Source organism: Tepidibacter formicigenes DSM 15518 (genome assembly GCF_900142235.1).
GTDB classification, from domain to species: domain Bacteria; phylum Bacillota; class Clostridia; order Peptostreptococcales; family Peptostreptococcaceae; genus Tepidibacter; species Tepidibacter formicigenes.
On record NZ_FRAE01000006.1, the window covers coordinates 1 to 96810 of the forward strand.

Below are 96810 nucleotides of genomic sequence, written 5' to 3' on the forward strand. Positions count from 1 at the left end.
ATTAATTTATTAAACCCTTCAATAGAATTTGAAACTTCAATATACTTATCTAATTCAATTCCTCTAAAATCTTGAGCTCTAGCAACATGTGAATGCTTAGCTATATCTATTCCGATAATTAAAGTTGATTCTGTTATTTGCGAAATCTTTTTATTTTGTGTATAATTCATTTGTAGTACCTCCATTGATAGTCTTATTTTAATTCGGGGTAAGTTGCAATCTTACACCCTGTATTCTATCAGGAGGTACTTTTTTTATCAAAGTTCAAATTTATTCATTACAGGAATGCTCCTTTTATGTTTAATTTGCAAAACTTCAAAATAAGACTTTTTTACATTCATTATAACATATTTTTTTAAATATAAAAAATTCCATACTCCTAATACTTGTAAAATTAATAAATATATATTTTAAATATCTTATAATTGACATTTTCAAATTTTCTAAATTTTTTAAAAACTCCACTTTATTTTGTGTATTTTTTCTAATATACTTAAATATAAATAAAATATATTTTATTTATATTACTTTTTATTATTTTAACTAAAGGAGGTATTTTTTGTGGAAGCGTTGAATATTTTTTTCACTCAACTAAGTGGTATTGTTTGGGGACCTATTATGCTTATTTTATTAGTTGGTACAGGTGTTTTATTGACATTTAGACTTGGATTTATTCAAATTACTCATCTTCCTTATGCCTTAAAATTAGCTTTTTCAAAACCTAAAGAAAAGGAAAATAACCCCAAAGAAGAAGGAGATATATCTCATTTTCAAGCTCTTATGACAGCTCTTGCTGCAACTATAGGTACTGGTAATATCGCAGGAGTTGCTACAGCTGTTGCAGCCGGAGGTCCAGGAGCTGTATTTTGGATGTGGGTTACAGCATTTTTTGGAATGGCTACAAAGTATGCAGAAGGTATGCTTGCTGTTAAATACAGAATTATTGATGACAATGGAGAAATGGCTGGAGGTCCTATGTATTATATAGAAAAAGGACTAAATGCCAAATGGTTAGGAGTTTTATTTGCATTTTTTGGTGGTTTTGCTGCTTTTGGTATAGGAAATATGGTTCAAGCAAATTCTGTTGCTGAATCTATAAATGTTACTTTTGGAGTAAATCCAGTTATAACAGGTATTATTTTATCAATATTAACTGCTATAGTTATACTTGGTGGAGTTAAAAGTATAGGTAAAGTTACTGGTCTTATAGTTCCTATCATGGCAATATTCTATATAGCTGGTGCTGCATTAATATTAATTATAAATGCCTCTCAAGTTCCTCATGCCTTCTCTCTTATATTTAAACATGCATTTACTCCTGTAGCTGCAACTGGTGGATTTATGGGAGCTGCTGTAAAACTTGCTATTCAAAAAGGTGTATCTCGTGGAGTATTCTCAAATGAATCAGGGCTTGGTTCTGCACCAATAGCTGCAGCTGCCGCTAAAAGTGATGTACCTGGTCGTCAAGCACTAGTATCAATGACTGGTACATTTATAGATACTATAATAGTTTGTACCATGACTGGTCTTGTATTAATTTCTACAGGAGCTTGGACCAGCGGAGAAACTGGAGTATCCTTAACTACAAAAGCATTTAGCACTGGTCTTCCAGGAAATTCAGGTGGACTTATAGTTTCTATAGGAATCATATTCTTTGCTTACTCTACAATACTTGGTTGGAGTTATTATGGAGAAAAATGTATGCAGTACTTATTCGGTTCAAAAGTTATTAAACCTTATAGATATGCTTGGATTATATTCGTTTTAATTGGATCTTCTATCAAGTTAGATCTTGTTTGGAATATAGCAGACGTATTTAATGCACTTATGGCATTCCCTAACTTAATAGGACTTATTGGGTTAAGTGGAGTACTGGTTTCTGAAACTAGGAAATTTAATAAATTATTAGCAGAAGAAAAAAGACAAAATTTATAAAAATAAAGGGGATAACTCCCTTTATTTTACTTTTATGTATTTTTCTTCTTTCTTTGTTACCTTTCCTATTATTTTAGCTTCCATCCCTTTATTTTTTATAATACTTTTTACTAATTCTTCTCCCTTATCTTCATCTACTGAAATTAAAAGCCCTCCTGAAGTTTGAGGATCATATAAAACATCCATAATAGAATCTTTTACACCTTCATAATAGACATCTTTAGATATGTAATCTCTATTTCTATACATACCAGCAGGTATTATTCCCATACTTGCAAACTCTAAAGCTGATTCTATTATAGGAACCTTTTGGGAATCAATTTCAATTGAAACATTGGATCCTTTAGCCATTTCTAAAGCATGTCCTAAAAGCCCAAACCCCGTAATATCAGTTACAGAATTTACTGGTATTTCATCAAAAGATTTTGCTGCATACTTATTTAGATGAGTCATTATTTTTACTGCTTCATCCTCAATATTTTTATCCACAATTTCAGCTTTTATAGCAGTGTTTATTATACCAATCCCTATTGGCTTTGTAAGTATTAAAACATCTCCTTCTTTTGCATTAGAATTTGACAATACTTTATGTGGATGAACAATTCCCGATACAGAAAGTCCGTATTTAGGCTCTTTGTCATCAACTGAATGTCCTCCAACAAGAAGAGCTCCTGATTCTTTTACTTTATCATGTCCTCCCTTTAATATTTCACCTAATATACTCATATCACTACAAGATGGAAAACATACTATATTCATAGCAACTATTGGTTTTCCCCCCATGGCATATACATCAGAAAGAGAATTAGTAGCTGCAATTTGCCCAAATAAATAAGGATTATCAACTACAGGGGTAAAAAAATCTAAAGTCTGTATTAAAGCCATTTCTTCATTCAATTTATAAACAGCAGCATCATCAGCCGTATCAAGTCCTACTAATAATTTCTCACTTTCAATTTTAGGTAACACACTTAGTATACCAGCCAGAGCCTCTGGCCCAATTTTAGCTGCTCATCCTGCAGAAGTTGTCATTTGCGTTAATTTTACGTCATTTTTCATAGGTTTTCACCTTCCTTATATTAGAAAATACAACTATATAATATCATATTTTGTAATATAAATGTATTAATTTACTATTATTAAGTCTTTTATTCCTTCAAATTTTTTATTCCCTATACCGGATACATTTTTTATATCACTTATAGAGTGAAATGTCCCATTTTGCTTTCTATATTCTATAATTCTAACAGCTATTACATTTCCTATACCAGGTAAAGAATTTAATTCGTTTACAGAAGCTGTATTTATATTAATTTTAGAAGAATTGTTATTATTATTTGCATTATAGTTATTATACTTCTCACTAGTATCTTTAGATGAAATTCTCTCTTCCTGTGTATCTCCTCCTATCTTAGGTATTATATAATGACATCCATCTTCTAATTTAATAGCTAAATTTACCTTATTTAAATCTGCATTTTCTGTAAGTCCACCTAATTTTTCTACAGCATCTATAAGTCTATCACCATTATTTAAATTTACTACTCCACATGTATTTATCTCTCCACTTATATAAACAACTATTTTTGAATCTTCATCTATTTCTATTTTTTCATTTTTAATATACTCTTCTTCATTATTAATGCTTTTTTCTATATTTTCTTCATCATTAATAGTATCTTTTGGACTTACAACATAAACGGTTTTTCCAAAGTTAATTTTACCACTAAATAATATACCAATAAAAACTACTGCTAAAATTGTTAAAAAAATTATAAAATTTCTCATGTTAACTTTCATCATAACCCCTCCTTACATTTTATTATTGACTAAAATATGTTATACTAAAATATATTGTTTCAAGATCGGAGGTATATATGAAGAAGTTTATATCACTATTTTTAATAATCATTTTAATATCTTTATCTTTGCTTACTGCTTTTTCTCAAGAGAAACCTTCTATAGCTTCAGAATCTGGGATTCTTATTGATTACAATACGGGTAAGATTTTATACGGTAAAAATATACATAAAAAAATGTACCCTGCTTCAACTACTAAAGTTATAACAGCACTTCTTACATTAGAAAATGGTAATCTTGATGATAAAATAACAATCGATTATGATTTGGGTTATATCGATGGAAGTAGTATGTATATAAAAAAAGGTGAAACTTTTACTGTTGAAGAACTTTTAAAAGCAATGCTCATAAGATCTGCAAATGATGCAGCTGTAGTTCTTGCCAATTACATTTCAGGATCTGTAGATGAATTTACTAAACTTATGAATAAAAGAGTAAAAGAACTAGGAGGAAAAAACTCTCACTTCAATAACCCAAACGGTCTTCCTGATGAAAACCATTATACTAGTGCATATGATTTATCTTTAATTGCAAGAGAAGCAATGAAATACGATAAATTTAGAGAGATAGTAAAAACTCCATATATTAAATTCTCTCCTACTGAATATTATCCTTATGAAAGATTTTTTAGAAATACTAATAGATTTTTATGGGGTGTTGGTGGAAGAAATACAATGGAATATAAAGGTCAAATAGTAAATATAAAATATGATTTAATTGATGGAATAAAAACAGGGTATACAAATGTTGCAAGACAATGTCTTATATCTAGTGGTGAAAAAGATGGATTTAGATTGATTTCTGTTGTTCTAAAATCAGAAGGAAAAGATGTTTATAGAGATTCTAGAACTCTTTTAGATTATGGATTTGAAAATTATTCATTAAAAAAAATTGTAAGTAAAAAAGAAATTATAGGAAGCAAAGAGATTTCATTTACTAAGGAAAGAACACTCAAATACGGTCCTGCTACGGATTTTAATATAGTTTTAAGAAAAGATGAAGATGCAAAAAACATAAGTAAAAAAATAATATTAAACCCAAAGCTTAACATCCCTATTAAAAAAGGTGAAACAATAGGTAAAATAGAAGTATATCAAAATAAGAAAATTATTTCTAAGATAAATTTAATATCATTAAATGACGTTAATTCTGTATTATTCAACTTAGATATAAATAAATTATTAAGAAAAAGTTTAACAATACTCAAAATATCCTTAGAAATATTAATTGGATTAATAATAGTTTGCTTATTAATCAGATTTATAAATAAAAAAATACGAAAAAAAAAGAATTTAAGCTAAAAAAGTTGTAATATCAAGTTTATAAACTTGATATTACAACTTTTTTTATTAATTTATTAAGTTTAAAAAATTATAAAAAAGGGAATTTAATATAGTAGGTAGAATTATATATCAATAACTTTTTTTAGAAAATTTCAAAAATTAAAAGGGGGTACTTCCAATGATACAATTGCTTTTAAATAAGGCTGGCAGTGGAAAGACCAAAAAAATGATAGAAATGGCAAATTCAGATATTTTAAGTACAAAAGGACAATTAGTATTTATAGACTCTAGTAATAAACATATGTATGACCTACATAGAAATATAAGACTTATATCTACAAAAGACTTTAATCTTTCAAGTTATAGGTCCTTTTATGGATTTATATGTGGTATAATTAGTGAAAATTACGATATAGAAAAAATATATATTGATGGAATCGGAAGAATTATTTCTAATATAAGTGACAATATTAATGAATTTCTTTATAAAATTGAAGGAATATGCAATAAATATAGTGTTAAATTAATAATTTCATTAAGCACAGAAGATGAAAAGCTAATTTCTAGTATTCAAAAACACTCATTTATACAAACACCTCTAGCTTTAGCTTAAAAAACAAAAGCTGTTGGAAAACCAACAGCCTTATTTTATCCAAATATTTTTTTAGTTAAATTGCATCCTGTACATGTAGCTGCTACTCCACCTAAAGCCGTTTCTCTTAGTTCCATAGGAAGAGTTTTCCCAACTTTATACATAGCCTCTACGACCTCATCAAATGGAACTATACTTTCTACTCCCGCTAGTGCCATTTCAGCAGATATTAATGCATTTGCAACTCCTATTGCATTTCTTTTTTGACATGGTGCTTCAACAAGTCCAGCAATTGGATCACAAACAAGACCCATTATATTTTTTAAAGTTGTAGCAGCAGCATGTATAGCTTGTCTTGGTGTTCCACCCATCATTTCAACTACTCCAGCAGCTGCCATGGCAGCTGCTGCTCCTGTTTCAGCTTGACATCCGCCTTCTGCTCCTGCAACAGTTGCATTTCTAGTTATTATAGCTCCTATAGCCGCTCCTGAGAATATAGCATTAAGCATATCTTCATCTGTCAATCCATACTCTTCCGCTACAGTTATAATACCAGCTGGAAGTATTCCACAAGACCCTGCAGTTGGTGCTGCAACAATAAGTCCCATAGAAGCATTAACTTCTAAAACTCCCATAGCTGCACTTATTGCCTTTGACATAAGATATCCACATACAGATTTATTAGTAGTAGCTAATCTATTTCTAATCTTTTTAGCTTCTCCACCAATAAGCCCACCTACAGATTTTATATCTTCTGTTATACTTTTTTTAATTGCCTTTTTCATTATTTCTAAACTATGTTTCATTCTATCCATTATTTCTTCTCTAGTTTTACCAGTTAATTCAATTTCTCTTTCTATACAAACTTCATATATAGTTTTATTATGTTTTTCACATAATTCTAAAAGTTCTTTTCCATTTGTAAAGTTCATATTTTTCACCTCATACTAAAATTTATATATCTCTTCTATTAAAATCCTTCTATAATAAATGCATCTTGTATTAATTTATCATTTGCTTTTATATCTTTAATTACATTAGTATCTATATGATCATCCGCTTCTATTATTGTAAATGCTTCATTACCTCTTTGCTCTCTATATATACTCATGAAAGCTATATTAATATTATTTTTAGCTACACAATTTGTAATATGAGCAGCAGCTCCTGGAACATCCCATTGCTTTACTATTAATGTTGGATATGCTCCTGTAAATTCAATTTCAAGTCCGTTTATTTCTGTTACTTTTATATTTCCGCCTCCAATTGAAGCTCCCATTACTTCTACTGTTCTTCCATCTTCTGTATTCATTACAATCTTAACTGTATTAGGGTGCTTATCATCACCTAAATCAATAGGAATAAATTCAAATTCTACTCCTCTTTCATTTGCTATATCAAAAGAAGTTTTTATTCTATCATCTTCTGGAGAAAAACCTAATATTCCTCCTACTAATGCTTTATCCGTTCCATGCCCCTTATAAGTTTCTGCAAAAGATCCATGAAGTAAAAATCTTACCTTTTTTACATTATCTCCTGCAATTTTTGCTGCCATTCTTCCAAGCCTTGCAGCTCCTGCAGTATGAGAGCTTGATGGTCCAATCATGTTAGGCCCTACTACATCAAATACACTATAATCTTTCATATTTTTCTCCTTTCTTGATTTCAGATATCTAAATTTATGTAAAAATATTAACAAATTTGAATTTATAATATAATTATACTATAGAATCAATCATTATACTATAATTTTTTTCATTATAATATAAAAAAACGTTCTTTGCAAACGTTTTTCTATTATCTGTATATTTAATTTTGCATCTTATTTTAAGTTGATTTCATTTTTTTATTTCATAAATATGATTTTTTCAAGTTCAAAAAATGACCAAGGTTTCCTTGGTCATTTTAAATTATTCCACTACAGCAATAACTTCGATCTCTACTTTAACATCTCTTGGAAGTCTTGCAACTTCTACACAAGCTCTTGCTGGCTTGTTTTCTCCAAAATACTGTGCATAAACTTCGTTTATTTGTCCAAATTCATTCATATCTTTTATAAATACTGTACTTTTCACTACATTATCAAAACTAGCTCCAGCCTCTGTAAGTATTGCTTTTAAGTTTTCTAATACTCTTGCTGTTTGCTCTTTTACTCCTCCTTCAACTATTTCCATAGTTTCTGGATCAAACGGAACTTGTCCTGATATAAATAATAAATTTCCTACTTTTACTGCTTGAGAGTAAGGTCCTATAGCCTTAGGAGCTTTGTCTGTGTGTATTATTTGTTTTTTCATTACATGCATCCTCCTAATTAATAAATTTAAAACCACTTATTATTATACTATAAAATTATGGTAATAAGGTAAATTTTTCAGTAATATATTTTTTATTTATTTTTCATTTTAACTTCATATCCATTTGATTTTATTTTTCCTATGATTTCATCCATATGATTTTTATCAAAAGTTTCAAGAACTAATTCTACTTCTTGAGTTCCTAATACAACATCATTTCCAAGTCTAGTCTGATTTATATATAGTATATTTGCTTTAGTTTCAGAAATTAAGTTTATAAGTTTTAACATTTCTCCACATTTATCAGGAAGTATTGTATTAAAACATAATCTTCTTCCTTCTTTTTCTAAAGCTTTATCTATAATTCTATAAACCATATTAACATCTATATTTCCACCAGAAACTACCCCAACTACATTTTTACCTGTTTCTTTTATTTTTCCACTCATAATTGCAGCTGTACAAACAGCTCCAGCACCTTCAGATACTATTTTATCCCTTTCCATTAAGAAAAGAATTGCTTGAGCTATTTCTTCTTCTGTAACAGTAATGATTTCATCAACATATTCTTGAATTATATCAAATGTTAAATCTCCAGGTGTCTTTACAGCTATACCATCTGCTATAGTAGGCGCTTTAAAATATGTTGTTACTTTTCCAGCTTCTCTTGAAGCCTTCATTGAACCAATATTTTCTGATTGAACCCCTATAACCTTAACATTTGGATTTAAAGCCTTTGCAGCAACTGCTATACCTGATATTATACCTCCACCACCAATTGGTGCTAGTATAATATCTACATTTTCTAAATCTTCAAATATTTCAAGTGCTATTGTACCTTGTCCTGCAATAACATAAGGGTCATTGAAAGGATGTAGGAATGTCGCACCTGTTTCTTTTTGTATTTCTATAGCTTTTGCATATGCATCATCATAAACTAATCCATTTAATACAACTTCTGCCCCATAAGATTTTGTAGCAGCTACTTTTGCAAGTGGAGCAGTAGCGGGCATAACTATAGTTGCTCTTATCCCATTCATTTTAGCTCCTAAAGCAACACCTTGTGCATGATTTCCTGCACTTGATGCTATTACTCCACATTTCTTTTCTTCTTCTGTTAAGTTTGCTATTTTATTAACAGCTCCTCTTATTTTAAAAGAGCCTGTTTTTTGTAAGTTCTCAAGTTTTAAAAATACTCTATTTTTACTCATTTTACTAAGAGTTGTACATTCTAACAATTTAGTTTTATTTGCTACACCATTTAATACTTCTCTTGCTTTTTTTACATCTTCTAAAGTAACCTTTGCCATTACTATCACTCCTTAGCCCAATTATAACTACAAATGTATTTTATATCTAATTTAAACAAAAATCAACAGGAAAACGCTTTTTTATAATTTTAAGACTTATCTAAAAATTAGATTTATGTCAAAAAAACACTGCTAATTACCTATTTAACAGTGTTTTTTAATAAATAATCTAATATATCTTCTATTGAAATAATCCCCACAACTTTATTATCATCTACTACTGGCATTGCTATTATATTCTTTTCTCTAAGTTTTTTTCCTACAGAATATATATCTTCATCTTTATTCACACTCAATACATTCTTTGTCATAGCAAGTTCCACGGGATATGCTTTATTATGTCCCTCATACATTAAAAATCTATATATATCTGTTTTTACTATAATTCCCTTTAAATTTTTATAGTCGTCAACAACAGGAAGTCCATTTATATTATTTTTTTCCATTATATCTAATGCTTCACCTATAGATGTTTTGGTATTTATTGATATAACATAATAATTCATTATTTTAGAAGTTAACATACCTTTTCCCCCTTTAATCCCATCATTAGTATGTAATAAATATTGATATATTCTATTTTTATTATACTATATTTTGATAAAATTTAGTATAATATAATAGTATAAAGGTATAAAAATACTTAAAAAAGCCTCAATATTATTTTGATAAAATACAAAATAATATTGAGGCTTTTTATATAAACTTATTCTCTAAGTACTATTTTACAACTATATTAACTAGTTTTTTAGGAACAGCTATTATTTTTACTATATTTTTGCCTTCTACTAGCTGTTTTATTTTATCATCTTCAAGTGCCTCTTTTTCCATTTCTTCTTTTGTTATATTAGCACTTAAATTTAATTTCCCTCTTACTTTCCCATTAATTTGAATTACAATCTCTATCTCATCTTTTACTAGTGCACTTTCATCATAATCAGGCCAGCATATTTGTGATATACTTCCTTCTTTTCCTATCATACTCCAAAGTTCTTCTGCTAAATGAGGTGTAAATGGAGAAAGTATAGTTATTATAGTTTCTATTCCCTCTTTTAATATACACTCTTTTCTAGCTTCTAATTCTTTATACTTATACATTTCATTAACAAGTTCCATTAAAGCAGAAATAGCTGTATTAAATCCAAATTTTCCAGATATATCATCAGTAACCTTCTTTAATGTAGAATGAATAACGTATCTTGCTTTTTTATCTTCTTTAGAAGGATTTTCTAAATTCATTTCTACATTTGTAAATCCTTTAAGTTCATCTACAAGTCTATATACTCTATTAATAAATCTAAAACAACCTTCAACCCCTTGTTCTGACCAATCTAAATCTCTTTCAGGAGGTGCTGCAAATAAAACGAATAGTCTTGCAGTATCTGCTCCATATTTTTCTATTATTTCTAAAGGACTTACTACATTACCTTTAGATTTAGACATTTTTGCTCCTTCTTTTAAAACCATACCTTGAGTTAATAAATTGCTAAATGGCTCATCAAAATCTAACATTCCTAAGTCTTTAAGTACTTTAACAAAGAATCTTGAGTAAAGAAGATGAAGTATTGCGTGCTCTACCCCTCCTATATATTGATCTACAGGCATCCATTTTCCTACTAAATCCTTATCAAAAGGAGTTTTATCATTTTTTGCATCTATATATCTTAAGAAATACCAAGATGAATCTATAAATGTGTCCATAGTATCCATCTCTCTTCTTGCTACTTTTCCACATTTAGGGCAAGTTGTATTTGTAAATTTCTTAGAAGTTATTAAAGGTGATTGACCTTTACCTGTAAACTCTACATCTGTAGGAAGTTTCACAGGTAAATCTTCCTTATTTACAGGAACAATTCCACATTCATCACAGTATATTATAGGTATAGGACAACCCCAATATCTTTGTCTTGATATAAGCCAGTCTCTTAATCTATAGTTTATAGTCTTTTTACCTATTCCTAAATTTTCTAATTTTTCTACTATCTTATTAAATCCTTCTTTAGCATCAAGACCATTAAGTTCTTCAGAATTTATCATAGTTCCATCTTCATCAATAACAGGTATAATTTCTAAATTATATTTCTTAGCAAACTCTTCATCTCTTTCATCATGAGCAGGAACTGCCATTATAGCTCCTGTTCCATAGTCTACCATTACATAGTTAGCTATATATATAGGGATTTTTTTACCATTTAGTGGATTTATAGCATATTTTCCTATAAATAATCCTTCTTTTTCTGTATCAGTAGATGTTCTTTCTATTTCACTCAAATGATGCATTTTTTGTTTAAAAGCTTGTACACTTTCTTCATATTCTGTTCCTTTAACTAATTCATCTACATATTCATGTTCAGGAGCTAAAACCATATAAGTAACACCGTACATAGTATCAGGTCTTGTAGTAAATATTTTTAATTTCTTATTAAATCCTTCGATTTCAAAATCAGCTTCTGCTCCTATACTTTTTCCTATCCAATTTTTTTGCATAATCTTAACTTTTTCTGGCCATCCATCTAGTTTGTCTATATCATTTAGTAATCTTTCAGCATAATCTGTTATTCTTAAATACCACTGCTCTAAATCTTTTTTAACTACAACAGAGTCACATCTTTCACATTCTCCACCTACAACTTGCTCATTTGCAAGTACAGTTTCACAGGATGGACACCAGTTTACAAAGGATTTTTTCTTATATGCAAGTCCTTTTTCATAAAACTTTAAAAATAATTCTTGTGTCCATTTATAATAATCCGGAAGACAAGTAGCAACTTCCCTATCCCAATCATAACTAAGGCCTAAAAGCTTTAATTGTTCCTTCATTTCTTCTATATTTTCTCTTGTCCACTTATCTGGATGTATTCCATGTTTTATTGCAGCATTTTCTGCTGGAAGTCCAAATGCATCCCATCCCATAGGATGTAAAACATTGTATCCTTTCATTTTCATAAATCTAGCAACTACATCTCCAATAGAATAGTTTCTAACATGTCCCATATGTATTTTTCCTGATGGGTATGGAAACATTTCTAATACATAATATTTAGGTTTATCATTCTCTACAGTTTTAAAAGTTTTATTTTCTTCCCATTTTTTTTGCCACTTTTTTTCTATTTCTTTAAAATTGTAAACAGACATATTATACCTCCTTATTTAATTTTTCTATAGTAAGTAAAAAAGTCTTCATTCTAAAGATTTTAAATGTAGACTTTTTTAAAATTTCATAGCGCCAACGAATTCTAACGAATTCCGTTGCTTAAAATTCCATGGCGCCAACGAATTCTAACGAATTCCTTTGCTTAAAATTCATAACGAAAATTATATTTATCCACAATTCAAAAGGATTATAATTTCCTATTCATTATAAAAAAACTCCTCAATCCCTAGTTTTAGGGACGAGGAGTATCTCGCGGTACCACCCTAATTGGCTAAATATAGCCCTCTTAGATAAGCTTATAAGGAAGCTACCCCAAATAGTTTTTTCTAGCAAGTTCAAAGGCAAGTTTTACTAGTTCACACCAACCACTAGCTCTCTGAAAAAAAACAAATCCTTTTACTACTCTAGACTATTTTTTAGTATATATCTATATATATTAAAACTTTTAATTTAAATTGTCAATATCTACATATGGAGCATCTTTCCACAATCTTTCTAAATTATAAAATTCTCTTTCTTCACTGTGAAATATATGAACCATAACATCACCATAATCTAACAGAATCCATCTTGAAGTATTATGTCCTTCTTTTCCTTTAACATATAAACCTTCTTTTTCTAATTCATCTTCTACATTATGTGCTATGGCTTGAACTTGTCTTTCAGAGGATGCGCTTGTTATTACAAAATAATCTGCCATGGAAGATATATTACCTACATTTAATACAGCTATATCTTCTCCTTTTTTATCATCAATAGCTTCGTATGCTTTTTTTACAATTTCTTCAACAGTATTTATCATTTAATTGCCTCCTTTAAATATCTTTACCTATTAAAACTATTATGTCCATATTTTCTTCATTTAATTTTTTCTTGTCTACTTCCAGTTTACCCTTCCCTAATATTTTTCTTATCTTTTGTGCTTCTTCTTTTTTATCGTAATAATATATTATAGTTTTAGGATTATTAAAATCATCAGCATTTCCAACTAAATTAGGCTTAAAACCTTTGTCTGTAAGCTTTTCAGAAACACTACTTGCAACTCCAGATTTTCCTGATCCATTAAGTACTGCAATTTTTGTATTATCTTTTTCTTCTCCATTGTAATAAAGTTTCTGTACTAATTTATTAATTTCTTCTACATTAGGTTTATAATAAGCTATACCATTTATAGTCATAGGAACTCCTGGTACAGTTTGCTTTTCTATAGAGTCTATATCAATTTTACTAGCTTTTAATGCTAATGATCCCATTTCACTTACACTCATATCCGTGTCAACATACATATTGAAAGTATCTATATAATCTTTAATTCTAAATACAGAAGATGCACTCAACACCTTCTTAGCAAGTGCTTCCATAAACTGCTGTTGTGCATCAATTCTACCTAAATCTTGATTAGCATATCCTTTTCTAAACCTTAAAAACTGCATAGCTTTGTCCCCATCTAAAACTTGTCTACCCTTTTTTAAATTTATACGAAGTGGAGGAGTTGCATAAGGGTCATAATATTTCATATTCATAGGAACATAAACTTCTACTCCTCCTACATCATCTACTGTTTTGTATACTGCTTGATAATCTAATTTTATATAATGATGTATAGGAATACCTAAAAGATCCTTTACGGCTTTCAGAGAAAGATCTACTCCACCATATGCGTGAGCTGCATTTATTTTATCATATCCTTTTCTTCCTCTTATTTTGACTCTAGTATCTCTAGGTATAGATAAAATAGAAGCTTTATTAGTTTCAGGGTTCATACTTAAAACCATCATCGTATCAGTTCTAACGCCTTTTTTATCACCATTTAAACTGTCTACTCCAAGTAATAAAATATTTATTTTTTCATCTTTCTCTGGTGGAGGAGAAGTTGATGTATCATCTGGTAAAGGAACCTGTACTAATTCATTACTTTCTTTAGCAATTATAAGATATAAACTTGTTCCAAATATCATAGTAAATATTATAAAAAAAACTATAAAAACCTTAAAAAAATGCTTCAATATTATCACCTCTATAACTTATTTAGTTGTTCAAGTAAAAAATTTCTAGCTTCTATAGTTCTAGGATGAATAATTTTCTTTATAGAAACAACATATTTTATAGTATTATCAAAAGACATTAAAAGAGCCTTATCTAAGTTATCATTATAAGCAATGTTTCTAAGTTCTTCTACTCCTGAATAATTTCTATTCGGTTCAATAAAATCTGCTAAATATATTATTTTATCAAGCTTTGTCATATTTTTTTTACCTGTAGTATGATATGTTATGGCAGAAAATATTTCATCATCCTCTATTTTAAATATATTTTTTGCAAGATATGCCCCAACTTTTCCGTGAGCTAACTCTAATTCTTTTTTTTCAATTTCATCTAATAATATATCATATTTTTTCACATAATGTAATACTTCTTCCTTTTTTAAACATTTTCCACAATCATGAAGTAAAGCTGCAATTTCTGCTTTTTTTATATCTGTATTATAAATTCGAGCTAACTTTTTTGCACTTTCTACAACTCCTAAAGAATGTATTAATCTCTTTTTAGTTATCATATTTTCTAATATTTTTAAAATTTCTTCAAAATCCATAATATCACCTATATAAATTATATTTATAAATATACTTTTCCACATCTTCAGGAAGCAAATACTTTATAGATTCATTTTGCTTAATCCTTTCTCTTATATCAGTAGATGAAATATCTAAGGAAGGAACATGAATATTTAGTATTTTAGCATTATATTTATTCTTAAGACGATCTATCTTATTTTTTACTTTCAATAATTCAACACCAGGTCTTGTAGCTCCAATAAATGTAGCTAAATTAAAATTTCCTTGTACATCTTTCCAACTTTCAATATCACAAAGGGCATCTGCACCTGTTATAAAAAATAGTTCCGAATCCATATATAGATTTTTTAACTTTTTCAATGTATCAATTGTATAAGTCCTTCCTTCTCTTTTTATTTCCATTGATGAAACCTCAAAGTATGTATTACTCATTGTCGCTAGTATAGTCATATTATATCTATAAAATTTATCTATTATATTTTTATGTCCTTTATGAGGTGGATTTCCTGAAGGTATGAATATAACCTTATCTAATTCATATTTTATCCTAACAGCTTCAGCAGTAGCTAAATGTCCATAATGTATAGGGTCAAATGTTCCTCCCATTATGCCAATTTTTTTTATATTTACTCTATTTTTATACACACTACTTGTCTTTTTTTTGTTTATTATTATCCCTTTTTTTAATACATTGTTTATATTCATCTAGACACCTCTTTTTTAGTACTAACTAAGACATTATACAACATTTCATTTTAAAATTAAAGGTATATAGAGGAATTTACCTGAAGTATTTACTCCAGGTAAAATATATCTTTTATGTCTAAATCTAATATTATACATATCTTAAATGCAGTTTCTAAATTAGGCTGAAGTACATTTCTTTCATATTTGCTATATTGATGTTTGTTTATACCTAAAAAGCTAGCAAAATCTTTTTGTGAAATAAATTCTTTTTCACACCTTATTTCTTTTAATCTATTTTTTATCATAACATAATTCACCTCTTTGAAAATAATATATTTATTTATCATTTTAACGTGACAAATAGTATTTAATATAATAATTATTTAATAATATTAAATTGTAAATTTTACTATAGTATTGACCCAAGGCTTGTACTTGCGTATCATAATTAAAGAGAAGTTATTTGAATAACAATATAAGAAATACTAATTCTCACACTAGTAGTTTAAAATATTTAGCAAAGGATGATTTTTATGCCTAAAATAACTAAAATTGAGAATCAAAAAAATATTGAAAGAAGTAATATATATGTAGATAATAAATTTTTTATTGGAGTATATAAAGATATTATTTATAAATTAAAAATCGAAGAAGGAAAAGATGTAGATGAGATTACCTTAAAAGATTTAATAAAAAAAGAAATGTATCTTAAAGCAAAAAATAAGGCTTTAAATATACTTTCACGTTCATATCAATCTGAAAAAAATATAAGATATAAATTAAGTAAAGATGAATTTGATGAAAATACAATAAATAGAGTTATATGTTTTTTAAAAGAATATAATTTTATAAATGATCTTGAACTCGCCAAAAACATAACAAAAAATAAAATAAATATAAATAAATATGGAAAAAACAAAATAAAAGAAAGTTTGTATAAAAAAGGAATAGATAAATCTACTATTAATGACATATTAAAAGAAGAATTATCTGATGATATAGAATTTGAAAATGCACTCAACTTAGGAAAAAAAAAGCTAGAAAAAATTAAAAATGAAGATAAAAATAAAGTATATAGAAAACTTTCACAACACCTATCTTATAAAGGATTTGATTTTAATATAATTAGAAAAGTAATAAATAAATTATTAGATAGTGAGTATAATCTAGATTAATAATAAAGTCCTCATTTATTTTTACTTATTAGAAAAAACAATATGAGGACTTTAAATAAGTTATTATTTTTTTGGAAGTTCAATTGTAGGATTATCTATAGATTTTCTATATATAGTAAATTTTGAACCTATAGCTTGAACAAATTCTGCTCTTGCAGCTTTAGCAACTTCATTTGCAATTTCTTTAGCACTAAGACCACTATTTTCAAGTACAGTAACTTTAACTATTTCTCTTGCTTCTAATGCGTCATCTAACTGATTTAAAAAAGCTTGTGTAACTCCTTCTTTTCCAATTTGAGTTATAGGCTTTATACCATTAGCTATTGATTTCAAATAAGATCTTTGTTTTCCTGTTAACATATTTACCTCCGTATTAATGATAGTATTCAAATTCTAAGTCATATAATTTAACTAAATCTCCATCTTGTACTCCTAATTTTCTGAGCTTTTCAAATACACCTTTTTTCTCCATAATTTTTTGAAAATATTGAACAGATTCCATATCATCAAAATTAACAGAGTATAAAAGGTTTTGAAGAGCTTTACCTTCTATTATATAAACTCCATCTTCAACTCTAACTTCTATTTCTTCATCTTTATTATCATTTATATCAATGTCTTTTAACATTTCTTCTTCAGCTACTAATTCTATATCTTCTACTTCCTTTAGTACATTTGAAACATAATTTATAACATCATCTATTCCTTCTCTAGTAGCAGCCGACATAGAAAATACCTTGTATCCTCTTGCTTCAATTTCTTGCTTAAATATCTCAAAATTTTCTCTAGCCTCTGGTAAATCCATTTTATTAGCAACAACTATTTGAGTTCTACCTGATAGCTTCTCATTATATAATTTTAGTTCTTCATTTATTTTTTCAAAATCCTCTATTGGATCTCTTCCTTCAATACCAGATACATCTATTATGTGAATTAAAACTTTTGTTCTTTCAATATGTCTTAAAAACTCATGTCCAAGTCCTATTCCTTCACTTGCTCCTTCTATTATACCTGGAATATCGGCAAGAACAAAGCTATCACCAAATTTTGTCTTAACTACTCCTAAATTTGGAGTAAGAGTTGTAAAGTGATAATTAGCAATTTTAGGCTTAGCTTTTGTTACTACTGAAAGAAAAGTTGATTTTCCTACATTTGGAAAACCTATCAATCCTACATCCGCTAACATTTTAAGTTCAAGCACTACCCATCTTTCTTGTCCTTCCCTACCTGCTTCTGCAAAACTTGGAGCTTGTCTTACAGCTGTAGTAAAGTGAGTATTTCCTCTTCCTCCTCTTCCTCCTTTAGCAACTATAGCTCTATCTCCTTTCTTTTTAAGATCTGCAATTACAAGATTTGTTTCTTCATCTCTTATTACAGTTCCTGGAGGTACCTTAAGTACTAAATCATCAGCAGATTTTCCATTCATTTTTTTATTTTTTCCATCTTCTCCATTTGAAGCTACATACTTAGTTTTATATCTAAAGTCCATTAAAGTTCTTAATCCTTCATCAACTTCAAATATAACATTACCTCCATGGCCTCCATCACCACCTGAAGGCCCTCCAGCTGGAACATATATTTCTCTTCTAAATGCTACTAGTCCATTTCCACCTTTTCCAGCTTTGACAAATATTCTAGCTTTATCTATAAACATGCTTATCACCCTTTAATTAAGTTCAATTTCATATATTAAATAATCTTCATCTAAAATAACTTCTCCATAGGATAGATCAAGTTTTTTCCTAAGCTGCTCAATATCAGAAAAATAATTTAAATCAACTTTTAAAATAAAATTTTCTGAAGTTTCTTCAATATAAAATATATATTCTTCAAAATTAGGATTATTATACATAAAACCTAATATTATGTCTACTGCTTTTTCAAAAAAAACAATTGCTTCTTTTATGTTTTTATTTAAAAATTCACTTTTTTCTCCAACACTATACACTTCAAAATCTATATTAATATCTAAATCCTTACATTTATTAAATTTTTCATTTAGCATCAAACATAAATCTAGACAATTTAAATTTGAAAGCTTTGAGCATATTCTAGCATTATTACTTACCTTATTTATATATTCAACAGCTTTGTCTATTTTATTCAACTTTATATATCCAAATATTATTTGTATTTCATTTAAAAAATCATGTCTTTGCTCTCTTAACAATTCTTCTATTAAGTCCCAATAATATAAATCTATTTCATTTACTTTCTTCAAATAAGCCCCTCCTTACATAACTTTCTTATACTATACACTATTCTATTTATATACGGGGCAATCCTCTTTTTTTATTCTACATTAATAAAAGGAGTGTTTTAAAAACACTCCTTATAATCTTATTCAGCAACAGCAACTGGATAAATGCTAACTTGCTTTCTCTTTTTATCTTTTCTTTCGAACTTAACTACACCATCTACTTTAGCAAATAATGTATCATCTCCGCCTCTTCCAACATTATTTCCTGGGTGTATTTTTGTTCCTCTTTGTCTTACTATTATACTTCCAGCAGTAACAACTTGTCCGTCATATCTCTTAACACCTAGTCTTTTAGAGATAGAATCACGACCGTTTTTAGAAGAACCAACTCCTTTTTTGCTGGCAAATAACTGAAGGTTCATTTTTAATATCATAATTACACCTCCTCTTCTTTGATTTTTATATAAGAAGAGTATCCTTCTTTTATATTTTTAAGTCCTAACGCCATAGTTTCTAGTATGGCATCAGTCTGTACTCTCTTTTCATTAGAAATGTCACAAGGAATTTTACATTCAAGCTTTCCATCATCAATATTAAATTGACAATTTACTTTAGCATAGTCATGAATTCCAATTACAGCAGTTTGGGCAAGTACAGAAACTGCTGCACATACTATATCTTCACCGTGCTTGGCAAAGCCTGCATGTCCATTTATGCTAAATCCAACTATTTTTCCCTTTGAATTTCTTTTTATAACAACCTTAATCATAATTAAGCGTTTATTTTTTCTACAACTAATTTAGTGTATGGTTGACGATGTCCTTGCTTTCTTCTGTAGTCTTTTTTAGGCTTGTATTTGAAAACTATTATTTTTTTAGCTTTTCCTTGCTCTAAAACTTTAGCTTCAACTTTAGCTCCATCAACTACAGGACTTCCTAATACAAGGTTACCATCTTTAGAACAAGCCAATACCTTGTCTAAAGTAACAACATCACCCTCATTAGCTTCTAATCTTTCAACGAATATTACGTCTCCTTCAGAAACTTTATATTGTTTTCCACCTGTTTCTACTATTGCGTACATTATTACACCTCCTCAAACCAGTCTCGCCAATTCCAGGTACCTAAATTAGGATTTTGAAACCCGAATTGTGCGGCTACCTACAGATATAAATCTTATCAAACAATACATACTTTGTCAAGAAAATATTTCTTAATTAAATAATTTTTAGCTTTTTAACTATAATTGTTTACGTATATTTTTTCTACTTTTTTAACAAAATATATATAAGATATAAATTAAACTGTGAAATGGAGGAATATAAATGAATATAAATATGTCAAATCAACCAATTAGTAGAGTTGAATGTTCAGTTGAAACATGTCATTATAATGATGGAAAAAAACACTGTCTAGCTCCATCTATTCAAATTAAAGCTCAACGAGCTAGAACCATCCAAGAAACTGATTGTTTGACATTTACTCCTAAACATACTATTAAGTAAGGGTGGAATTTTTCCATCCTTATTTTAAATTCTATTCTAATATATTATTTTTATGTTATTCACATCTAATTCAATATCTTTTTCAATTTTTATATCCAAATCATAATATTCAGATATAATTTTAATATCTTTAAACTTATTTTCATTCAATTTATTATATATATAAGAAGATACTCTAAATAAGATATTTTTAAGATTAGTATGCTTTTTTATTCTTATAACTTCTTTTTCTATATTATCTAATATACTATTTATAGATTTTATTTTTCCCCCTCCACCACAGTAAATACATTCACTTTTAAAATGATTATCTATTGAGTCTTTAGATTTTCTTCTTACAATCTCAACAAGCCCTAAATTTGTCATTCCTAAAACTTTAGCTTTTACTTTATCTTCTTGTAAATATTCTTGTAATTTTTTTATTAGTTTTTTCTTGTATGCACTACTTTTCATATCAATAAAATCTACTATTATAATTCCACCTATATCTCTTATTCTAATTTGTCTTGCTATTTCCTTTGCAGCATCACAATTTGTATTAAAAACAGTTTCATCAAGCCCTAATTTTCCAGTATATTTGCCAGTATTAACATCTATAACTGTTAAAGCTTCTGTTTTGTCTATTATTATATATCCTCCGTTTTTAAGCCAAACTTTTCTATTTAAAGCTCTTTTTAATTCTTTTTTTATTCCATAATAATCAAATATATCTATTCCTTCTTCGAAATACTCTACCTTAGATTCATATGATTTATCTATATTCTTTAATATTTTTTTAATTTGATTAAACTTTTCTAAATTATTTACAATCACTTTATCAAAATCTGAATTAAAAATATCTCTTATCACTTTTAAAGTCATATCTAAGTCTTTATATAAAAGTTTTGGTCCCATTCCAAGTTTATTTTCTTTTTTTATGTCATCCCATATATTAATTAGTTCTTTAAAATCTCTTTCAAAATCCTTTTCATCTTTTCCTAAAGCTTCAGTTCTTATAATAACGCCAACATTTTCAGGTTTTATTTTTGATACTATACTTTTAAGTCTTTTTATTTCTTCTTCATCTGCTATTTTATTTGAAACAGCTATATCATCTCTAGTTGGCATTAAAACTAGATATCTTCCTGGAATACTTATTTCTGTAGTTAACTTTTGTCCTTTATCACCTATAGCTTCTTTTTTAACTTGAACTAAAATTTCATGTCCTTTCTTTATTACCTGACCTTTATTAATCTTTAAATATGCATTTTTATCAGAACCTATATCAATAAATCCTGCTTCCATTCCTAAAAGAATATTCTTAACTATACCTCTATATATATTGTTTTGTGTTTTTTTATTGCTCTTATCTTCTATAAATAGATCTATCAGCTTATTATTTTCTAAATATGCTATTTTAGATTGATAAAGTCCTATATCTACTATTAAAGACTTCATTTTATCACTTCCTAAATAGGTGTTATCAATTTTTTGTTATCTTCACTATATAAATCATTTCTTATGATTTTTATATTATCTATATCCATATTTAAATTTGAAACTTCACTTAATTTTTCTACTAAAGTGTTAGGATTTAAATTTCCACTTGAACCTGTAGATATAATTGCATTTAAAATTAAAATATTGTCTTCTAAAGACACCTCATTTAATCTTCTTATTAAAGGTCTTATATTTACTTCTTTTAATTTTCCTTTTTTAGTTTTTTTAATAAATACAATTTCATCTTTTTTCATAAATTCATCTATTTTTGCTTTTATATCATCTATTGTTATATTATCATTTACTTTTATTTCTAATGTATATGAGCCATGGCTAATAGATGACATTAAAGAAGGGATACTTTTATCAATACATACTGCCTTTAAAAACTTAACACCATCAGGAAGAGCATTATTTATCCTAGTTAAAAAATCATCTTCACTTATATCTTCATCAAGTTCAATATCTATATATTCACCAAAACTTACTGTACCAAGGGACAATGCTTGTCCAAAAGAAATTTTAGGATGAGGATTAAATCCTTGAGAATAACTTACTTTTATTCCTGCTCTTCTTAAACTTCTTTGAAGAAGCCTTTGAAGGTCTAAATGTGATATATATATCATGTCTTTTTCTTTAGTAAATTTACATCTTAAAATACTCATTAGCACAACCCCCTTGCTAAATCTACATTTATCCCACAAGCATTACATCTTCCTCTACAATCAGGTGTAAGATCTCCTCTTTTTGCTTTTTCATTTTCTCTCATTAAAAACTTCTTACTAACTCCTGCATCTATATGATCCCAAGGGAATATTTCTTCATAATTTCTTTCTCTATTTGCATAAAAGCTCATATCAATATTGTTTTCTTCAAAAGACTCCTTCCATAAATCAAACTTAAAATGTTCTCCCCAACCATCAAATTTACATCCCTTTTTAAATGCATCATAGATAACCTTACAAATTCTTCTATCTCCTCTTGCAATCACAGCCTCTAAAAAGCTAGTCTCACTATCATGGTAATTGTATTTTATATTTCTATTTCTAAGCTTTTTAGTTAAATATCTTTGTTTTTCTGTAAGCTCTTCTATTGTATCTTGTCCATGCCACTGAAATGGTGTAAAAGCTTTTGGAACAAAAGAAGAAGTACTAACAGTAACATTAAAGTTTCTAGTTAATTTTCCATTGTGGACATCTCTATATATATCAATCACCTTATATGCAAGGTCTGCTATTCCATCTAAATCTTCATAAGTTTCAGTTGGAAGTCCAATCATAAAATAAAGTTTTACGCTATTCCATCCCTTTTCAAATGCTTTTTTAGTAGCATTCTCTAAATCATTTTCAGTAACACCTTTATTTATAACATCTCTAAGCCTTTGAGTCCCTGCTTCTGGCGCAAATGTTAATCCACTTTTTCTAACCTCTTGAACCTTGTGAGCAAGCTCTAACGAAAAATTATCAAGTCTTAAAGAAGGAAGAGATATACCTATTCTTTCCTTTTTAGCATACTCCGAAATTAAATAATCAGTAAGTTCTTGAAGCTGTGAATAATCACTTGTACTTAAAGAAGATAACGATATTTCTTCATATCCTGTACTTTCAATCAACTTTTTAGCAAGTTCTTTTAATTTTTCTACACTTCTTTCTCTAATAGGTCTATATATCATACCTGCTTGACAAAATCTACAACCTCTTGTACATCCTCTAAAAAGCTCAAGCATTATTCTACTGTGTACTACATCTATAAAAGGAACTAATATTTTATCTGGGAAAAAACTTTCATCTAAGTTTTTAATAATCCTTTTTTGTATTTTAGTTGGAATGTCTTCTTTTAAAGGTACTAATTCCTTTATAGTTCCATCCTCATTGTAATTAAAATTATAAAGCGAAGGAATATATACTCCCTTTACATTTTTAGCTAAATCATAAAGAAATTCTTGTCTAGTAGTTTTATTCTTTTTCCAACTTCTATATCTATTTATTATTTCAAGAGTTACTTCTTCTCCTTCTCCAAGAACTACAATATCTACAAAATCAGCTATAGGTTCACTATTATAAGCACATGGACCTCCTACCATTATAAATGGATGATTTAACTTTCTATCCTTTGAATAAATTGGAATTTTTCCAAGTTCTAACATATTAAGTATATTAGTATATGAAAGTTCATATTGAAGAGTAAAGCCTAAAAAATCAAAGTTTGTAACTGGCTCTCTTGATTCTAGTCCAAATAAAGAAATATTATTTTCTCTCATTTTTTCTTCCATATCTACAGCTGGAGCAAATACTCTTTCACAGTATATATCTTCCTTTGAATTTAAAAGATTATACATAATCTGAAGCCCTAAATGGCTCATTCCTACTTCATATACATCTGGAAAACAAAACCCATATCTTATTAATTCTTTATTATTCGTATCTTTATGATATGAATTCATTTCATTTCCTAAATATCTTGCAGGTTTTTCTACTTTAGCTAGTATATTATTCAAGTTCACCTTCTGATTCATATATTTTTAATACCTCCGTTACTTTTTTATGTATTAAATCTGAATATTGTTGAAAGTTCAAATTATATTCTAATACATATTTAATTTGAGTTAAATATTTTTCACTATTTAAAACATTTAATTTTATTCCAAAAGCCAATAAAACAATTATACATGAAATTACAAACTGTATCAAAATTTTATTAAGTACATTATTATTTTTCTTAAATCTATTATTTTTAAACTTGTTTTTTCTAAAATTTCTTCTCATAAAAATACCTCCTAAGTTATTTTTTATATTCTACTTAAGAAAAAAATTATACTTTCTTTAATTATATGAATATGAAATAAATACTATTTTAAGAATTAAAAAATATAATTAATTTACTTGATAAATTTTTATTAAGTGTTTTGATTAATATTTAATAAATTGGGTATACAAAGAATATAAGAAATTTAGGAGGTATTTTATATGGAATCATTTAAAGTAAAAAATAATATTTATTGGACAGGAGTTTTAGATCCAGATCTTGAAGTTTTTGATATTATAATGAAAACCGAGTACGGTACAACTTACAACTCTTACTTTATTGATGATGAAAAAAAAGTATTAATTGACACTGTAAAAGCTAATTTTAAAGATGAATTTATTCAAAAGCTTAATAAGATAACTGATATTAAAAAAATAGATTATGTAATAATTAATCATACAGAGCCAGATCATTCTGGAAGTTTAAAGTATATATTGGAAATTAATCCTGATGTAGAAGTTTACTGCACTAGAGCTGCTAGTATTTTCTTAAAAGAGCAAGTAAATGCTGATTTTAAATGTCATGTTATAAAAGATGGAGAAGAGCTTGATATAGGAAGTAAAAAATTAAAGTTTATTACTGCACCTTTTCTTCATTGGTCAGATACAATGTTTGTTTACAGTGAAAGTGATAAAACATTGTTTACTTGTGATGCCTTTGGTTCTCACTACTCTAGTATAGATCCAAAAGAAGTTCATAAAGAAGAATATAAAAAATCTTTTAAGTATTATTATGACTCTATAGTAAAGCCTTTTGCTCAACATGTTTTAAATGCAGTTGAAAAGGTTAAGGATTTAGAAATAGAAACAATACTTACTTCTCATGGCCCTATATTATCTGAAGATATAAATTACAATATTCAAAAATATGTAGAGTGGTCTACTGATGTAGTTAATACTTCAAACCAAAAGCAAGTTGCTATTCTTTATTTATCAGCATATAAGAATACTGTATTAATGGCAAAAAAGATTAAAGAAGGTTTAGAATCAGAAGGAGTAAAAGTTGAATATATTGATATAGAAAATGAAAGCTTAGAACATGTTCATGATGTTATTAATATGTCTAAAGGTCTTATTCTAGGTTCTCCTACTATAAATAAATCTATGGTAAAACCAATGTGGGATGCATTATCTATAATAGACCCAATGGCAAATATGGGTAAAATAGCAGGAGTATTTGGTTCCTTTGGATGGAGTGGAGAAGGAATTAAAATGGCTGAATCTATTGTTAAACTAATGGGCTTTAAGATGCCAGTTGAGTCTATAAGTAAAAAATTCTTCCCATCAGAAGAAACTTTAAAGCAATGTTTTGAATTCGGTAAAGAATTTGCCAAATATATATAAAATCATAACCTATAATCAAAATTTTGATTATAGGTTTATTTTTTTAATAGTTCTATAATTTCTTTGTTTGATAACACCTTTTGTTGCTGTTCTTCTTTTATAACTTCCAGCATTACTCTCTCTTGATTTTTTAAATGGCTAAAGGAAGCCTCAATTGCTAATATAACGTTGAAATCCAGTTCATAAGCGTCTATAGCTGTTCTTCCTACACAACCATGTGTAAAAACTCCTGATAATATCACTGTATCTATACTATTATCTCTTAATTCTTTTTCAAAATTTGTTCTTATAAATGTACTCTGCCTTGTTTTAACTATAACTTTATGATGATTTTTCCTAATAATTTCAGGTATTATCTTACTTTCAGCTGTTCCTTCAAAAAGTGCCCCAAAATTATGTTTCCTCATTACTAAATTCCATGTAGATTTATTTCTTTTATGAATTGTTTTTACATGATATACAGGAATACTATTTTCATCTGCAAATTCTATTAACTCATTTATTTTTACTATAAGCTCATCTAACTTTTCTTTTCTTTCATCGGTTCTAAAAAAAAACGGTTGCATATCTATAACTACTAGTGCTGGTTTCATATTTATCCCCTTTCTACCTCTAAAATAATCTAGCCATGTAATACTCATCAATATATCTACCATCTACAATAATTGATTTTTTCTTTACTCCCTCTATCTTAAAGCCCATTTTTTTATATAATTTTAAAGCTCCTTCATTATGAGCCATAACAGTTAATTCAAGTCTTGTTATTTTATTTTTTTGAGCCCAAATCTCCATATGTTTGAATAATTTTGTTCCAATTCCTTTTCCGCAATAATCTTTCAATATTCCTACAACAATATAAGCACTATGCTTTATTCTATTTGCAAACCCTTTCTCTGCAGATAGAAAACCAACTATTTTATCTTTATCTTCAACTATTAAAGTTAATGAACCTAATTCTATTTTTTTATTTATAATTTTTTTCATTTCATCTTCACATGTTTTTCTCTCTCCTGATTCAAACAACATAAATTTTGTCTCACTATCTAATTTTTTTAACATTTCCAAAAAACATTTTGAATCCTTTAATCTAATTTCTCTAATAATCATATACATCTCCCCCTGAATTTAAATCTATTTAAACAGAATGTTTCTTTGTAAATATTATACAAAAACATAATTTTATTGTATATAAAAAAACTGTCAGTTGTTCTATAACTAACAGTTTTTTTATATTTATTTATCTTTCAACTACTACAGCAGTTCCCATTCCTCCACCTATGCAAAGTGTTGCAAGTCCATATTTACTATCCCTCCTCTTCATTTCATGTAAAAGAGTTACCAATATTCTAGCACCAGATGCTCCTATTGGGTGTCCTAGGGCTATTGCTCCTCCATTTACGTTTACCTTATTCATATCAAATTCTAATTCTTTTGCAACCGCTAAAGACTGAGCTGCAAATGCTTCATTAGCCTCGATTAAATCCATATCTTCAAGTTTTAAGTCCGCCTTATTTAAAGCTTTTTTTACAGCTTCAACTGGGCCTATTCCCATTATAGAAGGATCTACTCCTACTGATGAGTAACTAACTATTTTAGCAAGTGGCATAAGTCCTAATGATTCACATTTTTCTTTACTCATTATAACAAGTGCTGCTGCTCCATCATTTATCCCAGAAGCATTACCTGCTGTAACTGTTCCATCTTTTTTAAATGCTGGTCTTAGCTTTTGTAACTTTTCTAAATTAGCTCCATATCTTATAAATTCATCTTTATCAAATACTATAGGGTCTTTTTTCTTTTGAGGAATAATAACAGGAACTATTTCGTCATCAAACTTTCCTTCTTTTTGTGCTTTTTCTGCTTTATTTTGAGAAGATAGTGCAAACTTATCTTGTTCAAGTCTAGTTATATTATATTTATCTGCTAAATTTTCAGCTGTAATCCCCATATGATAATTATTAAATACATCCCAAAGTCCATCATTTATCATTATATCTTTTATCTCATTATTTCCCATTCTATATCCCCATCTAGCATTTTCTAAGAAATATGAAGATTTAGACATATTTTCTGTTCCACCAGCAACTACTACATCATTATCTCCAGATAGTATTGTCTGAATAGCTAAAGATACACTTCTAAGTCCTGATCCACAAACTTTGTTTATTGTCATTGCAGGAACATAATTTGGAATACCTGCATCTATTGAGCACTGTCTAGCTATATTTTGTCCAAGTCCACCTTGAAGAACACATCCGAACAAAACTTCATCTACTTTACTTGAGCTTACACTAGCTCTTTTTAAAGCCTCTTTAATAACTAAACTTCCAAGATCTTTTGCTGATATATCTTTAAGGCTACCTCCATAATTTCCAATAGGTGTTCTAACAGCAGAAACAATTACAGCTTCTCTCATTTTAATTCCCCCTAATTATAATCATAGAATCCTTTTTTAGTTTTTCTTCCTAATAAATTACCTCTTACCATTTTTCTAAGAAGTGGATGTGGTCTATATTTGTCATCACCGAATTCTTTATGTAATATTTCCATTATATATAAAACAACATCATTTCCTATTAAATCCGATAACTCAAATGGCCCCATAGGATGTCCTGCTCCTAGTTTCATAGCTTGATCTATTTCTTCTTTACTTGCTATACCTTCACTTAGTATTCCTACTCCTTCATTTATCATAGGAATAAGTATTCTATTTACTATAAATCCTGGGGCTTCTTCAACTTTTACAGGATTTTTCCCTATATTCTTACATACTTCATTTACCTTTTTTATAGTTTCTTGTGATGTTGAAATGCCATTTATAACTTCAACTAATTTCATAACAGGTGCTGGATTAAAAAAGTGTACTCCAATTACCTTATCTGGCCTTTTAGTTGTAAGTGCTATTTCTGTAATGCTTAGTGATGAAGTATTAGTAGCTAAAATCGCTTCATTTTTAACTATTTCATCTAATTCTTTAAATATTTGTTTTTTAATATCTATATTTTCTACAACAGCTTCAATTATAATATCAGCATCTTTTAAGTCATTTATATTTGTTGTTAAATTCAATTTTTCTAAAATTTCCATTTTATTTTCTGCATATAATTTTCCTTTTTTAACCTTATTGTCTAAATTTTTCTCTATTATTCCTTTTCCTCTTTGAATACTTTTTTCATCTATACCTTTAAAAATAACTTCATACCCATTTTCTATAAATACTTGAGCAATACCACTTCCCATTGTTCCACTACCAATAACCCCTATTTTCATAGCAATCCCCCTATCTATTTTCAAACTCTGCTTTTCTTTTTTGTGTAAAAGCTTCCATTCCTTCCTTTTGGTCCTCTGTATTAAAACAATTAGCAAAGCACTCCACTTCATAATCTAGAGCTAAATTTTTATTATAAGAAAAGTTTACTGATTTTTTGGCTTGTTTTATGGCTATAGGTCCTTTTTGTATTATTTTATTAGATATATTAATTGCTTCTTCAACAGGATTATCTACAATTTTATTTAAAAGACCTATATTTAAAGCTTCTTTTGAATCTATCATATCTCCAATAAATATTAATTCTTTAGCCTTTCCTATCCCTATAACATTTAGAAGTCTTTGAGTTGCCCCAAATCCTGGAATTATACCTAAGCTAACCTCAGGTTGGCCAAATTTAGAATTATTACTTCCTATTCTTATATCACATGATAAAGCAAGTTCCATTCCTCCTCCTAAACAATATCCATTTACTGCTCCTATTACTACTTTTTCCAAATTTTCTATCTTTTTAAATACTTTATTCCCAAATTTAGAAAATTCCATGGCCTCAATAGAATTCATATCCTTCATTTCCTTAATATCCGCTCCTGCTACAAAAGCTTTATCTCCTTCACCAGTAATAATCAATACATATAAATCATTATCTTTTTTTATTTCATCTAAGAACATATTTATTTCATTAAGTGTTTTAATATTTAAACTATTTAAATATTTAGGCCTATTTATTTTTAAAACACCCACATGATTACTTATTTTTTCATAAATTAAATTATCCATATTCCCCCACCTATTTATATAAGATTTCTATTAACTATTTCACTAACAGCAAATGTTGCAACATCATCTGCATATTTTCCAGGTCCAAATCCTGCGTCATATCCAAGCTCTTTAGCAAGCTCATGAGTAATTCTAGGACCACCACATATTAAAACTATTTTCTCTCTTATTCCCTCTGCTTCAAGAAGTTCTACAAGATGAGTTAAATTTTTTATATGAATATTCTTTTGCGTAACAGTTTGAGATACTAATAAAACTTTAGCATTAAGCTCTATAGCTTTTTTTACAAATTCTTCATTAGGAACTTGACTTCCTAAATTATACGCCTCTATCATTTCATATCTTTCAAGTCCATAATGTCCTGCATATCCTTTCATATTCATAATTGCATCTATTCCTACAGTATGAGCATCAGTTCCAGTACTTGCTCCAACAACAACAACCTTTTCTTTTATATTTTCTTTTATATATTCATCAACTTCCTTCATAGACATAGTTTCAACGTCTACTGTTTCAACATGAATTTGAGTATAATCAACAGTATATTTTAAACTTCCATATACCACAAAAAATGTAAATCCCTTATAAAGCTCTTTATGACAAACTACTGAAGGATTTTCTATCCCCATATTTTTAGCAAGTATCTTAGCAGCCTCTACTCCTTTTTCATTATCCTCTACAGGAAGAGTAAAACTAACTTGTACTTTTCCATCATTCATTGTATCTCCATAAGGAGATACTTTGGTGAGGTCTAAAGTTTTATCAAAATCTTTTTTTTCCATTGAATAAAGACCACCGCTCATTAGTTTCTCCCCCCTAACATTAACTCTATAAATGGATTAAAATAATCTTTACCTTTTTCAACTACTCCATCTAGCCCTTTGCCACCATTAATAGGTCTTTTTATTCCTGCAAATATTCCCTTTTCTAAAGTTTTAAACAGCCCTTCCTTTTCTATTTCTTTTAATAATTCATGAGCTTTATTTAAAACATCATTAGCTCTATTTTGTATTATTCCGTCTTTTTTAAAGATTATTTCTTCTCCTAAAGAGTTCATATTATCAAATATATATTTTGCATTTTCTATAGACAATGCTCTATCTGACATAAAAGGAGTATGAATAGCTTCTGTTAACATTCCTAAAAGATGAATTTTTTGATTAGTCATTATAGTTATCATGTTAAATAAAGCATCTTGTATATGTCCTTTGAATATATCTCCTGTCATAAATTTAGTAGGAGGCATATATTTAAGAGGAGCATTAGGGAATATTTCTCTTGCCATTTGAGCTTGAGCAAGCTCTAACAAAAAGCCATCCTTAGTATCTGGATTCATTTCAAATGCATGACCAAGTCCCATAAGTTCTTCTTTAAGTCCAGAAAGTAAAGCAAATTGTTCATTTATAAACTGTGATGCAAGCACCGTATAAGCTTCTTCTATTGCATCAGCTGTTGTTAAATAGTTATCTTCTCCTGTATTTATAATTACTCCTGCATATCCATTTATTACTCTTGAAAAATATTGATCTATCATAGTTCTTTTCATATTTATATCTCTAAATAATATTCCATATAAAGCATCATTAAGCATTACATCTAGTCTTTCTAACGCCCCCATGGCAGCAATTTCTGGCATACAAAGTCCAGAGCAGTAATTACAAAGTCTTATGTATCTTCCAAGTTCTTCACCAACTTCATCAAGTGCTTCCCTCATAAGTCTGAAATTTTCTTGAGTTGCATATGTTCCTCCAAACCCTTCAGTAGTTGCTCCATATGGTACATAATCAAGAAGACTTTGTCCTGTTGTTCTTATAACTGCAATTATATCCGCTCCCTGTCTTGCTGCAGCTTTTGCCTGAGTTATATCTTCGTATATATTTCCAGTTGCAACTATTACATATAAATAAGGACCTTCTTTATCACCAAATTTATCTAAATAATAATCTCTTTTCTCTCTATTTTCTTTTATCTTCTTAACAGCTTCTCTAGCAATTGAAGATACCTTTATTTTTATTTCAAATAAATCCTTCATAGGTAATTTTGTAAGATTAAGCTCTTTTTTAGAAACCTTTTCAGCTATTTCTTGTGGAGTAAGTCCTAGTCTTAATACTGCATTTCCAATAAATATAGCTGCTCCAATTGAAAGTCCATTTCCCTTCTTAATATTATCCACTACTACATTAGGAAGAGGAACCCCAAATTCATCTACACCATCAATTCCAAGAAGCCTACAAATTGTTCTTTCAACAGCTACTGTGGTATGTCTATCTATAAATTCTTGTGTTTGAGTTGCTATATTTTTTGCACATTCTCTTGATTTTTTTACAACCTCCCAATCTAAATTTAATTTACTATTCATAGCTTTCCCCCTCTTCATAGTAATTTTTAACAATATTTACAATAGAATCTTCAAGTCCTAATAATATGGATATATTTAGCGCATCCTTTGGTACTTTATTTTCTTTTGATAATTTCTCAAGTCTATAATCCATATGCTCCTGGATAATTTCAATAGAATTAGTTTTATTAAGATCTATTTTTAATTTTAAAGAATCAAAATCTACATTTTTAAGTCCTATTACTTGATAATGTACCATATCATCATCAACTACTCCATCATAATGAGTAGTTATTAAGCTTATACTATTAAAATCTTTTAAATACTTACAAAGAGCTTTTACTAGAAAATATCCTTCCTTAGGATTTGTTCCTCTTGCAAATTCATCAAGTGCTATAAACCCATTTTCTCTTTTTATACATTCTATTATCTGCTTTAATTTAATTATTTCAGCTCCAAATGTGCTAAGTCCCTTAGAAATTGACTGCATATCATCAGATATGAAATATATAAAATCGAGTATTGGAAATACTGCTTCTTTAGAAAAAATAAAAAAACCCATTTGTCCAAGGAGTAAATTAAGTACTATAGTATTTAAAGTAACACTTTTTCCTCCCATATTTGCTCCAGTAATTACACTTGTTCCTCTATGTAAAGATATACTTATTGGAATAAAATCTTTTTTTCTTTTTTTAAGTATTTCTTTTATATAAGGATTAAAGCACTCTTTAAATTCTATTTTCATATCATCACAAATTTTTGGTTTTACTCCATTGTAATTAATAGCAAGCTTTCCTTTTCCTATTAATAAATCTAATTTCCCTAATGAATCTATATTTTTCTTTATCAAAGCTAAATAATTATATATTTCATTTGATAAATATTTTTTTATTTTTAGTTCTTCTTTTTCTTCTAAAAGTACTATATCTAGCCTATCTTCCTTTAATATATTTACTTTTTCTTTATCTTCTTCAATAAATATTTTTTCTTCTATTTTTCTTTTTTCTTCTCTTATTTTTTTAAGATTTTCACTGTATGAATCATATATATAAAATGTAGATATTTTTTCCTCTTCAGGATCTAATAAATCTATTATTGATTTCACAGAATTAAATTTTATATTTTCTATATTCAGATTTAATTTTTTGTAAAGGTTAATTAATTCTTCCATTAACATAGAAAAATACTTTAATTCATAAAGTTCTACTTCATCTAATGTATTTAAATTCTTACATCTTTCAATTGAATTTCTTATATCTTTAAATTTATAAAATATTCTATCTATACTTTTATAAATATCATTATTATTTTTTATACTTTCTATTATTTTTTGGATATTTTCTAACTCTTTCATTAATAAATACTTTTCATTTCTTCTAAATGGTTTTATATTCTTTTTTTGATTTATTCCATAAGGTGTAATAACATCTAATTTTTCCATTATAAAATTAAATCCGACCATATTTCGTTGATTATTATCTAAAAATTTTATTCTAACCACCTCCTATAACGTCGAATACAGGTAGGTTTATATTCTTTCTTAGAATATCTAAAAAATTATTTTTATCAAACTCATATCCATAAGGCGATTTAGGGTTAATACTTATTCCTATTATTTTTATAGGATTTATTACTTTTATATTTCCTCCACTTTTTATAAATCTATATAATACTTCTTTGCTTAGAAATAGCTTTGTTCCATCTTCTACTAAAAAAGTAATCTCACTATATATATCAGTTCCCTTCATTATATCTTCTAAAAGTTTATCTACTACTACCCCTTTTATAACTATATATTTTGAGTTCTCATTTAAATTTTCTAGTATCTCCTTAGATGAATCTAGAGCAGTTGGAATATTCAGATTTTTAATTGTATTATCTTTATATATAACACCTACTTTTAAAATAGATTTTAATAAACTCAATACTTCCTTATTTTTTTCATTATCTAAAGATAATAAATTAACAGTATGTAAAGTTTTATCTACAACTTTATTTATATCTCTTGATAAACCAGCCCCAGTACAAAGTATTGTTGCATCAGTAATTCCTGGAGAAGCTAATGTTTTTCTAGATAATGCTCCATCTACTATTACAAGGTCTAATCCTAACTGTTTAAGTTTTTCACATATTTCTTTTAAGTAATTATTTGATGAAGGTCCTGCTAATTCTACATATCCATCACTTAGAGCTTTAAATATTATCACTTCACCCATTGGTGTATTTATAGAGGTATTATCTAATATTTCTTTTGTAATGTCGCTATTTAAAAAACAATTTTTAGCTGTTGCAATAAGGCTTCCTTTTTTTACATATATTCTTGGTTTTTCAGTGCTTGTAACTAAATCTATTTCTTCTCCATCTCTTCCTATTGATGTAAGACCAAGGGTAATTTTTCCCCTGGCCTCATTTAATATATAATTTAATGTTGTAGTCTTCCCAACATTTTTATCCATTCCTATAATAGATAAGCTGTTATACTTTTTAAGCATTTGAATGAGATTTTTCATGCTTTTCCTTTCCTCTTAACTTTCTTTCAAGTCCTTCTGGCTCTAAGGCCATTTGCTGATTATTAAGAAGCCCAGCTACTCCAACAAGCTTTATCTCTTTTTCTTTATTACATATATCACAGCTACATTCTGGAGTATAATTATCTGGCTCTTGATATGTTGTTATTACCCCCTCAAAGTTTCTAAGTATTACCTTGTTATGACTTTGAGATATAATATAATTTGGCATAACAGGAGTTTTACCACCACCACCAGGAGCATCAACTACAAATGTAGGAACACAAAAACCTGATGTATGTCCTCTTAATCCTTCTATAATCTCAATCCCTTTTGAAACCGTTGTTCTAAAATGTTCAAGTCCCATAGAAAGATCACATTGATATATATAATAAGGTCTAACTCTTATTCTAACTAATTCATTTACAAGTTTTTTCATTACATGAACACAATCATTTACCCCTCTTAATAGTACAGATTGGTTTCCTAGAGGTATACCAGCATCAGCTAACATTTCACAAGCTCTTTTAGATTCTTTTGTAATTTCATTAGGATGATTAAAGTGAGTATTTAGCCAAATTGGATGATATTTTTTAAGCATATTTACAAGCTTTTTAGTTATCCTTTGAGGCATAACTACTGGAACTCTAGACCCTATTCTTACTATTTCAACATGAGGTATTTCTCTTAATCTTTTTATTATATGTTCAAGCTTTTCATCTGATATCAAAAGTGCATCTCCACCAGACAAAAGAACATCTCTAATTTGAGGAGTCTTTTTAATATAATCTATAGCTTTATCTATTTGATTCATTGGAAGAGAAGAATCCTTTTGTCCTGCAAATCTTCTTCTAGTACAGTGTCTACAATACATAGAACATTGATCTGTAACTAATAATAAAGCTCTATCTGGATATCTATGAGTAAGCCCAGGCACTGGAGAATCCTCATCTTCATGAAGTGGGTCTAATAAATCTGCATCTGATTTGTTTAGTTCTAGATTTATTGGTATTGCCTGTTTTCTTATAGGATCATTCGGATCATTTATATCTATTAAAGATAAATAATATGGAGTTATAGCCATTCTTAAAGTTTCTAGACACTGCCTAGCTCCTTTTTCTTCTTCCTCTGTAAGCGGTATATATTTTTTAAGCTCATCTACACTTTCTATTCTGTTTTTTATTTGCCACTTCCAATCATTCCAATCTTCATCATTAACATTTTCAAAAAGCTCAAATCTTCTATTTATTTTCATTTTTTACCCCCTATAATATATTTAATAAAGCTATACGTATAAATCTTCAAATATTTTTCTTAAAGTATCACATTCTCTTAAATCTTCAAGTGTTATTTCTGCATGATTTTTTGTATATCCATTTCCTATTATCATTGTTACATCTTTTCCTACTCCTTCTGCTCCAAGAGCTGCTTTAGTAAAACTTGTAGCCATGGAGAAAAAGTAAACTATTCCTTCATCTCTAACAGGAAGTATACTTGACATTTCTGTATTTTCAACATTTACACAGTTTATAGCTATGTCTACTTCTTTTCCTTCATTTACTCTTAATACTTCATTTAAAACTTGTGTTGGCTTTTGAGCATCTGCAACTATAATTTCATTACAAAATCCTGTATAGTTAAGAAAATCTCTACTTTTTTCATTCCTAATAAGACCTATAACTTTTCCATTTTTTCCAACTTTCTTTTTAGCTTCATAGCAACACAACATTCCTGATTTACCAGCTGCTCCAAGTACTAAAACAGTTTCCCCTTTCTTTACAAGCTTTCTAGTTTGTGCTGGAGCTCCTGCTACATCAAGTGCAGCTAGTGCTAATGTTTCCTCCATATCTTCAGGAAGAGTTGCATATATTCCACTTTCAAACAATACTGCTTTTCCTTTTATTTCCACCCTATCTATATCAGGCTTAATATCTATTATTTCATCTATTTTAAGAGGTGTTAGAGAAAGAGATACTAATGTTGCTATTTTATCTCCTATTTTTAAATTAGTTTTATCCTTTAAAGTATTTCCTATTTTTTCTATTCTTCCTATTAGCATTCCACCTGATCCTGTAACTGGATTTTGCATTTTTCCTTTATTATTTACTATTTCAAGTATCTTTTCTTTTATTTTTTCAATATCTCCTTCACATTCTTCTTCTATTTGTGTAAAACTTGCAGAATCAATATTAAGAGCTTGAACATCAATTAATATTTCATTATCAAATATATTCATATCATTACATACTTTAACTGCTGGTTGTGGAAGTACTTCTTTTGGCTCAATTACTCTGTGTGTTCCATATTTACATCCTCTTTTCATTTTTATCCTCCTTTAACCTTCCATATATTTTAAATTTTCAGAAATTATCAATTCTGCTTCTGTTACAGCTTTTATTTCATCAATAGTTATATTTTTATTTATTTCTTTTAAAACAAGTCCCTTATCTGTAACCTCTATAACTCCAAGTTCAGTAACTATTAAATCGACTACCTTCTTTGCTGTAAAAGGTAAGTTGCATTTTTTTAATATTTTAGGTTTCCCTTTAGCTGTATGAAGCATAGCAATTATTACTTTTTTAGCTCCTACAACTAAATCCATGGCTCCACCCATTCCTGGAATAAATTTTCCTGGTATGTTCCAATTAGCAAGATTACCTTCTTCATCTACTTGAAGAGCTCCAAGAACTGTTGCATCTACATGTCCTCCTCTAATTAATCCAAAGGACATTGCACTATCAAAGAAAGCTCCTTGAGGAAGTATATTTACATACTGACCACCTGCATTAGTTATATTTGCATCTTCCTTTCCACTTTCGCAAGCTTTTCCCATTCCAACCATTCCATTTTCTGACTGAAAAGTTACATTAATTCCTTTAGGTATATAATTTGCAACTTTAGTAGGTAGCCCTATTCCTAAATTTACCAACTGGCCGTCACTTAATTCTTTTGCAACTCTTTTAGCTATAATTTCTTTTCCTTTTTTTTCATCTATAATCAAATTACTCCCCTCCTTCTATTATGTAATCTACTAATACCCCAGGTGTCATTACTACTTCCGGCTCTATTTCACCTACTTCTACTAAATCTTGGGCTTCTACTATTACAGTATTAGCTGCCATGGCTATTATTGGATTGAAATTTTTTGTTATACCTTTATAAAATGTATTGCCAAATTTATCTACTATACTTCCTCTAATTAAAGCCAAGTCTGCTTTTAGAGGTAATTCTAATATGTATTCTTTATCACTAATATTTATTTTTTCTTTTCCTTCTTCTACTAAAGTACCAACACCTGTTGGAGTTAGTACACCACCAAGTCCAAATCCACCTGCTCTTATTCTTTCAATCAACGTTCCCTGAGGTGATAGCTCAACTTCAAGTTTTCCTTCATTCATTAATTTTCCTGTTTCAGGATTAGTTCCTATATGAGATACTATAACTTTTTTAACCTGATTATTTACAATAAGTCTTCCTATTCCTTTATCTATAAAACTTGTATCATTTCCTATAATTATTAAATCTTTTATATTCATTTGTATAAGTAAATCTATTAATTTTTCAGGAGTTCCAAATCCTAAAAATCCTCCTATCATAATAGTCATTCCATCTTTGATTAAATTTTTCAAATCATCAATACATACTAATTTATTCATTTCTTCACCCCTTGAGTTTAAGTATTTTTCTAGCTTCATCACAAGATGCTATTTCTCTTCCAAGTTCTTTTCCTATTCTTACAACCTTCTCTACTAACTCTCCATTTGACTTTGCTAAAGCTCCTTTGGATATGTAAACGTTATCTTCAAAACCAACTCTAACATGTCCACCCATTAATATTGATAGTGCTGCCATTTCAAACTCATATTTTCCTATTCCTGATACTGTAAATGTTGATTCTTTTGGAATACTTTCTTTTAAAAATATTAAATCTCTTGCAGTTGCACTTATTCCTCCATTTACTCCCATAACAAAATTAAAATGCATAGGATTATTTATATATCCTTTTTTAGAAAACCTTATTGCAGTATCTATCATTCCTTTGTCAAAAACTTCAATCTCTGGTTTTATCTCAAGTTCCATCATTTTTTTTGAGAATTCCTTTATAGTATTTTCTGTATTTACAAATATATCATCTCCACCAAAATTACATGTTCCACAATCAAGAGTTGCCATTTCTGGTTTTAAATATATTGGCTGAAGTCTCTCTTCATTGCTCATTCCAACTGCTCCACCAGTGGATGGTTGAATTATTACATCTGGACATCTTCTTTTTATTTCTTCAATACAATCTCTAAATCTATTTATATCCTGCGTTGGAGTTCCATCATCATTTCTGACATGAAGATGTATTATACTTGCTCCTTGATTATATGCACTTTGAGCTTCTCTTCCTATTTCCTGTACTGTATACGGAACATTCGGATTATGCTTTTTAGTAACCTCAGCTCCACATATAGCAGCAGTTATTATTAATTTTTCCATAAAACTCCTCCTATCTTCTTTTTCTATCCTTTAAAACTACACATGTTCCACTTGCTTTACATACAATTACTGGCTTATCTAAAACATCCGCAGCTGAATCATTTATATCTGGTCTTGGAACTATAACCTTTCTAGCTTCAAATATCATTTTTCTTGATGTATTTCCCTCTTCAATTATTTCTCCCTCTGCTTCTATATAATCTCCTGCATATACGGGAGCTAAAAATTCTACTGAATCATATGCTCTAAAAAGACCTTCATCTCCATCATTTTTTATCAAAAGCTCTGTTGCTACATCACCAAATAACTGAAGCATTTTAGCTCCATCAACTAAATTTCCTCCATAATGGCAATCACTTTGGCTCATTCTAACTCTTATCAAAGCTTTCATTCTTATCCCCCTTTAAAATTTGTATAAAATTTAAAAGCACTGAAGATTTTCAGTGCTTTTTAGACAAATATAAAAAGCTACTTATGCAATGAAAATCTTAATTTTCACTACATAAATAGCACACCATAACATATATGGCAGTGATAAAGTATTGCACCCTACCCCCAAGACTATACTTAAGAACCAGTATAGCCTTTCGGCAAAGAAACCCTTCATCTTCAATATCGGAGGTTCTTCTCCTTAGCAATTAAAGATTACCCTTTTCCTTGCACCTCTATTTATGTAACTGCTAAATTCTTATTTTACTTTCTAATACTATATATGCTTTAAAATTTTTTATATGCAAAAAATGCTTATGTTATTCTAAAATTTTAGAATAACATAAGCATTTTAAAATCTAATTTATTATTTAAATAAACCTTTTTTCCTTACACTTCTCCAATCTAAATCTCCTCTTTGAAGCGCTTTTATAAAAATCTCTGCTGTAGCTAAATTTGTAGCAATAGGAACATAATGTACATCACAAAGTCTAATTAATGCTTGTATATCTGGTTCATGAGGCTGAGCAGCTAGTGGATCTCTTAAAAAAATTACTAAATCCATATCTTCTTCAGCAATTTTAGCTCCTATTTGTTGATCTCCTCCTAAAGGACCTGATAAAAATCTGTTTATTTCAAGCTGTGTAGCTTCTTGAATCTTTTTTCCAGTTGTTCCTGTTGCATATAAATTATAATTTTTTAATATATCTTTATATGCTAATGTAAAATGCACCATCGTTTCTTTCATTTCATCATGTGCAATTAATGCTATATTCATATTTTACATCCCCTTCTAAAAATTTATCTTTTTTCTTCTCATTGAAACATTTAATATAAGTCCTAAAGCCATCATACTAGTAACCAACGAGCTTCCACCATAGCTTACAAAAGGAAGAGTTACTCCTGTTACTGGCATCAGTCCTATAGCCATTCCTATATTTTGAACAATTTGGTATAAAAACATAAATAAAGCGCCTATGGTTATAAGAGAACCATAAAAATCTTTTGCATTCTTAGCTATTTTTAATATTCTGTTTAAAAATAATAAAAACAACAAAACTAAAACAGCAGCCCCAATAAGTCCAAGTTCTTCACCAAGAACAGCAAATATAAAATCCGTTTCTTGAACCGGAAGGAAATTATATTGATTTTGAGTTCCTTTAAAAAGCCCTTTTCCGAATATTTTCCCTGATCCTATTGCTATCATAGATTGAATAACTTGGAAATTTCCTTCATATTTAGGGTCTCCTGGATGTAAAAATGCATCTATTCTAACTCTTTGATGAGGCTTTAAAAATTTATAAATTATTGGCACTGAAAGAACTGCGCCTAATGATCCATATCCTATTATCTTAGCATTTAATCCTGTAATAAAAGTCATTCCAAATATTATAGACATAAATACAATTGCAGATCCTAAATCTGGCTGCTTTAAAATAAGAAGTAATATAGGTCCAGAATAAATAATAATAGGAACTAAATCTTTAAATGTATTTAGTTTATCTTTTTTATCTTCTAAAAATTTTCCAAAACTTAATATAAAACCTAATTTCACAATTTCTGAAGTTTGAATAGTTATTGGCCCAAGCTTAATCCAAGACTTTGCTCCCGCAATAGATACTCCAAGACCTGGAATATATACTGCAAGCAATAACAATACATTTAATATATATATCTCCTTATAATATTTTCCTAATTTGTTATAATCTATTAAAAGTATAAAAAATATTACTATTATACCAATAATAAATGATATAGCCTGAACCTGCAACTGTCTAAAACTTCCTGAATCATTTACATGAGTTGCACTACTAATGACAACCATTCCTACAAGGAATATAAATATGACAGTAAAAACTAATATCCAATCAATATCTTTAAACATCTTAATATGAATATTCATAATTTATCACCTACTGAAAAATATTGGGAAATCCGCCTTAGGACTCCCCAATATTTATATTATCATCTTGCTCTTTCTTTTAATTTTTTTATAGGAATATTTGCAACCAATGCAGATATAGGCATATCTCCATCTCTATTCCTAGATTTTGCCATTTTAACTTCTAAACCATTTTCATCTATCTCAATATATTCAGATATAACCTTTATTATATCTCCTTTTATCATATCTAAAAATTTAGCAGAACAGTCAACTCTATCATGTACTAACACTAGCTTTAGTCTTTCTTTTGCTACATTTTTGCTTGTTTTAGATTCATTCCCAAACATCTTAAATAAATCAAGCATTGCTACCACCCCTATTTAGCAAGTCCAAATATTTTTTTTAATTTATTCATAAAAGAATCTTGTGTTTCTATATTTAAGAAAGGAATTTCTTCTCCCATTATTCTTTTTGATACATTTCTGTATGCTTGCCCAGCTAATGATTTATTATCTGTTACAGCTGGTTCTCCTCTATTAGTAGATATTATTATACTCTCATCATCAGGAACAACGCCTATTAAATCTATAGCTAAAATATCTATTATATCTTCCATATCCATCATATCTCCACGTTTTACCATTTCAAGTCTTATTCTATTTATGATAAGTAGCGGATCATTTATCTCATTTGCTTCAAGAAGCCCTATAATTCTATCTGCATCTCTAACAGCTGAAACTTCAGGTGTTGTAACAACTATTGCTCTATCTGCTCCAGCTATTGCATTTTTAAATCCCTGCTCAATTCCTGCAGGACAATCTATTAATACATATTCAAATGACTTTTTTAAGTCTTCACATAATTTTTTCATTTGCTCTGGTGAAACTGCATTCTTATCTCTTGTTTGAGCTGCAGGTAAAAGATAGAGGTTCTCAAATCTTTTATCCTTTATTAAAGCTTGTTTTAATCTACATGTTCCTTCAACTACATCAACAATATCATAGACAATTCTATTTTCAAGTCCCATAACAACATCTAAATTTCTAAGTCCAATATCTGCATCTACTACTACAGTTTTTTTGCCAGAAAGACTAAGTGCTGTTCCTAGGTTAGCAGTTGTTGTTGTTTTTCCAACTCCGCCTTTTCCAGATGTAATTACTATAACTTCACTCATAAAACTACCCCCATTCGTGCATATTGACTATTTTTTACTTAAATATGGCTCTATAATTATATAATCATCCTTTATAAATGCAATTTCAGGATAATTTGGCTTTTTAAAATTCTCTTCTGGGGCTATAGCTATTATATCTGCAATTCTAAGCTGCATAGGGTCTAAATTATATGCTGCAACAAAAGCATTTCTATTGCCATTAGCTCCTGCATGTACAACACCTCTTAAGGATCCCATTATTACTATATTCCCATAAGCTATTACCTGACCTCCTGGATTTATATCTCCAATTATTACTACATTTCCTTTAAATTCGATCTTAGTTCCAGATCGTATAGTACTTTTTACAAACTTAGTTGGACCTTCATTTATTCCTTCAAATATAGCTTTATTTTCTTCTTCCTTTTCTTCTAAAAATTCAACTTCAAATTTTGATGTTATTATATCCTTAAGATGTAATATTTCTATATCATTCAATGTTGTGCTATTTATTGATGCAATCTTTGCACCTTTAAAAAATCTTCCTGCGCGCCCTATTTTTTCAACAAGTTCTTCTTTTACTTTCTCAAATTCATTACATTCTTTTATGTTGATAACTAATCCTTTTTTACTTCCTTTAAATTCTATACTACCTTCTTTAGGCAATACTACTTTCTTATTTCCTTTAAATTCTATAACCTCTCCTAAAGCCATACTTACTCCTCCAAAAGACTATATATTCTTAAATTCTTCAAAAACTAAATAAATCCTTCTTTATCTTTTCAATTCTTCTACTAGTTTTAATTCTTCCTTTATATCTTCTTCATTTTTATCTTTTGTAAGTCCAAAATACTCTGCCATTATATCTCTAGCTATAGGAGCTGCATATCCTCCATGACCCCCTTGAAATATTAAAGATACAACAGCTATTTCTGGGTCTTCATATGGAGCAAATGATACAAACCAAGCAAAGTTATCATAAGTATCTTTAAATCTATTTATCTGGTCATATGTTAAGCGCGGATTTAGTTCAAACAATGCTTTTCTTATATAATAATCTCTGCTTTTTTTACTTTTGTCTTCTTTTTCATATTTATCTGCAAGAGCTAAAGCTTCATTAGAATTTACCCCAAAGCTTGCCATATGAGTTATTAGATATTCTTCCTCATTGTCAGTAGGAATTCTTCCACTTTTTTGAGCTGTTCCTGTTTTTGCTCCAACTTTAATTGGAAAATTACCAAAAACCCTTTTAGCTGTTCCTTGCTGAGTAACTCTAAGCATTCCTTTTTTTATTTCTTCTAAATTATCATATTTCTTTAATGGTATTCTTTCTCTTTCTCTTTTAGTTTTTTCTACTTTCATTTTATCATAAGATTCTATTTTATCCACTATTGTAACTTTATTTTTATATCCTCCATTTACTAAACCTGAAATATAATTTGCCATTTGAAGTGGCGTATAAGCATGTGCTCCTTGTCCTATTGATAAGTTAAAAGTGTCTCCTGTTTTCCACTTTGCTTGATTAAAATAGCTGTATTTTACAAGATCTGCAACTTCACCTATTTTGTCTTCTTTTATCTTTAATTGTTTCAGTCTTTTTAAAATAGTTCCTCTACTTGGATTTTCTTCTGTCCAATTTACTATTTCTTTTATTCTTTTTTCGTATTCTTCTTTATCTTTATTAGTTATATCTTCAAAATAATTTTTTAATTTTCTATTTAAAGCATATTCCAAAGACCTTTTTGTATTTTTAAGTTTAGCTTCAGGATTTGGAACTCTTCCTGGTATTTCTTCTATTTCTATTCCAGTTCTTTCATCAAGCCCAAATAATCTTGCATATTTTAAAACCTCTTCTACACTCATTCTTACAGGAAGAGGCTTGTTGCTTCCATAATCATATCCAACACTCACAGAATAAAAGTAATAGTTACAAGATTGCTCTAATGCTCTATATAAGTCTGTAGGTCCATGACTTCCTCTATGATCATTCCATATCCAACATCCAAATGATTTATTTCCAAGCATTATTCTTCCCTTAGCATTAATTTTATAATTAGGATTAAGCCCATTTTCAATAGCGGCAAGACCTGTTATCATCTTAAAAGTTGATCCAGGCTGAACCGAAGTCATTGTTGCTATATTATAAAGTGGTTTAGCTGCTAGTGGGTCATTTTTATTTTTAGGAAGATATTTTCCCATTTCTTGACTAGTTATACCCGTAGAAAAATCATTAGGGTCATAGTCTGGATAAGTTGCCATGGCTAATACTTCTCCAGTTTTAACATGAAGAGCTACAACCGCACCTGATGTTGCTTTATTGTATATTTTCTTACTATCTCTAAGCTTATAATTCCCCCAAGGACTTTCATAAACTCCTCCTACTTGTATTGTCTTTAAAACATTTTTCAAGGAATTTTCTGCCACTTCTTGTAAATCCTTATCAATAGTTAAATATATAGTGTCACCTGATGTAGGGGCCTTCATATCTATTTTTCTAATAAGCCTTCCATATGCATCAACTTCTACCTTTTTATATCCTTTTTCTCCATGAAGTTTTTCTTCATATTTCTTTTCTATACCAGTTTTACCAATCATATCACTTATACTATAACCTTTTTCTTTTATATAAGTGTCTATTTCATTTTGCTGTGATATCTTACCTATCTGACCTAATATATGAGAAGCAAAATTTCCATTTGGATAATATCTTATAGGCTCTGTTTCTATACTAACTCCCGGAAGTTCCATAGCAAGTTCCTCTATTTTTGATACAGTTTCTTTGCTCACATCAAGCGCAAGCTTTATAGGTTGATATTGTAAGTACCCTTGAGATTTTAGTAAATCTCTAACTAAAAGTATTTTTCTTGCCTCATAATCAATTAATTCATCTGGAATTTCATAATACTCTCTAATCCTTTGAAATGCATCTTTTGCACTAATATTTTCTTCTTTTATTTTATACCTATATAACCACTGCTCTTTTTTAACTTCTTCTGCAAATTTCCACTTAGATACGTATATTGGAGGATAATATCCATGTTCATTTAATAATTTTTGAAGTTCAAACTTATCAGTATCTTTGTCTACATTAAGTATACCTTCATTAATTAATCTATCTACAATTTCATAAAAACTTTCCTCTGCACTATAGATTAGAGGTATATTATTTTTTTGTTTCCATTCATATATTGATTTATCATAAGTATAATAATAATCCCCATTTTCTGCTATTATTATAGGAAATTCATCTATATATTTTTCTCCATTTTGTTCTAATATTTTTATTACTTTATCAGCTATTTCATTAGGGTCAGCTTTTTCTATTTCATCTTTTGATAATTGAACTGTAAAAGATGGTCTATTTCCTGCAAGCAATCTTCCATATCTATCTCTTATCTCACCTCTAGGTGCTTCTATTGGTATTTTTTTATATACTTTATTTTGAGCCTGCTCATAATAATCTTCACCTTTTATAACTGTCATATAACTAACTTTTAAAACAATTATAGAAAATACTATTATAAAGGCAAATTTAAGAACATCAAATCTATCTTCAAATTTTTTATTTTTCATCACAATCACCACTAAATATTGTTTAGTTTTTTTACAAAATTAATTAAAAATCTATGTACAAATAAAGCTACTATAACATTTAAAAGAGGTATAACTATAAAACCTTTATAAATTGAAAATATGATTTTATCACTTCCAAAAAAGCTTTTAAAAAAGATAAAATTTATAGAAGATTCGAAAATACTAGAGAAAAAAATTAAAATTACTATAGTTATAGAATTGTCTTTAAAAATTTTATCCTGTAATATACCATATATATATCCAATCAGAAAAAATAAAACAGCATTTACTCCCAAAAACCTACCTACTAAGATATCTTTAAAAAGACCTACTATTAAACCTATAAAAGCCCCTTGATTTCGTTTTAAAAACAAGGAAATAATACTTATATATATAATCGACATATTTATACTTAAACTAAATATGTCGATATAATTTAAAACACTATTTTCTAATATAACCACTGTTATTCCTAAAACTACTAGTATAAAATTTTTCATCTAAAATTCCCTCTTTACTCTATGATTCTAGGTCTTATAATTAAAACCTTATCTACTTTCTTAAAATTAACATAAGGTTTTACCTTAATATATTTTAATAAATTATTTTTATCCTCTATTACTTTTTCTACCTCTCCTAGTGGTATTCCCTTAGGATAAATTCCTATACCTGATGTTATTATTATATCACCAGGAACTACTTCATATTTTATATCAAATAAATAACCTTTTAAATATCCTCCAAAATTTTCACTAGAATCTATAGATATATTCTGACTAATAACTCCTGTATATTCTCCTTTTCTCAAAACTTCAAAGCTTACAGCAGACTTATTATTAAGTAATGAAATAGCCTTTGAGTAATTATCTGAAACCTCATATACTTTTCCTACAAGACCTTCTCCACAAATTACTATACTATCCTTAATCACACCATCTTTTTTACCTGCAGAAATAGTAAAAGTAGTGTACCAATTCCCATCATTTTTACTTACTACAGATGCACTTACATAATTTTTATCATAATCTTCACTTATGTAATTTAAAGATTTTTTTAATTTTCCTAAAGAACCTAGCTCATCTCTTTTCAAATCTATATCTATTATTTTTTTCTTTAATTCTTCATTTTCTTTAGATAACTCTTCAATCTTTTTAAGATTACTTCTATAGTTTATTATGCCTGAAACATTTTCACTAGTAATTGTAAAAATCTTATTTATTCCTCTTTGAATGGGAGAAATAAAATCTAAAACAGTATTTGGTATATAATTATTTATATTTCCTTTAATAGATATCCCTATAATTACAAGTAGAGTGATAGTAATTAAAACAACTACTATCACTTCTTTATTTAAATTATTTTTCTTTTTTCTTTTGCTTCTCACCCTATCACCATCTCTTAACCTTTTCTTCCATACATAAGAACTTTATTGAAAATTTCCTTATCTTCTACCGATTTTCCAGTTCCTATTGCTACACAATCAAGAGGATTTTCTGCAATATATACAGGCATACCTGTTTCTTCTTTAACTAATTTATCAAGCCCTTTTAAAAGTGCTCCTCCTCCTGTAAGCATTATACCATTTTCCATTATATCAGCTGCAAGTTCAGGTGGAGTTCTTTCAAGAGTTGCTTTTATTCCATCTACTATAATAGTAATAGGCTCTTTTAAAGCTTCCCTTACTTCAGAAGATGTAATATTTATAGTTTTTGGAAGCCCTGAAACTAAGTCTCTTCCTCTTATATCTAGCTTTTCTTCTTTTTCTTCTTTAAAAGCAGATCCTATTTTTATTTTTACTTCTTCTGCCGTTCTTTCTCCAATCATAAGATTATATTCTTTTTTTACATAATTAACTATTGATTCATCAAACTCGTCTCCACCTACTCTAATTGATTTAGCAGTAACTATACCACCTAGTGATATAACTGCTATTTCACTTGTACCTCCACCTATATCTACTACCATATTTCCATCAGGTTCTTCAACTTTGAGTCCTGCTCCAATAGCTGCTGCCATTGGTTCTTCTATTAGGTATGCATCTCTTGCTCCGGCTTGACGTGCTGCTTCTTCTATAGCCCTTTTTTCTACTTCTGTTACTCCATATGGAACACACACAGCAATCCTTGGACTAATTAAAGCTTTTTTAGGATATGCTTTTTTTATAAAATATCTAAGCATACTTTGAGTTACATCAAAGTCAGCAATTACTCCATCTTTCATAGGTCTTATTGCTATAATATTCCCCGGAGTTCTTCCTATCATTTTTTTAGCTTCTTCTCCAACAGCTAAAACTTCTTTATTATCATCTCTTATAGCTACAACCGAAGGTTCCCTTACTACTATACCATTTCCTCTTACATATACCAAAGTGTTAGCTGTTCCTAAATCTATTCCCATATCTTTTGAAATCATATCGAAAAAACTTGTCTTTTTTTGTTTAGTCTTTTTAGTTTTTTTCATTATACTTTCTCCTTCCTACATTAACGCTTTTTCTTTAAAGCTAAAGTATATACCATCTCCAATAATTATATGATCTATAATATCTATTCCTAGTATTTTTCCTCCATCAACAAGCCTTTTAGTAATATTTTTATCTTCTTTACTCGGCTCTACATAACCTGAAGGATGATTGTGCATAAGAATGATTTTATTTGCACTCCTTCTTATTGCTTCAATAAAAACTTCCCTAGGATGAACTATTGATGAGTTTAAAGATCCTACAGAAATTTCTATATCAGATATTATTTCATTTTTTGTATTTAAAAGAACTATTTTAAAAACCTCTTTTTTTAAATATCTAAGCTCCTCCATATATACACTTGCTATATCATCTGGACTATTTATTTTAAATTTATCTCTAGGAATAGACTTTGCAATTCTTTTGCCTAATTCTATTGATGCTAATATTTGACAAGCCTTAGCATTTCCTATTCCTTTTATTTTACTAAGTTCTTCTATAGTAATGTTGCAAAGACTTCTTATTCCCTCTGACTTATCCATATTTATTATGTAATTTGCAAGATCAATTGCAGACATATCTTTATTTCCTGATCTTAAAAGTATAGCTAAAAGTTCAGGATTAGATAGATATTTTGCTCCTTTTAAAATCATTTTCTCTCTAGGTCTTTCATCTAGGGCCATTTCTTTAATAGACATTTTTTTTACTTGACCCATATATCTTCCTCCTAAGTTTATATAATATTTATACCAAAATGTCTAGATAAAATTTCTTCTAATTTTGCAACAGGAAGCCCAACTACACTAAAATAGTCTCCTTCTATTTTTTCAACTAGCAAAGATCCATATCCTTGTATTCCGTATGATCCTGCTTTATCCATTGGCTCTTTTGTATCTATGTACCTTCTTATTTTATAATCATCAATATCTTTCATTTTTACCTTTGTAATTTCACAATCTACTACTTTTTTATTATCAGAAAGTCTAATTACACTAATTCCTGTTATTACTTCATGATATTTCCCAGACAATTTTTTAATCATGTTAAAAGCATCTTCTTCATCATTAGGCTTTCCAAGTATTTCATTATCAAATACAACTATTGTATCAGCTCCAATAACTATTTCACTTTCTTCTACTTTATTAGCCACATCTAATGCTTTTTGAAAAGCCAGACTCATCGCTACTGTTTTTGGATTACTATTTATATCAACAGATTCCTTAACTTCACTTTTTATAACTTTAAACTTTAAATTTAAATTTAAAAGCAACTCCCTTCTCCTAGGAGAGGATGATGCTAATATAATCTTCATAAAATCACCTCTTTATATACTGCTACCCTTAATTAGTTTATCACTTAAAAATCAAAAACACAATAAGGTGTGGTAAATACCACACCTTATATTTTTACCTTTTATTTTAATTTTATAGCATCTTTTGGACATTTCTCAAAACATACTCCACAGCCTATACATTTTTCTTCTATTACACTGTGTTTTTGTTTAAGTTCTCCTTCTATAGCATCAACTGGACACTTCTTTTTACATATAGTACAACCAACACATTTTTCTTCTTCTATAAAGGCTTTTTTTCTATTGTTGACTTCTCCTGATATAGCTTTAGTAGGGCACTTTTCTACACAAACCATACATTGTGTACATTTTGAATAATCAATTTTTGCTAAATTATTTTCAAAAGTTATAGCTCCAAAAGGACACGATTTTACACATATTTGACATCCTATACATCCAACAGCGCATTTAGATTTTACATCTTTTCCGAACTCTTTACTGTTACATTCTACAACTACCTCTTGACTATATGGAACCCAATCAATTACAGCTTTTGGACAAACTTCTATACATTTACCACAAGAAACACACTTGTCCTTATCTATATGTGCTATACCATCTTTTATAGTAATAGCACCAAATTGACATACATTTACACATGTTCCAAGTCCTAAACATCCATATTGACAAGACTTAGATCCACCAGATACTAAAGCTGCTGCTCTACAGTCGTTTATACCATAATATTCACTTTTATCTTTTGCATTATTACAAGTACCTTTACATATAACCTTTGCTACTTGCTTTTCTCCATCTTCTGCAACTACTCCCATTATTTCTCCAATTTTTGCTGCACACTCGCTTCCTCCTACAGGACATGCATTTATTGGAGCTTCTCCATTTACTATAGCATTAGCAAGCCCTCCACAGCCAGGATAACCACAACCTCCACAGTTAGCCCCAGGTAAGGCTTCATTTATTGCTTCAACCCTTGAATCTACCTCTACTGCAAACTTTTTAGAAGCATATGCAAGTCCAGAGCCGAACATAAGACCCATGGCACCTAAACTAATAACTGAATTTAATATTAAAGACATATTCTTCACCTCCTACCTAAACTAATCCTGTAAATCCTAAAAATGCTATAGCCATAAGACTTGCTGTTATTAGAGCAATTGGAAACCCTTTAAAGCTTTCTGGTACATCTGCAATTTCAAGTCTTTCTCTTATTCCGGCAAATAATACTATAGCAAGAGTAAAACCAATAGCAGCTCCAAGTCCATTTGTTATTGTTTCAATTAAATTATAGCTATTATCTATATTGATTATAGCAACCCCTAAAACTGCACAGTTAGTAGTTATAAGTGGTAAAAAAACTCCTAATGCTTGATATAATGTTGGACTTACCTTTTGAATTACCATTTCAACAAACTGAACTAAAGATGCAATTACAAGTATAAATGCAATAGTTTGTAAAAATTGTATTCCTAAGGGTTCTAATACATAATACTGAACAAAATAAGTTATTATAGATGCAAGTGTCATAACAAAAGTAACCGCCATACCCATTCCAACTGCAGTTTCAACTTTTTTAGAAACTCCAAGGAATGGACAGATTCCTAAGAATCTCGATAAAACAAAGTTATTTACAAGTATAGAACTTACTAATATCAAAAATATTTTCATCTAAATTCCCTCCTAACTAGCTTTCTTATCAGCAATTTTATTAATCATTGCAAGAAGTAACCCTAATGCTAAAAATGCTCCTGGAGGTAATATCATTATAAGTGCTGGTTTATAAGCACTACCAAATAATGAAATGTTAAATATAGTTCCATTTCCAAACAATTCCCTTACCATTCCAAGCACTGTAAGAGATACAGTAAATCCAAGTCCCATTCCCATTCCATCTACTATTGATTCTACTGGTCTATTTTTAGAAGCAAAGCTTTCAGCTCTTGCTAGTATTAAACAGTTAACAACTATAAGAGGAATAAATAATCCTAACTTTGAATCAAGAGCAGGAAGATAAGCTTTTAAAAGCATTCCTACCATAGTAACAAATGTAGCTATAACTACAATAAATGCTGGGATTCTTATTTTAGAAGGTATAAATTTTCTAACTAATGATATAACTAAATTTGAACATATTAAAACTGCAGTTGTTGCAAGTCCCATTCCCATTCCATTTTCAGCTGAAGTTGTAACCCCCAAAGTTGGACACATACCTAAAACTTGTACGAATACTGGATTTTCATTTATAATTCCATTTTTGAATATTTTTCCTAATTTCATATTTTCACCTCCAACCTATTTTAAAATTTCGTTATATACTCTCATTGCTTCATTAACACCATCAGTAACTGCTTTTGAAGTTATAGTAGCACCAGATATTGCAACAATTTCATTTTCTTTAGGCCCTGGGTTTTTTATAACTTCTATATTTTTGTCTACACTTTTTCCTTTATATTGACCTTTAAATTCTTCATTCGCAGCTTTTGCTCCAAGTCCTGGAGTTTCTGCATGATTTCCTATACTTACTCCATGAATAGTTCCATCAGTTCCAATTCCTATCATAACTTCAACTACTCCAGCATATCCTTTTGGAGCAGTTTTTATTGTATATCCAACAATATCGCTTCCATCTAGTCCTTTGTATACTTCTATAACCATAGATGAATCTATATTTTCTTCAAAAGGTTTAAAATCTTTTGCTTCTGGTAGTACTTGTTTACGAGCTTCAATATTTGCAAGTTCATTTTGTTTTTCTATAGCTGGTAGTGTTACGTTATTAGTAAATCCAAGAACTACCGCCGATATTGATGTTATTATCAAAAGAATTATCCCAAGTTTTGCTATTTCTTTCATTATCTAGCCACCTCCCCAAATACTTTAGGGCTTGTATATTTATCAATAAGTGGTGCTGCTACATTCATTAAAAGTATTGAATAAGAAACTCCTTCTGGGTATCCTCCCCATAGTCTTATAACTGTAGTTAATACACCACATCCTACTGCATATATAATTTGACCTTTATATGTTACAGGTGACGAAGCGTAATCTGTTGCCATATAAAAAGCACCAATCATTAATCCCCCTGCAAATAAGTGATAAATAGAATTACTTAAATCAAATCCACCAAACAAAAATGTTAATACAAATACAGTTCCTATATAGTATACAGGTATTATATAAGTTATTACTCTTCTATAAATAAGATATATTCCACCAATTATTAAAAGTAGTGCAGATGTTTCTCCTATACATCCTCCGATGTTTCCTATTAAAAGATCAAAAATACTTGGTTTTGCAGTTCCTACCGCTTCTACCCCTTTAACTATAGCAAGAGGAGTTGCTGTAGATACTGCATCAGGTCCTGGAGTTACCCAACTTGTCATTTCAACAGGCCAAGAAGCAAGTAGCATTGCACGAGCAGCAAGTGCTGGATTCATAAAATTATGACCTATTCCACCAAATACCTGTTTTACAATAACAATTGCAAACACAGATCCTACAAAAGGTAACCACCATGGCGCTGATGCTGGTATATTAAATGCAAGTAAAAGTCCTGTAACAATAGCAGACCAGTCATTTATAGTTATTTCTTTACCCATAAGCTTTTGAGTTATTGCTTCTGCTAAAACAGCACCAATTAATGCAGATAATATTACTGTTACAGCTCCCATTCTAAAATAGTAAATAGAAGCTATGGTTGCTGGAAGCAATGCTATTACAACATCCCTCATTATAGTTGAAGTATCTTCATTAGATCTTAAATGAGGAGAAGATGATATTATAAGTTTTGTACCCATTATCTTACCTCCTTCTATTTGTTTTGCTTTCTCTTTTTAGCTATTATTTCTCTTTTTGCAACCCTTATTGATTGAAGAAGTGGTCTTTTAGATGGACAAATAAATGAACATGACCCACATTCTATGCAATCAAGGGCTCTATACTCTTCAGCTTTATCAAAATTATATTTTAAAGAATGTGCACTTATATAGAGTGGTTGTAAAAATGCTGGACATATATCAACACATTTTCCACATCTTATACAATTTTTAGGCTTTGGTAAAGTTGCATCTTTTTTGTTAAGACATAGTATTCCTGAAGCTCCTTTTGTTACAGGTACCTCAAGTGTATATTGTGTAAGACCCATCATAGGTCCTCCCATTATTACCTTTCCTGGTTCTTCTTTAAAGCCTCCACATTGATTTATTATTTCTTCAAATAGTGTTCCAACTTTAATTATTAAATTTTTAGGATTTTTTATAGCACTTCCTGTAACTGTAGTTATCCTTTCAACTAAAGGCATTCCAGTTTTTATTGTTTGAGCAATCTGTGCTGCTGTTCCTACGTTATTTACAACAACTCCCGCATCCATAGGAAGTCCTCCAGATGGAACTTCTCTTTTTGTACAAGCATATATAAGCTGTTTTTCAGCTCCTTGGGGATATTTAGTTCTTAAAGATACAACCTCTATATTTTTTTCATTTTGAGCGGCTTTTTTCATAACCTCTATTGCATCCGGTTTATTATCTTCAATTCCTATATATCCATTTTCAACATTTAAAACCTTCATAATAGCCTTAAGTCCATAAACTACATCTTCTGGACTTTCAAGCATAAGTCTGTGGTCTGCTGTTAAGTATGGCTCACATTCTGCACCATTTAATATAACTGTATCTATTTTTTTATCCTTTGGAGGAGACAGCTTTACATGAGTTGGAAATGTAGCTCCACCCATACCAACTATTCCAGCCTCTTTTATTATTTCTAAAATTTCCTGAGCGCTTAGAGAATCTATATCCCCTTTAGGGACAACGCTTTCATGTGCTTCGTTTAAGAAATCGTTTTCAATTATTATGCATAAAGAACTTCCACCAGGTGTTGGACACTCCTTTATAGATTTTACTGTTCCTGATACCGAACTATGTACAGGTGAAGAAACAAATCCTTGTGGTTCTCCTATTTTTTGACCTACTTTAACTTTATCTCCAACTTTTACAATAGGCTTACATGGAGCACCTATATGCTGTTGAAGAGGTATATAAAGAGTAGCAGGATCTTTTGCTCTTTCTAATTGTATATTCTCTGTATATTTTTTTCTGTGTGGCGGATGAACTCCACCTTTAAAAGTTAAGAGCGTCATTCATATTACCTCCTTACAATAAATTATACCCACCTCATAATATAAGTATAAATATTTATTAAATAACTATAAATATAAAAAACAAATATTAACATGAAAATAATTTCATAATATAGTATACTACATTTTTTTTATAAAGTCCTAAAAATTAAATAATTAACATAATTAAATTAAGATTTTATGATAAATCATAAAAAAGAGCTAAAATTTTAGCTCTTTTTAAAATCTTTTTTAATTTATATTTTTTAGTGTATTTATAAAGTTATAATAGTCAAACATTCCCGATAAAAAAAGCTTTTCACAGGAATACATATTGTTATTTCCAAGATTTTCATTTATTTCTTCTATGTGCTTTGCATACTTTTCGCAAAATTCACTTAATTTATTTTTGAAATTTTCTATATTTTTATCTTGTATATTTTCAATATTTTTTGTTAATGAATCTACTATCTTTTTTCTTTCATTTATAATATTAATATAGTTTTCATATTTAGATGTTCCCATAGTATACTCATACCAGAATTTAGATTCTTTTTTCATATTATCATTCATTAATTTTAATTCTTTATAGATATCATCCATATAAGAATATTTTCCAGTATATTCTAAATTTATTCCAGAAACTTTTATTTTAGATATAAAAGCATCAGTATAGTTTTCCTTAATCCCACCTAAAAGATTTCTTATATGATTTTCATCTAAAAGTGTATAACTATATATTTTATATGTACCTTCCTTTTTTAAAACATAATTAGGTATTAAATTTTCATCTAAATCCTTTTTTACAAGTTTAACCTTTTCATAATCACTTAAAGACCCTACTTGTATAGAGTATATTATAAACGAATCTAAATAACGAATATTTTTATTGTTATTTTCTATTTTTACTGCATTTATAAGCTTGTCTCTGTTTAAATTTAAAAATATTAATTTTGATGTGAAACATGCTAAAAGCGGTACTAATACAAACAAAATAAATATAAATACATTTTTTTTCTTTCTTATCTTATTCATTAGTAACTCCTCCCTATTTACTAGTATATATATTATTTATATAATATAAGTATAAAAAATATTACTAATTAAGGAGTAGTATTATGAATAATTTAGTAAAACAAATTTATCTAGATAAAATAAGAGAAATTGAAAATAGAATTCCTATAAAAATCAAAAAAAATAATAATAAAGAAAATACTGAGTTTAATAATATTCTTGAAGAAAAAATTAATAAAACTGAAACTATAAAAAACGAAGATATAGAAAGTATAATAGAAGAGGCTTCTAAAAAATATAGAGTGGATAAAGATTTGATAAAATCAGTAATAAATGTAGAGTCAAGCTTTAATCCAAATGCTAAATCATATAAAGGAGCCATGGGGCTTATGCAACTAATGCCTAGTACTGCTAAGTCTTTAGGTGTTAATAACCCCTATGATATTAAGGAAAATATAATGGGAGGTACAAAGTATCTAGATGATCTTCTTAAGAAGTATAAAAATATAAATCTAGCTTTAGCCTCATATAATGCAGGTCCTGGAAATGTAGATAAGTATGGAGGAATTCCTCCATTTAAAGAAACGCAAAATTATGTAAAAAAAGTAATAAGTGCTTATAATAATATGAAAAAAAGTGGCAAATAAGCCACTTTTTTTATTCCGAAACCCTTCTTGCACATTTATATGTTTTTAAATAATACCCTTCATTTAAATTTGATGTCATAACTTTTGCTTTTGCTGATGATGCATGTATAAAATTTCCATCACCTATGTAAATACCTACATGATTTATCTTACCATCTCTACTTGTATCAAAGAATACTAAATCCCCTAATTTTAATTCATCTTTTGATACACTTGTTCCAACACTACTTTGAGATCTTGAGCTATGAGGAAGATCTACTCCTAATGCTGTTTTATATACATACATTGTAAAACCTGAACAATCAAAAGTATCAGGTCCACTAGCAGCCCAAACATATTTTTTACCTAATTTACTACTAGCAACTTCATATACTTTACTAATTCTATTGTCTCCTCTTGATACAGCTTTATTTTCTTGTTTTATATTAATAAAAGAATTATATATATACCCCACTTGTTCATTAACTTTTACTTTATACCAATCCGAAGTTTTATCTAATATTTCAACTTCATTTCCAGTATTTAAAGTTCCTATAACAGGACTTTCAAGACTATTTCCTTCTCTAAGATTTACATTATTTCCATTTACAACCCCTATTGTTTGTTTCTCCTGTGTATATTCACTACTAATCCAGCCTTCATTTCCATTATCTAATTTTATTTTATACCATCCGTCTTTTATTTCAACAATTGGAACCTGATCTCCTTCACTTAATTTTGATATTATATTAGAACTTGTATTATTTTCACTTCTCACATTTAAAATAGTAGCTGTTATTTCTGCTTTTTTATAAGTATTTGCAAAAGGATGAGATACATTTAATGTTAATGCCATAAATGCAGCAAATACAGGTATCAATGCTCTTTTTTTCATGTGTTCCCTCCTTATTATCATTAGTTAAAAGCCAACATATATACTATTTCGACATTTTCTTAGGAAATCCTTTTTCTTTTTTTATTTTTTAAATTTAAAATTTAATCTAATAACAATATACCTACTAAATTTATAACCTTGTAATCACTATAATTTATACTAATATTAATATTCTGAAGGGTTTTAGTTAAATTAACTCCTACTGCTTCTGGTGAAAATCTTCTCATATGAGGCTTTATACATCTTTGAGGACATCTTTCACATTCATTACAAGAACCTGGTCTTAAAAGATATGCAAAACTATATCCTTCATTAAAAGCAATTTTTTCAATTTCTAGCATCTTCTTAAAACTTTTCTTTCTTATATCATCCCATACTTTAGAAATATCATCATTTTTACTTATACTATATTTCTCTATTAAAATAATCCCTTTTTCATATTCACTCAATATTTTCTTAAATTCATCTATTGATATACAATGTGGTGGACAATTAAGCCTTTTACCAAAATCCTTACATCCATAAGCACACTTTAAATATACTCTATTTTCAATCACGATATCCTTAGCGGAAATAAAATATCCATAAAGATCTTTTTGTTTAGCTAAGCTTAATATTTTTTCCATATTCCCCCCTAGTTTTACGCTTTTAACAAAATTATACATTATAAATACATAAATTTAAACCCTAAAAAAAGAGCAAGCATTCACCCATCTTCAGTTTTTTACAGTTTTAACTGTACAAATACAGGGTAGTGATCTGACATATAAACAGGATAAACATCATACTTTAATACTTCTAACTCTTTAGAAGTAAATATATAGTCTATTCTTTTATTTAAAAGCATAAAAGTAGATAAATTTTCTTTATTCATTTCTTTTCCCGTATCTATTAAATAATTACTATTTAATTTTGGATTAGTTGTGTTTAAGTCTCCTGCTAAGATATACGGTTGTTCTATAGATTCTATATATTCGTTAATTACATTAAATTGCTTAGCTCTTTCTTTAGAACTTAACCCTAGATGGGTATTTAATACGCTTAATTTTTTATCTTTTATTTGTATAATAGTATGAATTAATCCCCTTTGCTCTATTTTGCTAGGTAAAAATATATGTTTTTTTCTATAATGGGAAATGAAGAAAATGTTGCTATTCCATAATTTAAGTTAGTTTTTTTTACATTTGCTCCAAAGTGAAAGTTGTAATTTAAAGCCTCTTGTATTTGGCTAACCTGAAATCCTCTTTTTTTACTTTCATTAACTTCTTGAACCGAAATTATATCTGGATTTTCTCTTTTTAAATACTTTATTATTTCATTTAGAGTAGGCTTCATCCAATAATTTTTCCCACTATGTATATTATAAGTTACAAATTTAATTGAATATTTATCATTATCCATAATAACATCTTCCTTAACTTTAATTAGAATTTTATACTTTTAGTATATTCAATTTCTTTATTTAATTTAAAAAAACAAAAAATTGGCGATTTTTAATCACCAATTTTTATGCATTTGCTTTTTCTTTATTATTTTCTTTTACTTCTTCGTACTTCTTTATATCTTCCATAGTTTTTATAGGTTCTATTGTTTCTACATAAGAAGTATTACTATCAAATTTATTTTTTACCATATCCATTATATTTACTCCTGTTAAAGCTTCTACTGCTTCAGGAACTTGTGCCATAATATCTGTTATATATCCAGATACTTTAGAAGCTCCCTTTCCTTCTCCTCCATTATCAACAATAACAATTTTTTCAGTTTTAGAAAGTGGAGTTGCAATACTTGAAGCAATTTCAGGTAATTTTTCAACAAGCATTTGAATAACAGCTGCTTCATTATATTCTTTGAATGCTTGAGCTTTTTCACGCATAGCCTCTGCTTCTGCTTTTCCCTTTTCTTTTATAATTTCAACTTCAGCAAGCCCTTCAAGTCTTTTGGCTTCTGCTCTTGCTTGACCTTCAAGTTTTATAGCTTCAGCTCTTGCATGTGCATCTTTAATTTGCTTGTAATTTTCAGCTTCAGCACGCTTTTCTGCTTCATATTTATTTGCATCTGCTTGTTTTTTAACTTTTGCATCAAGTTCTCTTTCTATTCTTAAAGATTCTTTATCTGCAATTTCAATTGACTTATCTTTTTCTAAAAGTTTAACTTCCATTTCAGTTTCTACAACTTCTTTTTTAACTTTATTTTGCTCAATTTCATAAGCAAGGTCTGCTTGTGCCTTTTTAACTTGCTGTTCTTGTCTATATGATTGAACTTTCAATTCTTTATTCTTACTAAATTCAGCTATTTCAGTTTCAGATTCAAGTCTTGCTCTTTCCCCTTCTTTAAATGCTATAGCAGTTTGTATTTTAGCATCTCTTTCGGCTTCAGCTTTTTTAATTTCAGTTTCAGATTTTGCCTTTGCCTGAGCAATTTCTGCATCTCTTTTAACTTCGGCAATTCTTTTCTTACCCAAACTATTTAAATAATCATGATTATCTGCTATATCACGAATTGTAAAGGCTTTAATTTCAAGCCCCATTTGAGCAAGATCTACTGCTGCAACCTCTTGAACTTGAGCTGTGAATTTTTCTCTATTTTTATAGATTTCTTCAACAGTCATTGTAGATATAATTTCACGAAGCTTACCTTCTAAAACATCCTTAGACGTTACTTTAATTCTTTCTATTGTTTCTTTTTCATTACCTGTATTAAACTGCTCCATGGCTGATAAAATCGATTCTTCATCTGATTTTACCTTTACAACAGTCACACCATCTACAATAATTTCAACGCCTTCTTCTGTTAATGCCCCATCTGTTCTTACTTCTATTTTCATATTTTCCAAGGAAATAATATCTGTTCTCTCTAGAAGCGGAATAACAAGTCCACCCCCCCCAGATATTACTCTCTTTTTAAGACCAGTTACAACTCTAGCCTTATCTTGTGGAACCTTCTTCCACATAGATAAAAATCCCATAATTAAAATTAAAATAACTCCAACAATAATAGCTGGATAAATTAAAGCTGACATATCTAACATAAATATCTCCCCTTTATAATTAATTTTCTTTAATAGCATCTACATAAAATACATTATCTTGTATTAATACTATGATAACTTCACTACCTGATTTAATTTTTTTACCTTCTATATGCTTAGCAGGTGCATTATACGTATTCCCATTTATAGTGTATTTTATTTGACCAAATCCATTTTCTATAATCGTTCCAATTACCTTAGCACTTCGCCCTATTAATTTCTTTTGAGATACAGAGCTTGTATTTTGTGCTTTTTTTAAAGCATTTATAATAAATTTATTTACTAAAAAAGAAACTATTATAGCTATTATAAATGAAAATAAAAATACGTATAAAGCTGTTTTCCCAAGCTTTGTCTGCATAACTCCTAATCCACCAAATATTGTTATAAATATAGCAATTATTATTGGTTTTATAGGAAGTCCTCCAAAACTAGGTATATCCCCATCTATATCCACTCCATCAAAACCTGTTAAATCAAATAAATTACCTAAAACAAGTGATACTAGTGCATATAGAATTCCTACACCAAATAAAATTGTATATATTTTTAATATATATATCCCCCCCTCTTGCTATAATATTTTATAATTAATATTTTACCATAATATTCCTAAATCATTTCTTAAATATTTCTTAAATTTTTAATATTAAAACTAAAAAAGAGGCTTTAAGCCTCTTTTTTAGTTTGCAACAGGAATTGATAATTGCTGTCCTGGGAATATTAAATTTGGATTTTTTAAAGAGTTAAACTTAGCAATTTTTTGCCACTTAACATTATATTTTCTTCCTATTTTATAAAGTGCATCTCCTTTTTTAACTGTGTAAACTATTGTATTTTTAGGCTCTTTAACTTTAACTTGTTGAACCTTTTCTTCTTTCACTTCTTGTTTTTGCTCTTTAACTATTAAACGTTCTTCTTTTGTATAATTTAATTCTTTAGCTTCTTTAACAGCTTGAATTAAAGCATCTCTTATAGCAACAGTTTCACCTAAAGCTTTAGCTTCTTTAAATATTGTGTATCCATCTCCACCACTTGCCATAAAATCATTAGTTACAACTTTATATGTTTTATTTAAATCTACTTCTTCACCACTATCTAAAGTCATTTTAACAACTTTATTACCTTTTTCTGCACCTTTTATGTACTCAACTTTTACACCTGAAAATTGTACTGATCCAATTTCTTTGTTTTCTATTCCATGTTCAAATATTTCTTTTATTTGAGCTCCTGTCATTTCAAAAGAAGATAATACATTATCAAAAGGCATTACTTCATACATTTTTCCAACTGTAATATCTCCTACAGGAATATTAGTTCTAAGTCCTCCACCATTAGTTACAGCAATATCTGCATTTTCTAATTTCTTCATTACATCTGTAGTCCATTGACCTAAAGTACTAGTAGTATAATCGTAACGATTATGATCTAAGTTAGTTATTGTTTTTCCTATAACTTCATTTAAAATAGGCCCTACTTTTTTTGTATATTCATCTACTATTTTCTTAGTAGCTTCATCATCCTTTAATGTAGCTTTTCTTTCTTCTCGATATAATAAATCTAAAGAAGCTTCTTTTTTAATTATTTCTTTTTTATCTTTATCTACAATAAAAGAAATTTTTCCTAAAGCTCTTCCATATTTATATCCTTGAACTATAGGCACATTATTTACAAATCCTGCTATTCTTTGATGAGTATGTCCTGCAATAACGGCATCTACACCATCTACATAAGCTAAATCAGCTACTTCTCCTGTAATTTTTTTAGTCTCCTTATCTTGAAATCCACCTAAATGAGTTAAAAGTATGATAATATCTGCTTCTTTTTTAACTTTAGGAACTAATTCTTTTGCAACTTCAACTGGATTTTTAAATTCTATTCCCTCTACATTTTGAGGTTTTGTTTTGTAAGCTGTTTCAGGAGTTGCAAGCCCTATTATACCTAGTTTTATTCCATCTACATCAACAATACTATAAGGGTCTGCCCAAGTTACAGGCTCATTTGTATTCTTATCATAAATATTTGCTGCTAAAAATGGAACTCCTGATAATTCTTCCCATTTTTCTATTTTATCTAATCCCCAATCAAATTCATGATTTCCTACTGCTGAAAACATAAAACCTGCTTCTTTCATCATTTTCGCAACCGGTTCCCCATATAATAAGTTAGATACAGCCGAACCATTAAAATTATCTCCAGCAGATAATACAATAGTGTTAGGATTATTTTCTTTTGCTTGTTTTATAGCATTAACTAATTTTGCTGCACCTACATTTTTTCCACTCTCTTGTAATGAGCCATGGAAATCATTAATTTGTAAAATATCAATTGTTACTTCATTTGCTGCCTTTGCTACTGGAACTTGTCCAAACATAGTTAAAATCATTACAAAAGAAACTATGTAAGCAATGAAACGTTTTCTTAGATTCAATACTATCCCTCCAATTCAAATTTTATGATTAATATATGTACTAATTCAATTTAATTATACTAGAACTTTTCTACATATTCAATATTTACTACAATATCTTTTTGATAATTCTGGTATTTTTTTAATTCAATTAATTTAATTGACATTTAATATATATAATGGTAAACTTAAAATGAAACCTCCTAAATTTTAGAAGGTTTTGTTTTTAATGTTTAAATCTAAAAATTAGGAGGTCTAGAAATGGCAGATAAAACATTAGTTTGTAAAGATTGTGGAAAAGATTTTATATTTACCGAAGGAGAGCAAAAATTCTTTGAAGAAAAAGGATTTGAAAGCGAACCTAAAAGATGCATAGATTGTAGAAGAGCAAGAAGACAGCAAAACAACAAATAGATATATGATAAGGCTACTAATTATTAATTAGTAGCCTTTTTAAAACCTCTCTATTTAAAATTTTTCTAAAATAGAGTTCTTTACAAAAAACTATAAATTTTTATACTTCTTCTTCAAATTGATCTTTACCAACACCACATAAAGGACATAACCAATCTTCTGGTACATTTTCCCATGATGTTCCTGAGTTTACCCCATTATCTGGATCTCCTACCTCTGGATCATATACATACCCACATACTACACATACATATTTTTTCATATTAATTTCCTCCTCTAATTTATCTTTTATTTTAAATTTTTAATTTTTTATATTAATAATTTACCCTTAAAAATAAATATTAAACAAATAAATAAAAATCGATTTTTTCTATTCAATAATATTTTTTTCAAAATATGAATTATTGTAAATATTAAATCCAATCTTTTTATAAAATTTAATTAAATAAATAATATCTTTTATAGTATCAATATGTTGATTATATTTATTTACTTTATTTTTAACTTTATCATATAGATTGTTAAACCTATAGACAGACTCTTTTATACATCCTTTGCAATTTCTTTTTTTTAAATACTTATAAGAACATATTTCTTCATCATTACACTTTTTTAGATTATCAAACAATATATTTATATATTTACCTTTAAATTTAGAAACTTTTTCAATATTATTGGTATCAATTATTTCTGCCTTTAAATAATCTAATTTCTTATCAATATAATTATTAATTTCTTGAAGCCTTTTTATCATTTTTTCATTTTTAATTTTTTTATTTTTTTTACACTTTCTATAAATCAAGTTATCCCCCCAATTAATAGATTCATTTTTTAATTAATATATATTCTTTATACATTAGCTTTACTCCAAAATTTAATTATCTTTGCAATCATTTTAATTTTCTTAATATAAAGAAAACCACCGCATTTGCAGTGATTTTTGTTCTTATACCCTATATAATACTATACACTCTTGCTTCATAAGGTCTTAAAGTCATTTTATTATTTACAGTATCCTTTATTTCATAATTATTTATAAGAAGATTAAATTCCTTATTTTCATATTCTTTTGGAATATTAAATTCAACTTCTTTATCAAAGAAATTAAGAATTACTAAAATTTCTTTATCTTCTAATTTCCTAACATATGCAAATATATTTTTATCATCTTTATAAATTAAGTTTAAGTCTCCATAAACTATAACAGGATTTTCTTTTCTAAGATTTATAAGCTTTTGATAGTAATAGAATATAGAATCTTTATCTTCTAATGCTTTTTTTACATTTATATATTTATAATTTGGATTTACATTAATCCACGGTGTAACATTTGTAAATCCTGCATTTTCACTATCATCCCACTGAACTGGAGTTCTTGCATTATCTCTTGATGTAAGTTTAATTTTATCAATCAAAGTACCTTCATCTATTCCTTCTTCTATCTTTTCTTTATAATAATTAAGTGTCTCAACATCTCTATAGTCACTTATACTTTCAAAGTATGCATTAGTCATTCCTATTTCTTCACCTTGATATATATATGGTGTTCCTTGGAATGTATGAATTAAAGTAGCTAGCATCTTAGCTGATTGTACTCTATATTCTTTATCATTTCCAAATCTAGATACCATTCTAGGTTGGTCGTGGTTATTCATAAAAAGAGAATTCCAACCTCTATCCTTTAAATCTTCATACCATCTCATAAATATATCTTTTACATCCTTTAAGTTCCAATGGATTTTATTAAATTTATCACTTGAATCATTAGGCATATCCATAAGATCAAAATGAAATATCATGTTAAGTTCTTCTCTATCTTCACCTACATATAAATATCCCATAGAGGAAGGTACACAAGGAGCTTCTCCTACTGTCATTATATCGTATTTGCTAAATACTTCTTTATTCATCTCTTTTACATAATCATGTATTTTTGGCCCGTTTATATATATTCCATTAGGATTATCAACCACATTTGGAAATCCTTCTTTTTTAGAATACATATTAAATACATCCATTCTAAATCCATCTACACCTTTATCAAGCCAATACTTCATCATCTTGTATATATCTTTTCTCATATTTTCATTTTCCCAGTTTAAATCTGGCTGCTTCTTAGTGAATAAATGTAGATAGTATTGACCTGTTTCTTCGTGATACTCCCAAGCACTTCCTCCGAAAAAGGATTTCCAATTGTTTGGATATTCTCCTTTTTTACCATCTTTCCATATAAAGTAGTCTCTATATGGATTATCCTTTGAAGATGAAGCCTCTACAAACCACTTGTGTTCATCAGAGCAATGATTTACCACTAAATCCATAAGTATCTTTATTCCTCTATCATGGGCTTCCTTTAGTAATCTATCAAAGTCCTCCATAGTTCCAAACTCATCCATTATATCTTCATAATCACTTATATCATATCCATTGTCATCATTTGGAGATTTATAAATAGGGGATAGCCATATTACATCTATCCCTAACAATTTCAAATAGTCTAGCTTTTCTATTATTCCATTTAAATCCCCTATACCATCGCCATTTGAATCTTTAAAACTTCTAGGATATATTTGATATACTACAGCTTCTTTCCACCATGCCTTTTTCATTGTATTCACTCCTATTTTATGCTTCCTGCAGTAACACTTTTAATAATATGTTTTTGAGCAATAAAGTAGAATATTATAACTGGTATAATAGTTAATGTAAGTCCTGCAAGAGCTAAATGCCACTGCTTAGTATACTCTCCAAAGAAGAAGAATGTTCTAAGAGGTATAGTATGAGTTTCTGGTCTGTTTATAGTTAAAGATGGAAGTAAGAAGTCATTCCATATCCAAACTGTATTAAGTATTGACACTGTAATGGTAATAGGCTTTAATATAGGAAAAATAATATACCAAAATGTCTGCCATTTATTACATCCATCTATAGTTGCTGCCTCATCTAACTCTTTAGGTATTCCCTTTACAAATCCATGGTATAAAAATACAGAAAGACTACATCCAAACCCTAAATACATAAACATAAGACCTGGTATATTTAACATATTAAGCTTACCCATCAGACGCACAAGTGGAAGCATTACTGCTTGAAAAGGTATTAGCATTGCAGCTATTAACATGAAGAATATAAAACCACTCATCTTAGTTTTTGTTCTTTCAAGCATCCAAGCTGCCATGGCTGAAAACACAACTATTAAAACAATACTTCCAACCGTTATTATTAAGGAGTTTAAAAATACCTTCCAAAAATCTAATCTATTAAAAGCTTCAATAAAATTTTCAAACCTAAAAGAACTTGGTATACCTAATGTATCCTGAAATAATTCCTTCTTAGTTTTAAATGCATTTACAATTATAATATAAAATGGCGAAAGAAATACTAATCCTGTAATAATCCCTATAATGCCTAAAAGAAATTTTTTTGTCTTCACTACATTTCCACCTCACCTTTTTTGCTAATATATACCTGAGTAAGAGTAATAACACCTATTACTATAAAGAATATAACTGCTTTTGCCTGTGCCACACCCATTTCATTAAATTTAAAAGCTGTATTATATATATTCATAGCAAGCATCTGAGTTGAATTTGCTGGTCCTCCTCCTGTTAAAGATAGATTTTGATCATACAACTTAAATGAATTTGAAAGAGTTAAAAACATACTTACTGTAAACGCTGGTCGAACAAGTGGAAATACTATATGCTTTACTCTTTGCCAAGCATTAGCTCCATCTATTTTAGAAGCCTCTATTAATTCTTGAGGTATATTTTGAAGAGCTGCTATATATATAATCATTAAATATCCTGACATTTGCCAAGACATTAAAATAACAAGTCCCCAAAATCCTGTATGAGTATTGGAAAGCCATCCTAAGAGCCATTTTGCACCTGTAACTTCTCCTAAAGCTGCAAAAGCTTTTGTAAATATAAACTGCCATATAAAACCTAATATAAGTCCACCTATTAAGTTTGGCATAAAAAATATAGTTCTAAGAATATTACTTATCTTAAGTCCTCTTGTCACTAATAACGCTAAAGAAAAACCTATTATATTTATAGTAATCACAGAAGCTATAGTAAATTTAGTTGTAAATATAAAAGATTCTAAAAATCCTTCATCTTTAAAAACTTTCATGTAATTTTCAAATCCAACAAACTGAATATTTGATTTTATTCCATTCCAATCTGTAAAAGAATAATATATACCAAACAATAAAGGTATTACAACTACTATTGTAAAAGCAAATAATGCTGGTCCTACAAACCCCCAAAATGATAATTTATTTTTATTCATAAATTTCTCTCCTTTATATGCAACTTCTTATGTCGTATTTTTAAAAATAGGAAAGCCTAAATACTAGACTTTCCTATCTTATTATCTATTTTCTTGCATCAGTCCAAGTAGCTTTGGCATTTTTAACTAATTCTTCCCAAGTCATTTCTTCAGAAAGATATTTTTGTATATCTGCACCAAGTTTATCCATTCCCCATCCTGTTGGATATCCCATGAATACCCATGGCATTGTTTTTCCTTCATTAGAATATCTTATTATTTCCTTTGCAAGTGTATCTTTAGGTTGTAAATTATCTCCTTCATATCCTTTGAAAGCTGGTATAAACTTAAATTCATTTATTATTAAATCTTTTCCTTCATCAGAAGTATATAACCAATTTAAAAAGTCTTTTGCTACTGTTTTAACTTCATCATCTTTTGTAGTGTTTATAGCCCAATACATCGGAACACCTACTGGTATAGAATCTTCTTTTACTCCTTCAAGTGGCATAGGTAACATTCCTATATTTGCAGCTAATTCTTCATCAATACCTGCTACACTTCCATAAGCCCAATTACCTTGTTGTATTAAAGCAACTTGACCTAAAGCAAATAATTCTTCAACTTGAGTAGAATAATCTACACTATTTAAAGAAGCTTTTGTTCCATCTGGCTTATATCCATAATCAGCTTGAAGATCTACAAGTTTTTTTAGCGCATTTGCATATTTAAATTCTATATTTTTTGCATTAAATGCATCTGTTGCACTTGAAAATTCATTTGAAAATGCAACATTTGATAAATGAAGCCCTGTTACCCAAGTTTCTTTACCTGGAAACGCTATTACTGATTTTAATCCTAATTCTTCTTTTTTAGAATCAAGAGTTTTTACTGCATTTTCTAAATCAGTAAAAGATTTTATACTTTCTGGGTTTATTCCAGCTTTTTTAAATATTTCTTTATTATATATAAATCCATATCCTTCTTGGTTAAAAGGCATACCATATACTTTTCCATCTTCTGTTACTGCATCTAAAACTCCATTGTAAGCCTCATTTACCCAAGATTCACTAGATAAATCCTCTAATTTTTCTTTCCAATCAATCATATCCTGAGGACCACCAATATTAAATATTGCAGGTTCTTCTCCTGATGCAAACTTAGACTTTAAAGCTGCACCATAGTCATCTCCACCACCAACAGTTTGTATATTTATTTTTACATTAGGATTTTTCTCCATATATATTCCTGCTGCTTTTTCTAGAGCATCTTTAGCTTCTACTTTAAACTGAAATACATCTACATTTACTTTATTTCCACTATCAGCACTTTCTTGACTAGAAGAACCACAAGCAGTTAATGATACCATCAATGCTAAAATACATGTTAAAACTGAAAATAACTTCTTTTTAATTTTCACCTTTCACCACTCCTTTTTATAAACTTTCGTCAAATCAATGCAATCGTTTGCATTGATTTTAAAATTTTTTCTATAGATTTTTTAATCTATAGAATTTATGTAAATCTAATAAATTTTATTAGATTTAAAACTATATTATTTTAGTTGAATCTCTTTCTATTATTTTATATTCTACAATTTCTTTATTATTCTCTAATTTTTTATTGTTGTTTAATATATTAAATAATTTCTCACAAGCTCTTTTTCCTAGTTGTACTGAATTTATATCTATAGAAGTTATAGATGGATTTGAATATTTTGCTAAAATACTATTATTAAAACTAGCTAACATAATATCTTTAGGAACTTTATATTTTTCTTCTTTTATCTTTTTCATAGCTCCAAGACTCATTAAATCATCAGCTACTATAATAGAATCTGGTATATCATTTAATTTTAAAAGCTTGTCTGTTAGTTTATATCCACTTTCCTCTGAAAATTTATCAGATATAAGATATTCATGATTAAATTTTATATTATTATCATTTAAAGCTTTTTTATATCCTTCAAATCTATTTTTAATAACTACAGAGTGAAGTTCTCCACCTATAAATGCTATTTTCTTTCTTCCTTTTTTTATTAAAAGAGAAGTTAATTCATAGGATGCCTTTTCGTTATCATTATCTACACTAGGTATATCATCATATTCAAGACATGAACCTATTAAAACAAATGGAAAATTACTTTCTCTTAAATATTTTATTGATTCATCTTTTTCATTAGAACGAGTTAGAATAATTCCATCCACTCTATTTCCTTTTATAACTCTTTTTAATACATCTACATCCTTTTCTCCTTCATGATTTGTAGCTATTAATATATCATAAGAGTTTTTTCCTGTAACAAGACTTATTCCTCTTAGACCTTCTTGGAAGAATGGATTCATAAATATATCTTCCTCATATGAAGGCATTATAACTCCTATTGTATCTGTCTTTTTGTTTGCAAGACTTCTAGCTATTGAGTTAGGATAATAATTAAGTTCATTCATAACTTTCAAAACCTTTTGTTTGGTTTTTTCACTTATTCTTGAATCATCAGATACTACCCTTGAAACTGTAGAAGGAGATACACCGGCCTTCATTGCTACATCTTTTAATGTCACATTCTTCATTATACTACTCCTTATTTAAAACAAATTCAATTTTCTATGTTCATTGGATAGAGAATATTTTTATCTTAGATTCCATGCAATCGTTTGCATTAATCTTTGTAATCCTATTTTATCATCTATTATTTTTTAAATCAAGGATAAGTTTTTAAATTTCATAATTTTTCAGACTTTTCCAGAGTATTTTAGACTTTTTTTGATTTTAAGTACAATTTAGCTCCAAAATAAAAGTCCTTTGCATCATTGAAATTCCTTATATCCATATCTGTTTTTTCTTTTATCTTCTCTAATTTATATATAAGAGTATTTCTGTGAATAAAAAACTTAGAAGCAGTTTTAGATATATTTAAATTGTTTTCTATAAACGAGACTCCTACTTTTATTGTTTCATCATCCAAACTCTCTATATTTCCATCAAAAAATATATATTTTAATATTTCTTCTTTACCTAACTGATTAATTGTTTTTAAATAAAAATAATCTCTTAAAGTATAATAAATTTTTTCTTCTTTTAAACTATTTTCTATTAGCAATTCTTCTCCTACCTTGAGTCCTTCTTCTAATTGATTATATTCTTCTATGTATCCTAAATATAGTATTTTTGTCTTTGAATATATTTCTATTTCTATAATTTGAGCAAGTTCCTTAGTAATTTCTTTCTCTGTTCTAAAAGAAATTACTATAAACTCCTTTAGCTTTTCAATTTTAGGATTTGAAAACAAGTTTTTTAATATTTCTTTGATTTCATCAAAATTAGATGATTTTGTGTACATTAAATAAGTATATCCCTTTATATTAATATTTTTTTTAGATATTATAATCTTATATTTATTATTATTAAAGTATATTACTTCTTCCCCTTCTTTTAATTCTTCATCATTGTATTCAAATATTTCAACGTTCTTTCCTATTTTTTCACTAAAAAAATCTATTAAATCTTTCATGAAATTACTCCTTTTAATTTGTCTTATAATTATAATACCAAAAAAATTCCCTAAATTAGGGAATTTTTTATAATAATATATTCTCTTCAGTTTGTTTGTCAAATAAATGTATTTTATTACCATCCATTGCTAATACTAATTCTTCATCATCTTGAAGTTTATATCTACTATTAAGTCTAGCAGTTATACTTTGTCCACTTAGATTTAAATAAGCATAAATTTCTGCTCCCATGTTCTCTTGAAGTTCAACTTTTGCCTTGAATGAAGTTTCCATAGAATTATCTATAAATACTTTTTCCATGTGGATATCTTCTGGTCTAATTCCTAAAACTACATTTTTACCTATATATCCTTTTTCCTTTAGTATCTTTCCTTTTCCTAAAGGTATAGTTATTTTTATATCATTAAATGAAGCTATTATCGCTTCTTTTTCTTCACTAATTAAAACTTCAATAAAATTCATTTGAGGAGCTCCTATAAATCCTGCAACAAATATATTTTTAGGATTATCATAAAGTTCTTGAGGAGTATCTATTTGTTGAACTATACCATCCTTCATTACAACTATTCTATCTCCCATAGTCATAGCTTCAACTTGATCATGTGTTACATAAATAAAAGTAGTTCCTAATTTTTTATGAAGCTTACTTATTTCTGTTCTCATTTGAGTTCTAAGCTTTGCATCTAAGTTCGATAAGGGTTCATCCATTAAAAATACTTTTGGTTCTCTAACTATAGCTCTACCTAAAGCAACCCTTTGTCTTTGTCCACCTGATAAAGCCTTTGGTTTTCTGTCTAATAAATGCTCTAAGTCTAATATTTTAGCTACTTCTTTAACCTTTTTATCTATTTCAGATTTTGGAACTTTCCTAAGCTTTAGACCAAATGCCATATTATCATAAACGCTCATATGAGGGTATAATGCATAATTTTGGAAAACCATTGCTATATCTCTATCTTTAGGAGGAAGATCATTTACTATTTTATCTCCTATGTAAAGTTCTCCTGAAGTTATATCCTCAAGACCTGCTATCATTCTTAAAGTAGTTGATTTACCACAACCAGAAGGTCCTACTAATACTATGAATTCTCTATCATTTATATCTATATTTACATTCTTTACTGCTTTATATCCATTATCATATTCTTTACATATATCTTTTAATGTTAAAGTTGCCATAAAATCATCTCCCTCTAAAATTTACTTACCATTAAAATACTCTAAGACGATTTATATTCTCTATCCATAGTCATAATTCTAAAAGAAAAAACGTTTTTTTTCTATATTTATATTGCACAAATAAATTCGTGTATTTTGTACATTTATATTTCAATCTCTACTCCAAAATGATCTGATATAATTGGTTTGTTTATACCGTTAAATATAACTGTTGAATACTTTACTCCTAATGGCTTATTTGTCAATATAATATCAAGTCGTAAATCTTGTTTGTTTTTTTCCCAACCTGCAATTTTACCTTTTACAGTAATACCATCATCTTTTAATTGTGCCAATTTATATGTGTCATATAATTCACAATCAATTAAATAATCATATCCTTCTCCTCTTATAAATGCATTATTATTAAAGTCTCCCATCAAGAAAAAAAACTCTTCTTTATTTATTTTCTCAATAAGATTATCTACTTGTATCTTAAACGGTTCTTCTTTATCATCCCACCATCCAAAATGACAAGAATAAAATGATATTGGTATATTATAATAAAGAATTTTAGCTCCAACTACTTTTCTTGTTTTCCAAAATCTTACATCCGTGCTTCGGGATACGAAAAATGAATATTTTTCTGTAATAGGATGTTTAGTTAAAAGAGCTAGCCCTTCTTCATAAACATCATATCCTATGTGTGAAAAATCCCAAATAAACTTATACTCACTTACGTCAATCTTTTCAAGTTCTCTTAATAATACAAGAGCAAAATTATCTCTTTTAATATTATTGAATACATTTTTTTCATTTATAGATTGACTTACTTCTTGCAATGCAATAACATCGTATGATTTTTCTTTAATTGTTTTTGCTAAATATTTTATTTTTTCTATTTGATTTTCCTCTTGCCATGAATGACAATTTAGTGTTAATAATTTCATTTTACTAAGCTCCTAAAAGATCTTGAATATCAGATTTTAACACATCTGCCTTTGGTCCATATACAGCCTGTACCCCTTTATCTTTTAGAATTAATCCTAAAGCACCATTTTCTCTCCATTCCTTCTCATTAGCAACAGAATCTAATTCTTTTACAGTTATACGCAGACGAGTCATGCAAGCATCTACTTCTACAATATTTTCTCTACCACCTAGTAATGTAATAACCTTTGTTGCTAAAGCATCCTTTTTCACATTTTTATTTTTCTTTTCATTTTCCTGCTCTGATATTTCTTCTGTTTCGATATAATTTCCTGAACGTCCAGGAGTTGGAATATTTAATTTCTTTATTAAAACATTAAATACAGTAAAGTTAACTCCAAAGAACAATGTACATGCAACTATAAAATTAATCATATCCTTTACTAATCCAGCGTTTATAATCATTGGTGTACGAGTTAGTAACTCTATAAATCCAAAAGCATGAATACGTAAATTTATAATATCTGCTATTGCAAATGCTAAACCTGTTATAACAGCATAAATAATATATAAAACTGGAGAAATAAACATAAACATAAATTCAATTGGTTCTGTTACTCCTGTTAAAAATACTGCTAATCCTGCTGATAAAAACATAGATTTATACTTATCCTTCTTATCTTTATCTACATTCATATACATTGCTAAAGCAACACCAATTAAAGATGCTGTAGAACCTATTATTTGTCCTACTTTAAAGCGAGCTGGAACAACATTTGCTAATAAGTTTTTATATCCTGAGATATCTCCAGTAGCTTTTAAATTATTTAAATCATTTATCCATGCAAGCCATAATGGGTCTTGACCAGCAACAACTTGACCAGCTTTTGCCCCTGTTAAAATAGTATATGTGCCACCAAGTTCTGTATAGTTCATCGGAACGGTTAGCATATGATGAAGACCAAATGGTAATAATAAACGCTCTAGTGTTCCATAAATAAATGGTGCAACAATTGGAGCACTATCCTTTGATTGTGCAATCCAACAACCAAATCCATTTAACCCACTTTGAACAAATGGCCATAATAAAGATAAAACTATAGCTGAAATTACAGAACCTATAATAACAACAAATGGAACAAAACGTTTACCATTAAAAAATGCAAGAGCTTTTGGCAACTTATCAAAATTATAATACTTATTGTATAAAGAAGCTCCTAAAAAACCAGATATTATACCAACGAATACTCCCATATTAAGTGCTGGAGCTCCAAGTATAGAAGTAAAATAATCTTTTACAACTAAGTTACCTGCTAATAAAGAAGATACTGTGGCATTTGGATCACTTAACATTAGGTTATTAACTCCAAATATAGAACCTGTAATACGATTAATAAGTATAAAAGCTATTAAAGCTGCAAATGAACCCCCAGCACGTTCTTTTGCCCATGAACCACCTATTGCTACAGCAAATAATACATGTAAATTAACAATAACACCCCAACCAATATCTTCCATAACCCTAGCAATACTTTGTACAATACTAATGTCAGCACTAAACATTGCTATTAATTTACCAATAGAAATCATAAGACCTGCAGCTGGCATAACTGCTACTACAACTAATAATGCTTTACCAAATTTTTGCCAAAAATCAAATGACATAAGTTTCATTTTTTTCATTTTATGCTCCTCCTAAATGTTTTATTAAAATTAAATAATATTGTAAACTCTTGCTTCATATGGTTTTAATACAAAATTTGTTATATCCTTGTGTGATTTAACATCATAGTTAGATAATAATAATCCACCATATTTCAATTTTAAATCATTGTGTTCATATACAGCTTCTGAAGATGTTAAGTTGCAAATAACGACAGTTTTTTTATTATCAAGCGTGCGTGTATAAGCATAAATTTGCTTATTATTTTCTAAGATTAAATCATATTTTCCATAAATTAATACTTCATTTTCTTTTTTAATCTTAATCATTCTTTTATAAAAGTTAAGTATAGAATTTGAATCTTTTTGTTGTTTTGCTACATTAATTTCTTTATAATTTGGATTAACCCCTATCCACGGCTTTGAAGTTGTAAAACCTGCATTTGATGATTCATCCCACTGCATAGGAGTACGAGAATTATCTCTAGAACCTGCCCATACAACCTCCATTATATCTTCATGAGGTATGCCTTGTTCTTTTTTGATATAGTACATATTTTTAGTTCTTATATCATTATATTCTTCAATACTTTCAAATTTAACATTAGTCATACCAATTTCTTGTCCTTGATAAATAAATGGTGTTCCCTGTATCATAAAATACATAAGTCCTAGTGATGTTGCACTTTCACGCCAATATTTTGTATCATTTCCCCAAGTAGAAACACTACGAGGTATATCGTGATTCTCAATATATAATGCATTCCATCCTTTTCCTTCAAGTCCTTTTTGCCACTTTGTTAATATATTCTTCAAACCTATAATATCTAATTCTTTATTAGTTTCAGCATCCCATAAGTCTAAATGTTCAAATTGAAAAACCATATTAAATTTTCCTTTTTCTTCACCAACCCAAAGCTCTGCATCTTCAGTTTTAACTCCATTTGCTTCACCAACTGTCATTATGTCATACTTAGCAAAAGTATTATCTCTTAACTCCTCAAGATATTTATGAATTCCATCTACATTCATATGCTTATCAAATGAGGGAATATATTTAAGCCCTTTTGGATTAGGCATATCTTTTAATCCTTTTTCTTTGTTAATATGACTAATAGCATCTACTCTAAAACCATCAATACCTTTATCTAACCACCAATTAATCATATTATAAAGTGCTTCACGTACTTTTTCATTTTCCCAGTTTAAGTCTGGCTGTCTTTTAGAAAATAAATGTAAAAAATATTGTTCAGTATTTTCATCATATTCCCAAGCAGAACCACCAAAAATACTTTCCCAATTGTTCGGTTCTTTTTCTCCTTTACCATCACGCCATATATACCAATCACGTTTTGGACTATCTTTTGAAGAACGAGACTCAATAAACCATGGATGTTCATCACTTGTATGGTTAATAACCAAATCAATTATAAGCTTCATATCACGTTTGTGAACCTCTTTTAAAAGTTCATCAAAATCATCCATTGTGCCAAATTCATCCATGATATCTTGATAATCACTAATGTCATATCCGTTATCATCATTTGGTGATTTATACATTGGACAAATCCATATTACATCAATTCCTAAATCTTTTAAATAATCTAATTTTAATATAATACCTTGTAAATCACCAATTCCATCTCCATTTGAATCCATAAAACTTCTTGGATATATTTCATAAGCAACAGCTTCTTTCCACCATATTTTTTTCATATATTATCTCCCCTTTCTTTTCATTCTTATGCAATCGATTGCATAAGAATGAAAAAATTGCTATTTGATTTTTTTCATATAATATATTTTCTTTCTTAAATTTATGCAAACGCTTGCATAGGTGTCAAAAAAATAAGTAATCATCCCATTACTTTCAAATTATATTGATTCTACATTTTTTTACATATTAATAATCGAAATTACAATTAAATAATTATTATAATATAAATTTAATACAAAGTTTCTAATAAGTCAACTGTTTTTTCATTTAATCATTGAACAAAGAGTTTTAATATTTTATACTTAAAATACTAAATATTTATAAAAGGAGTTAATCATGAAAATTCTTGTAGATGCAGATGCTTGTCCTGTGAAAAATATAATAGTCAAAATAGGCAAAGAATATAATTTAAATATATTAATGTTTATAGATACAAGTCACATTATTAATGATGGGTATTCTAATGTGATAACAGTTGATAAAGGAAGGGATTCAGTTGATATTGCATTAATTAACAAGGTAAATAAAGATGATATAGTTGTAACCCAAGACTATGGATTGGCTTCCATGGCTCTTTCTAAAAAAGCCCTTGTAATTAACCAAAACGGACTAGTATATACTAATGATAATATAGATATGCTATTATTCCAAAGACATTTGTCCCAGAAATCAAGACAAGCTGGAATTAAAACAAAAAAAACTAAAAAAAGAACAAAACAAAATAATGAAATGTTTGAAGAAAATTTTAGAAATTTATGCAGGATTAGTTTAAATCAAAAGTAATTGTTAAAGAATACCACCCCATACCTTAATTTAAAGTATGAAGTGGTATTTTTTTATATTTATTCTTCTGCATCTACATTATTTTCTATATTAGTTTCATTAGCCTCTACTTGAACTTCCTCGTTATTAATTTCTATATCTTCATTTACTTCTATATCAACTTCTTCTTCAATTTCTTCTGTAGTATCTTCATCTAGATAAGTATTTTCTATTTCATCTAATAATTCACTTTCTAGTTCTGTTTCAATATCTTCTTCTGTTATTATTTCATCTATAGTTTCTTCATCTTGATCCTCTATTTCTATTGATTGTTCATCTGAATCCCATTTAACTTTAAGACCTAAGTTTTCAGCTACAAATCTTACAGGAACAACAGTTCTTCCACTCATTATCTCGGCTTTTGAATCAAGTTTAACTTCTTTTCCATCTACTATAGCTATATTACTATCTATTTTTAAAATTATATTCTTACCATCTTTTGTTATAGTTACTTCCTTAGTTTCACTATTCCATGAAATATCAGCTTTTAGTCCTTCTGATATAGCTCTTACTGGAAGTAAAGTTCTTCCTTCTTTAATAACTGGAGGAGTGTCAAATTTAAAATTCATTTTTTTAGAGATTATATTTTCTACAGGTAAAACTTTTACATTTGGATGCTTTTCTTTTAATTCCTTAATTCTTTCCTCAATTTTAGCAAGTTCTTCTTTATTATAAGCCTCTTTTGCTGCTTCTTTTAATGCTTTTATCTGTTCTCTTCTCTCTTTCTTTAATTCTTTTTTTAAATTTTCCCTTATTTCTTTTTTCATTTTTTGAATTATTTCTTTTCTTATTTCATCGTTTATTTCACGTTTAACTTCTTGTTTTAATTTTTCTTCCATTTCCTTTTTTATTTTTTTTATCATTTCTTTTCTTAATTCTTCTTTCTTTTCTTCTTTGATTCTATCTTTCATTTCTTTCTTTATTTCTTCTTTTGTTTTTGATTTTATTTTTTCTTCTATTTCTTTTTCCAACCTGTGTTTTATTTCATCTTTTTTATCTTTTTTCAATTTTTCATTTATTTCTCTTTTTATCTTTTTTTCTATTTCATGTTTTTTATCTTTTCTTAATTTATCCTCTTTATCATCTTCCTTATGTTGTCTAATACTTACTTTCTTAAAATCTTGTTTGTTATTCATCATAGCAAAAGAACTAGTTGGAACCATTAATGATCCTGCTAAAATTAAAGATATCATTCTTTTATTCATTATACCTCTCTCCTTCCATATGTATATTAACTTCACTTTAATAATCGGCATATTTTCGATATATTTCAACATATTATTATAAATTTTTTAAAATTCTATAACATTCAAATATTAGCAAAAACTAGCATTAATTTTTTATATGAAAAAAGACCCTTAGGCCTTTATATAACTGGTGAAGAGAGTGGGGCTTGAACCCACACGAGCATTTGCTCACTACCCCCCTCAATGTAATATTATGGATTTTAAGTCATTTTTAATAATTTTATATACAATAATAAAAATAGAATACTAATTATATGTACTAAATTAATAAATACTATTTTTATTTACCCATGGCTCTATCCATCAAAACACAAAGCTTTTTTAAACATTTCTAACCATACATACACTCTTACCATAAAAAGCCATACCTATATGAACACAATCTTTTACATTATAATCATATTTTTTCTTACTTATCTGATTTAGTCCTTCTTGAGCATCTTTTTGTAAATCTTTATCAGAATTAGACTTTTTTAGCTCAAATATTATAGGTTTTAATCCAGGTCTTTTAGGTTTTAAATATATATCGCTTCTACCTAGTCCCATCTCTAAATTTGAATGTAGATCGTATATATCTGTAACATGGAGCATAAGAGTGTTCATAAACACGTGATATGCATATTCTTTCATATCATGATAGCTAAAATTATCTATTAACATTTTTTCTAATACTTTATTAAACATATCAAAATCCTGCTTTATTAAAGATTGTCTCATTTTAGTTATAGTACTTCTACCATCTGAGAGTAAACAAGAATTTAACAGTTTATTTATTGCTATTCTTACTTCTTCATTTGGTATTTTAATATAACCTTCATTATAAGAAGTTTGTTGTTCTACAGTTAAATATCCAGAATTTATCATAAGTCCTATAAAAGTATCTAGATTTGATTCTTCAAATATCATATTATCTACATCATAATTAATTAACACATTATCTTTTAATAGAACATCATTTAATAAAACTAAAGCATCTTCTCCTAAGTTTAATACTTTATCTATTAATATCTCAGGATTGGCAGTGTTTACCCAATAAGGTTCTAAACTTGATTTATGAATGTAGCTTAATACCGACCAAGGATTGAACACTCTATTACTTGAAAACTTATATCCGTTATAATACTTTTTAACCTCTAAAGAGTAATCTATACCAAAATGCTTAAATAACTCTTTTACCTCTCTTTCTAATAATCCAAATCTATTTGAAAACTTAGAAGAATTTACCGTGTATACAGTTAGATTATTTAAACCCGAAAATATATTATTTTTAGCTACTCTATTTATCCCTGTTAAAAGAGCTCTTTTTAAATACTCATTTCCTTTTAAACCTGATCCATAGAATACTGAAAAAAATGGTAACAAATCTTTATAATATCCGTACTCATATGCACTCAAAATAGGTGTATCATATTCATCTATTAATACAACTACATCTTTATTATACTTTGTATATAAGGCTTTACTCATATTTGCTATTGCATATTTTAAGTATTTTGTTGTATCTGTATTTATCAGTTTATCTAATTCATACTGCTTTATTTCTTCTAATGTAAATAATTTGCTGCACTCTCTTACTATTTCATTGTGAATACTACTTATTAAACCAGCTTTGTCTACTGACTTACAATCTTTGAAAGTTAAATATATTACAGGTGTATTATTTCTCATATCTTCTATATCTTTTGTCTGCCTTTTAGATATCTTTAAATCTTTAAATAAGTATCTATAATCACCACTTATATCTAAGAAATATTTTAACATACTCATATTTAAAGTTTTACCAAATCTTCTAGGTCTAGTTATTAAAACTACCGAACTATCTTCTCTTAATATATCTATTATGAATTCACTTTTATCAACAAAATAATATCCACCTTCTATTAATTTTTTAAAATTATCTTCACCTATGGGAAGTTTTTTCCTTTTATTCTCATTCACAAAGACACCTCCTTTTCTAATATCACTCATTTTATTTAATCTATATAAAATATTATACAATATAATATTGATTTTTAATCAATTTTATTTAACTTATTATTAATCATTTTAAGCCATGGATTTACCCATTCAAAATACAAGCTATTTTACTTATCATATCTTCATATTCTTTAAATTAAGCCAAAACCATTTTCCCTTAAAAATATTTCAGCAGCTAATAAAACTTTATAATCCTTTTTATTAAACTTAATTTCTTCTTTTATTTCACCTTTAATTAATTCCATACCTTTTTGTGTAATAGAGATTGCTCTTGGATGAGTTTCTTCTTTATATAGAATATAGATATCCTTCCTTTTCAAACTTTTGCATATGTGAATGGACTGTAGAAGTTGATTTTAAATTAACAGCACTACATTTTTCTCTAAAGATATTATAAATATAATTAAGGAAATAAATGATTATAACATATTATCAATAATTGAGAACTTAAGTATACAATAAAAACTAACTTAGTAAAAAAAATTATTTATCTAGTTGATAATTTGTAAATTGAAGCTATATTATAAATTTTTCTATTCTAATGCGAACGTAAGTCTATGGACTATTTTTTTTGCTTAATTTTATGTGTTGCACTTAATATGATAATCTATCAATTTTATATAATTGCATTTTGGGGATTAGCAAATTGACTTTTTAAAGTGAAAGTCAAAAAATAGAAAAAGACCTCTAGGTCTTTATATAACTGGTGCGGAGAGTGGGACTTGAACCCACACGAGCATTCACTCACTACCCCCTCAAGATAGCGCGTCTGCCGATTCCGCCATCCCCGCATATTAAATTCTCTAGTACTATTTTAATTGTTTTTTTTTATTAAGTCAATATTTTATTACTAGTGAAAAGGAAGCTTTTTCAAGCTTCCTTAATAGTTTACAAATATATTTTCAATTCCATTGTATATATTAAAATCATTAGAATTTAATCTTCCTTTTATTTTATTGTTAAGTACTAGATTTTCATCTTTTACAAGCAAACTTATAAAAGGAAGATTTTCTTTTATATATTTTTGAAGTTCATAATAATTTTTAATCTTATCCTCTTCTTTCACTGAACTTAATAAATTTTGAACTAAAATATCCATATTAGGATCAACATAATTCGTGAAGTTAGTAACGTTATTAGGATAAAGAGCAAATGTAGGATCTGGAACTATAGGAAGCTTCCATCCAAGTAATGCCAAATCATATTCTCCTGTACGAAGCCTATTCAATATATCTTCCCATGAAAGCTCTAATACTTCTAACTTTATATTTAAATTTTCTAATTGTTCTTTAATTATATATGCAGTTTTTAACCTTTCAAAGTTTGTTTGATCAACAATAAGTGTAAACTTAATATCTTGAAATTGCGTTTTATCCAGGTATTCCTTAGCCTTATCTAAATTATGATTATAGTTTTTAATATTTTTATTATAGTATTTCGAATTAGAATTTAAAGGAAATTCAACAATTTCACCTTTTTTAAGATAAACTTCCTTTAATATTTTTTCTCTATCTATTATGTATGCAATTGCTTTTCTTAAATTTATATCCTTTATATATTCATTATTAAAATTTAAAGCCAGAAATTCATAGTCTTGTCCTCTATATTTTTTACTATCAAATCTCTTTGTTGGAAATTTTCCACTTATTATTTGATCTACCTCACAAATATCAGTTTCAAGTGATATAAGCATACTTTCTTGTGCTTCTTTATCTGGAACTATAACCATTCTTATTTCATCTATATAAGGTTTTTCATCATAATAATTTTCATTTTTAACTAAATCTATGTATTTTCTTTTTTCATATTTATTTATTTTATACATTCCAGATCCTATTAAATTATTTTCATCTAATTTTATATTATCTATACTTTGTCCATATAATTTATGATTTGGAAGTATAGGAAATATAAGATTTTCAAGTGAAAATGAATAAGGTTTTGTAAATACAATATTAAAACTATTATCAGATACTATATCTACAGAATATATATTTGAAACTAAAGGATAATAGGGACTTTCACTAAGTGTTTTTAATAAACCAACTGTAAACTTGACATCTTGAGAAGTTAGTTTCACTCCATCATGCCATGTTATATTATCCTTTAAATTTATATTTAAAATCATACCATCATCTAAAAAACTATAGTTATCTACAAGCTTTGAAACTATATTGTAGTTTTCATCTAATGTAAATAAACTGTCATATACTAATTTTAAAGCTTGATCTAAAGATTTTTCTTTATTTAAAAGAGGATTTAAAGTTTTAAATTCAACTACAGAAATACTTATCTTCCCACCTTCTTTAGGTATTAAATTTTCTGGTTGTAAATTTGCTTTTTCTAAATGACTATTTAATTCCTTATCATCTGCACTACATCCAAAAAGAAAAATGATAGTAATTAAAAGAAAAATAATTCTTAATTTTTTCATTAGTTTCTCCTCTTTTCTCATAGAGAATTTTATATATTTTATGATATTTTTTTACTTTATTAACATAATTCTTTGTTTCTTTAAAAGGGATATTAGTTAAATTTATTCCATTATAGCTATATCTATCATCCTTAAGCCACTTATCTACATTTCCAGAGCCACCATTATACGCAGCTATAACTAAATCTATATCTTCAAATTGCTCAAAAAGTTTATTTATATACCAGCATCCTATTTTTATATTTACTTGAGGGTCAAAAATATTAGAATTTTCTATATTAAGGTCCTCCATGGCCCATTTTTGTGTTCCTTCACTAATTTGCATAAGTCCCTTTGCTTCTTTTGAGGACTTTGCATAAGGAAAAAACTTACTTTCTGTTTTTATTATAGCAAAAACTAAATATGGATCTATATTATACTCCTTTGAATATTCATATACATATTCTTCATAGTGAGTAGGATATATTATTTGTAAAAAATTTTTTATATTAAGCACTCCCCCTATAATTAAACAAACAGTAATTATACAAACAATAAAAGAACTTTTTCTATTCAACTCTTATGTCCTCCAAGTTATCTAAAAATTTTTCTATCTCCATTTTAAGTTCATCCATTGTATACGAATTATCTATTATATAATCTGCATATTTTTTCTTTTCATCTACACTCATTTGAACCTTTATTCTTGAAACAGCCTCTTCTCTTGATATCTTATCCCTACTCATTATTCTTTTTATTTGAGCTTCTTCATTGCATATAATAAGTAAAACTAAATCCACCATATAATTTAAATTTGCTTCTATAAGAAGGGGAGCATCAACTATTATTATTTTTTCCCCTAAATCTTTATAGAAATTTATTTTTTCCTCTATTTCTTCCTTTATCTTTGGATGAGTTATAGAGTTTAACTTTATAAGTTTGTCTTCATCAGAAAAAACAATACTTCCTAATTTTTTTCTGTTTAAACTCCCATCTGAATTTTTAATATCATCTCCAAAATAAGTAAAAATTTCTTGAAGAGTATTTCCTCTATTTAATATTTCTCTTGAAATTTTATCAGCATCAATTATTTTTATATTTTTTTCAATAAGCATGTTAGATACTGTGCTTTTCCCACTGCCTATTGAACCTGTAAGACCTATTACTTTCATAATTTCACCTACTTAGTTTCATACCATGATTTTCCTGAATTTAAATCTACCTTTAAAGGTACAGTAAGTTCTACCGCTTTTTCCATTTCAGTTTTTAATATATCCTTTACTACATCTACTTCATCTTCATGTGCTTCGATAATAAGTTCATCATGAACTTGAAGAATCAATTTAGACTTTAAATTTTTTTCATTTAATTTATTAAATACACTTACCATGGCAATTTTTATAACATCTGCAGCACTTCCTTGAATAGGAGTGTTCATTGCAAGTCTTTTTCCTAAATTTTTAACAACAAAGTTTTTAGAATTAATTTCTGGAATATATCTTCTTCTATTTAAAATAGTTGTTACATATCCATCTTTTTTAGCATCATCTACTACTCTTTCCATATACTCTTTTACCTTAGGATATTTGTTAAAATAGCTATCTATATATTCTTTTGCTTTTTTAACAGATATACTTAAATTTTGAGATAATCCAAAGTCACTAATTCCATATACTATACCAAAGTTTACAGCTTTTGCAGCACTTCTCATTTCACTTGTAACATCTTTAATATCTACATTAAAAACTTTAGCAGCAGTACTTGTATGAATATCTTCCTCACTTAAAAACGCATTAATTAAATCTTTATCTTCACTTATATGAGCAAGTACTCTAAGCTCTATTTGAGAATAATCTGCATCTAAAAGAGTATAATTTTCCTTAGAAATAAATACTTTTCTTAAATTTCTACCCATTTCAAGTCTTACAGGTATATTTTGAAGATTAGGCTCAGTTGATGAAATTCTACCTGTAGTTGTAATAGTTTGATTAAAGGATGAATGTATTCTACCACTTCTTTTATTAATTATATTAAGTAAACCATCTACATATGTAGTTTTTAACTTAACTATTTGTCTATACTCAGAAATTTTTTCTATTATTGGATGTTCATTCTTTAATTTTTCAAGAACCTCAGCATTTGTAGAATATCCTGTTTTAGTCTTTTTAATTATAGGTAAATTTAATTTTTCAAATAAAACTACTCCTAACTGCTTAGGTGAATTTATATTAAATTCTTCTCCAGCTAAATTATATATATCATTTTGTAAATTATTTATTAATAATGTATATTCTTCTTTTAAATCTTCAAGTTTTTTAACATCTACTTTAAACCCTTCATGCTCCATATATCCTAAAACTTCAATTAGTGGAATTTCAACATTATAAAAAAGAGTTTCCATCTTATATTCTTTTATTTTATCTTCCATTTTATCTTTTACATTAACAACTACATTTAAAATACTGCTAAAATAATTTGTTAATGTATTTTCATCTAAGTCTTCATATTTTTTAGCCTTTTTGCCTTTTCCTAGAAGTTCTTCTTCAGAAATTACTTTTCTACCTATATACTTTGCTGCAATATTATCATAAGAATAATTTGAACTAGTTGCATCTATTAAATATTCTGCTATAACTATATCAAAATTTATATTTTTAAGATTTATATCATAATTTCTAAGAGCTATATAATCTTCTTTTAATTTATATCCATACTTTTTAATATCCTTAGACTCTAATACTTCTTTTAGCTTTAAAATACCTTCTTTTTCTTTTATATAATAAATATTTTCTCCATCTAATGTTATAAATAAGTAAATTATATTTTCATCTAAAAGTTCCCCTTCTTTTGATACCGTTTTGAATGTCATATATTTTTTATTCTTTATTTCATCTATTAGCTCGTCCATTTCTTTGAAAGACAAATATTTTACATTTAAATCTACACTTTCTCTATTTCCTTGATTACTGTTTATTCTTCCTATTAAACTGTTAAATCCGAATTTGTTAAAAAGCTTTATTATTTTTTCTTCATCATATTCTTCTAATTTTAAATCATCTACATCTATTTCTACAGGTATATTTCTAATTATAGTTGCAAGACGTTTACTCATTAGAGCAATATCTATATTTTCCTCTATCTTCTTTTTTACACTTCCCTTTAGTTTATCAGTATTTTGTATTAAATTCTCTATACTTTCAAATTCCTTTAAAAGTTTTATTCCTGTTTTTTCACCAATTCCAGGAACCCCTGGTATATTATCAGATTTATCTCCCATAAGGCCTTTAAGATCTATAAATTGATCTGGTGTTAATTCATATCTTTTTAAAACCTCATTATAATCATATTCTTCAAGTTCACTAAGTCCTTTTCTAGTTATTAAAACTTTTGTATTATCTGAAGCAAGCTGAATTGCATCTTTATCTCCTGTAACTATAAAAACTTCAAAGCCTTCTTTTTCTGCAAACTGTGATACTGTACCTATTATATCATCTGCTTCAAAACCTTCTATTTCAAGTCTATGTATCTTAAATGCATCTAAAAGCTCTTTTAAAGGTTGAACTTGAACTCTTAATTCATCAGGCATTTTCTTTCTTCCGGCTTTATAGTCTTCATATTGTTTATGTCTAAATGTTGGAGCTTTTAAATCAAATGCCACACTTATATGAGTTGGATTATAATTATCTATTATTTTAAATAACATTGTTGTAAATCCATATATAGCATTTGTATGTAATCCTTCTTTATTCATAAGATCTGGAAGAGCATAAAAAGCCCTATTCATAAGGGAATTTCCATCTATTATAACAAGTCTTTTATCCAATATAATCACTCCTAAATTTATATACCTTATTCTTATGTATTATAACAGAAAAAAAAGAGGGTAAAAAGGGTATTGAAAATTTTTTACTTTTATGATAATATTTCTTTATGATTAGCCGGTGTGCTGGAATCGGCAGACGGGGCGGACTCAAAATCCGTTGTCAGCAATGACGTGTGGGTTCAAGTCCCACCACCGGCACCATTTAAGAATTTTAAAAGGGTATTAACAAGATTCACTTGTTAATACCCTTTTATTTTTACACCTGGAAGTATAACTCTAAATAAGTTTCTTTTATATATATTAAAAAATCTTACATTGCCTATTTCTTCAAAAGATTTTTTAATTCTATTAAATCCCATTCCACTTCCTAAAAATCTCATTTTATCATCTAATATTAAAAGCCTTTGATATATCCAATTATTCCTTCTACTCGGATTCTTTTCTTTGAAAATGGAATTTATTGTATCTTCCATCATTAAAATACCAGGATTGTTTACTTCTACCTTATTTTTTCCTAAGTAAATAACTATTTCTCTACTTAAATCAAAGTAGTCTCTATGTACTAGGCTATTTCTTATACACTCATATAATCCTTCTATAGGATAATTATAGTATTTTAATGTATTTTTTAAATAGAACTCAACTTCATCAAGCATATAAATTATATTTCCATGAAAAATTTTAACTATACTTTCTTTATCTAATTCATTAATAACTCTTATAGAAGAACTCAATATATATCTTTGAGGATGCTTTCCAAATACCAAAAGTCCACCTAAGCTAGGACTATATTTTCCTTCTTCTGTTTTTACACATATTCCTAAATTTTCAAGAAGCTCAAGAGATATTTCTTCCTTTATGTTTATTTTTTTACAATAGTTATATACTAATCTATAATCTATTTCATCTATATTACTTTCAAATATAGGCATCATCTCTAGGCTTATAATTCCACTTTCATCAAACATTAAAGCAACTTCATATCTTCTTGCTACATCAGTTGTAGATCCTCTTCTTATATAAAAAGTTCCATTTTGCCTTAATTGATGAGGTCTTTGATAGCTTTTAAATATTGTTAATATTCCTAATGTTTTTCCTTCATATTCTACATACTCCATTCTTATAGGTACTGGTGGATCTATTCTGTTTGATAATATTTGTTGTATCTTTTCTTCTATATACTCATCTTTTTCTATTCCTATTATCTTTTTTGTTTTATCTTCTACTCCAAATATTATATATCCTCTTCCTCCATGAGTATTTGCAATTGCAGCAATATCTTTAGCTAATTCTTTCTTTTCTCCATTAGTGTTTAAGCTTATTTTTAATTTGTAATCAAGCTTCGCTCCCTCTGGCTTTTTTAAAAGGGATGATAGTTTACTTTTATCCATTACATCACCTCATAATTCCCTTTTTACAAAATATGTTGATTTTTACTATATTATAACTATATGATATAATTATAATATATTTATTTTTTCTTTTAAAACACTTGTTAATTCAATAAAATACATAATTTAAGCGGGGAGATAAAATGGATTTTAAACAACTAGAAACATTTATTATAATAGCTAAATACAAAAGCTTTTCAAAAGCTGCTAAGGAGCTTTTTTTAACACAACCTACTATTAGTAATCACATCCAAAATCTCGAAAAAGAGCTTGGGACTATTTTAATTAATAGAAATAATAAAAATATATCCCTAACAAAGGCTGGAGAAATTCTATATACTCATGCTCTTGAAATACTAAATTCTCGCAAAAAAGCTTTATATAACTTAAAAGAATACGAAGGTAAAATAGAAGGAATAATAGAATTTGCATCAAGTTCTATTCCAGAAGCATACATATTGCCTAAAGTTATAAAGTCTTTCAATAATGAATTTCCAGATGCTAAATTCACTATAAGTCATTATGATTCACAAGATGCAATTGAAGAAATATTAGACGAAAAAATACATTTTGGATTCGTTGGAACTAAAATTCCTAACTCTCAAATAGAATATATAGAATTAATTAAGGATGAACTGGTATTAATAACTCCTTATGATTATAAAATACCTTCTTCTAATGGATATGTTAGTATTGAATCTATTAAAAATGAAAACTTGATAATGAGAAAGGAAGGCTCTGGTACTAGAAAAGTTATAGTTAATAGCCTTAAGAAAAATAACCTATCCTTAAATGATTTTAATATAATTGCTCATGTTGAAAGTAATGAAGCTACAAAAGAAATGGTAAGAGCGGGTCTTGGACTTTCTATAGTTTCAAATAAGTCTGTTATAGATTCAGTTAGTTTTAATGCATTAAATTCATATAAAATAAAAGAACTTAACTTAAATAGAAGTTTTTATTTTATATATTCTAAAAAAAGAATACCAACTCCTCTTGAAGAAAAATTCATAAATCATATATTGTATTTTTTCAAGTAAAAATAAGGAGTAGATTAATCTACTCCTTATTTTAAGAAAGCTTTATATGCCTTATAAGTTTCATAACAGTCTACTTTACTAACAACTTCTATTGGAGCATGCATACTAAGAACTGGAACACCGCAGTCTATTACTTCTGCACCATAGTTAGCTAATATATATGCTATTGTTCCACCGCCTCCTTGGTCTACTTTTCCAAGTTCTCCTATTTGCCACGTAACTTCATTTTCATTAAATAATTGTCTAATTTCTGATACAAACTCAGCATTAGCATCATTACATCCACCTTTTCCTCTTGCCCCTGTGTATTTAGTTATAACAACGCCATGGCCCATAAACGCTGCATTTCTTTTGTCTACAACATCAGGAAAATTAGGGTCAAATCCACAAGTAACATCAGCTGATAAAACTTTAGAATTTGCAAGAGCTCTTCTTAATTTTAAATCATTGTAATTTCCTTCTAAATTAATAAGCTCTGCTACTGTATTTTCAAAAAATCTAGATTCCATTCCTGTATTACCCATAGAACCTACTTCTTCCTTATCTACAAATAATCCTACTGCTGTATACTTTGGATTTTCTATTTCAAGTATAGATTTAAATCCTGCAAATGTACAAACTCTATCATCATGTCCATATGATGCTATCATAGATCTATCTATTCCAACATCTCTTGCTTTACCAGCAGGAACTACTTCTATTTCAGCAGTTACAAAATCTTCTTCAGTAATGCCGTACTTTCCATTTAAAAGTTTTAATATATTTTCTTTTACTGCATTTTTTTCCTTATCTTTCATAGGAATATGTCCTATTATAACATTAAGTCCTTCTCCAGTAATACCTTCTGAAAGCTTTTTACCCATTTGATCCTTTGCTAAATGAATTAAAAGATCAGTTATATATAAAACAGGATCATTTTCATCTTCTCCTATGTTTATATCAACTTTAGTACCATCCTTTTTAAATACAACACCATGAAGACTTAAAGGAATAGAAGTCCATTGATATTTTTTTATTCCACCATAATAATGAGTCTTAAGAAGAGCTAAATTTCCATCTTCATAAAGAGGAAATGGTTTTAAATCAAGTCTAGGAGAGTCAACATGAGCTCCTACTACTTTCATTCCTTTTTCTAAACTTTCTTTACCTATTACAAATAAAGCTACACCTTTTTCTTTATTATTTGCATAGATTTTACACCCACTTTGAAGCTTTCCACCTTTAATAGCTTCTTCTAAAGAAATAAATCCTTTTTCCTTAGCCTTTTTTATTATTTCTTCTACACACCTTCTTTCTGTTTTTCCATTATCTAAAAAATTCATATATTCTTTAGAATAATTCATTAAACTGTCCATTTCTCCATCCTTTAAATTATTCCAAGCGCTTTTAAATTCATGATTTAAATTCAACTCTATACACCTCCATACAATAGTGTTTAAACATATCGTTTTTATTATACCATATTTTAGAAGTTTTATATAAAAAATTCGCTTTATGCTATCTCATGATATAATTTCCTATTCGTTATAAAAAAGTCTTCATTCTAAAGATTTTACAATGTAGACTTTTTTAAAATTTCATAGCGCCAACGAATTCTAACGAATTCCGTTGCTTAAAACTCATAACGGAATTTATATTTATCCACAATTTAAATAGGAATATAATTTCCTATTCGTTATAAGAAAAGTCCCTATATTATTTTATAAAAACAACATGGGACCATAAAAAATTTATATTTTTTTTATATTATTTTTATATGCATATATAGCAGCTTGAGTTCTATCAGATAATTCTAATTTTCTTAGTATACTCGAAACATGATTTTTAACAGTTTTCTCACTTATAAATAACTTTTCTGAAATTTCCTTATTACTAAGTCCCTCTGCTATTAATGAAAGTACCTCATATTCTCTTTTAGTTAAACTTCCTAAACCTTCTTTATTAGCTTTATGTTCTTTTTTTCTATTTATTTCTTTTAAAAGCTCTCCTGCAAGATTAGGATGAACATAGCTTCCTCCGTTATATACATTAATAATAGCTGAAACTAAACTAGAAGATTCTGAATCCTTTAGCATATATCCATTTGCACCTAAATTTAAAGTTTCTATTAAATATTCTCTTTCATCATATATAGTAAGCATTATAATTTTTGATGATGAATCCATATTTTTTAATGCTCTTAGTGTTTCTATACCATTCATATTAGGCATATTTATATCTAATAAAATTACATCTATATCTATTTTTTTAAAAAACTCTATTGCCTCAAATCCATCACAAGCTTTAGCAACAACATTTATATTGTCTTCTAGCTCTAATATTCTAGCAAGCCCTTCTCTCATAAGAGAGTGATCATCTACTATCATAACTTTAATTTTATCCTTCATGTTCTACCTCCTTATTAGGAAAAGCAAATATCACCTTTGTTCCTTCTCCTATTTTTGAATCTATAGTTAATTGTCCATCTAATAAAGATGCTCTTTCTTTCATAAATCCAATTCCTAAAGAGCCTTTTAATTTGCTGTTTAAATTTATATCAAACCCAATTCCGTCATCTTCTACAACTCCAGCAACTCTTTTTTTATTTATATCTAATCTAATTCTTATATTTTTAGCCTTTGAATGTTTACATGCATTATTTAAAGATTCCTGAATAATTCTAAATGTTGTAAGTCTAACTAAAGAATGAGTTATTTTTTCATTATTTAAAACAACCAAATCAATATTTATATCTTTTTCATATTGTATATCAGAAATAATTCTATTTATTGTAGGAATTAAACCTAAATCATCTATAGACGAAGGACTTAAATCATACATAATTCTTCTTACATCTTTTAGTGTAGATCTTAAAACCTTTTTCATATTTTTAATTTCATCTTTAACAAGAGATATGTCCTTATTCATAAGCCTGTCTATTATTTCAGATTTTATAACTAAAGATGCAATACTTTGAGCTGGGCCATCATGAATATCTCTTACTATTCTTCTTCTTTCTTCTTCTTGAGATTTTATTATTTTCATTCCAACTTTAGCTTTCCCTTCTAAAGAAGTCATCTTCTTAGATACATTTTCTAAATCTCCTACTAGAAAATCAGCAACAGACTTCATTTTTGACATATAATTTTCACCTTTTTCAAGTATTTCATTTAACTTTCTAAGTCTTATTTCTAATTCATTTCTACTTATTATTAAATTTTTTTCTTCTTCTCTTTTTAAAGTTAATTTAATTTGTATATCTTTAGCTTCTTCATAAGCACTTCTTATTTTTTCTTCAGAATATTTTTGGAAATTCTTGCTAATTAGAGCTAATCTCTGTTTAGTTTTTTTCTCTTCTTTTTCTAAGTAATCCACTTCATCTATTAAAAGTTTGACTCTAATTTTCAAATTTTCTAATTCAATTTTCATTTTTTCACATTCACTATGTACACCTTCATATATTGCCATTACTTCATCTTGACTGTTTTTTATAGTTTCAACAACTTTGTTAAAAATTCCGTTTAAATCAACGAAATATTTACTTTCATCTATCATTTTAAACCTCTTTCATTATTAATATATAACATTAACATACATTATACTACAAATTTTATCAACATAATATACTACTTATTGTCTATTTATTAAAAAAAAAATAAAAGATTGTCGATTGACAATCTTTTATTTATATATCCATTCCATTTATTAAATCTTTTTCATTTTCACTTAGAATCTTTTCTAAGTCCAGTATTATTACTATTCTATCCTCAAGCTTGCCTATTCCTTGAATATATGTTTTGTCTACACCAGCTATTAATTCTGGTGCTGGGTCTATGTTCTTCTCGTCAATAGATAAAACTTGAGAAGTATCATCAACTATGAAGCCAACCATCTTATCTTTTATACTTACAACAATTATTCTAGCACCTTCTATTGATTCATTATTTTCTTCAATGTTAAATCTTTTTTTAAGATTTATAATAGGAGTAATGTCTCCTCTTATATTGATAATTCCATCCACAAATTGGGGAGTATTTGGAACTTTAATAGTTTCTCTAACCTCACTTACCTCCTTAACTGTCATAATATCCACACCATATTCTTCTTTATTAAGTTTGAAAATAACATATTTTTTTTCAGCCATAAAAGTCCCCCTTTAATCTACAATTTCTATACAATCTAATTTTTTCCTAAAATCCTTTCTAAAATTTTCCAAATATTCTTTTCTTAGTTTTTGCTGTTCTTTTTTTTCGATTTCACTAAGTCCTTCAGTTTTAGATTTTCTAGCTAAATAATTTATTCTATTTATTTTTTCTTTAGATAACACGTTTACACCTCTTTCTAAAAAATTCGCTTCATGCTACCGCATGGCTCATGTCGCCAACGAGTCCTAACGGGCTCCGTTGCTCAAAAATAATTGCTACTTCAGTTTTTTAATCAATATTATATATAGATTAAAAAATTATATAATCTCCTTAAAGTTTAAAAAAATAACCTATTGTTTTTAAAATCAATATTATTTTTATATTTTATTAAAAAATCATCTAATTTATTGTCTATTATTTCTATTCCCTTTTCTATTTTATCTACACTAGTAGAAGCTATATTTAATCTAAAAAACCTATCTTCAATAGGATTATCGAAAAAATAACTTCCTGGAAGTATTGATACTCCATAATCAATTAGATAGCTTCTAAAATCAATAGATGAATACCCCTTCGGAAGAGATAGAAAAAAGTTAATTCCTCCACTTGGAATATTAAAGTCAAGTCTTCCTTTAAACTTATCCTCTATTAATCCTTTCATCTTATCAAATCTTATTTTATATGTTTGCTCTAAATTTTTCAAATGAATTTTTAGATTAAAATTCCTTATATAATAGTATAAAGACTTTTGAACAAGACTTGAAGTTGATATATCACTAGAATACTTTGCCCAAATTACTTTATTTAAAAGCCCTATTGGTATATCCATAAGCCCAATTCGAAGACCTGGCATTAATATTTTAGAAAAGCTTTTTATATATATAACCCTATCACAATCATCGTATGATTTTAAAGTTTTATTATCATCTGAATAAAATTTAAAATCACTTAAAAAATCATCTTCTAATATATAAAAATCATACTCTTTTGCAAGTTCTAAAAGCTTTTGTTTTTTTTCTTTACTATAAGATATTCCTGTAGGATTTTGAAAATTTGGCATAACATACATAATTTTAGGCCTTATTTTTTCAAGTTTTAGTTTTAGAATACCTAAATCTATTCCATCTTTTAAAATAGGTATTTGTATAACCTTTGCTCCTTTAGTTTTAAACACCTCTAATGCACCATTGTAAGTAGGCTCTTCACAAAATATTACATCTCCATAATTAATTAAAGTTTTGCAAATTATATCTATACCCTGCTGAGCGCCTGATATTATTTGTATTCTTTGAGGGTTTGAATATATATCAAGACTCTTCAAATAATCACAGATAGCTACTCTTAAATTAAAATATCCAAGACCTTCATCATAATTAAATAAAGACGGTCCTTCTTTTTCAACCGCTATATTTATAGCTTTTTTAAAATCCTCCACTGGAAAAATTTCAAGTGATGGATTTCCTGTATCAAAAGTTATAATTTCTTCATTTGATTTAAACTCTAAATCCTCCTTATATTTTTTTATTTCACAAACATAACTTCCACTTCCTACTATTTTGTATATAAATCCTTCGTTTTCTAATAATTCATATGATTTTACTATTGTAGTGTTATTTACATTTAAAATACTTGCAAGCTTTCTTATAGGCGGAAGTTTTTCATTCTTCTCAAGTTCTCCACTTTGTATCATTTCTTTTATTTTTATATATATTTGAAGGTATTTTGGAATACTATTTTCTTCTATACTAAATTTATATTTTTCCATATTATCACCTATTCTATTATATCAAAAAATACTCTATCTGAATAATATATTATGTGTGACAAGTTTTAAAAGAAATCATACTATGTTATTGTATATAATCTCAACAATACGAAAAAGAAAGGAGGAAATTTATATGAGTTCATGTGATATAGTAAAGAGTAAGAATATAATATGCCAAGAAACTTTTAAGTTTGAGCATGAAGATAAAGATATTAAAATTTACAAGGATTTTGGACGTTTTGCTGTTGTTAATGGTAATGCTAAGATTATTCCTTTAAAATGCTGTATTGTAAATCCTCCTAAAAGTAAAAATATTAAAGTTGATGTCGAATTTGTTATAAAAGAAAATCTTACTATAAGTGAATTAGGAAATGAAGATATACATCGTGAATTTGTTTTTAGAATAGCAAAAAGATTTACATTTAAAGATTGTAAAATTAACGATACTTCTAATTTAAAATGTGAAGTTGTATGCATATCTGGTGAAAATGATATAAGGCTAAATTCAAATAATAATACACTTACTCAAAAGATCAAAGCATGCCTTGAAATTAATATATTTAAAGAAAGAAGAATAATTTTTGATTTATCATGCCCTAAATTTCCATCTGATTGCTAAGGTGGAAATTTTTTATTTTATTATTTAACAAAATTAAAGAATATTCATATATTATTAGTGACAAAAGATAATTTATTAGAACAAGCAGACGTCTTTTTTAAGATTAAATTATATTTTATATATATTTATTATAAAGGAGCATTCCTGTAATGAATAAATTTGAACTTTGATAAAAAAAGTACCTCCTGATAGAATACAGGGTGTAAGGTTGCAACTTACCCCGAATTAAAATAAGACTATCAATGGAGGTACTACAAATGAATTATACACAAAATAAAAAGATTTCGCAAATAACAGAATCAACTTTAATTATTGGAATAGATATAGCTAAATATGCACACGTTGCTAGAGCTCAAGATTTTAGAGGAATTGAGTTAGAGAAGTATATTGAAGTTTCAAATTCTATTGAAGGGTTTCGTAAGTTAACTGAATGGGTTAATTTAATATGTG

At 28.0% G+C, this 96810-nt stretch carries 100 protein-coding genes, 2 tRNA genes, 2 pseudogenes, 1 riboswitch and 2 other annotated features; of the genes and pseudogenes, 13 read left to right on the forward strand and 91 right to left on the reverse strand.

Annotated elements, in window-relative coordinates; all coding sequences use genetic code 11:
- Positions 1 to 170: pseudogene (locus BUA77_RS13450) on the reverse strand (IS110 family transposase); the annotation flags it as partial.
- A gap of 448 nt (positions 171 to 618) precedes the next feature.
- Between BUA77_RS13450 and BUA77_RS01000 the strand changes: the two are divergent.
- Positions 619 to 1935 (forward strand): alanine/glycine:cation symporter family protein, encoded by a 1317-nt coding sequence (locus tag BUA77_RS01000; protein WP_084605392.1) that lies wholly within the window; start codon positions 619 to 621, stop codon positions 1933 to 1935.
- A gap of 21 nt (positions 1936 to 1956) precedes the next feature.
- Here BUA77_RS01000 and selD read toward each other — a convergent pair whose 3' ends face one another.
- Both selD and BUA77_RS01010 read right to left on the reverse strand, forming a co-directional pair.
- Positions 1957 to 2994: a selenide, water dikinase SelD gene (selD, locus tag BUA77_RS01005; RefSeq protein WP_084605370.1), complete on the reverse strand. Its 1038-nt coding sequence runs from the start codon at positions 2992 to 2994 to the stop codon at positions 1957 to 1959.
- Between the two features lie 66 nt (positions 2995 to 3060).
- The gene (locus tag BUA77_RS01010; RefSeq protein WP_072886552.1) at positions 3061 to 3735 is read right to left on the reverse strand and encodes a helix-hairpin-helix domain-containing protein; all 675 of its coding nucleotides are present in this window, start codon (positions 3733 to 3735) and stop codon (positions 3061 to 3063) included.
- A gap of 77 nt (positions 3736 to 3812) precedes the next feature.
- Between BUA77_RS01010 and BUA77_RS01015 the strand changes: the two genes are divergently transcribed.
- Together BUA77_RS01015 and BUA77_RS01020 are read left to right on the forward strand one after the other, a co-directional pair.
- Entirely contained in the window at positions 3813 to 5096 is a 1284-nt protein-coding gene (locus BUA77_RS01015) for a D-alanyl-D-alanine carboxypeptidase family protein (protein WP_072886553.1), read from the forward strand.
- A gap of 160 nt (positions 5097 to 5256) precedes the next feature.
- Entirely contained in the window at positions 5257 to 5691 is a 435-nt protein-coding gene (locus tag BUA77_RS01020; protein WP_072886554.1) for a hypothetical protein, read from the forward strand.
- A gap of 35 nt (positions 5692 to 5726) precedes the next feature.
- On the opposite strand, the gene sdaAA is transcribed toward BUA77_RS01020, so the two are convergent.
- The 11 genes from sdaAA to BUA77_RS01075 all read right to left on the reverse strand — a co-directional run bounded on the left by sdaAA (position 5727) and on the right by BUA77_RS01075 (position 15996).
- On the reverse strand, positions 5727 to 6602 hold the full coding sequence (gene sdaAA, locus BUA77_RS01025) for an L-serine ammonia-lyase, iron-sulfur-dependent, subunit alpha (RefSeq protein WP_072886555.1): 876 nt from the start codon (positions 6600 to 6602) through the stop codon (positions 5727 to 5729).
- 38 nt (positions 6603 to 6640) lie between these two features.
- Positions 6641 to 7315 (reverse strand): L-serine ammonia-lyase, iron-sulfur-dependent subunit beta, encoded by a 675-nt coding sequence (sdaAB, locus tag BUA77_RS01030; protein ID WP_072886556.1) that lies wholly within the window; start codon positions 7313 to 7315, stop codon positions 6641 to 6643.
- A 265-nt stretch (positions 7316 to 7580) separates the two neighbouring features.
- The gene (locus tag BUA77_RS01035; protein WP_072886557.1) at positions 7581 to 7964 is read right to left on the reverse strand and encodes a RidA family protein; all 384 of its coding nucleotides are present in this window, start codon (positions 7962 to 7964) and stop codon (positions 7581 to 7583) included.
- A gap of 92 nt (positions 7965 to 8056) precedes the next feature.
- Positions 8057 to 9274, reverse strand: a complete 1218-nt coding sequence (gene ilvA / locus BUA77_RS01040; protein ID WP_072886558.1) for a threonine ammonia-lyase — start codon at positions 9272 to 9274, stop codon at positions 8057 to 8059.
- 140 nt (positions 9275 to 9414) lie between these two features.
- Positions 9415 to 9798: a CBS domain-containing protein gene (locus BUA77_RS01045; RefSeq protein ID WP_072886559.1), complete on the reverse strand. Its 384-nt coding sequence runs from the start codon at positions 9796 to 9798 to the stop codon at positions 9415 to 9417.
- A gap of 196 nt (positions 9799 to 9994) precedes the next feature.
- Positions 9995 to 12409, reverse strand: coding sequence for a leucine--tRNA ligase (leuS, locus tag BUA77_RS01050; RefSeq protein WP_072886560.1), 2415 nt, complete (start codon positions 12407 to 12409; stop codon positions 9995 to 9997).
- 250 nt (positions 12410 to 12659) lie between these two features.
- Positions 12660 to 12844 (reverse strand) — a binding site (T-box leader).
- 29 nt (positions 12845 to 12873) lie between these two features.
- Positions 12874 to 13230 carry a ribosome silencing factor gene (rsfS, locus tag BUA77_RS01055; RefSeq protein ID WP_072886561.1) on the reverse strand — a complete coding sequence of 119 codons (357 nt, stop codon included), beginning with the start codon at positions 13228 to 13230 and terminating at the stop codon, positions 12874 to 12876.
- A gap of 13 nt (positions 13231 to 13243) precedes the next feature.
- The gene (locus BUA77_RS01060) at positions 13244 to 14434 is read right to left on the reverse strand and encodes an LCP family protein (RefSeq protein ID WP_072886562.1); all 1191 of its coding nucleotides are present in this window, start codon (positions 14432 to 14434) and stop codon (positions 13244 to 13246) included.
- Positions 14435 to 14445: 11 nt separating this feature from the next.
- Entirely contained in the window at positions 14446 to 15021 is a 576-nt protein-coding gene (gene yqeK / locus BUA77_RS01065) for a bis(5'-nucleosyl)-tetraphosphatase (symmetrical) YqeK (protein WP_072886639.1), read from the reverse strand.
- Between the two features lie 4 nt (positions 15022 to 15025).
- Entirely contained in the window at positions 15026 to 15709 is a 684-nt protein-coding gene (nadD, locus tag BUA77_RS01070; protein WP_072886563.1) for a nicotinate-nucleotide adenylyltransferase, read from the reverse strand.
- Between the two features lie 89 nt (positions 15710 to 15798).
- Complete coding sequence (locus BUA77_RS01075; RefSeq protein WP_084605374.1) at positions 15799 to 15996, reverse strand: helix-turn-helix transcriptional regulator; 198 nt, start codon at positions 15994 to 15996, stop codon at positions 15799 to 15801.
- 228 nt (positions 15997 to 16224) lie between these two features.
- Between BUA77_RS01075 and recX the strand changes: the two genes are divergently transcribed.
- Complete coding sequence (recX, locus tag BUA77_RS01080; protein ID WP_072886565.1) at positions 16225 to 16866, forward strand: recombination regulator RecX; 642 nt, start codon at positions 16225 to 16227, stop codon at positions 16864 to 16866.
- A 63-nt stretch (positions 16867 to 16929) separates the two neighbouring features.
- Here the strand turns inward: recX and yhbY are convergent, their stop codons facing one another.
- The 6 genes from yhbY to rplU form a co-directional block, all read right to left on the reverse strand.
- Positions 16930 to 17226, reverse strand: coding sequence for a ribosome assembly RNA-binding protein YhbY (gene yhbY / locus BUA77_RS01085; protein WP_072886566.1), 297 nt, complete (start codon positions 17224 to 17226; stop codon positions 16930 to 16932).
- Between the two features lie 13 nt (positions 17227 to 17239).
- Complete coding sequence (gene obgE, locus BUA77_RS01090) at positions 17240 to 18520, reverse strand: GTPase ObgE (RefSeq protein ID WP_072886567.1); 1281 nt, start codon at positions 18518 to 18520, stop codon at positions 17240 to 17242.
- Positions 18521 to 18532: 12 nt separating this feature from the next.
- The gene (locus tag BUA77_RS01095) at positions 18533 to 19087 is read right to left on the reverse strand and encodes a Spo0B domain-containing protein (RefSeq protein ID WP_072886568.1); all 555 of its coding nucleotides are present in this window, start codon (positions 19085 to 19087) and stop codon (positions 18533 to 18535) included.
- Between the two features lie 119 nt (positions 19088 to 19206).
- Positions 19207 to 19497 (reverse strand): 50S ribosomal protein L27, encoded by a 291-nt coding sequence (rpmA, locus tag BUA77_RS01100; protein WP_072886640.1) that lies wholly within the window; start codon positions 19495 to 19497, stop codon positions 19207 to 19209.
- Positions 19498 to 19502: 5 nt separating this feature from the next.
- Positions 19503 to 19835: a ribosomal-processing cysteine protease Prp gene (locus tag BUA77_RS01105; protein ID WP_072886569.1), complete on the reverse strand. Its 333-nt coding sequence runs from the start codon at positions 19833 to 19835 to the stop codon at positions 19503 to 19505.
- Between the two features lie 2 nt (positions 19836 to 19837).
- Positions 19838 to 20149 carry a 50S ribosomal protein L21 gene (gene rplU / locus BUA77_RS01110; RefSeq protein ID WP_072886570.1) on the reverse strand — a complete coding sequence of 104 codons (312 nt, stop codon included), beginning with the start codon at positions 20147 to 20149 and terminating at the stop codon, positions 19838 to 19840.
- A 9-nt stretch (positions 20150 to 20158) separates the two neighbouring features.
- Positions 20159 to 20232 (reverse strand) — a sequence feature (ribosomal protein L21 leader region).
- Between the two features lie 158 nt (positions 20233 to 20390).
- On the opposite strand from rplU, the gene BUA77_RS01115 reads away from it, so the two are divergent.
- Entirely contained in the window at positions 20391 to 20570 is a 180-nt protein-coding gene (locus BUA77_RS01115; RefSeq protein WP_072886571.1) for a DUF1540 domain-containing protein, read from the forward strand.
- A 36-nt stretch (positions 20571 to 20606) separates the two neighbouring features.
- Here the strand turns inward: BUA77_RS01115 and BUA77_RS01120 are convergent, their stop codons facing one another.
- Genes BUA77_RS01120 through BUA77_RS01135 form a run of 4 tightly spaced genes read right to left on the reverse strand, consistent with a single transcriptional unit; the run spans position 20607 to position 24814 of the window.
- Positions 20607 to 22007: an Rne/Rng family ribonuclease gene (locus BUA77_RS01120; RefSeq protein WP_072886572.1), complete on the reverse strand. Its 1401-nt coding sequence runs from the start codon at positions 22005 to 22007 to the stop codon at positions 20607 to 20609.
- Positions 22008 to 22018: 11 nt separating this feature from the next.
- Positions 22019 to 22714 carry a TIGR03936 family radical SAM-associated protein gene (locus tag BUA77_RS01125; RefSeq protein WP_072886573.1) on the reverse strand — a complete coding sequence of 232 codons (696 nt, stop codon included), beginning with the start codon at positions 22712 to 22714 and terminating at the stop codon, positions 22019 to 22021.
- Positions 22714 to 24564: a TIGR03960 family B12-binding radical SAM protein gene (locus BUA77_RS01130; RefSeq protein WP_072886574.1), complete on the reverse strand. Its 1851-nt coding sequence runs from the start codon at positions 24562 to 24564 to the stop codon at positions 22714 to 22716. The genes BUA77_RS01125 and BUA77_RS01130 overlap by 1 nt, the downstream gene beginning before the upstream one ends.
- Positions 24539 to 24814 carry a hypothetical protein gene (locus BUA77_RS01135; RefSeq protein ID WP_072886575.1) on the reverse strand — a complete coding sequence of 92 codons (276 nt, stop codon included), beginning with the start codon at positions 24812 to 24814 and terminating at the stop codon, positions 24539 to 24541. The genes BUA77_RS01130 and BUA77_RS01135 overlap by 26 nt, the downstream gene beginning before the upstream one ends.
- 201 nt (positions 24815 to 25015) lie before the next feature.
- On the opposite strand from BUA77_RS01135, the gene BUA77_RS01140 reads away from it, so the two are divergent.
- Positions 25016 to 26197 carry an FprA family A-type flavoprotein gene (locus tag BUA77_RS01140; RefSeq protein WP_072886576.1) on the forward strand — a complete coding sequence of 394 codons (1182 nt, stop codon included), beginning with the start codon at positions 25016 to 25018 and terminating at the stop codon, positions 26195 to 26197.
- Positions 26198 to 26232: 35 nt separating this feature from the next.
- Here BUA77_RS01140 and BUA77_RS01145 read toward each other — a convergent pair whose 3' ends face one another.
- The 33 genes from BUA77_RS01145 to BUA77_RS01305 form a co-directional block, all read right to left on the reverse strand.
- Complete coding sequence (locus tag BUA77_RS01145) at positions 26233 to 26790, reverse strand: cysteine hydrolase family protein (protein WP_072886641.1); 558 nt, start codon at positions 26788 to 26790, stop codon at positions 26233 to 26235.
- A 19-nt stretch (positions 26791 to 26809) separates the two neighbouring features.
- Positions 26810 to 27304, reverse strand: a complete 495-nt coding sequence (locus BUA77_RS01150) for a GNAT family N-acetyltransferase (RefSeq protein WP_072886577.1) — start codon at positions 27302 to 27304, stop codon at positions 26810 to 26812.
- 130 nt (positions 27305 to 27434) lie between these two features.
- Complete coding sequence (locus tag BUA77_RS01155; RefSeq protein WP_072886578.1) at positions 27435 to 28613, reverse strand: acetyl-CoA C-acetyltransferase; 1179 nt, start codon at positions 28611 to 28613, stop codon at positions 27435 to 27437.
- A gap of 11 nt (positions 28614 to 28624) precedes the next feature.
- Positions 28625 to 29467, reverse strand: coding sequence for a 3-hydroxybutyryl-CoA dehydrogenase (locus BUA77_RS01160; RefSeq protein ID WP_072886579.1), 843 nt, complete (start codon positions 29465 to 29467; stop codon positions 28625 to 28627).
- Positions 29468 to 29477: 10 nt separating this feature from the next.
- Positions 29478 to 30245 carry an enoyl-CoA hydratase-related protein gene (locus BUA77_RS01165; RefSeq protein WP_072886580.1) on the reverse strand — a complete coding sequence of 256 codons (768 nt, stop codon included), beginning with the start codon at positions 30243 to 30245 and terminating at the stop codon, positions 29478 to 29480.
- A gap of 14 nt (positions 30246 to 30259) precedes the next feature.
- A complete protein-coding gene (gene kamE, locus BUA77_RS01170) occupies positions 30260 to 31048 on the reverse strand; it encodes a lysine 5,6-aminomutase subunit beta (RefSeq protein ID WP_072886581.1) in 789 nt (262 codons plus the stop codon).
- On the reverse strand, positions 31048 to 32604 hold the full coding sequence (gene kamD, locus BUA77_RS01175; protein ID WP_072886582.1) for a lysine 5,6-aminomutase subunit alpha: 1557 nt from the start codon (positions 32602 to 32604) through the stop codon (positions 31048 to 31050). The genes kamE and kamD overlap by 1 nt, the downstream gene beginning before the upstream one ends.
- Positions 32597 to 34084, reverse strand: a complete 1488-nt coding sequence (kamC, locus tag BUA77_RS01180) for a lysine 5,6-aminomutase reactivase ATPase KamC (RefSeq protein WP_242939061.1) — start codon at positions 34082 to 34084, stop codon at positions 32597 to 32599. Before kamC ends, kamD begins: the two co-directional genes overlap by 8 nt.
- Positions 34077 to 35093, reverse strand: coding sequence for a lysine 5,6-aminomutase reactivase subunit KamB (kamB, locus tag BUA77_RS01185; protein WP_072886583.1), 1017 nt, complete (start codon positions 35091 to 35093; stop codon positions 34077 to 34079). The genes kamC and kamB overlap by 8 nt, the downstream gene beginning before the upstream one ends.
- Positions 35068 to 36345, reverse strand: coding sequence for a lysine 2,3-aminomutase (gene kamA / locus BUA77_RS01190; protein ID WP_072886584.1), 1278 nt, complete (start codon positions 36343 to 36345; stop codon positions 35068 to 35070). Before kamA ends, kamB begins: the two co-directional genes overlap by 26 nt.
- Before the next feature lie 30 nt (positions 36346 to 36375).
- Positions 36376 to 37413 carry an L-erythro-3,5-diaminohexanoate dehydrogenase gene (gene kdd / locus BUA77_RS01195; RefSeq protein ID WP_072886585.1) on the reverse strand — a complete coding sequence of 346 codons (1038 nt, stop codon included), beginning with the start codon at positions 37411 to 37413 and terminating at the stop codon, positions 36376 to 36378.
- A gap of 12 nt (positions 37414 to 37425) precedes the next feature.
- Complete coding sequence (locus BUA77_RS01200) at positions 37426 to 38091, reverse strand: 3-oxoacid CoA-transferase subunit B (protein ID WP_072886586.1); 666 nt, start codon at positions 38089 to 38091, stop codon at positions 37426 to 37428.
- Between the two features lies 1 nt (position 38092).
- A complete protein-coding gene (locus BUA77_RS01205; protein ID WP_072886587.1) occupies positions 38093 to 38746 on the reverse strand; it encodes a 3-oxoacid CoA-transferase subunit A in 654 nt (217 codons plus the stop codon).
- A gap of 4 nt (positions 38747 to 38750) precedes the next feature.
- The gene (gene kce, locus BUA77_RS01210) at positions 38751 to 39572 is read right to left on the reverse strand and encodes a 3-keto-5-aminohexanoate cleavage enzyme (RefSeq protein WP_072886588.1); all 822 of its coding nucleotides are present in this window, start codon (positions 39570 to 39572) and stop codon (positions 38751 to 38753) included.
- A 10-nt stretch (positions 39573 to 39582) separates the two neighbouring features.
- Positions 39583 to 39963 (reverse strand): 3-aminobutyryl-CoA ammonia lyase, encoded by a 381-nt coding sequence (gene kal / locus BUA77_RS01215; protein WP_072886589.1) that lies wholly within the window; start codon positions 39961 to 39963, stop codon positions 39583 to 39585.
- Positions 39964 to 40071: 108 nt separating this feature from the next.
- A riboswitch (Lysine riboswitch) is annotated at positions 40072 to 40248 on the reverse strand.
- A gap of 120 nt (positions 40249 to 40368) precedes the next feature.
- Complete coding sequence (gene mgsA, locus BUA77_RS01220) at positions 40369 to 40779, reverse strand: methylglyoxal synthase (protein ID WP_072886590.1); 411 nt, start codon at positions 40777 to 40779, stop codon at positions 40369 to 40371.
- Between the two features lie 15 nt (positions 40780 to 40794).
- Positions 40795 to 41904: a rod shape-determining protein RodA gene (gene rodA / locus BUA77_RS01225; RefSeq protein WP_072886591.1), complete on the reverse strand. Its 1110-nt coding sequence runs from the start codon at positions 41902 to 41904 to the stop codon at positions 40795 to 40797.
- A gap of 62 nt (positions 41905 to 41966) precedes the next feature.
- Positions 41967 to 42251, reverse strand: coding sequence for a cell division topological specificity factor MinE (gene minE, locus BUA77_RS01230; protein WP_072886592.1), 285 nt, complete (start codon positions 42249 to 42251; stop codon positions 41967 to 41969).
- Positions 42252 to 42262: 11 nt separating this feature from the next.
- On the reverse strand, positions 42263 to 43060 hold the full coding sequence (minD, locus tag BUA77_RS01235; protein WP_072886593.1) for a septum site-determining protein MinD: 798 nt from the start codon (positions 43058 to 43060) through the stop codon (positions 42263 to 42265).
- A 27-nt stretch (positions 43061 to 43087) separates the two neighbouring features.
- A complete protein-coding gene (gene minC, locus BUA77_RS01240) occupies positions 43088 to 43753 on the reverse strand; it encodes a septum site-determining protein MinC (RefSeq protein WP_084605376.1) in 666 nt (221 codons plus the stop codon).
- A 60-nt stretch (positions 43754 to 43813) separates the two neighbouring features.
- The gene (locus tag BUA77_RS01245; RefSeq protein ID WP_072886594.1) at positions 43814 to 46612 is read right to left on the reverse strand and encodes a penicillin-binding transpeptidase domain-containing protein; all 2799 of its coding nucleotides are present in this window, start codon (positions 46610 to 46612) and stop codon (positions 43814 to 43816) included.
- Between the two features lie 11 nt (positions 46613 to 46623).
- The gene (gene mreD, locus BUA77_RS01250) at positions 46624 to 47112 is read right to left on the reverse strand and encodes a rod shape-determining protein MreD (RefSeq protein ID WP_072886595.1); all 489 of its coding nucleotides are present in this window, start codon (positions 47110 to 47112) and stop codon (positions 46624 to 46626) included.
- Between the two features lie 14 nt (positions 47113 to 47126).
- Entirely contained in the window at positions 47127 to 47996 is an 870-nt protein-coding gene (gene mreC / locus BUA77_RS01255) for a rod shape-determining protein MreC (protein ID WP_072886596.1), read from the reverse strand.
- Between the two features lie 14 nt (positions 47997 to 48010).
- Entirely contained in the window at positions 48011 to 49072 is a 1062-nt protein-coding gene (locus BUA77_RS01260; RefSeq protein WP_072886597.1) for a rod shape-determining protein, read from the reverse strand.
- Between the two features lie 15 nt (positions 49073 to 49087).
- Positions 49088 to 49786, reverse strand: a complete 699-nt coding sequence (gene radC / locus BUA77_RS01265; RefSeq protein WP_072886598.1) for a RadC family protein — start codon at positions 49784 to 49786, stop codon at positions 49088 to 49090.
- A 17-nt stretch (positions 49787 to 49803) separates the two neighbouring features.
- Positions 49804 to 50382 carry a Maf family protein gene (locus BUA77_RS01270; RefSeq protein ID WP_072886599.1) on the reverse strand — a complete coding sequence of 193 codons (579 nt, stop codon included), beginning with the start codon at positions 50380 to 50382 and terminating at the stop codon, positions 49804 to 49806.
- A gap of 101 nt (positions 50383 to 50483) precedes the next feature.
- Entirely contained in the window at positions 50484 to 51458 is a 975-nt protein-coding gene (rnfB, locus tag BUA77_RS01275) for an RnfABCDGE type electron transport complex subunit B (RefSeq protein WP_072886600.1), read from the reverse strand.
- A 16-nt stretch (positions 51459 to 51474) separates the two neighbouring features.
- Positions 51475 to 52047, reverse strand: coding sequence for an electron transport complex subunit RsxA (rsxA, locus tag BUA77_RS01280; protein ID WP_072886601.1), 573 nt, complete (start codon positions 52045 to 52047; stop codon positions 51475 to 51477).
- A gap of 12 nt (positions 52048 to 52059) precedes the next feature.
- Positions 52060 to 52656: an electron transport complex subunit RsxE gene (gene rsxE / locus BUA77_RS01285; protein WP_072886602.1), complete on the reverse strand. Its 597-nt coding sequence runs from the start codon at positions 52654 to 52656 to the stop codon at positions 52060 to 52062.
- A 15-nt stretch (positions 52657 to 52671) separates the two neighbouring features.
- On the reverse strand, positions 52672 to 53229 hold the full coding sequence (locus BUA77_RS01290; protein WP_072886603.1) for an RnfABCDGE type electron transport complex subunit G: 558 nt from the start codon (positions 53227 to 53229) through the stop codon (positions 52672 to 52674).
- On the reverse strand, positions 53229 to 54173 hold the full coding sequence (locus BUA77_RS01295) for an RnfABCDGE type electron transport complex subunit D (protein WP_072886604.1): 945 nt from the start codon (positions 54171 to 54173) through the stop codon (positions 53229 to 53231). Before BUA77_RS01295 ends, BUA77_RS01290 begins: the two co-directional genes overlap by 1 nt.
- A 14-nt stretch (positions 54174 to 54187) precedes the next feature.
- The gene (gene rsxC, locus BUA77_RS01300) at positions 54188 to 55513 is read right to left on the reverse strand and encodes an electron transport complex subunit RsxC (protein ID WP_072886605.1); all 1326 of its coding nucleotides are present in this window, start codon (positions 55511 to 55513) and stop codon (positions 54188 to 54190) included.
- A gap of 231 nt (positions 55514 to 55744) precedes the next feature.
- Positions 55745 to 56527: a hypothetical protein gene (locus BUA77_RS01305; protein WP_072886606.1), complete on the reverse strand. Its 783-nt coding sequence runs from the start codon at positions 56525 to 56527 to the stop codon at positions 55745 to 55747.
- Positions 56528 to 56610: 83 nt separating this feature from the next.
- Between BUA77_RS01305 and BUA77_RS14520 the strand changes: the two genes are divergently transcribed.
- Entirely contained in the window at positions 56611 to 57153 is a 543-nt protein-coding gene (locus BUA77_RS14520) for a lytic transglycosylase domain-containing protein (RefSeq protein WP_072886607.1), read from the forward strand.
- A 10-nt stretch (positions 57154 to 57163) separates the two neighbouring features.
- Here BUA77_RS14520 and BUA77_RS01315 read toward each other — a convergent pair whose 3' ends face one another.
- The 7 genes from BUA77_RS01315 to BUA77_RS01340 all read right to left on the reverse strand — a co-directional run bounded on the left by BUA77_RS01315 (position 57164) and on the right by BUA77_RS01340 (position 63489).
- The gene (locus BUA77_RS01315; RefSeq protein WP_072886608.1) at positions 57164 to 58027 is read right to left on the reverse strand and encodes a C40 family peptidase; all 864 of its coding nucleotides are present in this window, start codon (positions 58025 to 58027) and stop codon (positions 57164 to 57166) included.
- Positions 58028 to 58128: 101 nt separating this feature from the next.
- On the reverse strand, positions 58129 to 58653 hold the full coding sequence (locus tag BUA77_RS01320) for a DUF2284 domain-containing protein (protein WP_084605380.1): 525 nt from the start codon (positions 58651 to 58653) through the stop codon (positions 58129 to 58131).
- Positions 58654 to 58751: 98 nt separating this feature from the next.
- Positions 58752 to 59174 carry an endonuclease/exonuclease/phosphatase family protein gene (locus BUA77_RS14635; protein ID WP_084605382.1) on the reverse strand — a complete coding sequence of 141 codons (423 nt, stop codon included), beginning with the start codon at positions 59172 to 59174 and terminating at the stop codon, positions 58752 to 58754.
- Complete coding sequence (locus BUA77_RS13330; RefSeq protein WP_084605384.1) at positions 59120 to 59428, reverse strand: endonuclease/exonuclease/phosphatase family protein; 309 nt, start codon at positions 59426 to 59428, stop codon at positions 59120 to 59122. The genes BUA77_RS14635 and BUA77_RS13330 overlap by 55 nt, the downstream gene beginning before the upstream one ends.
- Positions 59429 to 59534: 106 nt before the next feature.
- Positions 59535 to 61058, reverse strand: a complete 1524-nt coding sequence (locus BUA77_RS01330) for a flotillin family protein (protein WP_330389948.1) — start codon at positions 61056 to 61058, stop codon at positions 59535 to 59537.
- A gap of 19 nt (positions 61059 to 61077) precedes the next feature.
- A complete protein-coding gene (locus BUA77_RS01335; protein ID WP_242939062.1) occupies positions 61078 to 61515 on the reverse strand; it encodes an NfeD family protein in 438 nt (145 codons plus the stop codon).
- A 225-nt stretch (positions 61516 to 61740) separates the two neighbouring features.
- Positions 61741 to 63489: a 5'-nucleotidase C-terminal domain-containing protein gene (locus tag BUA77_RS01340; protein ID WP_200773898.1), complete on the reverse strand. Its 1749-nt coding sequence runs from the start codon at positions 63487 to 63489 to the stop codon at positions 61741 to 61743.
- A 240-nt stretch (positions 63490 to 63729) separates the two neighbouring features.
- Between BUA77_RS01340 and BUA77_RS01345 the strand changes: the two genes are divergently transcribed.
- Positions 63730 to 63882 (forward strand): zinc-ribbon domain-containing protein, encoded by a 153-nt coding sequence (locus BUA77_RS01345; RefSeq protein ID WP_072886611.1) that lies wholly within the window; start codon positions 63730 to 63732, stop codon positions 63880 to 63882.
- Positions 63883 to 63982: 100 nt separating this feature from the next.
- On the opposite strand, the gene rd is transcribed toward BUA77_RS01345, so the two are convergent.
- The 12 genes from rd to BUA77_RS01405 form a co-directional block, all read right to left on the reverse strand.
- Entirely contained in the window at positions 63983 to 64144 is a 162-nt protein-coding gene (rd, locus tag BUA77_RS01350) for a rubredoxin (protein ID WP_072886612.1), read from the reverse strand.
- 108 nt (positions 64145 to 64252) lie between these two features.
- Complete coding sequence (locus BUA77_RS01355) at positions 64253 to 64684, reverse strand: hypothetical protein (protein ID WP_072886613.1); 432 nt, start codon at positions 64682 to 64684, stop codon at positions 64253 to 64255.
- A 151-nt stretch (positions 64685 to 64835) separates the two neighbouring features.
- On the reverse strand, positions 64836 to 66491 hold the full coding sequence (locus tag BUA77_RS01360; RefSeq protein WP_072886614.1) for a glycoside hydrolase family 13 protein: 1656 nt from the start codon (positions 66489 to 66491) through the stop codon (positions 64836 to 64838).
- 11 nt (positions 66492 to 66502) lie between these two features.
- On the reverse strand, positions 66503 to 67315 hold the full coding sequence (locus BUA77_RS01365) for a carbohydrate ABC transporter permease (RefSeq protein ID WP_072886615.1): 813 nt from the start codon (positions 67313 to 67315) through the stop codon (positions 66503 to 66505).
- Positions 67315 to 68178, reverse strand: coding sequence for a carbohydrate ABC transporter permease (locus BUA77_RS01370; protein ID WP_072886616.1), 864 nt, complete (start codon positions 68176 to 68178; stop codon positions 67315 to 67317). The genes BUA77_RS01365 and BUA77_RS01370 overlap by 1 nt, the downstream gene beginning before the upstream one ends.
- Before the next feature lie 85 nt (positions 68179 to 68263).
- On the reverse strand, positions 68264 to 69577 hold the full coding sequence (locus tag BUA77_RS01375; protein ID WP_072886617.1) for an ABC transporter substrate-binding protein: 1314 nt from the start codon (positions 69575 to 69577) through the stop codon (positions 68264 to 68266).
- A 130-nt stretch (positions 69578 to 69707) separates the two neighbouring features.
- Positions 69708 to 70730, reverse strand: a complete 1023-nt coding sequence (locus tag BUA77_RS01380) for a LacI family DNA-binding transcriptional regulator (RefSeq protein WP_072886618.1) — start codon at positions 70728 to 70730, stop codon at positions 69708 to 69710.
- A gap of 182 nt (positions 70731 to 70912) precedes the next feature.
- On the reverse strand, positions 70913 to 71671 hold the full coding sequence (locus BUA77_RS01385) for a PucR family transcriptional regulator (RefSeq protein WP_072886619.1): 759 nt from the start codon (positions 71669 to 71671) through the stop codon (positions 70913 to 70915).
- Positions 71672 to 71738: 67 nt separating this feature from the next.
- Positions 71739 to 72851: an ABC transporter ATP-binding protein gene (locus BUA77_RS01390; protein ID WP_072886620.1), complete on the reverse strand. Its 1113-nt coding sequence runs from the start codon at positions 72849 to 72851 to the stop codon at positions 71739 to 71741.
- A 143-nt stretch (positions 72852 to 72994) separates the two neighbouring features.
- The gene (locus BUA77_RS01395; protein WP_072886621.1) at positions 72995 to 73780 is read right to left on the reverse strand and encodes an endonuclease/exonuclease/phosphatase family protein; all 786 of its coding nucleotides are present in this window, start codon (positions 73778 to 73780) and stop codon (positions 72995 to 72997) included.
- Between the two features lie 4 nt (positions 73781 to 73784).
- Positions 73785 to 75443 carry a PTS transporter subunit IIBC gene (locus BUA77_RS01400; protein WP_200773899.1) on the reverse strand — a complete coding sequence of 553 codons (1659 nt, stop codon included), beginning with the start codon at positions 75441 to 75443 and terminating at the stop codon, positions 73785 to 73787.
- A 30-nt stretch (positions 75444 to 75473) separates the two neighbouring features.
- Positions 75474 to 77138 (reverse strand): glycoside hydrolase family 13 protein, encoded by a 1665-nt coding sequence (locus BUA77_RS01405; protein ID WP_072886622.1) that lies wholly within the window; start codon positions 77136 to 77138, stop codon positions 75474 to 75476.
- A 337-nt stretch (positions 77139 to 77475) separates the two neighbouring features.
- Here BUA77_RS01405 and BUA77_RS01410 point away from each other — a divergent pair, with 337 nt between their 5' ends.
- Positions 77476 to 77922, forward strand: coding sequence for a YaiI/YqxD family protein (locus tag BUA77_RS01410; protein WP_072886623.1), 447 nt, complete (start codon positions 77476 to 77478; stop codon positions 77920 to 77922).
- A gap of 59 nt (positions 77923 to 77981) precedes the next feature.
- Here BUA77_RS01410 and BUA77_RS13335 read toward each other — a convergent pair whose 3' ends face one another.
- The 8 genes from BUA77_RS13335 to polA form a co-directional block, all read right to left on the reverse strand.
- On the reverse strand, positions 77982 to 79166 hold the full coding sequence (locus BUA77_RS13335) for a copper amine oxidase N-terminal domain-containing protein (protein ID WP_084605388.1): 1185 nt from the start codon (positions 79164 to 79166) through the stop codon (positions 77982 to 77984).
- Positions 79167 to 79529: 363 nt separating this feature from the next.
- On the reverse strand, positions 79530 to 81146 hold the full coding sequence (locus tag BUA77_RS01425) for an AAA family ATPase (protein ID WP_159428928.1): 1617 nt from the start codon (positions 81144 to 81146) through the stop codon (positions 79530 to 79532).
- 170 nt (positions 81147 to 81316) lie between these two features.
- Positions 81317 to 81505 (reverse strand): hypothetical protein, encoded by a 189-nt coding sequence (locus tag BUA77_RS13455; protein ID WP_143151266.1) that lies wholly within the window; start codon positions 81503 to 81505, stop codon positions 81317 to 81319.
- A 384-nt stretch (positions 81506 to 81889) separates the two neighbouring features.
- Positions 81890 to 81976: transfer RNA gene (locus BUA77_RS01430), tRNA-Leu, on the reverse strand.
- A gap of 89 nt (positions 81977 to 82065) precedes the next feature.
- Positions 82066 to 83619 carry an ABC transporter substrate-binding protein gene (locus BUA77_RS01435; protein WP_072886625.1) on the reverse strand — a complete coding sequence of 518 codons (1554 nt, stop codon included), beginning with the start codon at positions 83617 to 83619 and terminating at the stop codon, positions 82066 to 82068.
- Entirely contained in the window at positions 83561 to 84175 is a 615-nt protein-coding gene (locus BUA77_RS01440) for a lytic transglycosylase domain-containing protein (RefSeq protein WP_072886626.1), read from the reverse strand. The genes BUA77_RS01435 and BUA77_RS01440 overlap by 59 nt, the downstream gene beginning before the upstream one ends.
- Entirely contained in the window at positions 84168 to 84770 is a 603-nt protein-coding gene (gene coaE, locus BUA77_RS01445; protein WP_072886627.1) for a dephospho-CoA kinase, read from the reverse strand. Before coaE ends, BUA77_RS01440 begins: the two co-directional genes overlap by 8 nt.
- A gap of 8 nt (positions 84771 to 84778) precedes the next feature.
- On the reverse strand, positions 84779 to 87421 hold the full coding sequence (gene polA, locus BUA77_RS01450) for a DNA polymerase I (protein ID WP_072886628.1): 2643 nt from the start codon (positions 87419 to 87421) through the stop codon (positions 84779 to 84781).
- A 114-nt stretch (positions 87422 to 87535) separates the two neighbouring features.
- Between polA and BUA77_RS01455 the strand changes: the two genes are divergently transcribed.
- Positions 87536 to 87622, forward strand: a tRNA-Leu gene (locus BUA77_RS01455).
- A gap of 38 nt (positions 87623 to 87660) precedes the next feature.
- On the opposite strand, the gene BUA77_RS01460 is transcribed toward BUA77_RS01455, so the two are convergent.
- Entirely contained in the window at positions 87661 to 88812 is a 1152-nt protein-coding gene (locus tag BUA77_RS01460; protein WP_072886629.1) for an AlbA family DNA-binding domain-containing protein, read from the reverse strand.
- 143 nt (positions 88813 to 88955) lie between these two features.
- On the opposite strand from BUA77_RS01460, the gene BUA77_RS01465 reads away from it, so the two are divergent.
- The gene (locus BUA77_RS01465) at positions 88956 to 89852 is read left to right on the forward strand and encodes a selenium metabolism-associated LysR family transcriptional regulator (RefSeq protein ID WP_072886630.1); all 897 of its coding nucleotides are present in this window, start codon (positions 88956 to 88958) and stop codon (positions 89850 to 89852) included.
- A 26-nt stretch (positions 89853 to 89878) separates the two neighbouring features.
- Here BUA77_RS01465 and BUA77_RS01470 read toward each other — a convergent pair whose 3' ends face one another.
- From BUA77_RS01470 to pdxR, 6 genes are all read right to left on the reverse strand, one after another.
- Positions 89879 to 91261, reverse strand: coding sequence for an aminopeptidase (locus BUA77_RS01470; protein WP_072886631.1), 1383 nt, complete (start codon positions 91259 to 91261; stop codon positions 89879 to 89881).
- Positions 91262 to 91582: 321 nt separating this feature from the next.
- Entirely contained in the window at positions 91583 to 92239 is a 657-nt protein-coding gene (locus BUA77_RS01475) for a response regulator (protein ID WP_072886632.1), read from the reverse strand.
- Positions 92229 to 93386 (reverse strand): sensor histidine kinase, encoded by a 1158-nt coding sequence (locus tag BUA77_RS01480; RefSeq protein ID WP_072886633.1) that lies wholly within the window; start codon positions 93384 to 93386, stop codon positions 92229 to 92231. The genes BUA77_RS01475 and BUA77_RS01480 overlap by 11 nt, the downstream gene beginning before the upstream one ends.
- A 130-nt stretch (positions 93387 to 93516) precedes the next feature.
- Positions 93517 to 93975 carry a chemotaxis protein CheW gene (locus BUA77_RS01485; protein WP_072886634.1) on the reverse strand — a complete coding sequence of 153 codons (459 nt, stop codon included), beginning with the start codon at positions 93973 to 93975 and terminating at the stop codon, positions 93517 to 93519.
- A gap of 12 nt (positions 93976 to 93987) precedes the next feature.
- On the reverse strand, positions 93988 to 94158 hold the full coding sequence (locus BUA77_RS01490) for a DUF896 domain-containing protein (RefSeq protein ID WP_072886635.1): 171 nt from the start codon (positions 94156 to 94158) through the stop codon (positions 93988 to 93990).
- Between the two features lie 155 nt (positions 94159 to 94313).
- Positions 94314 to 95741 (reverse strand): MocR-like pyridoxine biosynthesis transcription factor PdxR, encoded by a 1428-nt coding sequence (gene pdxR / locus BUA77_RS01495; RefSeq protein WP_072886636.1) that lies wholly within the window; start codon positions 95739 to 95741, stop codon positions 94314 to 94316.
- Between the two features lie 133 nt (positions 95742 to 95874).
- On the opposite strand from pdxR, the gene BUA77_RS01500 reads away from it, so the two are divergent.
- Together BUA77_RS01500 and BUA77_RS13660 are read left to right on the forward strand one after the other, a co-directional pair.
- Positions 95875 to 96360 (forward strand): hypothetical protein, encoded by a 486-nt coding sequence (locus BUA77_RS01500; protein WP_072886637.1) that lies wholly within the window; start codon positions 95875 to 95877, stop codon positions 96358 to 96360.
- 257 nt (positions 96361 to 96617) lie between these two features.
- A pseudogene (locus tag BUA77_RS13660) lies at positions 96618 to 96810 on the forward strand (IS110 family transposase); the annotation flags it as partial.

Coding starts and splice junctions, on each gene's coding strand:
- BUA77_RS01475 (WP_072886632.1), bottom strand. CDS start 92,239: ATGAAGGATAAAATTAAAGTTATGATAGTAGATGATCACTCTCTTATG.
- BUA77_RS01135 (WP_072886575.1), bottom strand. CDS start 24,814: ATGAGAAGAAATTTTAGAAAAAACAAGTTTAAAAATAATAGATTTAAG.
- BUA77_RS01360 (WP_072886614.1), bottom strand. CDS start 66,491: ATGAAAAAGGCATGGTGGAAAGAAGCTGTAGTATATCAAATATATCCT.
- BUA77_RS14520 (WP_072886607.1), top strand. CDS start 56,611: ATGAATAATTTAGTAAAACAAATTTATCTAGATAAAATAAGAGAAATT.
- rsxE (WP_072886602.1), bottom strand. CDS start 52,656: ATGAAATTAGGAAAAATATTCAAAAATGGAATTATAAATGAAAATCCA.
- BUA77_RS01015 (WP_072886553.1), top strand. CDS start 3,813: ATGAAGAAGTTTATATCACTATTTTTAATAATCATTTTAATATCTTTA.
- BUA77_RS01370 (WP_072886616.1), bottom strand. CDS start 68,178: ATGAATAAAAATAAATTATCATTTTGGGGGTTTGTAGGACCAGCATTA.
- BUA77_RS01045 (WP_072886559.1), bottom strand. CDS start 9,798: ATGTTAACTTCTAAAATAATGAATTATTATGTTATATCAATAAATACC.
- kdd (WP_072886585.1), bottom strand. CDS start 37,413: ATGAAAAGAGGATGTAAATATGGAACACACAGAGTAATTGAGCCAAAA.
- mgsA (WP_072886590.1), bottom strand. CDS start 40,779: ATGAATATAGCATTAATTGCACATGATGAAATGAAAGAAACGATGGTG.
- kamA (WP_072886584.1), bottom strand. CDS start 36,345: ATGAAAATAAATAGAAGATTTGAGCTTTTTGAAAATGTTAATGATGAA.
- mreD (WP_072886595.1), bottom strand. CDS start 47,112: ATGAAAAATTTTATACTAGTAGTTTTAGGAATAACAGTGGTTATATTA.
- BUA77_RS01260 (WP_072886597.1), bottom strand. CDS start 49,072: ATGAAAAAAACTAAAAAGACTAAACAAAAAAAGACAAGTTTTTTCGAT.
- BUA77_RS01245 (WP_072886594.1), bottom strand. CDS start 46,612: ATGAAAAATAAAAAATTTGAAGATAGATTTGATGTTCTTAAATTTGCC.
- rsfS (WP_072886561.1), bottom strand. CDS start 13,230: ATGATAAATACTGTTGAAGAAATTGTAAAAAAAGCATACGAAGCTATT.
- BUA77_RS01035 (WP_072886557.1), bottom strand. CDS start 7,964: ATGAAAAAACAAATAATACACACAGACAAAGCTCCTAAGGCTATAGGA.
- BUA77_RS01380 (WP_072886618.1), bottom strand. CDS start 70,730: ATGAAGAATGTGACATTAAAAGATGTAGCAATGAAGGCCGGTGTATCT.
- BUA77_RS01125 (WP_072886573.1), bottom strand. CDS start 22,714: ATGAGTATTTTAAGATGTAAATTTACTAAAGAAAAAGACATGATATAT.
- BUA77_RS01385 (WP_072886619.1), bottom strand. CDS start 71,671: ATGAAAGATTTAATAGATTTTTTTAGTGAAAAAATAGGAAAGAACGTT.
- BUA77_RS01000 (WP_084605392.1), top strand. CDS start 619: ATGCTTATTTTATTAGTTGGTACAGGTGTTTTATTGACATTTAGACTT.
- BUA77_RS01270 (WP_072886599.1), bottom strand. CDS start 50,382: ATGAAGATTATATTAGCATCATCCTCTCCTAGGAGAAGGGAGTTGCTT.
- leuS (WP_072886560.1), bottom strand. CDS start 12,409: ATGTCTGTTTACAATTTTAAAGAAATAGAAAAAAAGTGGCAAAAAAAA.
- BUA77_RS01295 (WP_072886604.1), bottom strand. CDS start 54,173: ATGGGTACAAAACTTATAATATCATCTTCTCCTCATTTAAGATCTAAT.
- BUA77_RS13330 (WP_084605384.1), bottom strand. CDS start 59,428: ATGGATAATGATAAATATTCAATTAAATTTGTAACTTATAATATACAT.
- rplU (WP_072886570.1), bottom strand. CDS start 20,149: ATGTACGCAATAGTAGAAACAGGTGGAAAACAATATAAAGTTTCTGAA.
- coaE (WP_072886627.1), bottom strand. CDS start 84,770: ATGAAAGTAATAGGTCTTACAGGTTCAATAGGCAGTGGGAAAAGCACA.
- nadD (WP_072886563.1), bottom strand. CDS start 15,709: ATGAATATAAACAATGTATTAAAAAAAGGGATAATAATAAACAAAAAA.
- BUA77_RS01140 (WP_072886576.1), top strand. CDS start 25,016: ATGGAATCATTTAAAGTAAAAAATAATATTTATTGGACAGGAGTTTTA.
- BUA77_RS01390 (WP_072886620.1), bottom strand. CDS start 72,851: ATGGCAACTTTAACATTAAAAGATATATGTAAAGAATATGATAATGGA.
- kamE (WP_072886581.1), bottom strand. CDS start 31,048: ATGAGCGGTGGTCTTTATTCAATGGAAAAAAAAGATTTTGATAAAACT.
- rodA (WP_072886591.1), bottom strand. CDS start 41,904: ATGAATATTCATATTAAGATGTTTAAAGATATTGATTGGATATTAGTT.
- BUA77_RS01115 (WP_072886571.1), top strand. CDS start 20,391: ATGAATATAAATATGTCAAATCAACCAATTAGTAGAGTTGAATGTTCA.
- radC (WP_072886598.1), bottom strand. CDS start 49,786: ATGGGTCAAGTAAAAAAAATGTCTATTAAAGAAATGGCCCTAGATGAA.
- kce (WP_072886588.1), bottom strand. CDS start 39,572: ATGGAAAAATTAATAATAACTGCTGCTATATGTGGAGCTGAGGTTACT.
- BUA77_RS01315 (WP_072886608.1), bottom strand. CDS start 58,027: ATGAAAAAAAGAGCATTGATACCTGTATTTGCTGCATTTATGGCATTA.
- sdaAA (WP_072886555.1), bottom strand. CDS start 6,602: ATGAACTTTACAAATGGAAAAGAACTTTTAGAATTATGTGAAAAACAT.
- rnfB (WP_072886600.1), bottom strand. CDS start 51,458: ATGTCTTTAATATTAAATTCAGTTATTAGTTTAGGTGCCATGGGTCTT.
- ilvA (WP_072886558.1), bottom strand. CDS start 9,274: ATGGCAAAGGTTACTTTAGAAGATGTAAAAAAAGCAAGAGAAGTATTA.
- BUA77_RS01290 (WP_072886603.1), bottom strand. CDS start 53,229: ATGAAAGAAATAGCAAAACTTGGGATAATTCTTTTGATAATAACATCA.
- BUA77_RS01435 (WP_072886625.1), bottom strand. CDS start 83,619: ATGAAAAAATTAAGAATTATTTTTCTTTTAATTACTATCATTTTTCTT.
- BUA77_RS01130 (WP_072886574.1), bottom strand. CDS start 24,564: ATGAATCAGAAGGTGAACTTGAATAATATACTAGCTAAAGTAGAAAAA.
- BUA77_RS01480 (WP_072886633.1), bottom strand. CDS start 93,386: ATGATAGATGAAAGTAAATATTTCGTTGATTTAAACGGAATTTTTAAC.
- BUA77_RS01150 (WP_072886577.1), bottom strand. CDS start 27,304: ATGATTATTAGAGAAATTAGATTAAAGGATTCAAAATGTTTTTTGGAA.
- rsxC (WP_072886605.1), bottom strand. CDS start 55,513: ATGACGCTCTTAACTTTTAAAGGTGGAGTTCATCCGCCACACAGAAAA.
- BUA77_RS01205 (WP_072886587.1), bottom strand. CDS start 38,746: ATGAATAAATTAGTATGTATTGATGATTTGAAAAATTTAATCAAAGAT.
- BUA77_RS01320 (WP_084605380.1), bottom strand. CDS start 58,653: ATGGAAAAAATATTAAGCTTAGCTAAACAAAAAGATCTTTATGGATAT.
- BUA77_RS01345 (WP_072886611.1), top strand. CDS start 63,730: ATGGCAGATAAAACATTAGTTTGTAAAGATTGTGGAAAAGATTTTATA.
- recX (WP_072886565.1), top strand. CDS start 16,225: ATGCCTAAAATAACTAAAATTGAGAATCAAAAAAATATTGAAAGAAGT.
- BUA77_RS01395 (WP_072886621.1), bottom strand. CDS start 73,780: ATGAAATTATTAACACTAAATTGTCATTCATGGCAAGAGGAAAATCAA.
- obgE (WP_072886567.1), bottom strand. CDS start 18,520: ATGTTTATAGATAAAGCTAGAATATTTGTCAAAGCTGGAAAAGGTGGA.
- yqeK (WP_072886639.1), bottom strand. CDS start 15,021: ATGGATTTTGAAGAAATTTTAAAAATATTAGAAAATATGATAACTAAA.
- BUA77_RS01400 (WP_200773899.1), bottom strand. CDS start 75,443: ATGAAAAAAATGAAACTTATGTCATTTGATTTTTGGCAAAAATTTGGT.
- minE (WP_072886592.1), bottom strand. CDS start 42,251: ATGCTTGATTTATTTAAGATGTTTGGGAATGAATCTAAAACAAGCAAA.
- minC (WP_084605376.1), bottom strand. CDS start 43,753: ATGGCTTTAGGAGAGGTTATAGAATTTAAAGGAAATAAGAAAGTAGTA.
- rsxA (WP_072886601.1), bottom strand. CDS start 52,047: ATGAAAATATTTTTGATATTAGTAAGTTCTATACTTGTAAATAACTTT.
- BUA77_RS01485 (WP_072886634.1), bottom strand. CDS start 93,975: ATGGCTGAAAAAAAATATGTTATTTTCAAACTTAATAAAGAAGAATAT.
- BUA77_RS01405 (WP_072886622.1), bottom strand. CDS start 77,138: ATGAAAAAAATATGGTGGAAAGAAGCTGTTGCTTATGAAATATATCCA.
- BUA77_RS01020 (WP_072886554.1), top strand. CDS start 5,257: ATGATACAATTGCTTTTAAATAAGGCTGGCAGTGGAAAGACCAAAAAA.
- BUA77_RS01305 (WP_072886606.1), bottom strand. CDS start 56,527: ATGAATAAGATAAGAAAGAAAAAAAATGTATTTATATTTATTTTGTTT.
- sdaAB (WP_072886556.1), bottom strand. CDS start 7,315: ATGAAAGATTATAGTGTATTTGATGTAGTAGGGCCTAACATGATTGGA.
- BUA77_RS01500 (WP_072886637.1), top strand. CDS start 95,875: ATGAGTTCATGTGATATAGTAAAGAGTAAGAATATAATATGCCAAGAA.
- BUA77_RS01410 (WP_072886623.1), top strand. CDS start 77,476: ATGAAAATTCTTGTAGATGCAGATGCTTGTCCTGTGAAAAATATAATA.
- kamD (WP_072886582.1), bottom strand. CDS start 32,604: ATGAATAGTAAATTAAATTTAGATTGGGAGGTTGTAAAAAAATCAAGA.
- BUA77_RS01105 (WP_072886569.1), bottom strand. CDS start 19,835: ATGATTAAGGTTGTTATAAAAAGAAATTCAAAGGGAAAAATAGTTGGA.
- BUA77_RS01010 (WP_072886552.1), bottom strand. CDS start 3,735: ATGAAAGTTAACATGAGAAATTTTATAATTTTTTTAACAATTTTAGCA.
- kal (WP_072886589.1), bottom strand. CDS start 39,963: ATGAAAGCTTTGATAAGAGTTAGAATGAGCCAAAGTGATTGCCATTAT.
- BUA77_RS01460 (WP_072886629.1), bottom strand. CDS start 88,812: ATGGATAAAAGTAAACTATCATCCCTTTTAAAAAAGCCAGAGGGAGCG.
- BUA77_RS01330 (WP_330389948.1), bottom strand. CDS start 61,058: ATGTTAGATATGTCAGCTTTAATTTATCCAGCTATTATTGTTGGAGTT.
- BUA77_RS01155 (WP_072886578.1), bottom strand. CDS start 28,613: ATGAGAGAAGCTGTAATTGTTTCTGCTGTTAGAACACCTATTGGAAAT.
- yhbY (WP_072886566.1), bottom strand. CDS start 17,226: ATGTTAACAGGAAAACAAAGATCTTATTTGAAATCAATAGCTAATGGT.
- BUA77_RS01465 (WP_072886630.1), top strand. CDS start 88,956: ATGGATTTTAAACAACTAGAAACATTTATTATAATAGCTAAATACAAA.
- BUA77_RS13335 (WP_084605388.1), bottom strand. CDS start 79,166: ATGAATAAAAGAATGATATCTTTAATTTTAGCAGGATCATTAATGGTT.
- BUA77_RS01075 (WP_084605374.1), bottom strand. CDS start 15,996: ATGATAAAAAATAGATTAAAAGAAATAAGGTGTGAAAAAGAATTTATT.
- pdxR (WP_072886636.1), bottom strand. CDS start 95,741: ATGGAAAAATATAAATTTAGTATAGAAGAAAATAGTATTCCAAAATAC.
- BUA77_RS01160 (WP_072886579.1), bottom strand. CDS start 29,467: ATGAAAATAGGGGTTATTGGTAGTGGAACAATGGGAAGTGGTATTGCT.
- BUA77_RS01145 (WP_072886641.1), bottom strand. CDS start 26,790: ATGAAACCAGCACTAGTAGTTATAGATATGCAACCGTTTTTTTTTAGA.
- minD (WP_072886593.1), bottom strand. CDS start 43,060: ATGAGTGAAGTTATAGTAATTACATCTGGAAAAGGCGGAGTTGGAAAA.
- BUA77_RS01120 (WP_072886572.1), bottom strand. CDS start 22,007: ATGAAGTCTTTAATAGTAGATATAGGACTTTATCAATCTAAAATAGCA.
- BUA77_RS01165 (WP_072886580.1), bottom strand. CDS start 30,245: ATGGATAATTTAATTTATGAAAAAATAAGTAATCATGTGGGTGTTTTA.
- kamB (WP_072886583.1), bottom strand. CDS start 35,093: ATGAAAAATCTCATTCAAATGCTTAAAAAGTATAACAGCTTATCTATT.
- rd (WP_072886612.1), bottom strand. CDS start 64,144: ATGAAAAAATATGTATGTGTAGTATGTGGGTATGTATATGATCCAGAG.